The sequence below is a fragment of the Sporosarcina sp. Y1011 genome (assembly GCF_057669885.1).
Genome location: NZ_JBYHFP010000012.1, coordinates 1 through 88,077, shown reverse-complemented (window position 1 = coordinate 88,077; position 88,077 = coordinate 1). Strand labels below are relative to the sequence as shown.

Annotated in this window: 79 protein-coding genes, 1 pseudogene and 1 other annotated feature; of the genes and pseudogenes, 26 read left to right on the top strand and 54 right to left on the bottom strand. The window is 42.9% G+C overall.

Annotation, left to right across the window (positions count from 1 at the left end):
• Positions 1-353: 353 nt before the first annotated feature.
• A complete protein-coding gene (locus AC25Y5_RS13425) occupies positions 354-1,589 on the bottom strand; it encodes an EAL and HDOD domain-containing protein (protein WP_488140737.1) in 1,236 nt (411 codons plus the stop codon).
• A 148-nt stretch (positions 1,590-1,737) separates the two neighbouring features.
• Here AC25Y5_RS13425 and AC25Y5_RS13420 point away from each other — a divergent pair, with 148 nt between their 5' ends.
• Positions 1,738-2,514 (top strand): enoyl-CoA hydratase-related protein, encoded by a 777-nt coding sequence (locus AC25Y5_RS13420; protein ID WP_488140736.1) that lies wholly within the window; start codon positions 1,738-1,740, stop codon positions 2,512-2,514.
• Positions 2,515-2,546: 32 nt separating this feature from the next.
• Here AC25Y5_RS13420 and AC25Y5_RS13415 read toward each other — a convergent pair whose 3' ends face one another.
• The 6 genes from AC25Y5_RS13415 to AC25Y5_RS13390 all read right to left on the bottom strand — a co-directional run bounded on the left by AC25Y5_RS13415 (position 2,547) and on the right by AC25Y5_RS13390 (position 8,128).
• A complete protein-coding gene (locus AC25Y5_RS13415) occupies positions 2,547-2,960 on the bottom strand; it encodes a DUF1761 domain-containing protein (RefSeq protein ID WP_488140735.1) in 414 nt (137 codons plus the stop codon).
• A 45-nt stretch (positions 2,961-3,005) separates the two neighbouring features.
• Positions 3,006-3,350: a late competence development ComFB family protein gene (locus AC25Y5_RS13410; RefSeq protein ID WP_488140734.1), complete on the bottom strand. Its 345-nt coding sequence runs from the start codon at positions 3,348-3,350 to the stop codon at positions 3,006-3,008.
• Positions 3,351-3,448: 98 nt separating this feature from the next.
• Entirely contained in the window at positions 3,449-3,673 is a 225-nt protein-coding gene (locus AC25Y5_RS13405) for a hypothetical protein (protein WP_488140733.1), read from the bottom strand.
• A 56-nt stretch (positions 3,674-3,729) separates the two neighbouring features.
• Positions 3,730-4,290, bottom strand: coding sequence for a GNAT family N-acetyltransferase (locus AC25Y5_RS13400; protein WP_488140732.1), 561 nt, complete (start codon positions 4,288-4,290; stop codon positions 3,730-3,732).
• Positions 4,291-4,309: 19 nt separating this feature from the next.
• Positions 4,310-6,295: a S9 family peptidase gene (locus AC25Y5_RS13395; RefSeq protein WP_488140731.1), complete on the bottom strand. Its 1,986-nt coding sequence runs from the start codon at positions 6,293-6,295 to the stop codon at positions 4,310-4,312.
• A gap of 741 nt (positions 6,296-7,036) precedes the next feature.
• Entirely contained in the window at positions 7,037-8,128 is a 1,092-nt protein-coding gene (locus AC25Y5_RS13390) for a CotH kinase family protein (protein ID WP_488140730.1), read from the bottom strand.
• Positions 8,129-8,418: 290 nt separating this feature from the next.
• On the opposite strand from AC25Y5_RS13390, the gene AC25Y5_RS13385 reads away from it, so the two are divergent.
• Complete coding sequence (locus AC25Y5_RS13385) at positions 8,419-8,634, top strand: hypothetical protein (protein WP_488140729.1); 216 nt, start codon at positions 8,419-8,421, stop codon at positions 8,632-8,634.
• A 548-nt stretch (positions 8,635-9,182) separates the two neighbouring features.
• Here the strand turns inward: AC25Y5_RS13385 and AC25Y5_RS13380 are convergent.
• The 6 genes from AC25Y5_RS13380 to AC25Y5_RS13355 form a co-directional block, all read right to left on the bottom strand.
• A complete protein-coding gene (locus AC25Y5_RS13380) occupies positions 9,183-10,340 on the bottom strand; it encodes a DHH family phosphoesterase (RefSeq protein ID WP_488140728.1) in 1,158 nt (385 codons plus the stop codon).
• A gap of 1,138 nt (positions 10,341-11,478) precedes the next feature.
• Complete coding sequence (locus tag AC25Y5_RS13375) at positions 11,479-13,032, bottom strand: fatty acid--CoA ligase family protein (RefSeq protein WP_488140727.1); 1,554 nt, start codon at positions 13,030-13,032, stop codon at positions 11,479-11,481.
• Positions 13,033-13,501: 469 nt separating this feature from the next.
• Positions 13,502-15,439 carry an FtsX-like permease family protein gene (locus AC25Y5_RS13370; RefSeq protein ID WP_488140726.1) on the bottom strand — a complete coding sequence of 646 codons (1,938 nt, stop codon included), beginning with the start codon at positions 15,437-15,439 and terminating at the stop codon, positions 13,502-13,504.
• Positions 15,411-16,193: an ABC transporter ATP-binding protein gene (locus AC25Y5_RS13365; protein ID WP_488140725.1), complete on the bottom strand. Its 783-nt coding sequence runs from the start codon at positions 16,191-16,193 to the stop codon at positions 15,411-15,413. Before AC25Y5_RS13365 ends, AC25Y5_RS13370 begins: the two co-directional genes overlap by 29 nt.
• Entirely contained in the window at positions 16,144-17,196 is a 1,053-nt protein-coding gene (locus AC25Y5_RS13360; protein WP_488140724.1) for a sensor histidine kinase, read from the bottom strand. The genes AC25Y5_RS13365 and AC25Y5_RS13360 overlap by 50 nt, the downstream gene beginning before the upstream one ends.
• Complete coding sequence (locus AC25Y5_RS13355; RefSeq protein ID WP_482102057.1) at positions 17,193-17,897, bottom strand: winged helix-turn-helix domain-containing protein; 705 nt, start codon at positions 17,895-17,897, stop codon at positions 17,193-17,195. The genes AC25Y5_RS13360 and AC25Y5_RS13355 overlap by 4 nt, the downstream gene beginning before the upstream one ends.
• A gap of 125 nt (positions 17,898-18,022) precedes the next feature.
• Between AC25Y5_RS13355 and AC25Y5_RS13350 the strand changes: the two genes are divergently transcribed.
• Positions 18,023-18,397, top strand: coding sequence for a hypothetical protein (locus AC25Y5_RS13350; RefSeq protein ID WP_488140723.1), 375 nt, complete (start codon positions 18,023-18,025; stop codon positions 18,395-18,397).
• A gap of 24 nt (positions 18,398-18,421) precedes the next feature.
• Here AC25Y5_RS13350 and lplA read toward each other — a convergent pair whose 3' ends face one another.
• Complete coding sequence (gene lplA, locus AC25Y5_RS13345; protein WP_488140722.1) at positions 18,422-19,414, bottom strand: lipoate--protein ligase; 993 nt, start codon at positions 19,412-19,414, stop codon at positions 18,422-18,424.
• A 176-nt stretch (positions 19,415-19,590) separates the two neighbouring features.
• On the opposite strand from lplA, the gene yhfH (AC25Y5_RS13340) reads away from it, so the two are divergent.
• The 3 genes from yhfH (AC25Y5_RS13340) (at position 19,591) to yhfH (AC25Y5_RS13330) (ending at position 20,127) form a co-directional block, all read left to right on the top strand.
• A complete protein-coding gene (gene yhfH, locus AC25Y5_RS13340; RefSeq protein WP_482102059.1) occupies positions 19,591-19,716 on the top strand; it encodes a protein YhfH in 126 nt (41 codons plus the stop codon).
• Positions 19,717-19,797: 81 nt separating this feature from the next.
• The gene (gene yhfH / locus AC25Y5_RS13335; RefSeq protein WP_482102060.1) at positions 19,798-19,923 is read left to right on the top strand and encodes a protein YhfH; all 126 of its coding nucleotides are present in this window, start codon (positions 19,798-19,800) and stop codon (positions 19,921-19,923) included.
• 78 nt (positions 19,924-20,001) lie between these two features.
• The gene (gene yhfH, locus AC25Y5_RS13330) at positions 20,002-20,127 is read left to right on the top strand and encodes a protein YhfH (protein ID WP_488140741.1); all 126 of its coding nucleotides are present in this window, start codon (positions 20,002-20,004) and stop codon (positions 20,125-20,127) included.
• Between the two features lie 42 nt (positions 20,128-20,169).
• Here the strand turns inward: yhfH (AC25Y5_RS13330) and AC25Y5_RS13325 are convergent, their stop codons facing one another.
• The 4 genes from AC25Y5_RS13325 to hemE all read right to left on the bottom strand — a co-directional run bounded on the left by AC25Y5_RS13325 (position 20,170) and on the right by hemE (position 24,581).
• Entirely contained in the window at positions 20,170-21,036 is an 867-nt protein-coding gene (locus tag AC25Y5_RS13325; protein ID WP_488140721.1) for a glycerophosphodiester phosphodiesterase, read from the bottom strand.
• Positions 21,037-21,122: 86 nt separating this feature from the next.
• Positions 21,123-22,550 carry a protoporphyrinogen oxidase gene (gene hemY / locus AC25Y5_RS13320; protein ID WP_488140720.1) on the bottom strand — a complete coding sequence of 476 codons (1,428 nt, stop codon included), beginning with the start codon at positions 22,548-22,550 and terminating at the stop codon, positions 21,123-21,125.
• A gap of 27 nt (positions 22,551-22,577) precedes the next feature.
• Positions 22,578-23,510, bottom strand: coding sequence for a ferrochelatase (gene hemH / locus AC25Y5_RS13315; protein WP_488140719.1), 933 nt, complete (start codon positions 23,508-23,510; stop codon positions 22,578-22,580).
• 30 nt (positions 23,511-23,540) lie between these two features.
• Positions 23,541-24,581, bottom strand: coding sequence for a uroporphyrinogen decarboxylase (hemE, locus tag AC25Y5_RS13310; RefSeq protein ID WP_482102065.1), 1,041 nt, complete (start codon positions 24,579-24,581; stop codon positions 23,541-23,543).
• A 217-nt stretch (positions 24,582-24,798) separates the two neighbouring features.
• Here hemE and AC25Y5_RS13305 point away from each other — a divergent pair, with 217 nt between their 5' ends.
• The 3 genes from AC25Y5_RS13305 to AC25Y5_RS13295 all read left to right on the top strand — a co-directional run bounded on the left by AC25Y5_RS13305 (position 24,799) and on the right by AC25Y5_RS13295 (position 27,557).
• Positions 24,799-25,302, top strand: coding sequence for an antibiotic biosynthesis monooxygenase family protein (locus AC25Y5_RS13305; RefSeq protein ID WP_488140718.1), 504 nt, complete (start codon positions 24,799-24,801; stop codon positions 25,300-25,302).
• Positions 25,303-25,424: 122 nt separating this feature from the next.
• Complete coding sequence (locus AC25Y5_RS13300; protein ID WP_488140717.1) at positions 25,425-26,588, top strand: M20 family metallopeptidase; 1,164 nt, start codon at positions 25,425-25,427, stop codon at positions 26,586-26,588.
• Between the two features lie 429 nt (positions 26,589-27,017).
• Entirely contained in the window at positions 27,018-27,557 is a 540-nt protein-coding gene (locus AC25Y5_RS13295) for a competence protein ComK (protein WP_488140716.1), read from the top strand.
• Here the strand turns inward: AC25Y5_RS13295 and AC25Y5_RS13290 are convergent.
• From AC25Y5_RS13290 to AC25Y5_RS13275, 4 genes are all read right to left on the bottom strand, one after another.
• On the bottom strand, positions 27,546-27,905 hold the full coding sequence (locus tag AC25Y5_RS13290; protein ID WP_482102069.1) for a YhjD family protein: 360 nt from the start codon (positions 27,903-27,905) through the stop codon (positions 27,546-27,548). The genes AC25Y5_RS13295 and AC25Y5_RS13290 overlap by 12 nt on opposite strands.
• 270 nt (positions 27,906-28,175) lie before the next feature.
• On the bottom strand, positions 28,176-28,745 hold the full coding sequence (locus tag AC25Y5_RS13285) for a DUF3225 domain-containing protein (protein WP_488140715.1): 570 nt from the start codon (positions 28,743-28,745) through the stop codon (positions 28,176-28,178).
• Positions 28,746-28,819: 74 nt separating this feature from the next.
• Entirely contained in the window at positions 28,820-29,494 is a 675-nt protein-coding gene (locus tag AC25Y5_RS13280; RefSeq protein ID WP_482102072.1) for a response regulator, read from the bottom strand.
• A gap of 21 nt (positions 29,495-29,515) precedes the next feature.
• On the bottom strand, positions 29,516-30,673 hold the full coding sequence (locus AC25Y5_RS13275) for a sensor histidine kinase (RefSeq protein WP_488140714.1): 1,158 nt from the start codon (positions 30,671-30,673) through the stop codon (positions 29,516-29,518).
• 152 nt (positions 30,674-30,825) lie between these two features.
• Here AC25Y5_RS13275 and AC25Y5_RS13270 point away from each other — a divergent pair, with 152 nt between their 5' ends.
• Together AC25Y5_RS13270 and AC25Y5_RS13265 are read left to right on the top strand one after the other, a co-directional pair.
• The gene (locus AC25Y5_RS13270) at positions 30,826-31,458 is read left to right on the top strand and encodes a YigZ family protein (protein WP_488140713.1); all 633 of its coding nucleotides are present in this window, start codon (positions 30,826-30,828) and stop codon (positions 31,456-31,458) included.
• Positions 31,459-31,630: 172 nt separating this feature from the next.
• Positions 31,631-32,686: an LCP family protein gene (locus AC25Y5_RS13265; protein ID WP_488140712.1), complete on the top strand. Its 1,056-nt coding sequence runs from the start codon at positions 31,631-31,633 to the stop codon at positions 32,684-32,686.
• Positions 32,687-32,875: 189 nt separating this feature from the next.
• Here AC25Y5_RS13265 and AC25Y5_RS13260 read toward each other — a convergent pair whose 3' ends face one another.
• Positions 32,876-33,919 carry a glycosyltransferase family 4 protein gene (locus AC25Y5_RS13260; RefSeq protein ID WP_488140711.1) on the bottom strand — a complete coding sequence of 348 codons (1,044 nt, stop codon included), beginning with the start codon at positions 33,917-33,919 and terminating at the stop codon, positions 32,876-32,878.
• Between the two features lie 259 nt (positions 33,920-34,178).
• On the opposite strand from AC25Y5_RS13260, the gene secA2 reads away from it, so the two are divergent.
• Together secA2 and AC25Y5_RS13250 are read left to right on the top strand one after the other, a co-directional pair.
• Positions 34,179-36,539 carry an accessory Sec system translocase SecA2 gene (gene secA2, locus AC25Y5_RS13255; protein ID WP_488140710.1) on the top strand — a complete coding sequence of 787 codons (2,361 nt, stop codon included), beginning with the start codon at positions 34,179-34,181 and terminating at the stop codon, positions 36,537-36,539.
• A complete protein-coding gene (locus tag AC25Y5_RS13250) occupies positions 36,536-37,438 on the top strand; it encodes an accessory Sec system S-layer assembly protein (RefSeq protein WP_488140709.1) in 903 nt (300 codons plus the stop codon). The genes secA2 and AC25Y5_RS13250 overlap by 4 nt, the downstream gene beginning before the upstream one ends.
• A gap of 949 nt (positions 37,439-38,387) precedes the next feature.
• Here AC25Y5_RS13250 and AC25Y5_RS13245 read toward each other — a convergent pair.
• Positions 38,388-38,879: a C40 family peptidase gene (locus AC25Y5_RS13245; RefSeq protein ID WP_488140708.1), complete on the bottom strand. Its 492-nt coding sequence runs from the start codon at positions 38,877-38,879 to the stop codon at positions 38,388-38,390.
• Positions 38,880-39,093: 214 nt separating this feature from the next.
• Here AC25Y5_RS13245 and AC25Y5_RS13240 point away from each other — a divergent pair, with 214 nt between their 5' ends.
• Positions 39,094-39,447 (top strand): hypothetical protein, encoded by a 354-nt coding sequence (locus AC25Y5_RS13240; protein ID WP_488140707.1) that lies wholly within the window; start codon positions 39,094-39,096, stop codon positions 39,445-39,447.
• Between the two features lie 73 nt (positions 39,448-39,520).
• On the opposite strand, the gene AC25Y5_RS13235 is transcribed toward AC25Y5_RS13240, so the two are convergent.
• Positions 39,521-40,222: a glucosamine-6-phosphate deaminase gene (locus tag AC25Y5_RS13235; protein WP_488140706.1), complete on the bottom strand. Its 702-nt coding sequence runs from the start codon at positions 40,220-40,222 to the stop codon at positions 39,521-39,523.
• Positions 40,223-40,546: 324 nt separating this feature from the next.
• Between AC25Y5_RS13235 and AC25Y5_RS13230 the strand changes: the two genes are divergently transcribed.
• The 6 genes from AC25Y5_RS13230 to AC25Y5_RS13205 all read left to right on the top strand — a co-directional run bounded on the left by AC25Y5_RS13230 (position 40,547) and on the right by AC25Y5_RS13205 (position 47,332).
• On the top strand, positions 40,547-40,675 hold the full coding sequence (locus AC25Y5_RS13230; RefSeq protein ID WP_488140705.1) for a cytochrome c oxidase subunit 2A: 129 nt from the start codon (positions 40,547-40,549) through the stop codon (positions 40,673-40,675).
• A 24-nt stretch (positions 40,676-40,699) separates the two neighbouring features.
• Positions 40,700-41,203: a cytochrome c oxidase subunit II gene (locus AC25Y5_RS13225; RefSeq protein WP_482102083.1), complete on the top strand. Its 504-nt coding sequence runs from the start codon at positions 40,700-40,702 to the stop codon at positions 41,201-41,203.
• On the top strand, positions 41,203-42,861 hold the full coding sequence (locus AC25Y5_RS13220; RefSeq protein ID WP_488140704.1) for a b(o/a)3-type cytochrome-c oxidase subunit 1: 1,659 nt from the start codon (positions 41,203-41,205) through the stop codon (positions 42,859-42,861). Before AC25Y5_RS13225 ends, AC25Y5_RS13220 begins: the two co-directional genes overlap by 1 nt.
• A gap of 233 nt (positions 42,862-43,094) precedes the next feature.
• Complete coding sequence (gene brnQ, locus AC25Y5_RS13215) at positions 43,095-44,405, top strand: branched-chain amino acid transport system II carrier protein (protein WP_488140703.1); 1,311 nt, start codon at positions 43,095-43,097, stop codon at positions 44,403-44,405.
• A gap of 75 nt (positions 44,406-44,480) precedes the next feature.
• The gene (locus AC25Y5_RS13210) at positions 44,481-44,834 is read left to right on the top strand and encodes an SCP2 sterol-binding domain-containing protein (RefSeq protein WP_488140702.1); all 354 of its coding nucleotides are present in this window, start codon (positions 44,481-44,483) and stop codon (positions 44,832-44,834) included.
• A 911-nt stretch (positions 44,835-45,745) separates the two neighbouring features.
• Complete coding sequence (locus AC25Y5_RS13205) at positions 45,746-47,332, top strand: SulP family inorganic anion transporter (RefSeq protein WP_488140701.1); 1,587 nt, start codon at positions 45,746-45,748, stop codon at positions 47,330-47,332.
• A 255-nt stretch (positions 47,333-47,587) separates the two neighbouring features.
• On the opposite strand, the gene AC25Y5_RS13200 is transcribed toward AC25Y5_RS13205, so the two are convergent.
• Both AC25Y5_RS13200 and AC25Y5_RS13195 read right to left on the bottom strand, forming a co-directional pair.
• The gene (locus tag AC25Y5_RS13200) at positions 47,588-47,767 is read right to left on the bottom strand and encodes a hypothetical protein (protein WP_488140700.1); all 180 of its coding nucleotides are present in this window, start codon (positions 47,765-47,767) and stop codon (positions 47,588-47,590) included.
• Between the two features lie 25 nt (positions 47,768-47,792).
• Complete coding sequence (locus AC25Y5_RS13195; RefSeq protein WP_488140699.1) at positions 47,793-48,896, bottom strand: glycosyltransferase; 1,104 nt, start codon at positions 48,894-48,896, stop codon at positions 47,793-47,795.
• A 207-nt stretch (positions 48,897-49,103) separates the two neighbouring features.
• Between AC25Y5_RS13195 and AC25Y5_RS13190 the strand changes: the two genes are divergently transcribed.
• Both AC25Y5_RS13190 and AC25Y5_RS13185 read left to right on the top strand, forming a co-directional pair.
• A complete protein-coding gene (locus AC25Y5_RS13190) occupies positions 49,104-49,736 on the top strand; it encodes a metallophosphoesterase family protein (RefSeq protein ID WP_488140698.1) in 633 nt (210 codons plus the stop codon).
• A gap of 226 nt (positions 49,737-49,962) precedes the next feature.
• Positions 49,963-50,289, top strand: coding sequence for a 5'-nucleotidase C-terminal domain-containing protein (locus AC25Y5_RS13185; protein WP_488140740.1), 327 nt, complete (start codon positions 49,963-49,965; stop codon positions 50,287-50,289).
• A gap of 100 nt (positions 50,290-50,389) precedes the next feature.
• Here the strand turns inward: AC25Y5_RS13185 and AC25Y5_RS13180 are convergent, their stop codons facing one another.
• The 6 genes from AC25Y5_RS13180 to AC25Y5_RS13155 form a co-directional block, all read right to left on the bottom strand.
• Positions 50,390-50,572, bottom strand: a complete 183-nt coding sequence (locus AC25Y5_RS13180) for a hypothetical protein (RefSeq protein WP_488140697.1) — start codon at positions 50,570-50,572, stop codon at positions 50,390-50,392.
• Positions 50,573-50,756: 184 nt separating this feature from the next.
• On the bottom strand, positions 50,757-52,445 hold the full coding sequence (locus AC25Y5_RS13175) for a methyl-accepting chemotaxis protein (RefSeq protein ID WP_488140696.1): 1,689 nt from the start codon (positions 52,443-52,445) through the stop codon (positions 50,757-50,759).
• Positions 52,446-52,635: 190 nt separating this feature from the next.
• Positions 52,636-53,997 (bottom strand): ABC transporter substrate-binding protein, encoded by a 1,362-nt coding sequence (locus AC25Y5_RS13170; RefSeq protein ID WP_488140739.1) that lies wholly within the window; start codon positions 53,995-53,997, stop codon positions 52,636-52,638.
• 43 nt (positions 53,998-54,040) lie between these two features.
• On the bottom strand, positions 54,041-54,859 hold the full coding sequence (locus AC25Y5_RS13165) for a carbohydrate ABC transporter permease (protein WP_488140695.1): 819 nt from the start codon (positions 54,857-54,859) through the stop codon (positions 54,041-54,043).
• Entirely contained in the window at positions 54,856-55,758 is a 903-nt protein-coding gene (locus AC25Y5_RS13160; RefSeq protein ID WP_488140694.1) for a carbohydrate ABC transporter permease, read from the bottom strand. The genes AC25Y5_RS13165 and AC25Y5_RS13160 overlap by 4 nt, the downstream gene beginning before the upstream one ends.
• Positions 55,755-56,888 (bottom strand): ABC transporter ATP-binding protein, encoded by a 1,134-nt coding sequence (locus AC25Y5_RS13155; protein ID WP_488140693.1) that lies wholly within the window; start codon positions 56,886-56,888, stop codon positions 55,755-55,757. The genes AC25Y5_RS13160 and AC25Y5_RS13155 overlap by 4 nt, the downstream gene beginning before the upstream one ends.
• Positions 56,889-57,040: 152 nt before the next feature.
• On the opposite strand from AC25Y5_RS13155, the gene AC25Y5_RS13150 reads away from it, so the two are divergent.
• Positions 57,041-57,919, top strand: a complete 879-nt coding sequence (locus AC25Y5_RS13150; protein ID WP_488140692.1) for a glycerophosphodiester phosphodiesterase family protein — start codon at positions 57,041-57,043, stop codon at positions 57,917-57,919.
• Between the two features lie 209 nt (positions 57,920-58,128).
• Here AC25Y5_RS13150 and AC25Y5_RS13145 read toward each other — a convergent pair whose 3' ends face one another.
• The 4 genes from AC25Y5_RS13145 to aceA form a co-directional block, all read right to left on the bottom strand.
• A complete protein-coding gene (locus AC25Y5_RS13145) occupies positions 58,129-59,295 on the bottom strand; it encodes a pyridoxal-phosphate-dependent aminotransferase family protein (RefSeq protein ID WP_488140691.1) in 1,167 nt (388 codons plus the stop codon).
• A 154-nt stretch (positions 59,296-59,449) separates the two neighbouring features.
• Entirely contained in the window at positions 59,450-59,578 is a 129-nt protein-coding gene (locus AC25Y5_RS13140) for a protein YhfH (RefSeq protein ID WP_482102098.1), read from the bottom strand.
• A gap of 44 nt (positions 59,579-59,622) precedes the next feature.
• Entirely contained in the window at positions 59,623-61,197 is a 1,575-nt protein-coding gene (gene aceB / locus AC25Y5_RS13135) for a malate synthase A (RefSeq protein ID WP_488140738.1), read from the bottom strand.
• 62 nt (positions 61,198-61,259) lie between these two features.
• Positions 61,260-62,543, bottom strand: coding sequence for an isocitrate lyase (gene aceA / locus AC25Y5_RS13130; protein ID WP_488140690.1), 1,284 nt, complete (start codon positions 62,541-62,543; stop codon positions 61,260-61,262).
• A 227-nt stretch (positions 62,544-62,770) separates the two neighbouring features.
• On the opposite strand from aceA, the gene AC25Y5_RS13125 reads away from it, so the two are divergent.
• The 3 genes from AC25Y5_RS13125 (at position 62,771) to AC25Y5_RS13115 (ending at position 66,028) form a co-directional block, all read left to right on the top strand.
• The gene (locus tag AC25Y5_RS13125; RefSeq protein WP_488140689.1) at positions 62,771-63,442 is read left to right on the top strand and encodes a LytR/AlgR family response regulator transcription factor; all 672 of its coding nucleotides are present in this window, start codon (positions 62,771-62,773) and stop codon (positions 63,440-63,442) included.
• Positions 63,443-63,481: 39 nt separating this feature from the next.
• A complete protein-coding gene (locus AC25Y5_RS13120; RefSeq protein ID WP_488140688.1) occupies positions 63,482-64,156 on the top strand; it encodes a hypothetical protein in 675 nt (224 codons plus the stop codon).
• Between the two features lie 417 nt (positions 64,157-64,573).
• The gene (locus AC25Y5_RS13115; RefSeq protein ID WP_488140687.1) at positions 64,574-66,028 is read left to right on the top strand and encodes a carbon starvation CstA family protein; all 1,455 of its coding nucleotides are present in this window, start codon (positions 64,574-64,576) and stop codon (positions 66,026-66,028) included.
• 68 nt (positions 66,029-66,096) lie between these two features.
• Here the strand turns inward: AC25Y5_RS13115 and AC25Y5_RS13110 are convergent, their stop codons facing one another.
• The 17 genes and pseudogenes from AC25Y5_RS13110 to AC25Y5_RS13030 all read right to left on the bottom strand — a co-directional run bounded on the left by AC25Y5_RS13110 (position 66,097) and on the right by AC25Y5_RS13030 (position 87,997).
• Positions 66,097-67,428 carry a sodium/glutamate symporter gene (locus tag AC25Y5_RS13110; RefSeq protein ID WP_488140686.1) on the bottom strand — a complete coding sequence of 444 codons (1,332 nt, stop codon included), beginning with the start codon at positions 67,426-67,428 and terminating at the stop codon, positions 66,097-66,099.
• Between the two features lie 332 nt (positions 67,429-67,760).
• Positions 67,761-68,753, bottom strand: a complete 993-nt coding sequence (gene ilvA / locus AC25Y5_RS13105; RefSeq protein ID WP_488140685.1) for a threonine ammonia-lyase — start codon at positions 68,751-68,753, stop codon at positions 67,761-67,763.
• Positions 68,754-68,777: 24 nt separating this feature from the next.
• A complete protein-coding gene (gene leuD / locus AC25Y5_RS13100) occupies positions 68,778-69,368 on the bottom strand; it encodes a 3-isopropylmalate dehydratase small subunit (protein ID WP_482102106.1) in 591 nt (196 codons plus the stop codon).
• Positions 69,369-69,387: 19 nt separating this feature from the next.
• Positions 69,388-70,797, bottom strand: a complete 1,410-nt coding sequence (gene leuC, locus AC25Y5_RS13095; protein ID WP_482102107.1) for a 3-isopropylmalate dehydratase large subunit — start codon at positions 70,795-70,797, stop codon at positions 69,388-69,390.
• A 46-nt stretch (positions 70,798-70,843) separates the two neighbouring features.
• The gene (leuB, locus tag AC25Y5_RS13090) at positions 70,844-71,944 is read right to left on the bottom strand and encodes a 3-isopropylmalate dehydrogenase (RefSeq protein ID WP_482102108.1); all 1,101 of its coding nucleotides are present in this window, start codon (positions 71,942-71,944) and stop codon (positions 70,844-70,846) included.
• A gap of 121 nt (positions 71,945-72,065) precedes the next feature.
• On the bottom strand, positions 72,066-73,613 hold the full coding sequence (locus AC25Y5_RS13085) for a 2-isopropylmalate synthase (RefSeq protein WP_488140684.1): 1,548 nt from the start codon (positions 73,611-73,613) through the stop codon (positions 72,066-72,068).
• Complete coding sequence (gene ilvC, locus AC25Y5_RS13080; RefSeq protein ID WP_482102110.1) at positions 73,600-74,634, bottom strand: ketol-acid reductoisomerase; 1,035 nt, start codon at positions 74,632-74,634, stop codon at positions 73,600-73,602. The genes AC25Y5_RS13085 and ilvC overlap by 14 nt, the downstream gene beginning before the upstream one ends.
• A gap of 78 nt (positions 74,635-74,712) precedes the next feature.
• Positions 74,713-75,228: an acetolactate synthase small subunit gene (gene ilvN, locus AC25Y5_RS13075; RefSeq protein ID WP_482102111.1), complete on the bottom strand. Its 516-nt coding sequence runs from the start codon at positions 75,226-75,228 to the stop codon at positions 74,713-74,715.
• Entirely contained in the window at positions 75,225-76,991 is a 1,767-nt protein-coding gene (gene ilvB, locus AC25Y5_RS13070) for an acetolactate synthase large subunit (protein WP_488140683.1), read from the bottom strand. Before ilvB ends, ilvN begins: the two co-directional genes overlap by 4 nt.
• A gap of 135 nt (positions 76,992-77,126) precedes the next feature.
• Positions 77,127-77,369, bottom strand: a binding site (T-box leader).
• 4 nt (positions 77,370-77,373) lie between these two features.
• Positions 77,374-79,041, bottom strand: a complete 1,668-nt coding sequence (gene ilvD, locus AC25Y5_RS13065; RefSeq protein ID WP_482102195.1) for a dihydroxy-acid dehydratase — start codon at positions 79,039-79,041, stop codon at positions 77,374-77,376.
• A 1,099-nt stretch (positions 79,042-80,140) separates the two neighbouring features.
• Positions 80,141-80,572: pseudogene (locus AC25Y5_RS13060) on the bottom strand (ABC transporter ATP-binding protein); the annotation flags it as partial.
• 137 nt (positions 80,573-80,709) lie between these two features.
• Positions 80,710-81,642, bottom strand: coding sequence for an N-acetylglucosamine kinase (locus AC25Y5_RS13055; protein ID WP_488140682.1), 933 nt, complete (start codon positions 81,640-81,642; stop codon positions 80,710-80,712).
• A complete protein-coding gene (argH, locus tag AC25Y5_RS13050; protein ID WP_488140681.1) occupies positions 81,642-83,159 on the bottom strand; it encodes an argininosuccinate lyase in 1,518 nt (505 codons plus the stop codon). Before argH ends, AC25Y5_RS13055 begins: the two co-directional genes overlap by 1 nt.
• 913 nt (positions 83,160-84,072) lie before the next feature.
• Positions 84,073-85,146, bottom strand: coding sequence for a sulfate/molybdate ABC transporter ATP-binding protein (locus AC25Y5_RS13045; protein ID WP_488140680.1), 1,074 nt, complete (start codon positions 85,144-85,146; stop codon positions 84,073-84,075).
• A 16-nt stretch (positions 85,147-85,162) separates the two neighbouring features.
• Positions 85,163-86,026 (bottom strand): sulfate ABC transporter permease subunit CysW, encoded by an 864-nt coding sequence (cysW, locus tag AC25Y5_RS13040; protein WP_488140679.1) that lies wholly within the window; start codon positions 86,024-86,026, stop codon positions 85,163-85,165.
• 11 nt (positions 86,027-86,037) lie between these two features.
• Positions 86,038-86,871, bottom strand: coding sequence for a sulfate ABC transporter permease subunit CysT (gene cysT, locus AC25Y5_RS13035; protein ID WP_488140678.1), 834 nt, complete (start codon positions 86,869-86,871; stop codon positions 86,038-86,040).
• Between the two features lie 76 nt (positions 86,872-86,947).
• On the bottom strand, positions 86,948-87,997 hold the full coding sequence (locus AC25Y5_RS13030; RefSeq protein WP_488140677.1) for a sulfate ABC transporter substrate-binding protein: 1,050 nt from the start codon (positions 87,995-87,997) through the stop codon (positions 86,948-86,950).
• Positions 87,998-88,077: the final 80 nt, after the last annotated feature.

Here is an 88,077-nt window from a genome sequence, read left to right as displayed (position 1 = left end):
TAGCCGAAGCGATAAGACTGAAAGCGATCTCCTTTCTGGCTTAGCGCGGGAGGCATCCACAAAGCGCAGAAGCGGTAATAGTGGGATTTCTAATTCTCTCCAGCTCAGGCGCGACTTAGTGGTAGCCGGAGCGATAAGACCGAAAGTGGTCTCCTTTCTGGCTTATCGCGGGAGGCATCCGCAAAGCGCAGAAGCGGTATTAGTAGGATTTCTGATTCATTCTATATATAGTGACTGTCGTTAAACACATTCGCTCGATTTCCATATGTATTGATATGATCAAAATATACAGCTAGCTTCTATGAGAAACAAATAACACCCTCTCCTTTTTTATTAAAGAGAGCAATCCATTTTCATTCGATTTGCTGTACCCAGCGATGTGCCTCTAAAGTGATTCTGCTCAATTCCGTTTGTGAAATCTTCATGTTCTTCGACAAATATTCAATTGTGTCCCAGTCGAACTTTTCAACCGCGATGGTTAGTTCAAGATAAGGTGTAATTTTCGTTGCTTCTCCCTTTAAAGTAGACACAACTTCGTCGGACAGTGGAATGAGTTGGAAGATTGCATCCCAGCTCCGTTTCAGAATGACATCAATTAAGGAAAACATGCCTGTCAGGAAATACTGTTCAGGGTTTTTCTGCCCATCCTGCTTAGCAAGAAGTTCGCACATTTTAGCCCGTGTCAGTGAGTATTCAGCAAGTGCTTTTGCTCTGCCATTCCCTTCACCTTCCCCTATCTCACGCATAGCAAGAACTTGTATCCATCTGTTTGTTTCACGAAGACCTATCAGAACAATGGCTTGTTTAATAGAAGCAATCTGTTTTGGAACGCCAAATGCGTGTGTATTAATTATCCTTAGCAGTTTGTAGGAAAGTGAAATGTCATGCATGATCAGTTCAGTTATTTCATTCACGTCAGGAGTTTGCTGATAAAGGCGCTCCATAATTTGAAAATGCAATGTAGCGTTTGACGGGATTTCAACACCTGTAATAATTTCAGGTTTGGCGAAGAAATAGCCTTGAAAAAGCGCATAGCCTGTCGCTTTTGCAGTTGTAAACTGTTCTTCGGTTTCGATTTTTTCGGCAATCAGCACGATTTCAGGATGTTTCCGAATAAAATCGGCTATTTCCTTCCTTTCAATTAGGGTTGTTGCCAAGTAATCCACTTTGATGAAATCAACTATTTTGAATAGATCACGATGTACGCGATATTGAGGTTGTAATATAAAGTCGTCCAGGGCAATCTTAAAACCATCCCCTTTCAACGATCGAAGTCTAGTTAAAAGTGATGGAGTAATTTCTACGTTTTCCAAGACTTCGATAACGACATTGTCCGGATTTAAAGATAGAAAAATATCCTGGGCGAGTAATTCACCCGTGAAATTGATAAATGACAAACTATTCTCCGATACTTTTTTGACACCGATTGTCAGGAATGTATTGACGAGTAATCCAATTGTCGCTTTCTGAGGATCTACATCAGGATAAAAATTATTATAGCTGTTTCTATACAGCAGTTCATATGCATAAATATCCCCATTTCGATTCAATATTGGTTGTCTGCCAACAAATACATTCGAACCTGTCATTTTACCCACCCCTTTTGTACTAGTATAGCAAAATTTCACAATCATACAAATCTATTTACAAATTAGTGAATTTTATTCACATTCGCAACCCCCTATGAATAATGGTATATTCAACTTATAGAATGTTAAAGTCAAAGGGGATATTTATATGGAAGCAATCCGTTATGAGCAAAAAGGCAATCTTGCTTTTGTGACGCTTGATCGTCCAGGCGAGTTGAATGCATTTAATTACGACATGCTTATTGAACTTGGTCAAGTTACAGAGGCGATTCGCATTAATCCGGACATCCGCGTTGTTGTATTTACGGGTGCGGGCGACCGTTCTTTCAGTGTGGGGGCTGATTTGAAGGAGAGAAAAACACTTCCGGATCTGCATGTAAAACGTAACCTCTACAAAATTGGCGAGGTATTTTCGGCAATTGAAAACTTGCCGCAACCTACCATTGCGATGATGAATGGCTTTGCATTTGGAGGAGGAATGGAACTTGCGCTTGCCTGTGATTTCCGAATTGCAGCTGATTCTGCGCTTATGGGGCTGACGGAAACGAGTCTAGCGATTATTCCTGGTGCAGGTGGAACACAGCGTCTGCCTAGACTAATAGGTGAATCAAAAGCGCTCGAACTGATTTTAACGGCTCGGAGACTAACAGCTGGAGAAGCGCTAGGTTATGGAATGCTTACTCGCATTACAACACCGGAAAATCTTGTCCAAGAAACCGCTGACTTTGCAGATTCAATTCTAGCAAATGGCCCGATTGCGTTGCAACAAGCGAAATTCGCGGTGAAGAACGGCATGAATGTGGATTTACAGACCGGACTTGCTCTTGAGCGCAAGGCGTATGAACTTACGATTCCAACAGAAGATCGGATTGAAGCGCTGAATGCATTTGGGGAGAAACGAAAGCCTCAATTTAAAGGTAAATGAACAGAGGAGAAGGCAAACACGCCTTCTCCTCTTTATTTCATAAAAAATGCGATTATCATGCCCATCACTGTTAACGATACAATATGATAACCTGCACTAATGAGAAAGAGTGTATATTTTCTTCCCTCAAAGAATGTAGGTGACAATTCCCGTGCACTTGCGATTCCAGCTCCCGCTAAAAATCCAATTAAAGCTCCTCCGCCAACTGTAACCGTCCCAAGCATCGAGATGAAAAGAGATAGGATGATCGCAGTAATAATGCCGGCAAGTGTGGTCAGTCCGTATCCGATATTTGGGTTACTCGCTGATAATTCCTCACGCGTTTTCCCAAGCGTCTTCATCCATATATTTGCAAAGAGTAATGGTGAATACCATAAAGCCCCGATTATCATATTTGCCACGACAGCAAGTATGATTGCTAAAATACTAATTTGTGAAATGTCCATTTTGCGCTTACCTCCAATCGATGACGTGCTAGATTGATGATCCCATTAAGCGATAGGCGGTGGAATAACAGGTTTCATCGTCGGACAGCGCGGATCTTTTGACACTTGTGCAGCCGCTTTTGTGACGATGAGAATAATATTTGTAGCCCCTTGGCGATCTGCAACATGCTCAGCTCTGACGTAGGGCCCATACTCCCCGTTTGCAATATAGCGCGGCGGCAATTCGTTAAGCGCGATTGCCATGATATCATCCAAGCATCGTTCGCACTGACATACCAGTTGCAATTGGTCCTTATATTGCATCAGCACATCGTGTACGACTTGTTCCATAACGTTAAATAAAGCCATTTTTTCACGCTCCAGTAGTAGATTAATATGTATTGTTAACATACTTCCACCCACTATTTTCCATCAATTATACCATTCCTTCGCTTTCTTATCGCCTGCTAAACGACCCAAAATGGAAACTCTTCATTATTTCTCAGGTGCTAATGGTCGTGCCCGTTTCTCACGGTTAACCGCCCGTAAACCCTCCCATACTGCTCAACAAACTGCCGACCGCCCGTAAAATCCACCATACCGCTCAAATAAATACGACGGCCGCCCATTAACTCTTCCAAACCGCTCAACAAACGTCGCCATTCGCCCGTAAGCCCTTCCACACCGACCAATAAGCCGCGTCGACCGCCCATAAAATCCACCAAACCGTCCAATAAAAACAGCCACCCCGCATCTACGGAATGGCTGTTTTAAAACTATAATCCTTATTTCACTTGTCTCTAACTACCGATAATCGCCGAGCCTCCCATTCTTCACGGAGAATGCCCATCCGAATGGAATCATAATACGTACCATTCCAATAACGGACTTTCCGTATACGTGCTTCCATCATCATGCCGAGTTTCGCACCGACTTGAATCATTCGTTTGTTGCCTGACCACGTTGTATATCCCACACGAACCAGCGGCTTTTCATGGAATAAATGCTCAATCCAAAGCATGAGTGCTGTCGTGCCATAGCCCCCGCTCCAATATTTTGGTTCGTAGATGAGGATTCCCATCTCTAGCCAAAGGGACGGCTTATGCTCCCAGTAATAGCTAACCATACCGATTAATTCGCCATTAACTTCAATGCCCCAGCAATCATCTTGGTCCACAATTTCGTCGCTACCTTTCAGAAAGGCTTCATATGTCATTGTCTTATGTTCGTAATAAGGCGCGTCCCACTTTTTCCATTCGGGGTTTTCCTCTTTAAAACTGAGTTCCCACATGCGCTGTAAATCTTGTTCTTTCATGGGTCGTATTGTAACTCCATCTTTTGTGTAACTCAAACAGATTCCTCCGGCTCTATTATATATATTTCGCGAACCAGCCTGTGATTTCATCCAACCTCGCAATGCGCAAGTTCGGTGTGCCGGTGCGCGATAAGTTATGATCAGCATCTGGGAAACGGACGAATTCCGTTTCTTTCCCCATGCTTTTCAATGTAATGTATAGCTGCTCCGCCTGTTCAATTGGGCAACGGAAATCTTTTTCAGAATGTAGGATTAACAATGGTGTCTCAATGTTTTTAGCATATTTCAGCGGCGAATGCTCCCACAGTTTTTCAACATTAGTCATATCTGCGCCAATTTGCCAATCACACAAGTAGTAACCAACATCGGAGACGCCGAAGAAACTGATCCAGTTCGAAATCGAGCGTTGTGTAACCGCCGCCTTGAATCGATCCGTTTGACCGACAATCCAGTTCGTCATGAAGCCGCCGTAGCCGCCGTAGCTGCCGCCTGTTACGCCAAGGCGATCTGTGTCAATCCAGTCATTCTCCTTGATAACATAATCGAGTCCAGCCATAATATCTTCGTAATCCCCGCCGCCATAATCGCCACGTACCGCGTCCACAAACTCCTGGTTGTAGCCATGACTGCCGCGCGGATTTACGTATAGGACGCCGTACCCCTGTGCCGCTAACAGTTGCATCTCATGGAAAAACGTATTCCCAAACATTACGTGCGGACCGCCATGAATTTCAACGATAAGCGGATATTTTTCACCTTCGACGTAGCCCGCCGGTTTCATGAGCCAGCCATGCACATCCCAATTTGTCACGCTATTGTAGACGATTGCCTCGGGTTCAACAAGTTCAACTTCCTTCAAATACGCACTGTTAAATGAAGTGAGTTCTTCACGTTCACCTGATACAATCGTCTGCTTGTACAGTTCTCCCGGATTGATGGCATTACTGACAGCAACGAGCGCAAACTCACCGTCTGCCGATAAATCATAGCCGTAAATATGTTCATTTTCAGTTGTTGCTGGATACAATTCCCCTTCAAGCGATGCAAAATACAAACGGACATCGCCCATCGTCGACAATTGGAAATACAGCTGGTTGTGTTTCGTCCAAACTACCGCCGGTGCGCCCGAGCCCTGTTGAAAATCCGCAGCTACAGCATCTCCGATTGGAGCGTCAAGACTTTCCGTATAATTCATTTGCGTGCCATCTTCCGTGTCGTAAATATAAAGATCTGAATGGGTCGCATTATAGAATTTGTTGTCCGCACCTATGAATGCGATATAACGGTCGTCGTGTGAGAACGCCGCCCCGCCATAAAAGCCTTCTTCATCCACAAGAACCGTTTCTTCTTTCGTTTCAACGTCGACAAGTAGCAACGGCTGCCGGAAATCGAAATCCTGATTTTCTGTTCGATTGACGCCAATGACGAGTTTCTTACCGTCATGCGATATGGCTTCGAGTCCATACTGATGATTGCCTTCCGTGAACTGCGTCACTTCTTGCGTCTCGATGTCGACGATGCCGATTTGCTGGTATGTATCCGGTGGCAGAAGTCCTGTTCCGTCCATCTGGTATTTCATCTTCGTGACGCGGTATGGTTCTGGCTTTTTCTTTTCGTCCTTCTCTTCTCTATCCGTAAAAGACTTGCCTTCTTTAACGGCTGCATTGACCCATATTTTTTTCCCACAAGGCGACCATAGGAAACTGGAAACCCCATTTTCGAAAGAAGTCAGTTTTTGTGCTTCCCCGCCTCGTGCTTGCAGGATAAACACTTGGTTCTTCTCTTCGCGGTCTGATAAAAAAGCAATTTGTTTTCCGTCGGCAGACCATTCTGGTGATGAAATACTTTCTTTTCCGTGCGTCCACTTCGTTACTTCATTTGAAGTAAGACTCACGTGAAATAAATTCGATATATATTTATTTACCGCTTCGTCAATATGCGTTTTTACGAACACCGCTTCCTTACCATCGGGCGCTATCCGCGGATCCGTTACAGAGTGTAATTTGAACAGGTCATCCACTTGTAATTTACGTTTTTCCATTGTAATGCCCCCTTATGTAATCTCTATCTACTTATTTCGACATCTGTAGCAGGTTCCCTTTTTATTCGGGAAGATTAAATCTTGACAAATAGGCGAATTCCCGTTAGAAATTGAACGAGTATTCGCCTTTTGTGATAAATACAGGAGACTAACAAGTGATTGAATTAGAAATCCCACTAATACCGCTTCGGCGCTTTGTGGATGGTCAATTTGTGAAGGCGCATTTCTTTATCTATAATTGCGGAGGTGATTAATAAAAATCCACACATTATAGTTAATTTTAGAAATCCCGCTAATACCGCTTCGACGCTTTGTGGATGCCTCCCGCGATAAGCCGGAAAGAAGCCCACTTTCAGTCTTATCGCTTCGGCTACCACTGAGTCGCGCCTTCGCTGGGGGGTCTCTTTTAGAAAGCACATTTCGTTATTGGGGATTAGACTTGCAATCAATAGTGCGTCTTTCTTCAATGAAATTAGTATCAAAAAGTAATCACATTATAATCTCAGTGCATACATCTCAGAATTACTATCAATAATGGAACACTCCAGCGCCGGCGCGGCAAAGGGGTCGCCGAAGCCATGAGACTGGATGCGAAGCGCTAATCCAGGCTCAGGGCCAGAGGCATCCCCAAAGCGCCAAGCGGTCTAAAATGTCCACTCTGAACTAAAACTCTCTCATTAAGCAGACTCAAAGTGATTCATTAATTCAACTAGGCAAATAACATCCTAAAACACTATCTGCCTAGTCTAATCCCGCCAATTGCCCCTTAATATATGCCGCCCGTGCTTCTATAAAATCCACAATATACGCAGGCTCCTTATCAAAAAAAGCGATACTATCTTTCTTATATGGATCTTTCAATAGATACGGCCTAATCAAAGCATGCATGCGCTCGATTTTCGGCTTCAAATGGTCCACAGTAAACTGGTTGCTCAAAATTTCTTCCAATTTATTCTTATATCGATCTCGAAATGTTTTCACATCGAGAATTCGCGCGGTTAGTGTATTGAAGCCTTCTATTCTTAAATAATCCTCCTCCATCACTTCCCCGTTAACATCCCTGCCCCATGTTGCATCGTAATCCCAAGGAATGACTTCAAATAACCCCGTTTCTCCGTTCTGGTAAAGTGCATAGTTATGAACAAATCCATCAAAGTTTTGGGTAAATACGACGCCAGCTAACCAGCAAAGGTATTTCTCGACATTCACATAATTAACTATTTCACTTTCAAATTCTTCCCTCGGAATCGTATTAATCTTCAATATCATATCGTGTACTGTTTGTTCATCCTGTGCTGTTCCCCATTTTAGTTCGTAACCAAACGCAAGAGACTTTTTCACTTCTTTATCAAGATCACTCATCAATGAAAAATTGGCATCCCCATTCACTGCATAAAAAATAGGCCCTAAAGGTAATTTCCGATTCGAGAGGAAGTGTTCATCCACTGACTCTAATTCCAGATAGAGCCCTTCGTTTTTACCATTTATCTTCAAAAACACAAATTGAGACTTTGGAGAGAGACAACCAATTTCATTGAAAAAATCAAAAGACAATTTATTTCTAATCAGTGATGGATCCTTATATTCTGCGTTTAAATGAATGGTCTTTGTATTTCGATACAGCGCCGGTTTATAAAAAGTGACTTGAAATGATTTTTTGGGAAAGCCACGAATATGGGATCCACGGTATGCAATATCAATATCTAACTTTTTCTCGTTAATCGTGAGCTTTGCTTGAACTGGATCATCTATCCAAATGTCTTTACGGATTTCACTTAATTCGAGAGGATGAATAAAAAGCCGGTATTCAGGTAGTTTCATATCCTTCTTCATGCGGATCCTTTCCCTTCATCGTTACCCTATTCCTATGAAGGGAAATCAAAGATGTTTCCTATGTAAAGAATAATTATTTTAACATTGTACGCACTTGACTCTATCCCTCTCGATTCACCGACGTACCTTGAGGGGAGAGGAAGGAATTTACTATAAATCCGAAGTGTTTCAATCAAAGGCCATTTCAATTCCCTTTCCCTAAACAATGAAGAAGGGAGGTATAAATATGTCTATTTTTTATGAAAATGAAATAGCAAGAGCGGTTGAAAAAGCCGATCGCTTGGGGTTAGATGATTTCATGTTTCAGGATCCTCGCAGCAACAAACATCGAACTGTCAGAGACACGCGCGATACTAGGAACCAAAACCGTACTAGCAGAAAACGGTGCACGTCTCGCAATCGTAGACAAACCGTCAGAGACACACGCACTGGTAGAAAATGCACATCTCGCAATCGCAGACGAACTGTTAGAAACATGCGTACTTTTGCGGACGAAAAGATTTTAGCTGCACAAAGAAACAAACTCATGAATCAAAGATTTACTGATAGAAAACGACGCACATCTAGGAATCAAGGATTGACTGGTCGAAGACGATGCACTTCTAGGAATCAAGGACTGACTGGTCGAAGACGATGTACTTCTAGAAATCAAGGACTTACTGATAGAAAACGACGTACTTCTAGGAATCAAGGACTGACTGGTAGAAGACGACACACTTCTAGGAATCAAGGACTGACTGGTAGAAGACGACACACTTCTAGGAATCAAGGACTGACTGGTAGAAGACGACACACTTCTAGGAATCAAGGACTGNCACTTCTAGGAATCAAGGACTGACTGGTAGAAGACGACACACTTCTAGGAATCAAGGACTGACTGGTAGAAGACGACACACTTCTAGGAATCAAGGACTGACTGGTAGAAGAAAACGTAATTGCTGCAATTAAGGAATCGCAAGTAGGAAATGCTTATTAACTTTGTTATTAAGTGATCAAACGAATACGTACAAACGTAAAACCCTTTCCATTTGCGGAAAGGGTTTTATGTTGGAATTTATTTTCCTGCTCGTTCCATTAGATAGCTCACGAACACATCATCTTGGACAAGCCAAGCTTCTTGGTTCCTTTTCAAGTGATTTTCTCCTTCTTCAAAACTAGAAAAAGTTGTCTGTTCAATCGCCCACTCTGTCTCATTGATTGGATACAGAAGAAAGAGTTCTTTCTGCCTATTTTGATAAAGTGAGCCGTACGATGACCTTTTCAGGTTATGGCGATTCCCTTTCGAATCCTCACGTAATCTTTCCAAGTGAAATGTTTCTGCTACAAAAAATTGATAAGCTTCTTTGGTTAAAGAGCAGCCGGATGCTTTTGCGTGCCCGCCGCCTCCAAAAGAGCCTGCTACCTCAGACACGTCAACATGGTTATGGATTGTTCGGAAACTTACTCGTTTTCCACCAACATTTAATATCGCGATATAATCCAGATGCGGGTATTCTTTGCCAAGTTCATTGCCAAGCTCAGAGTGATACGATTCCGCGTAAACGATACCTGCATAAAGGCCATCCGTTTGCGTCTGAACGAGTTCTCGGCGTTTTCGACGAATGTATCGTTCAATTTTATTGTCTTCCATATCCAATAATTTAGTTTCAAACGCATCAAACTGGAATTGTTCACTAGTTGTTAGCCGTTCTATCATTTTCTCTTCAAATTCCTCAATCGTTATTAGATAGAAAAGAGCATTCAGTCGCTGCGCTTGATGGTTTTCATTTTTCTCCCATTCCCACGTATCATACTGCCTAACGAGCTCAACAAATTCAGCGACGACGTTTGTGGGATCTAATAGTTGTTGCGTCACCAGGTAATCGTAAAACAAAGATGTCGCAGATGTTAATTTTCCATCCGCATCCTCAACAATCACTCGTCCCCACTCATACTCGTTAAAAGACAGAGCCGTTTTGTGGTGGTCTAACAGGAGTACTTTCCCGCCATTTTTGTAAAAGACATCTAGCTTTTTTTCATTTTCCTCATTAACGGATAAATCCGTGATGAACAAACCCATTTCTAAATCATTGTTTTCAAGGAACCCCTCAACTTCACGATCGAGCCCAGAAACGGAATTGTAGCGAACTTTTACTTGCTTACCAAAAGCAAGCTTTGCTAAAATACCGCATCCGACGCCATCTAGGTCATTATGTGATAACAATTTATACATCTTCTTCACCTCTTCATTCAGTATGGTTTTAATAGGGTAAATTTATTGCTACGAATCAAGAATCTGCATTTAATGAGCCAAAAAAATGTCGACCCACTTTTAGGTCGACGTCTTTAATGCATTATACTTACCCTTCACCATTGTAATTGACAATCATTTTCATTGCCAATTAAGAGCACATTCAAACAACTATCCGAAATAATATTTACTTTAAAAGTATACGCATTCGTCTCTACTCCTCTTGGTACAACCACGTACTGTAAGAAGAGGGAGAAGAGAACTGCATATTAACAATTGCCTACGTCTCCTTTCACTCAATAAGCATGAAAGGAGGGTGGACATGTCACTATTTTTTGAAGATGAAATACAAAAAGTGAAGGGTAAAATAGATCGCGTGGGGTTGGATAAATTAATGTCGCAAGATCCTCGTGATAAACAAAGAAACGTAGACAAATATCGTCGTAATTCACGCTCTCAAAGTACTTTTAGCAAGGATACCAGAAACCGTATAAATTCCAGGAGCAATAGATAGGAATTAGCTGGCTCCCTATCTGACTCCGATTTCGTGTAAATCCCTTTACTCTCTCCACGCATAAGTATTTTTTGAGTGTACGCATTTGTCTCCTCCCCCCTTGGTACAACTGCGTACGTTAAGGTAAGAGAAGGATTTTGCAGTATGCCATAATCGATTAAACCTCCTTTCTCTACTACCCGGAAAGGAGGTTTACTCATGTCACATTTTCATGAAGAGGATGACAACTCTATGTATCAACAGGCGTATCGCGACAGAAAGCGCAAGTTGAATAACCGACGCCCTGCCTGCGGTCGACAACGTCTGGGCGATACCCGCACGGATTCAAAACAAAAACGTTCAGGGCGAAATCGCTGTAACTCATGTAATGAGCGAAGCGATGACAGAAGCAACTACTGAAATAGTCCTGATACATGGAATGAAATAGATTTCCTGCTAATACCGCTTTGGCGCTTTGTGGTCTATTTAAGAAGGCGCATTATCAAACTTCTACAAGAAAGAAAGCGACGACATTTCGTTCAAAATCGAACGCAATGTCGTCGTTTTAATTTAGGTAAATGTACGTTTTTAAGTGGCTTCCATGTAACCTTGAGAAGGCTCAATCATTTACAGTCTCACTTGGTCTTTCAATGATCGTCTTAGTATTTTACCGGTCGTGTTTTTCGGCAGTTCATCTAAAAATTCGATTTGTTTGGGTATTTTATACTTCGCTAGACGGGCCGCGCAGAATGCAATTAGCGATGCTTGGTCAGGTTTGACGCCTTCTTTTAATACAACAAACGCATGAACTGCTTCGCCGAAATCTGGATCTGGCAAGCCGATCACTGCCGCCTCTACGATATCACGGTGAGTGAATAATACTTCTTCGACTTCACGTGGATAGACGTTGTATCCGCCTACGATAACGAGGTCCTTCTTACGGTCAACGATGTAGAAGTAGCCATTGGCATCACGTTTAGCCATATCCCCTGTATACAACCAGCCGTCGCGGATAGCGGACTCCGTTTCTTCGGGCATTTTATAATAGCCTTTCATCACGTTTGGTCCGCGCACAATTAATTCGCCGACTTCGCCATCCGCGACTTCATTGCCTAGCTCATCGACGACTTTGTTTTCAACGTTGACGATATTTGTCCCAATTGAGCCTGGAATACGCTCTCGGTCATGCGGGTTAAAACATGTTACGGGTGACGCTTCAGATAACCCGTATCCTTCTGAAATCCTCACATTGAATTTCTCTTCAAAATTGTGAAGCAATGCAACTGGCAACGCGGATCCACCAGAAATTGTCGTCCGTACGGTCTCGAAATCGGACGGATTGCCTTCCGGATACTGATAAAGGAAGTTGTACATTGTTGGCACAGCCGCAAAGATTGTAGCTTTTTGTTCCTTCACGATATTGAAGATTTCCGCTGGATTGAAGCGCGGAACTAGCAAAATTGTAGCTCCCTTCACAAGTGGCGCGTTGACGACAACTGTCAGTGCAAATACGTGGAATACCGGAAGCGTAGCGACGACGCGGTCATTTTCCGAGTAATCGAGGTAATCCGCAACGTCGCGTGCGTTCGAGTACAAGTTTCCATGTGTCAGCATCGCTCCTTTAGGGTGACCTGTTGTACCTGATGTATATAGAATGATAGCGGTTTCATTTTCATCAACAGAAATGGGCTCAAGGTTTGGCGTCCCTGTTGCAATGAGCTGTGAGAATGAACGAACTTTCGACTTAACCGCTTCCGGCAATGCCGCAATTTTCTCTGGTGTTTCCGGAACCGTTTCACAGATTACATAATGCTCAATAGTCGGGAATGCACCGGCTGCCTGCTCAACAAGTGGAAGCAGAAGGTCAAGCGCGATAACCGCTTTGGCGTCACTATTGTGTAAGATATAAGAAATTTCATCTGGCGTGTAAATCGGATTGACGGGAATCGCCGTAGCACCGATTCGCATTGTTGCGTAGAGCGAAATTAGAAAATGTGGTGTATTGCCTAGAAGAAATGCAACATGATCCCCTTTTTCAATGCCTAGTCCTCGAAGCGCAGATGCGAACATGGACACGGAATGATCGAATTCTGCATATGAAGTATCTTTCCCCATGAAGTGATAAGCCGCTTTTTCAGGCTGCGTCATTGCAGTTTCGTGCACACGTGTAACTAAATTCATACTTTCATCCCCTTTTAATTAAATGAATGACCATTCATTCCCCTATCATAATCATTATATAAGAAAAGTTCTGACAAATCAAGATACTAAAAGCGGAAGCAGCCGTTAAGATGCGACAGGCATAAGACGGGCTGGCGGAGCGGCGCCCTTTGCCGCATAGCCGGACCGACTTATGACCCGAGCATCTGGCTGCTGGAGCTAGACAGTTGAAAAGCGGAAGCGCCTGTTCAGGGGCGACAGGCATAAGACGGATTGGCGACGCGGTGCTTTCCCGCACAGCCAATCTGACTTATGACCCGAGCCCCTAGGCGCTGGAGCTAGACACGAAAAGCGGAAGCGGCCGTTAAGATGCGACAGGCATAAGACGGGCTGGCGGAGAGGCGCCCTTTGCCGCATAGCCGGACCGACTTATGACCCGAGCATCTGGCTGCTGGAGCTAGACAAAACAATACATCAATAAAACTCAATTTCATCCCTGTGCTTTTATATGCGCCAAGTAGCGCCAGCGAATTAAATAGAAATAAGCCAGTTGCATAAGTGTGAAGCCTACGAGAACCATAGCCAATTCTTTTACAATAGAAATTTCGGCAAGCGCATCCCAAATCACTTGTAGGGTAAGAAATGCGAACGAACTATGGACCAACGCGACACCCCATGGGAAGAAAAACTGTGGGATTAATTGCCGGTTGACTATTTTCTTAATTTCGCGATCTGTGATTCCCATGCGCCGCAGCACGTCGAATTGTTTACGATCACGTTCAAGTGAAGTATACAGCCTGAAATAAATGAAGCTTCCGGCGGCCAGGAAGAAAACGGCTGCAAGCAATAATCCGATGAACAGCAGCAGTGAAAATGTCGTGCGAATACCCGAATAGTTCAAGCCAGGATTTTCAAATGAATACAACAAGTCCGAATCCCCCAACAGGAATGATTCCGTAACTTTCGCATTAATTGTTAAGCCGATTTCCTTTGTATTTTGCCAATCAGGGACGTTAAAAGCATAGTAAGAAAATGGCTCTAAACCCTTCATATAACCGCTTTCTGACACATATTCATAATCGGTGTCATTCAATATGATGGCATTCGTTGCAATGGAATAAGAGGAAAACAATTGATGTGGATATGCTCCGTTAATTCTGACATCTACATTACTATTCTTGAGAAGGGTCTCTACTTTACGGTCTTTCAGCTGATCATAAGATGAAACGGAGGGGGGAAGGAAAACAGCCTCTCCTTCATCCAACTCAATCGCGGAATAACCGAACGAAGCGGCAAGCATATTGACATTGGACAACTTCAATATCGCAACGGTATTCTCCGTGAACGTCGACAACTGATGGATCACTTGGAAACGGATAAGCGAATAGTCGATTTGGTTCGTATTCAATTCGTCGACAAGTTGTTCAATATGCTTACTTTCAAGGTCGTTCCCTTGCTGACTCTTATACACAAGTCCCAGTGGATGCATTTCCCGGTACTGGGAAGCAAACGATGTGAGCGATGCAAGTGCGCCGACCGACATGAACGCTATCGTGGAAACCATTGTTACGATGAAAAACATGCGCGCATTTTCACGCAGCCGAACGACACCTTCTGAAATGGACAATAGCCAGTAATGATGCCAATATAGTTTTTTTCGATTGCGAAGCTTATGTAGCAATAATGGCAAAGAATCCGTGAAAAAGTAGAACGTTCCAATTGTCGCGAGTGGCGGCAGGAAAAAAATCAATCCAATTATAACAGAATTCGCTGTTGAGGCAGCCATTGCATATGACATCGCTAGAAACAGTAACCCCAAATAGCCACGGGTTTTCGAATAACCGTAAACGCTTTTATTTCCCGAAGTTGGAACTTCCTGTATAAGATCTGCAATTTCTCCAACCCGGATGAAAACAGGTGCAACGTACGAAATGATCACAAACAGACTTAAGAAAGCACCAATCGTCAGTGCAAATGGTTCCCATGAAAAGTAAAGAGGCAATGCTGGCAAGAGAACGATTTCTCGTATAATCATAAAGAAGAATTTCGAAAACATGTACCCAAGAATGGTTCCTGCCACAATGGAAGCAACGCCAATTAACATCGTTTCAGTGAAAATCAGACGGTGCAATTGCCGCTTTGCCATGCCTAAATGGAGCAGTATGCCGAACTCCTTCGATCTCGCTTGTAAAAATGCCCGCATCGAATAAAACAAGAAAAATACTGTAAAAATGTACAATATAATTTCCGCTATACTCATCCCCATGACAGCGATTTCCCGTACAAACCGGTCCTCTATGGATGGATGGAACAACAGCATTGAATACAGGAAAAATACCATAACTGAAAAAACGCTCGCCATGAAAAATGCAGCGTAAATGCGCCTATTCCGAACGACATTACGGTAAGCGAACTGACGAAAGGTCATGGACATTCCCTCCGAGAAGAGACAAGACGTTCAAAATACGTTGGAAAAATGTTTGACGTCTTTCATCTTTATAGATTTCATTGAAAAATTCGCCGTCTTTGATGAATAGCACTCGGTCACAATAGCTGGCAGCAATTGGATCATGCGTTACCATAACGACTGTCGTCTGTTCCATTTTATTGATATGACTCAGCAATTCGAGCACATCTTTCGCAGACTTCGAATCTAAATTCCCCGTAGGCTCATCTGCCAGAATGATTTTCGGCTTATGAATAAGCGCTCGGCCAATTGCCGTTCGCTGTGCCTGTCCTCCCGACAACTCATCAGGTCTGCGGTTTAAGATGTCTTTCAAACCGAGCGATTCCGCAACTCCAGCGATGCGTCTTTCCATTTCTGAAACAGGTAAACCATCGAGCGTTAGCGGTAACACAAGGTTTTCTTCCACCGTCAACGTTTGGAGCAGATTGATATCCTGGAAGACAAACCCCAGATTGCGCCTTCTGAATAAAGCCAAGTCATTTTGCTTTAAAGCCTCTGGTTCGATTCCATTGATTATCAGACTTCCGTATGTCGGCAACGTAATTGTAGAAATTAAGTTCAACAACGTCGTTTTCCCACTTCCAGAAGGCCCCATCACTGCAACGAATTCCCCTTCTTCCACTTCAAAATCGAGACGGTTCAATGCCCGGTGCATTACTTTTCCTTCATAAATTTTCGTCACTTCCGCCATTTCCACGATTGCCTTCCGCTTCATCCGTCTCCCCCGCCTCTCCATTTTCAAATAACACCGTCACTGTTGTCCCGATTCCTTTCTCCGATTCGATGGATAGCGGATGACCGAGTCGATTGCATACTTCCAACGCAATATAAAGCCCCATGCCCGTCGATTCACCTGTCAGCCGCCCGTTTTCACCTGTAAAAAAAGCCTTCGTCACGCGCTTCAAGTCTGAAGAAGGGATTCCGATTCCTTCATCCCGAATTGTCAATTTCAGCCCATGTCCCGTACGTGCTGCGGTAAAATGAACTTTCTTACCTTCAGCAAATGTATATTTCACCGCATTGGTAATGAACTGGCCAATTACGATTTTCATCCACTTCACATCTGTGGCGACCAGAAATTGATCATCTATTGAAATAACCGGAAATACACCGTTCGCAATGAACAACCGCTTATGTTCCGTTACGATTTCCTGCACTATTTTTTTCAAACCAACCCGTTCAATTTGCATATCTTGCTCAAATGTTTCAAGTCGTGCATTCACTAGAACTGAATCGAGTCCGCGTCGAATTTTCTCAACTTCTTCAGCAATGCTGTTTCGGTCCAGGTTATCCTTCTCCTCTAGTAGGAGACCCATGACCGATATCGGTGTTTTCATCTGATGCACCCATTGGTTCATAAAATGAAGTTGCCGATGTTGTGCCGCATATAGCTGTTGTACTTCGTTTTGATACAACTTGTACAATTCACGCGTGAATTCGGTTGTTTGCCTGTTTTCGGGTGCATGCGCATGACGGATTAGTGCGTCTTCCATTTTTGTCGGTTTCCGCGTGATTGCATCGTAAAAGGAACGTCTCATAATGAATTTGCTCAACAAATAACCGCTGGTCAATAACATACTCATGCTGATTGAATAGACTGCCGTGTTGAAATTGCGGAAGCCGTCAAGCCAATAAAGCAGCATAATGAACAGCATCAGAATCCCTTGAAAAATAAGGAACGATACATGTTCTTTCAGGAATAATTTCAGTTTCTTCATGATTCTTCAGGATCCAACAAGAAGCGATAGCCTGCCCCACGTACCGTTTCGATGGAGGATTTAACGCCATAATCCGCCAGTTTTTTCCGTACCCGCGTCATATTGACATTCAATGTGTTTTCATCGACAAAAGACTGGTCGTCCCATAATTCTTCGAGTAAATTTTCCCGTGACACTACTTTAGGAGAGGCATCTATCAGCATCTCGAGAATGACGCACTCTTTTTTCTGTAGGGGAACGACATTTTCTCGAACATGCAATTCCATCCGTTCAATATAAACTGTCAGCAATCCCGCTTTCACGGTACGCTCAGATTGATTCGGTGCATATTCGCCAAACGTTCTGCGCAGATGACTCCGTATTTTGGCAAGGACGATTTCATAATGGAAAGGTTTCGTGATGAAATCATCCCCGCCATTTTCCAATGCAAATACCTGATCCATGTCACCAGATCGCGCTGAAATGAATAGTATAGGACACGTAGTTTGTTGGCGAAGTTGGCGACACCAATAATAGCCGTCATAGGATGGCAGATTTATGTCAAGTAAAATAAGATGCGGCTCAAACGCTAGACTTTCTTCGGTGACTCGGTCGAAATCTTCGACAATTGCTACTTCGTATTGGTATTTCCTTAATGTATCTGCTAGTAGTTGCGAAATTTTCTTATCGTCTTCCACGATGAATATACGGTGTTTTTCCATCGACCCATCCCCTTTCATTGTTCCCTATATTATAGCGCAAAAATAGCTATGGTGGTTGGAAGGCTAATGGGAATTGGATATTTTTCGGGGGTCGGGGGTGGGGTTCGAGCGGTCGCACGCGTGGATTGAGCGGTCGTGGACATGATTCGGGCGGTCGATGGCGCGGATTGGGCGGTCGTGGACATGATTCGGGCGGTCGATGGCGCGGATTGGGCGGTCGTGGACACGATTCGGGCGGTTGCTGGCGCGGATTGGGCGGTCGTGGACACGATTCGGGCGGTTTCCGGCGCAGATTGAGCGGTCGTGTCCACGATTCGGGCGGTTACCGGCGCGGTTTGAGCGGTCATGGACATGATTCGGGCGGTCGCTGGCGCGGATTGGGCGGTCGTGGATACGATTCGGGCGGTCGTGGACGCAGAATGGGCGGTCACCGGTGCAGGTCAGGCAGCCGCACGCGAGAGATCTGGTTATCAAGAATTTATCCCACAAAAAAAGCCTGACTGTGTGTCAGGCTTGTGAATGCATCAATAAATTAATTGGAGAAATTCTTCTTTCGTTATGCCCCCGAGGTATGTGGGAATGTCAATCGGCGCAAGTGCTTCGCTGATTGCTTGTCTTTCATACTGGACGCCTTTCAAGCTTTCTTCGATGACCTTCACTTCTCCGACACCGAAAAAGTCGCCGAAAATGTGGATGTCTTCCATGATACCTTTCTTCACTTGGATACGGACATCGATGCCGCCTACCGGGAAACGGTGTGAATGCTGCATGTTGAACTTCGGTGATTTACCGTAGTTCCAATCCCAGTTGGCATAGCGTTCCTCAGATAGTTTTCGAATGTTGTCCCAATCCTCGTCCGTTAGCTCCAAATACTGGATTTTTTCTTCGCCGCCGAAAATCGATTTCAAGATTTCCAGTCGGAACTGTTCAATCGTCATAGGTTCCTCGAGGAATTCAGAAATATTTGCGACACGGCTGCGAATTGATTTGATGCCTTTTGATTCGATTTTATCTTTTCGCACCTTCAGCGCTGAAACAACCCGCTCAATTTCTGTGTCAAACATCAACGTTCCATGGCTGAACATACGGCCATTCGTTGAAAACTGTGCGTTACCCGAAACTTTACGTCCCTCCACAAGAATGTCATTGCGTCCGAGCAGTTCAGCTTTGACACCCATCTCTGCTAGTGCTTGAACGATTGGTTCTGTAACTTTCTTAAAGTTGCGGAATGATTCCCCGTCGTCTTTTGTGAGGAAGCTATAATTCAAGTTGCCTAAATCATGGTAAACTGCGCCCCCGCCTGACAGACGGCGAACAACATGAATCCCATTTGCCTCCACGTATTCCGTGTCAATCTCTTCAACCGTATTCTGGTTTTTACCGACGATGATGGACGGCTCGTTGATATAGAACAGCAAAAATGAATCTTTTTCGATATCCATATTCTTAAGCACATACTCTTCTATTGCCAAGTTGATATGTGGATCTGTAATTCCTTTATTATCAATGAAATGCATAGTTATCGCTCCCTATAAATAGCTTCCTATCTATTTTATCATTTTCAAGACGAGATGACCTCATCTTAAACTTTTCAGAATTAAGTAAAAAATACCTTGACATTCTAACCACTGTTATAATACACTACTAATAACAGATTTAGTTCTAGTACAATTTGTGAGGGGAGAATGAAAATATGATTCAGAATGTAATCGAGTTTTTCAAAAATCTACCTGCTAAAGTTTGTACGACATGCGGGAATGAAATTGAAGAACAACACGAGTGCTACAGTAACAAATGCGACAATTGCAATATACTGTAACTTTTTTTTGCAACGCCTGTACTATTACACTTTAATTAATTTATTTAAAACTAATACACTTAGATAAGGGGGAAATTAGCTATGATTGAAAATGTTATCGAGTTTTTCAAGAACCTACCTGCTAAAGTTTGTACATCTTGCGGAAATGAAATCGAAGAGCAGCATGAATGCTACGGCAACAAATGCGATTCTTGTAATATTCTTTAATTTTTTTATACAACCTGTACTATTACAAATCAAAAAATCGCATTAGTACTAATACAACAGAGGAAGGAGAGAATGAGTATGCTTGAAAATGTCATCGATTTTTTTAAAAACTTGCCTGCTAAGATTTGTACAACATGCGGTAACGAAATCGAAGAGCAACATGAATGCTACGGCAACAAATGTAATGATTGTAATATCCTTTAAATCGTGAAAACAGCCATGGAGCTCAACCTCTATTGCTGTTTTTTATTTATCGAGTATGTCAGGACGATCTGTGTGAATTCCGTTTGCGCCGATTGCTTTCATTTTCAATGCGGTTTCAGCATCTATGATGGTGTATGCGTAAACGGCCAGTCCTTTGTCATGCATTTCTTTAATGAATGGCGCGCTTAACGCTTCATAATTAATGCCTATCCCTGAAGCGTAGGTCAGCAGTTTTTCCACTTCTTTTTTCGATAACTTTGCTTCTTCATCTTCATCAAACGAAATGAGTTGTAGGAGAGGAATGTCCTGATTTAGTTCATAAACTTGCTTTAATCCTTTTTCACTAAATGACTGAATCGCCACTTTCGAACGCCCGTCTTCCCTAACCCCGATCATGTCATATTCTTTCAAGACATCGATTAGCTTTAGTTCAATTCCGGGATAGTCTTTCGGGTCCTTCAATTCAATAATGAAACCCATGTCTTCCCCGAATTGCCCAAACACTTCGCCGAGTGTCGGTACAGCGTATTCATCGGATGGACCATCTACAGCCCGCATCTTCTTATCATCGCGTCGGAAGTTCGCAGACAGCTCTTTTAGCTCTGCAAGCGTCAATTCAGCAACCTCACCGCTACCTTGTGTCGTGCCGGTAACGTCTGCGTCATGCATAACGGCTAGCTGGCCGTCTTTTGTCAGATGAATATCAAGTTCAATATAGTCTGCATCCAGGTCCTCCGCCAACTCATAGGATGCCAGTGTGTTTTCCGCTACGTAAGCCGAGGCCCCGCGATGCGCGATAATGAGGAAATCCTCATTTGACGTCATACCTCCTTCTGCTTTCCCTATTCCACAACCACTCAACAACAGCACAGCAAGTACTATTCCTACTCCCCATGAACGTTTCTTCATTCTCTTTCCTACTTTCACTCATTTTCTATGTATCTATTCTCTATACCCTTTTTCCACAAAAAAAGTCCACCCGAGGGCAGACCTTTTTATGTAAATAAATCTTCGAGTACTTCTTTCATTGCGGCTTTTCCTTGATCAATACAGTCAGGTAGTCCAACGCCATCATAAGATGCGCCGGCTAGTTTGACTTGCGGGAATGTCGACTTTAGTTCAGCACGTGCTTTTGCAATTCGCTGTTTATGGCCAACCCGGTATTGCGGCCGGTCTTTTTTCCAACGCGTAATGACGGTAAAGTCCGGTTTTCCTTTTATATTCATGATTTTACCAAGATCGGAAAGAACAATTTTTTCAATGTCAGCATCTGGCAGGTCAACAATCGCTTCATCGCCTACCCTGCCTACAAATGCACGGATAAGTACTTTGCCTTTAGGCGTTGTGGTCGGCCATTTCCGATGCGTCCATGTGCACGCTGTAATTGAATAATCGCTACTTCTTGAGACCAGGAAACCGGTTCCTTCTTTGTCTTGAACGACAAGTTCTTCCGGAAAAGCCAAGGCAATTGTTGCTACGGATGTTGTCGGAATCTCTCTCAAATCCTGCAGCAAACCGTGCGGAGCGAATAAGCGGCCTGCCATTTCGTGTCCAGTTGTTAGGATAACTGCGTCCGCTTCGATTTTTCGGCCGTCATTCAGTTCAAGAGTCGTTCTTTCTCCGACCGTTTTCGGCTCCTCAATTGCGTCAATCCTGACGCCTTTCATGACTGTTCCTGGATTTAGCTGCTTCTCAATTGCGTCGACCACTGTTTCAAGACCATTGCGAAATGTATGGAAGACGCCCTCTTTTTTCGCGCCGTGTCCATCTTTCTGCGGAACTTGTTTCGGGGTTGTCTTTTTCATCCCAAGAATGAGGCTCCTGTGTTTCTTTTCTACCGCGTAGAATTGTGGGAATGTCGATTCCAAACTCATATGATCGATATCGCCTGCGTAAACGCCTGACAACAACGGTTCAATGAGATTTTCGACAACTTCTCCACCAAAACGCCTGCGGAAAAACGCGCCGAGTGACTGATCCCCTTGAATGCTGGAACGCGGGAGCACAAAGTCTCCGGCTGCACGCAGTTTTCCAGCCCAAGAAAACAAACCCGTTTTCATGAATGGACCGAGTTCCGTCGGGACGCCCATGACAGACCCCCCCGGAATTGGATGCAATTCACCGCCTACGAGTACGTAAGCTTGTCCTGTCGCATTTTTTACAAGTTCCCCTTCAATTCCGAGATCTTCTGCAAGGATACCCATGCTCTTTTTTCGAATTAAGAATGAATCGGGACCACGCTCGATAATAAAACCGTTACGCCGGACTGTCCGAATTTTTCCACCCAGCCGATTGGATGCTTCGACTAAGATGACGTCTAGAGGGAGTCCTTTTTCTCGCGCTTCTTTCTGCATATAAAATGCCGCGGAGAGACCAGTAATTCCTCCACCGACAATGACGACTTTCTTGTTTTGTCCGCTCATGTCCATCATCACTTTCTTTCATTCGTATTAGACCATTTCCATTTTTTCGAATACCGCGTCCACCATTGCATCGATAAATAGTGGGTCAATATTCGGCATTTCCGGACGATAATAAGAAGCTCCGATGTCATCACAAACAACTTTACACTCGTAATCGTTGTCAAACAGCACTTCTAAATGATCGGAAACAAAGCCTACCGGGGTATAGACAAATGTTGTATAGCCTTTTTCGTTATGCAAGTCGCGCGTCAAATCTTGAACATCAGGACCGAGCCATGGTTCAGGTGTTTGCCCTGCACTTTGCCAACCCAGTTCATAATTTTTTACGCCTGCAGCTGATGCTATCAAGTCTGCAGTCTCTTTCAATTGTTCTGGATATGGATCGCCGCTTGCGATGATTTTTTCAGGCAACGAATGCGCTGAAACAATCAAACAGGCTGAAGCTCTCTCTTCGTCGCTCATACTTTCAAATGTACCACGTACTTTATCGGTCCAGAATTCAATGAATTTCGGCTGTGTGTACCAGCTTTCCACAGAAGTAATAGCGATTCCATGCTTGTCTGCCTCTTCTTTCGCACGTCCGTTATACGACTTGACGGAAAACGTCGAGAAGTGTGGCGCAAGTACGATTGAGACAGCTTCTGTAATGCCATCTTGATGCATTTTCTCTACTGCTTCTTCAATGAATGGTGTAATATGTTTTAATCCGATATAAACCTTGAATTCGATGTCGTTTTGCACTTCATTCAGACGATTGCAAAGTGCGTTTGCTTGGTCTTCCGTAATTTTGGCGAGTGGTGAAATTCCTCCAATTGCCTCGTAACGGTTTCGAAGGTCCTCCAATTGCTCAGGTGCGGGCGGACGCCCTCGACGGATGTGTGTGTAATACGATTCAATATCTTCTTCTTTGTTCGGTGTTCCGTACGCCATTACTAATAATCCCATTTTTTTCTTTGTCATCATGTTCACCTCATCGCTCGGATTAGTACGTTATTTACGTAGCTGTGTACTGTATTCATGAACAAATTCTGTCAGTCTTTTCAATGTTGCAGGTTTCACATCTGGGAAAACACCATGTCCTAGATTAAATATGTGATTACCGTGTTCTACACCTTGCTCGATGATTACTTTTGCACGTTCTTCTATAATGGACCAGTCCGCCAACAGCAATGATGGGTCAAGATTACCTTGCACTGGTTTTGTCAGACCACGTTCCCCTGCTTCTTTAATGGACAGGCGCCAGTCAAGACCAACAACATCTACAGGCAGATCGTGCCATTCGTTCGCTAAGTGACTTGCGCCAACTCCGAACGTGATTAGTGGAACATTCAATTTACGCAATTCCGTGAAAATCCGTGTCATAACGGGCTTAATGAAAATCCGGTAATCGGAAACGTTCAATGCGCCCACCCACGAATCAAAGATTTGGATTGCTTTTGCACCTGCATTTACTTGTGCAGTAATATAGGTAATCGTCATATCCGCAAGTTTGTCCATTAGCGCGAACCATGCTTCTGGCTCAGATACCATGAATGATTTTGTTAAGTTATAGCTTTTCGAAGGACCGCCTTCAATCATATAACTCGCAAGCGTAAATGGAGCTCCTGCAAAACCGATAAGTGGAACATTCAATTGCTCCTTCGTCAATATTTTAATCGTTTCAAGAACGAAAGGAATGTCGTCCTCCGGTGATAAATCGCCAAGATTATGGACATCTTGTACGGTACGAATCGGATTTGAAATAACTGGACCAACACCTGGTTTGATTTTCACGTCAATACCAATCCCTGGTAGTGGCGTTACGATATCTTTGTAAAGGATTGCTCCGTCGACATTGTACTGATCGACTGGAAGCTTGGTAACGTATGCACATAGTTCCGGTTGCTGTGTAATTTCTTCTAGGGAGTATTTTTCCTTAATTTTCATATATTCGGGTTGTGAACGTCCCGCTTGCCTCATATACCATGCCGGCGTGTGGTCAATCTTTTCTCCTCTTGCAGCACGTAAAAGTGTATCGTTGAACTTAGTCATTTGGCTTCATCCCACTTTCTTATATATATCGTTTATTTATCTCATATAGGTACTCAATATAGACGTTTTTCCTTGCAAAGTATAGCGTTTAGACCCTTTTGTCATCAATTTGTGCGACATTTTCTGTTTTTTTGCCATCATTTCGTCATTGTTTGTTTTAAGTTCCTAATTAGGGGAAAATAGAGGTATAGGAACTAATTTGAGGAGGTTTTTACCAGTGAATATCTTTATGACATCCGGCACACCGGAATTCATGGAAGGCTTAAAAGAAAAGCACGCGGATAAAGGATTGATTGCCATGCATGGGCAAGCCAACTCTTTGCTGTTGCATGAAACAGCAGGGAAAACAATATTCCAAACACCACGCCGTTATGAAGTGATTGGTTCTTCCGGTACACTTCAAGAAAAAGGCTATTTCGTATTCAACAATATTCCGGTCACAGAGGAAGGGCGCCCCATTTTCGAACTTCGGTTTAAAGACCGCGCAGGTAAAATCGAATCTGAACTTGGATTCATCGCTTTTCGTCTACTTCGTCCACTTGATTCTGATACATACATTGTCATGACAGAATGGACGGATAATACTTATTATGCGAGATGGAAAAACTCATCTTCATTCGCACAAGCTCATTCGAAAGATCGTGCAGAAGCGGGCGCTGATAAAACACTTCATATCTTCTCGAGCGCTCCTTACATTTCGGAGTATGCCACAAAAAAATAATTAATTACACGCGACCTCATTCTGGTCGCGTTTTGTGTTGCTGTCTATATTCTCATTCGGATAGTTTGCTATAATGGAAACAGCAACATCTAAACTAGTGTAATTTTGGGAGGGGTAGTCCATTGAAAGAGCAACTGTTAGAAAAACTTGATTGTGCTTATGAAGAGATGGTCGTTATTCGTCGTCACCTACACATGAATCCCGAGTTGTCCTTTAAGGAAGAAAAAACCGCCCAGTACATAGCTGATTTTTATGCTAATCTCGGGGTTGAAGTGCGTAAAGGCGTAGGCGGCAATGGCGTCGTTGCACGTGTCTTCGGAGGAAGACCTGGAAAGACAGTTGCACTACGTGCCGATTTTGATGCACTTCCCATACAGGATGAAAAGGATGTACCCTACAAATCAACGGTCCCCGGCGTCATGCATGCTTGCGGACACGATGGACATACCGCTACACTGCTTCAGCTTGCGAAAGCGATACATGAATTACGGGAAGACCTTGCGGGCGAATATGTCTTCATCCACCAACACGCAGAAGAATTTGCTCCAGGTGGTGCAATTTCGATGATTGAAGACGGTTGCCTTGATGGGGTCGACGTTATTTTTGGAACGCATCTGTGGTCGTTGACACCTTTCGGCACAGTCGAATATTTAACCGGTCCTATTATGGCAGCAGCTGATCGTTTTGACATTACAATTCAAGGAGCCGGCGGGCATGGTGCAGCTCCCCATCAAACGAAAGATGCCATTGTCATTGGTGCACAGCTTGTCATGAATTTACAACAACTTGTCTCCCGACGCGTCAATCCGGTCGAATCGGCTGTACTCTCCATAGGCTCATTCGTTTCGCAAAATGCATTTAATGTCATTGCAGACTCCGCAAAACTGGGTGGGACAGTTCGATCATTCAATCCTAACATTCGTGACTTGATGGAACTCGAAATGAAACGTGTCGTTGACGGAACTGCTCTTGCAAACAACTGTACCATCGATTTCGAATACGTAAGGGGCTATCCGGCCGTTGTGAATCATGCTGCCGAAACGGAATTCTTGAAAACTGTGGCTGAAACGATTTCCGGCTTGGAAGTGGTTGAATCTACGCCGCAAATGGGTGGCGAAGATTTTGCTTACTACCTAGAAAAAGTACCAGGTACATTTTTCTTCACGGGCGCTAAACCTGAGAATCCATTTCCGCATCACCATCCCAAATTCGACATCGATGAAAATGCGATGCTTGTTGCGGCGAAGACGCTTGGTGCCGCCGCTGTTGAATATCAAAATTCGTAATAGGAAGACTTTCTAACCATTAGTAATATTTCATGATTACATCATTTTATATATATAGATGATTAGTGAGCCTTCCTTCGAATTTTATGAGGAAGGCTCACTGTTTTTACATGGCGCTTAAAAAGTTCAATACATAGGGGATGAACCTGAAATCCTGCTAATACCGCTTTGGTGCTTTGTGGATACCTCCCACGATAAGCCGGAAAGAATGGCGTTATTCCGTTCAATATCATACGGAATAATACTTTCTTTTTCCACTTTTCCTTTTTGGTCCAATAACATCTGTTTCCACAAGAGAAACCGTCATTATCTCCTAGAGAAACAGCCTGTTTCTGTCTTCCAAAAGAACAGTATGCACAATTGCGTTTGTAATTCCTGGATTTATAATCTACTTATAATACAAATATGAATTATGAGGAGTGCATTAATTTGAAGAATAAGAAACGAAGTGCGCAATACATTATTTCCTTTGACACATTCATGTTACGTCCGATGATTCAAGACAATAAAGTTTTTACCCATGTTAATGAGCGCAACGGTGATTTAAGCGTTCCAAGACGTCCTATCCATATCGTCAGGAATTCCTGTGACTATTATGGAAATTCTCTTCACAACTCGACTAATTCAGCAAAAATGGTACTTGGTAAACGCCATAAAACACCGATTATCCTGGCTCATGATTTTGGAATACCATACATTTTCCTGCCCACCATGTCACCATCTTCCGAACAGAATGTCTGGATTTCCTATAATGCGATTGAAAAAATAGAAGAAGACAATTTGGGTTCTATAATTACACTAGAAAATAGCCGATCCTTCAAGTTAAATGTTTCCCCTACAACATTGTATCGTCAATATGCGTTCGCCACTCTTTTAGAAAAGAACTTTTTGAAAAAACAGAGACAACTGAGCAGGCCTTCTACTTTTAACTTTTTTGACGATGATGACGACAATGATTCAGCTCTCTGACATCGCAATGTATTTGGCCAATAGTTCTTCCGTTCGATTACGCAGGCGGACATTCAAATAGCGTCTATGATCTTCATATCCTCCGTGCATGAATACATACTCGGTGAATGTGCTATCCGTTTTGTTACGTATCACCTTCATATTGCGCCGCCGCAAGTAGATTGTCGTTTCCTTTAGTTCTGCACGTGCAATTTTCGTTGCCTCGTCGACGAGTTTAACGTAAGGTCCTTTTAATTTGAAAGGACCTTTTTCGAATGATTCCCGATCTCTCTCCAAGATAATTAGAAGCATCGGTAAGTAAATCATATTCTCAAAATAAGGTAATGCCTCCGGGGGTATTAAAGGCACTACAATCACTCCTTCCGCTCAATCGAGAACAAATGTTCGTATATCTATTGTATGCCCATACCCTCGGAAAATCAACCTACAAATCATTGGAAATCTTAAGCATATTTGGAGACACACGGAATGCCGAAGTTTATCGGTAATACAACACTTCATAATTTCTTTACCCACAAAGAATACCGAACGGCGAATCAAGTCGAAATACCATACACTCTGGTTAACCGACAAAAAAACTCCCAGCCATAATCGCTGAAAGTCTCGCATATCGTATACTTATTTCGTCTCTATATCACCGATATAATGAACCGAAGCCACTTTCCAATCACCATCACTTTTTTTAAGGACAGTTACTTGCCTACCACTCGGACTTGTTTCAAGACCCGTCTCTAATTGCTTGAAAGATGTCTTTAGGTTTGAAAACACTTGGGCTTCCTCTTCTGAATACTTCACAATCGTTACATTCGAAACTTCACGATTTAATTCATACTTACTAAAAACATCTTTCGTAATAGAACGTTCCTCTTCAAGGTCATAATCCTTCGCTGACAATGTATCTAAATAGCCATCGATATCTTGTTTGTTTAGCGTTTCCAAATTTAGGTTGTATACGTCTAGGATCTGCTCTTTTTCGTCTGCTGGAACGCCAGAAGCTTCTTCTACAGTGTCTCCTGTCAAGCTAAATCCCACTTTGCTTTCATCCACTCCATGATCAATTGTGCCATATTCATTCTTTGCTTCGCCGTCATCGACGGAACCATTCTCAACAGGCTCTTTCTTGTCACCACTACAAGCTCCTAGCAGTAAAATGAAAGACAGACTAAAAAGCACGACTACTTTTTTCATTTTCATCCTCCTGAACAGGTAAAAGGGCTCCTCCAAAAACAGAAAGCCCTTTTCCTTTTATTCAATTCACCAAATTATTTTACTTCAACCCAACCATTTTTAATCGCTGTTACGACCGCTTGTGTGCGGTCATTTACTGCCATTTTTTGTAGAATACTTGACACGTGGTTTTTGACGGTCTTCTCGGAGATGAAAAGCGTCTCCCCGATTGTCCGGTTACTTTGTCCATCTGTCAACAGTTGTAATACTTCACACTCACGTTTAGTAAGTAAATGGAACGGGCGACGGATATCATTTTGTTGGAAGGATCCCTTATGCTCACGTTCGCTCAATCTTCGGTATTCTGTAACAAGGTTATGCGTCACTTTTGGATGAAGGTACGAACCACCTAACGCAACGACTTTAATCGCCTGGATGATTGCATCCGCATCCATTTCTTTTAACATATAACCGAGTGCACCTGTTTTAAGTGCATGTGATACATATGATTCATCGTCGTGAATTGACAACATAATTACCTTCGCTTTGGGATATTCTTTGATGAGGTTTTCAGTTGCATCGACACCATTCATATGTGGCATGTTAATGTCCATAAGAACCACGTCCGGTTCGCACTGTTGATAAAGCTCATTCACTTCGCTACCATCGCCGCCCTCAGCCACAACTTCAAAAGAATCTTCAAAATCAAGGATTCTCTTTACCCCTTCACGGAATAGTTGGTGATCATCTACAATTAATATTTTTGTCATAGTCATTTCCTCCCCTAACATCTAGTCGTCGATTATTTCACTCTGGAGTGGAATTTGGATATAAATTATCGTACCATTTCCAGGCGTTGAGGTGATTGTTATATCCCCTTTTAACAATTCAATTCGTTCTCGCATTCCTATTAAACCGAATGATTTATCTCTAACTTCATTTTGATTGAATCCTTGTCCATCATCTTTTATGATAATATTCATTATATCGCGATGCCATTCAGTTTTCACCCAAACGTCCTTCGCCTTTGCATGTTTCAAGGCATTTGAAACGGATTCTTGCACTAGCCGAAAGACTGATACTTCAAAATCCGTTTTAAAACGTTGCTCTTTTCCACTATTTTGAAAGTGAATGGTGGTCCCCTTTTCATACTCTCCTATTGTCGACAAGTACTTTTTCAATGTTGGAATTAAACCCAAATCGTCAAGTGCCATAGGACGCAAATTATATATGATACGGCGAACTTCATAAAGTGCATTTCTTACCATCTCTTTAAGATCTTTAAGTTCATTAAATGCGGGCACAGGGCCTTGTTCTTCATATACCTTCTCAATCAATCCGGAACGGATTAACACATTTGCTAGCATTTGTGCCGGTCCATCGTGGATATCACGGGAAAGCCTTTTCCGCTCCTCTTCCTGTGCCTGGATAATTCTGATGCCAAACCCCTGTTTGTGTCTGGCCGTTTCCAGCGCTTCGCCTACGTTTTTTAAATCAGATGTCAAATAATTAATTACGGTTGCGACTTGATTGACAAGATGATCGGCTCTTTCAATGGTGTCAAGCAGCGCAAGAAGACGTCGATCCAAATCGTCCCGACGAGCACGCAGCTGTTTCTCCTCCATCCGGTTGACCGATAGCCGAACGAGTAAATCATTCGCAACTTCGTAAGATTCCTTCACCTGCTCTTCTGAAAACTTCATGAAGTCCTTCGACACATCAGCAAGACGCCGGCGTGAATGGCGGGTCATACCTTCCAAATAATCACCTTCAGTTATTACCCGGGAAATATCACTCTTGACCGCTGCGAGCTCACTTTGCATATCTTCAAAGCTTTGACGGCTTTGTTCACTTATAATGAAGATATCATTCTTTGAGTGATCCATTGCACGCACCATATTATCAAAAATAGCTTCGAGCGTTTTGATATCGATTATATTCTCCTTCAAAAAGTTCCCTCCCGCTTTCAGCTTGAAAAATTACATATATACTAAAGTGGAGTGTTGTAGAATTAATACTTCCCAAACATCTCTCACTTATTATAGCATCATAAGACCCAGTGAATATTAAGATTGTATTACAAGTGATGGAGGTGCCGCAAATGCGAGCAGATTATTACACAGTTAAAAACTACGGAGAGAGTGAATTATTGATTCAAAAGTCAAAGTTTATTACCTATGTGAAACGTGTGGAAACAGAGAATGAGGCCTTAGACTTCATTCAAGAAATTAAACGTACACATCATAATGCCTCCCATAATTGTTCAGCGTATATGATTGGTGAACACAATAATATACAAAAAGCGAATGACGACGGCGAACCGTCTGGAACAGCGGGAGTACCCATTCTTGAAGTGTTGAAAAAGCAAGATCTTCAAGATACCGTTATTGTCGTGACACGCTATTTCGGGGGTATCAAGTTAGGTGGAGGTGGATTGATACGCGCTTATGGCCGCGCAACAACAGAAGGCATTACAGCTACAGGTACGGTCGAAAGGAAACTCCATTCTGTCATGAAAGTTACAATCGATTATACGTGGCTAGGAAAAGTTGAGCATGAAGTAAGGCAATCGACATATCCCTTAAATGAAGTTTCTTACGATGAATCTGTGAATCTCTTCATACACGTTCCAGCTACGGAAACGGGGACATTCACTTCCTGGATGACTGAATTGACGAATGGACAGGCAGAAATCGTGTCGACCTCTAGCGTTTTTTTAGAATTCGACATTTGAAATAGTATACCTTTGGCAGAAAAGATAGTATAATAGGATGGATTACGGTCATTTATTTACTGAAACATTTTATCCTGTCGTACCGTCTGTATCTATTGACAGCAATTCGCCACTTATATGATCAGCTATGACGAAGGATATTTTTACATAGCCGATGCCGGAGGAACTTTGAATGAAAAGAAAAGACTATAAAAAACAGAGGAAATCGTCACGTAAAAGCCTTGCCTTAAAGGTTTCTCTCCTTCTTACACTTTCTATTTTCCTAGTCGTTGCAGCATATGCCGTTTCACTGCAAAAAAAGGCTGTTGACGCTGCGGATCGTGCATATGAAGTCGTTCCCGACCGATCCAAATCCGAATTACGTGAAGCGGAAGTTGAGCCAGCAACTGACAATGTTTCAGTTTTATTCATCGGAGTTGATGATAGTGAAGCGCGCGGCCAGGGCGATAGCAACAGCCGATCAGATGCCCTTCTGTTCGCTACGTTGAATCCAAAGAAAAAATCTGTGAAACTTGTCAGTATACCGCGAGATTCATATGTTTATATTCCGGAAGTCGGATACAGGGACAAGATCACGCATGCCCATGCATTTGGTGGAACTCGTGCAACGATTGAGGCGGTTGAAGAACTATTCGAAACGCCTGTCGATTACTACGTAAAAATGAATTTTAATGCATTTATTGACGTCGTTGATGCGATTGGCGGAATTGAAGCAGAGGTTCCCTATGACCGACTCGAAAAAGACGAAGACGATAATAATACGATTCAACTTATCAAAGGATTTCAGCATCTCGATGGCAAGCACGCACTTGCACTTGCCCGGACGCGTAAACTTGATTCTGATGTAGAACGCGGGAAACGGCAGCAAATGATTTTACAATCCATAATGAAAAAAGCTACTTCCTTCAAATCTGTTACGAAGTACGGTGACGTGATTGATGCGGTTGGCGACAATATGAAAACGGACATGACCTTTAATGAAATGAAATCGTTCCTGGAATATGCTAAAGGCGGTATGCCACAAATCGACACAATAAGCTTAACAGGCAAAGACGATATGTCGACGGGTATCTATTACTGGACGCTTGAGGAAACCGATTTAACAGAAGTGAAAGGCATCTTACAATCACATCTTGGAATCATTCCAGATTCCTCCAGTCTTACTGATAGCAGTTCTATCAGTAACGGCTCGATAGATGCAGCATTGGGAGATGCGCTTACTAATTGACCGAAATCCAGACGCGAACCCATTTCACAAGTATCAAGAAAACAACAAGAGCCGGGCTGCAATTGCGCCCGGCTCTTGTTGTTTTCTATACATATTTTATAAAAAAAAGACCATACTACCCTAGTGAAAAAGGGAATGGTCTATTTACCTTTTATTTAATTTGTTTTTAACTGCATAGTTATTTCATCGTTACTTCCCGATCATCCGTACAAAATTCAACAATGGCCGATAGTTTGTACCAGCAAGTCCGATTATTTCAACGAACAGTTCAATTGCGATAAGCATGACAACGACGAGCATGATAGCTCCCCACACAGTTGCTTGCGAGAACAACACAGCAGCAACTCCGAACAGAATCGCTAGTGCGTAAATAATCAACACTGTCTGCCTGTGCGAAAAACCTGAACGCAATAGACAGTGGTGTAAATGTGATTTATCCGGGGCTGTAATGGACTGTTTCATTCGAATCCGCCTGAAAATCGCAAAGAATGTATCAGAAATTGGAATGCCCAGTATAATAACTGGAATAATCAATGAAACAACAGCAACGTTTTTGAAGCCTAACAAAGCAAGAACCGAAATCATAAATCCTAGGAATAAAGATCCCGTGTCCCCCATAAATATTTTTGCTGGATGAAAATTGAATAATAGGAAGCCTAATGAACTTGCCGCAAGAATTGCAGCTGTTGCAACAACGAACACATTTCCCATTATCATTGCCATAACGGCAATTGTAATAAGTGCGATGGTTGAGACGCCTGCTGCAAGTCCGTCCAATCCATCTATCAGGTTAATGGCGTTCGTAATTCCTATAATCCAAATAATTGTAATTGGAATACTCAAGTAGCCAAAATCGAATTGGCCGATGAATGGTAAATTGACGAATTCAATGTGGAGACCTCCCCAAGCGACAACAACAATGGCCGCAGCCAGTTGCCCTGCAAGTTTTGCCTTCGCTGTAATTTCAAGCATATCGTCAAGAAATCCTACGACGATAATTATAAGGGCACCAATAAGAATTCCAGTGGCATGTTCATCTTTTGGAAGCAATATGGCATAACCAATTAAAAAGGCTCCAAATATCGCAAGTCCGCCGATACGCGGCATAACGGATGCGTGTACTTTCCGATAGTTCGGTCGATCGACCGCACCGATTCGGAATGCCAATTTAATGACGAGCGGAGTAAGTATGATGGATGCTATAAGAGCAGCAGCCATTGCAAGGAATAACATGTCCTTCCTCCCTAAGTAAATCAATAGTTTATCAAATCAAGAGTATTATAGCATATTTAAATAAGTAAAGCACTTTCCTAGAGAACTTTGTATTTTGCACTTTCTATTTCTCACTTATCATACCCTCTTCAACCTTGCCTATCCCAAGATTCTCTTCCTTATATATGTAGATTTTAGCTTAAGGTAGTCATTTACCTTTCTATTTGTTAAAATAGGGATGGGTCTTATAAAGGGACCGAGATAAAGGAGCGTTCATTTCATGCTATCAATATTTAAACGTTCAAATCAAACGAACGATCGACAACTTCGCAAATACAGGAAAATTGTACAACAAATAAATAAATTAGAAACTACATATGAAACGATGTCAGATGAACAACTGGCAGCTATGTCAGATACATTCAAAGAACGTATCCAATCAGGTGAGAAAATCCCCACAATCATACCGGATGCATTCGCTGTTGTCCGCGAAGCATCGAAACGGGTTCTTGGCATGCGTCATTTCGACGTACAACTTATCGGAGGACTTGTACTTACTGAAGGTAATATCGCAGAAATGCCAACGGGCGAAGGTAAAACACTTGTCGCTTCCCTACCATCGTATGTCCGCGCACTTGAAGGAAAAGGTGTTCACGTTATTACAGTGAATGATTACCTTGCAAAACGTGACTACGATCAAATTGGTCAAATTCATCGTTTTCTCGGACTTTCTGTCGGTCTCAATGTCCCGATGATGCAAGGCCCTGCAAAACAGGCAGCTTATAACGCAGACATCACGTATGGTGTCGGAACTGAATTCGGTTTTGATTACCTACGTGATAATATGGCGCAGCAAGTATCACAGCAAGTTCAACGTCCATATCATTTCGCCATCATTGACGAAGTGGACAGCATCCTTGTCGATGAAGCAAAAACACCGCTTATTGTTGCTGGTAAAATGCAGGCTGATGCAGATCTTCATTACATAGCAGCACGTCTTGCCAAACGCTTTGAGAAAGGCGTAGACTTCGATTTTGACGATGAAACAAAAGCAAGTTCCCTAACCGAAGATGGAATCACTAAAGTTGAAAAAGCGTTCGGTGTCGATAATTTATACGAACTGGAGCACCAAACCCTTTATCATTACATGATTCAAGCATTACGCGCACGCGTGATTTTCAATCGCGATGTGGATTATATCGTGCGGGATCAAAAAATTGAGCTTGTTGATATGTTCACAGGGCGAATTATGGAAGGGCGAACTCTTTCCGATGGTCTCCATCAGGCAATCGAGGCGAAAGAAGGATTGCCCGTTACTGAGGAAAATAAAGCACAAGCCCAAATTACAATTCAAAACTATTTCCGTATGTACAATGAGCTTTGCGGCATGACCGGTACAGCGAAAACACAAGAAAAAGAATTCCGTGAAGTGTACGGCATGGACGTCATTCAGATTCCGACAAACCGCCCGCGCGCACGTATTGATTCACCTGACCAAGTATATGAAACTATTGATCATAAATATAAAGCAATGGCTAAAGAAGTGACCGAACGCAATAAAAAAGGACAACCTGTCCTCGTAGGTACAACTTCCATTTTACAATCGGAAAAAGTTGTTCAATATTTGGATGAATATAAACTTAAATACAACTTACTGAACGCAAAAAGTGTTGAGCAGGAAGTGGATCTCATTTCCCAAGCTGGACAACTCAATCAAATTACAGTCGCAACAAATATGGCAGGTCGAGGTACTGATATCGTACTTGGCGAAGGCGTAGAAGAAATCGGCGGACTTTTCGTACTAGGCACAGAAAAGCATGAAAGCCGTCGTATTGACAATCAGCTCCGCGGTCGTTCTGGACGACAAGGAGACCATGGGGAAAGCCGTTTCTTCCTATCCCTGGAAGACGATATGTTTAAACGATTCGCAAAAGAAGAGCTTGAGAAGTTTTCCAAGAAAGTAACAACGGATGCTGATGGCCTTGTACAGAATTCTGAAGTCGATGAATTGACAGAGCGAACGCAGCGCATCGTGGAAGGCGCACATTATGCAATGCGTGAATACAACTTAAAACTCGACGATGTCATTAATGACCAACGTGAAGTCATTTATACGTTACGTCATAATGTTCTGACAGGGAAAGACATTCATGAGCAATTGAAAACGATGCTTAAAGAGACTGTAGAATTCGTTGTATTCGATAGTTGCCCAGACCAAGAAACTTCGAACAACTGGGATTACGAACGGATTGAACGTACGATGGACAGCCTACTATTGGAATCTGTATCGATTCCACGTAAGCTTGAAAAAACATCCGATATTCTAAAACATTATGAAGCGCCGCTAGCTGAATTGCTCAGCTTCATCGATTCTTTCGAAGATAATGAACGAATCAATCAAATGATTCCACAAGTAATGCTGTCACATATTGACACAATGTGGGTTAAACACTTGGAAGTAATGACACGTTTAAAAGAAGGTATTGGACTTCGCTCATACGGACAAGAAGACCCGATGCGTATCTACCAACGTGAAGGTCTTGAGCTTTTCGGACGTCATTATCAGAAACTACGTCGCAGCATTGCATCTGAAGTTATTGGCTTTATGAAACTCATCAAAGAACAGGAGGCACAACAATGAAGTTTTTCACTTTTTTCAAGAAAACTGAAAAAACGGGTAAGGATAGCACAATTGGATCCGAAGAAATCATTGACGGTGTCAATGCAACAGTAAATACAGATTTAGTCGAAACAACGCTATCCCTTCACCCTGAATGGAATGTGCCACAGGAGCAAGAGTACGTATTCCGTTTCCTTTCAAACGAACTTGAACCGCTTAAACCGAACCAGATTTCTCTATCAGGAATCGATATTGACGTCGAACCTGCTAACGGCAGCTGGCTCGTTAAAGCCTTCTTCCGCTCTTCCCTGGACCAGCAAATTGCTGTCGGATCAGTCGAATTAATGCTGCTTGATGACGAAGGAAAAACACTTGCTTCGGACGAATTCGATTTGAAGGAACTCGGTGACATTCCAGCACGCAGTGCAAGACCATGGGTGTTTGTCTTCACAAAAGACAATACATTCGCAGAACTTCCACCTAGTGAAAACTGGAAATTGGCATTTAATGTTCAATCGATGGTGCCCCATAAACTAGAGTTGGAACAAGCTTGGGAAGACGGTTTAACGGCAGAACAAAAAGACGGACTTGCAAAAGTCGTTGAAGGGCTTCCAAAACTGAAACCACGCGAAGTGAATATCAGTGGATTCCAAGTGAAGCAACAGGATGATGGCGGTATTGCTGCATCCGTATTCATTCGTAATGGCCACTCAAAGCAAATCAACATTGAGAAACTACCACTAGAATTAATTGATGCAACTGGCGATTTGATTGCCAGCGGTTCATTTGCACTTGACCCACTCTCAGTTAAAGCGAACACTTCAAAACCATGGACGTTCATCTATCCAAAAGAACTAATCCAAAAAGGCGAGCCCGATTTGTCGCGCTGGACAGTTCGCGTACCACAGCAAAACGCGTAAGGTAGCACCTGACACTTAGATATTATTCAGTGTGAAAATTTTAAAGCCGACATTTCATTTTCAAACGAAATGTCGGCTTTTTCTATGGTGTTTTTTTACTCGGCTACCCTTTTCAGAGTGCGGATTGTAGAACGCTTGGCGCTTTGAAGTTCCATTATTGAGGGAGATTTAAATTCAGAGTGTAAATTGTAGATCGCTTGGCGCTTTGGGGATGCCTCTGGCCTTGAGCCCGGATTAACGCTTCGCATCCAGTCTCATGGCTTCGGCTACCCCTTTACCGCGCCTGCGCTAGGGTGTACATTATCGGAAGAGTTGTGATTCGGAGTGTGGATTGGAGACCGCTTGGCGCTTTGGGGATGCCTCTCGCCATGAGCCTGGATTAGCGCTTCGCATCCAGTCTCATGGCTTCGGCTACCCCTTGTCGCGCTTGCGCTGGAGTGTTCCATTATTGAAAGTTTTTTTGAGATGTATGCACTGAGATTATAATGTGATTACTATTTGATACTCATTTAGTTCAAGAATGAGACACTACAGGTTGCGGATTTAATCCCAGATAGTGAAATGTGCTTTCTTAAAGAGATTATTCAGCGAAGGTGCGGCTACTAAAAAACTTCTTTATTATAATAAGAACTAGTTGATTGTAGTGGAGAGCGGCGACTCCAGCGGGAACAGCACGAGCGGAAGACCCCACAGGAACGCAGTGACGAGGAGGCTGAAGCCGTGCCCGCGGAAAGCGTCCGCTCGGAACGGAAATCAACGGGATTGAAAGAAATCGGACTTTTTCAGTGCCCTCGCTTATCACGGGAGGCATACACAAAGCGCTGAAGCGGTATCAGCAGGATTTCTAATTCATTCCCACATTCTGAATCTAATACGCACCCTTACTCACAACAAAAAGACAGCACCAAGCGTCCCCTTTTCAGGTCGCTTGGTGCTGTCTTTTTAGATTTTATTTAACCGAAGCAACTGAATGCACGCCATTGATACGTTTTGCACCAACATAGCGCTTGCCCCAGTAATGAGGATCGTTCAACTTATCAACACGTACCCCTTTTGAAGTCGAGGCATGTGAAAACTTACCATTACCTATGTATATACCTACATGTGAAACCCCTTTACCTGACGTTTTGAAAAACACAAGGTCTCCAGCAGCTAAATTTGATTTTTTAACAGTAGTTCCTGATGCGTGCATGCTAGCCGCAGTACGCGAAAGGTTAATATTATTTTTCTTAAAAACGTAAGAAACGTAGCCCGAGCAGTCAAACCCTCTTGTTGTTGTACCGCCGTAGCTGTACTTAACTCCCAAAAGACTTGTAGCCGTTTTTGAAATTGCAGCTGGTTTAGATGAAGCTTCAGCTTGTCCAGCGAAAGGTGCGACGAGTAACAGTAATGACATTGCAATGATTGAAAATGTCTTTTTCATAGTAACTATAAGTTTCATATGTTCCCCCAATGAATTAATTTATCTGATAATACTCTCTAGAACAAGATTACCACGCTTTAAACACTACTTACATTACAGTTATGTAACAACCTTGTTACACAAAAACGCAATAAAGGACAAATTTGAAACATAATAACCTATTATTAGTGTTTATAGGTTTATAAAGAGGGAATTTAGATTAGTAACACTATTAAATTAGGAGGCGAGCACTATGAAACATGAAGATGACTTATCGGATAATCTTAAACTCCCTTCACATGAAAATGGAACCGATTGGTCGGTTAATCATCAAATTGAAAAGAAAAATTCCGGCAGAAGTTTTATACGTGATCCCTATTTAGACCACGCAGCCGGAGATTACGAACCTCTTCAAGATGATAGTCATTACCGTCACACCGATAATGTAGAACAACTACCCAAAGAGCGGATAAAGTTTTCATCTCTACAGCCACAAGATAGCCAGTTGGAAGATGACGAACGTTTGAAATCTGAACAAGATAACCGTGCAGAAAAAATTGAAGAGATCCGGGCTTCATTCGGCGCAATGGATCACGATCGTCCCTAACATCTATTCACAATAAAAACACAAAAAAGGTGAGTCCCTACTATCTGTAGGGACTCACCTTTTAATTTTCCTCTTATATATCAAGATCAGTTATAACTATTACATCATCATGACTCAAAAGTTCCGTTATCGGCCACTCAGATGTTCTATTACCTTCAATTAATTTACTAATTGCAGCACGTTTCTTTTCGCCAAAAGCGAGCAAAATCAATTTTTTCGCGTCTGTAATTGATTTGATCCCCATCGTCAATGCTGTTTCAGGAATTTTTTCATCATTTTCAAAGTACTGGCTGTTCACGCCTAATGTCGATTCAGTTAAATGTGCCACATGTGTGACCGAATCAGAAGAAGTTCCGGGTTCGTTGAATGCAATATGGCCATTCTCCCCTACGCCAAGCAATTGAATATCAAGCGGGTACTTTGTAAAAAGAGCTTCGTAGTCTGCGGATTCTTTATCCAAGTCCTCCGCCATTCCATTTGGTATATTTGTTTCTTTGAATTTCTTTTTACTAAATAGATGTTCATTCATAAAATAAGCATAGCTATTTGGGCTAGATGCTGGGATACCAATATACTCATCCAAATTAAAAGAAACCACCTCTGTAAAATCAAGGTCCGATTCTGTCCATTTATCATACACAGGAACCATTGTGCTTCCTGTAGCAAGGCCGAGTACAGCCAACCGTCCACTGTCTAGTTCATCTTTAATAATCTTGAAGACATGCTCCGCACCCTGTCCCGGACTATCAACTTTTATGAGTTTTAAATTTTCCATATAGATCATCCAACTTTCATTAAGATTTAGTCCACGCTTAATTGTAATTTCCTTACACATTCTGGTCAACCTTTATGAAATAAATATTTCATAAAGGCGACTGCTTTCTATACCCCCACACTTCAGCTAGTAAACCATTTATCTAGTTTTAACCGCTTATGAATGCATATGGGATTTATGACACATTTATGAATGAAATGTGAAGACTTTGTGAAGTGGCAACTAAATCGAAAGTCATAGGGTATTCCCTAATTCCGCTATTAGTAGAATTGACTATGATAAAGATAAGACGAATTCACTTCGCCGAAAAAGGAGGTGTAACCAATGGGGAAAAATAATTCAAATCACCAATCCACTACTAGTTTGAAAGGTACATTCATTGCTGTCATGTTGCTGGGTATCTTCATTTTGGTGGCCTGGTTCGGATTTTACGCACTATTTATGTCTAGATAATTACATAACTTAGGAGGGTTACATATGCATTTGCATAAATATGAAAAGATTTGGCTCATTTTTGGAATGGCTTCACTTGTTCTATTCCTACTCATTATCGGCTTTGCTGCTTTCTGGAAAGGAACGCACCCGCAAAGTCATATCGAAACCATTGATCCACAAAACGTTGAAGCACATGAAGCATTCAAGCCTGAAAATCTTGGTATTCGTGAAGTTGCTGACGGGAAATATATTGTTAATATAGTCGCATCTGCATTCAACTACGATGTCGGTAAAGACAAAGACGGTAACGCTATTAAAACGATTCGCGTACCAAAAGGTTCCACGGTCCTTTATCAAGTTACCACGAAAGACGTTGTCCATGGCTTCCAAGTAGCCGGCACAAATGTCAATATGATGGTTGAACCTGGCCATATAAGCCGGTATGAAACGGTTATGAAAAATACAGGCGAATTCACGGTTGTCTGTAACGAATACTGCGGCATCGGTCACCATCAGATGTTCGGAACTGTGGAGGTGTATGAATAATGGCTAACAAACAATTACCACTTGCAAAAAAAGACTCTCGATTATATATGGCATTCATGTACGTAACGTATATTTCCCTTTTTGTCGGCGGTTTGATGGGATTGCTACAAACACTCGCCCGCTCAGGTAAATATAAATTACCTTTCAATATCGATTATTATACAATCCTAACTGTCCACGGCGTCATCCTTGGGCTCGTCCTCACTACATTTTTCATCATCGGATTCCAATTCTCACTAATGGGAAAAACGGTCGGACTTTCGGAAAAGCAGAGGAAATTTGCATGGCTCTCTTTCTGGGTAATGCTAATTGGGACTGTTGTGACAGCAATTACAATTCTAGTTGGTGAAGCATCTGTATTGTATACGTTCTATGCGCCACTCAGAGCCCATCCAGCCTTCTATTTCGGTCTTGCATTTGTCATTATCGGTAGCTGGATTGCAGCATTCGTCAACTTCCGTCAGCTGTATGTATGGAAGAAAGCACATAAAGGCGAGAAATCACCATTGCTTGCATTCATGGTCACCATCAACATGCTTATGTGGTTCATCGCTTCAATCGGCGTGGCAACATCTGTTATCATCCAGTTCATCCCTTGGTCACTCGGTTACGCTGAAACCATCAATGTATTGCTCAGCCGTACTTTGTTCTGGTATTTCGGTCATCCGCTCGTTTATTTCTGGTTGCTCCCTGCTTACATGGCATGGTATGTCATCATTCCTAAAATTATCGGCGGGAAACTATTCAGTGATTCCCTTGCCAGACTTGCTTTCATCTTGTTACTGATGTTTTCAATTCCAGTTGGTTTCCATCACCAGTTGACAGAGCCAGGTATTGACCCTACATGGAAATTCATTCAAGTCGTGCTTACATTCATGGTCGTTATCCCATCACTGATGACAGCTTTCTCGATATTCGCTACATTTGAAATTACAGGTAGGAAGAAAGGCCATAAGAGCCTATTCGGCTGGTTCAAAAAGTTACCTTGGAAAGATGTCCGTTTCCTTGCGCCATTCATTGGGATGGCCGCCTTCATACCAGGAGGAGCTGGCGGTATCGTTAACGCATCTCACCAAATGAATGCACTCGTTCATAATACGATTTGGATTACAGGTCACTTCCATTTGACTGCTGCGACGACTGTCATCCTGACGTTTTTCGGAATTACGTATTGGCTTGTCCCTCATTTAACGGGTAGAAGACTTACACCTAGATTGAACAAACTTGGGATTATCCAAACATTCATCTGGACAATTGGTATGACAATCATGTCAGGTGCTATGCATATTCAAGGATCACTTGGCGGACCTCGTCGTTCAAACTTCTCGGAATATGCAGGCGGCGAACAAGTCGCAACTTGGATTAATTACCAAATTGCGCAGGCAGTCGGCGGAACGATTCTCTTCATCGGGATCCTCTTGATGGTCTACATTTTCATACAGCTTACTTTCTTTGCACCGCGCGGCGTAGAAGAATTCCCAATTGCGGTAGAAGAAGATAATGCGGAGCCTACACCAAAAATTCTTGAAAACTGGTATTTATGGATTGCGATTACAATCGCACTAATCCTTTTCGCTTATACGATTCCAGTATTCGATATTCTGAAACACTCTCCACCAGGATCACCGCCATTCGATTGGCCAATCGGCAGAGGCTAATATAAAAACAGCTTTGATATCTGGTTATGTCCAGAATATCAAGGCTGTTTTTTTACATGTCTCGTGACAAATTACGGGATCCATTCTAGAAGTATAGTTATTCCCTCGTTTTCAAATATAGATATAGCTTACTTTAGTGTAATGTTCTATTTAATAGACGATTGCCCGATTTCTCAGCTATAATGTTAGACGATCAGCTATGTACATAATTTCATCAAGGAGTTGCAAATTACTTGTCTCTACAAAAGAATTTCGTAATCGGCCTTATGCTTTTTGCATTGTTTTTGGGCGCCGGTAATATAATCTTCCCCCCTCTTCTTGGACAAATGGCGGGCGATGAACTTTTCATTGCAATGACCGGGTTCCTAATTACAGGAGTCGGATTGCCGCTCATCGCAATTCTTGCAATCGCCAATGCTGGAGGCGGCTTAGAAACCATTGCAAGCCGGGTACATCCATACTTTGGAATCACTTTCACAATGATCGTTTATATGGCGATTGGTCCATTTTTCGGTATTCCTAGAACTGCAACTGTGTCCTATGAAATCGGGATTGTTCCATTTTTGCCCGATAGCATTTCAAATGCACAGTGGCCACTCGCTTTTTTTACAATTGTATTCTTTGCCATCACTGTGTCGCTTGCATTGAATCCTGCAAAACTTGTCGATCGTATCGGAAAAGTGCTAACGCCTATCCTCTTCTTAGTCATTGGTGCGCTTGCTGTGAAGAGTATTGTTTCCCCTATGGGTGAAATTAAGCAGCCGCAAGGGGATTACGTATCGCATCCATTTTTCCGCAGCTTCGTTGAAGGGTATTTGACGATGGATGTCATCGCGGCTCTCGTATTTGGTATCGTTATGATAAATGCACTTAAAGCTGAAGGTGTAACATCAAGACGGGCCGTTATGAAAGCGATGGTTTTCGCAGGACTTGTCGCAGCAATCGGACTTGCAGTCGTCTACATTTCACTAGGGTTTATCGGTGCAACTAGCGTAAGTGTTGTCGGGATACAGGATAATGGAGGCGCAGTTCTTGCTCTCGCATCGACTGTTTTGTACGGATCCTTTGGAACAACTGTCCTCGCATTGACAATCATTTTTGCCTGTTTAACAACATCAATTGGCCTCGTTTCAGCATGTGCACAGTATTTTGAACAGGCATTTCCGCGTAATTCTTATAAAACTTATGTTTTCATTTTCGCGGGATTCAGTACGATTATCTCAAACTTCGGCTTGACACAGCTGATTTCAATTTCAATTCCAGTCTTGCTAATGATTTACCCGTTAGCTATTGTTCTTATGCTCATGTCATTCGTCGACAAATCATTCGGTAGAAAGCCGATTGTTTATATATTAGCGTTAATCGCAACTGCTGGTGTCAGTATCTTCGATGGATTGAAAGGTGCTGGGATAGATATTAAACCAGTCAATGAGATTCTTGCCTATCTCCCGCTTTATGAACAGCAGATTGGTTGGCTTGTACCGGCGATTGTCGGAGCACTAATTGGAATCGTATTCAGTTCGTTGTTCAAAAAACGCATTTAGTTGTCGAAAATTTCAACGTTTGTTTTCAAAGCTTGATATAGTGACTAGATATTCAGTTGTTTGGAGGGATTTCCAGTGACAATAAATTTGGATGAGATGCCAATGCGCACTATTTGGCAAAAAATCGATGAGCTATTGAATGATGAACCGGGTCCCATTAAAGACTTGAACATCACTTATTCATTTATTCTTTCAGGTGATGATGGCGGACTATTCGGCTTGAAGTTGGATAATGGTAAAGCTGAAACCGTTACTGCAGATCCCGGTGAAGTCGACTGCGCACTGACGATGAGTGACAAAGACTTCAAGAAACTACTCGCGGGCAACTTGAACTCGACCGCGGCCTTCATACTTAGCAAACTCAAAGTAAAAGGCAATATCGGCTTGGCTTTAAAATTAGAAGGTCTATTAAAACAATATTCATTTTAAATGAAGCTGGACTTAATATGTCTCAACTCGACACTTCTGACATATATATTAATTCAAATTATGTGGACAAACCCGTGCCACGAGATTTAGTATTCCTCGAAAATACATATCCCAGCAGTATCTCGCAAGCGGGGATTTACTCGGGCTACTGGAAAGATACTTTCACTGGTTTCAAACGTTTTAATCAGCTATATTAACACTTTTAGCTCTCATATAAAGATGGGATGTGTCGTCAACTACTAACGACACATCCCATCTTTTCCATTTTGTAGTTTAACCCTTGTCTTCTTCCTAGTTGAGATTCGGGGTGCGGATTGTAGACCACTTGGCGCTTTGGGTAGCCGCGCCTGCGCTGGAATATCCATTATTGAGAGAGTTGTGATTTTGAGATGTGCGGACTGAGATTATAATGTGTTTACAATTTGATACTAATTTCATTCGAGAAAGACGCACTACAGGCTGTAGGTCTAATCCCCAATAACGAAATGTGCATTATAACAGTGACAATCCAGCGCAGGCACGACTTCGTGGTAGCCGAAGCGATAAGACTGATGGAGGGATACAGTTCAATCCCTCCCTGTTCTTCTTTCCGGCTTATCGCGGGAGGCATCCACAAAGCGCTGAAGCGGTATTAGCAGAATATCTGATTCTATCCATTTCTAACACGGACCATCCAGCGAAGGCGCGTCTTCGTGGTAGCCGAAGCGATACGACTGAAAGCGATCTTCTTTTCGGCTTATCGCGGGAGGCATCCACAAAGCGCCGTAGCGGTATCAGCAGGTTTTCCACTCCACCATTCAAACCTTACTTAAACACACTACTACCTGGAAAACCCCCTTGTCGTTGGACTATTTGTAAGATATAGTTAAATAGGAAGCTATTCTACTAAGTCACTGAAAGAAGTGAATCGAATGTTTAAAGACAACCGATATCTTGATTACAGCGGAGCTGGATTCCGCAAAGACTTAATTGCAGGTATCACTGTTGGTATTGTAGCCATTCCGCTCGGGATGGCTTTTGCAATTGCATCAGGTGTCAAACCGGAATACGGATTATATACAACCATTATTGCGGGTCTCCTCGTCGCATTATTAGGAGGATCGCGTTTCCAAATTGCTGGACCAACAGGAGCTTTCATCCCAATACTGCTTGCAATTGTTCTCCAATATGGTTATGAGGATTTGCTTATCGCAGGATTTCTAGCAGGTATATTCCTCGTCATTATGAGTTTCATTGGAATCAGTAATCTAATCCACTTCGTCCCGCGGTCTGTCACAATCGGCTTCACCGCCGGAATCGCCGTTATTATCTTTACCGGTCAATTAGGTAATTTTTTCGGAATCACCGGGTTGGAAAAAAGAGAGTTTTTCCATGAAAACATGATTGACCTCTTCAATCAGTTTTACACGGTTAACATCTTCAGTATAGTTACAGCCATAATCGGACTTATCATAATCTTCATCTTGCCAAAAGTAGCCCCTCGTGTTCCGTTACTGCTTATTGCATTACTAATTCCGACCCTCATTTCTATCTTCTTGTTCCCTGGTAAAGTTGAAACCATCGGGACTGCATTTGGCGGTATTTCGCGTGCGCTACCTAGCTTCAATTTTCCGCAAATCACACTAACAAAATTAGTAAACCTGTGGCAGCCTGCCCTCATTATTGCGGCACTTGGTGCAATTGAGTCATTATTGTCTGCTGTCGTTGCGGATGGAATGAAACCAGGAGTAAAACATGATTCGAAACGCGAGTTATTCGGTCAGGGAATCGCCAATATCATTACACCCTTGTTCGGAGGTATCCCGGCAACAGGAGCCATTGCCCGCACAGCCACGAACATTCGATCAGGAGCAGTCAGTCCAATATCAGGTGTCGTACAAAGTGTTTTCGTCCTAGTATTCCTACTCCTCCTTGCGCCGTATGCATCCTACATTCCGCTAGCGGCAATGGCACCGATTCTTATGTATGTCGCTTGGAATATGAGCGCACGCAAATCATTCGTCCATATTTTGTCTATACGTACAGGAGATTCAATCGTTTTACTAACAACGTTTCTTCTGACGATTTTCATCGACTTGACAGTTGCAGTTCAGGTTGGTATTTTGCTTGCTGCTCTTTCATTCTTACGTAAAATGAGTGGTAAACTCGACATGAAGGAAGCGAAACCATCTGAAGTAGAAATGATTAAGTTTGGCGACGAGGATACTGTTAAATTAGCAAAATATATTGTGGATGGCCCTATTTTCTTCGGTACTGCAAAAGTATTTGAAGACAAATACCCCGCTATCTTGCTAACGGGTGCTAAGAAAATCATTCTCGATGTGGAACACCTCTCTGTCATAGACGCGACAGGAGAAGCAGCCCTCTTTGCACTGCTGGATCATGCAGAAAAAGCAGGTATCCAAATAATTATCAAACGGTTGCCTAAAGAGAAATTATCTCTTTTCAAAAAGAGCGGACTGTATGAGAAGATTGGCGAAGATAATTTTTTCATGTAGAATAATCAACCCGTAAAATGCAAATTTTTAAAACCTGTATATCTACCTACATTAAAAAGACGACATTTTAAACTGAAATGTCGTCTTTTTTTCCTTATTCTATCCAATTATAATTCCGCTTCACCCTTGCATACACAGCCAGCAATACGAAATAATCATCAGGGAAATAACGCCAAGATTGCTAACAAAGACATCTCGGCTTTTATATCTGTCTATCATTCGACAATTTCGGATAAAGCCCTATGTGTCCGTAAATTATTTACAAGTCAAAGCCCCTCCAACAACAAGGTATATGAAATTCGGTATCGTATAGGCTGTAATAATCGCATCCGCAGGCTTCGAAGTACCGTATTGATTGCCAATCGCTACTTCCCGAAGAAAACCAAACAATCTATCGAAGATGTTAATGATTGCGACAGCGCCGATAATTTTCATTAATTTACTCATTGAACTTTTCTAGTTACTTCCCAGACGTTCGGTAAATCGACAGTAATTGCTCTACAATCGTTTCAAAGGAATGTGCTGAAATTCTTGACTGCACGACCGCTTCATTAATCACATCCGAATCACCATCCAGTGCTTTCCACAGACCTTCTGCTAGGGAATCCGGATTTTTTGGTTCTACTAAAATTCCAGCTTGATCTGACAAGAGAGATGTAAGTCCACCGACATTTGTTCCGACCACTTTTGTTCCTGCAGACATCGCTTCCAGTGCAACCAAGCCAAAGCCTTCATGATACGAAGGCAGTACCAGCGCGTCTGAAGCCGACATCCAGATTGCTAAATCCGCTTGACTTAGCGGTTCTTTAAAGTGGATATCTTCAACGTCTTTTTCACGGATGAATGAACGTAACTCTTCAAAAAAACGAGCATCTTTCTGCGACCCTATTATATATAATTTACTATTTGAAAATGACATTTTTAGTGAATCGAATGCCTCGACGATCTCTAGAAGCCCTTTTTCTCGAATCACATTTCCGACGAATAACAGTACTTTCTCTTCTATAGGAAGAGATAACTTTTCTCGCGCCTCTTCTTTCGACATATAACTAAAAACGGATGTGTCAATCCCCATACTCATGACATGTACATTTTCCTCTGGAACCTCGAAGCGATTTGTCACATCCTCACGAAGTTTGTCTCCTACAACGATGACCGCTTCTGCTTGCTGCAAGATATTTTTTGTCATGTCAGCAATACGCTGACTTTTTGCAGCCATCTTGTCAATATCCCCACCATGAACAGTCACTACGTAAGGAATACCAAACAACTTTTTCCCCATCAATGAAAGGAGTCCAGTTGGAAAAGCATAATGCGCATGTGTTAACGCCAAAGATTTGTGATTTTTTGTCAAATACAAAAATGAACGAGAAAACCATAAGGTATATTTTTTCAATGCATTTACTTTCCCACGACCAGGATTCTGATTTACGACCACATCGACATCAAGACCGGTTGACTGAAGAAGCCTAACCTGATTTTTCACGAACAAACCAAATGTCGGATGTTGCAACGACGGGTACATATTGCTGAATACCACAATTTTTTTCGATTTATTTTTCATTTAAAATCTCATCCCATCTTTCAATAACCATACCAGCTGAGTCATTATTTTTCATTCAATGATTATACCATATCAGCCAGCTTTCGACCTCCCGGCATTAAATTTAGTAAAAGACACGATTACAATACGAAAAAAAGCCATCCGACGCGCATGAAACCCACCTAGATGGGTTTATAAGTTAATAGAGCGCTATTGGGTTACGAAGTTATGACATTCGACAACCATGTATTCGACCTCGGTGGATCCGCTGAAGGACATCAGGCATTAGCGGATTTCATTAAAGGTACAGAATTCCCGTTCATTAGCGCGAACACAGATTTCTCGGCAGATCCACTGTTCGAAGGATTACAATCCAAAACAGCTGAAGCGAATTCTGTAAATGGTAAAATCTACAATGGCATCACCAAAGAAGTGAATGGTGAAAAAGTCGGTGTCTTTGGCTTAACAACCGCCGAGTCAAAAGACATTTCAAGCCCCGATAAAATTGTATTCACAGACTATATTGTTGAAACAAAAGCTGCCGTTACAGCCTTCGAAGAAGCAGGTGTCAACAAAATCATTGCACTTACCCATATCGGATTCAATGACACTGACAAAGTGGATATCGACATGCTTCTCGCGAATAACGTACCAGGCATCGATGTAATTGTTGGCGGCCATACGCACGTTAAACTGGACGAGCCTTTTGTTGTGAATAAAGACACTGAACCTGTCCAAATCGTTCAGGCCAATGAGTACAACAAATTCTTAGGCCAACTTGACATTACATTCGATGAAAAAGGTGTTATTAAAGACTACAGCGGTGTCCTCCATGCTGTTGGTGGTGAAGATCCCGCATAGATGAAGGAGCAGCGGCCATCCTTAAGCCATTCGCAGACAAAGTCAAGGAGACGATGGAAAAACCGACTGGCGCGTCTGCAGGCGTATTCCGTAAGTGGTCTGCGTGACCTCGGCGGTGTACGTACGGGAGAAACGAACCTTGGCTAATCTCATTACTGACGGGATGCTGGCAAAAGCAAAAGAAATTAATCCATCGACTGTTATTGCATTCTAAAACGGTGGCGGCATCCAGACTTCTATTCCATCAGGACTCATTACTAACGGCCAAGCAATTGGAGTCCTTTCTTTTGGAAACTCCCTCGCTTTAATTGATTTGAGTGGTGCAGAATTGAAATCCGTATTTGAATACTCCGTAAAAGATAATCCGAAAGAATCAGGCGGTTTCCTACATGTAGCAGGCATGAAGCTTGTTTTCGATGGAACAGCTGAAACAGGAAAACGCGTTGTTTCTATTACGATTGACGGCATAGAAATAGAAGTTGAAAAGTCATACAAAGTAGCAACCAATGTATTCACAGCACAAGGTAGTAAACAAGTGAAGAAAGCAGAATAATAGCTACAAAAGTACAATGCAATAAAAAGCGGTCTCTCTCCCCTTTCCTGGTGAGTGAGACCGCTTTTCATTTTTGAAAATCAAGAACTCCGTAAATTCATTATTTTTCTGAGGAATCTGTTCGACCATTTTCGGAGGTTTCTTCAAATTGTTCAATGTGTTTTTCTTCGCTCATTTTCGGTTCGAAGTCCGGAAATGGCTTTTCACTTGGCATTCCTGTAAATCCATTGCTCGTTTTTTGGTCCTCTTCCTTTTTCGGATCTCGCTGATTTTTTTCCGTCAATGCAGTCAGCTCCTTACTTCTTTATATACTATAGACATACCCCTAATCCCCGTTCTTCACTCTTTTCAATTAAAGCGATTATTCTAATGATGAATGCAAACAACAAAAAAACTGCACTCTAATTGTTGGGTTATCTAACAATTAGGGTGCAAGTTCATTTATTATTCGCTTTAAAGATTGCTAATTACACACTAAAATGCTTCATTTCCGTTTGCAGGTCTTCTGCCAGTTGTGCTAGTGCTTGAGCGCTTGCGGCGATTTCTTGATTGACTGCTAACTGTTCTTCTGTAGCCGCGCTTGTATCACCTGCAGACGAAGCTGCTATGCTGCTTAACTGTTCTATTTCATATGATCCACGGCTCACTTCTTCAGCCATCGCTTGAATTTCCTCGATTGCAGCTGAAACCGTTTCGACTTTAGTCGCAACGTCGCCGACTGCATCCTGAATCTCTCCAAAGACTAGACGTGATTGTTCAGTTGCAGCAATACCAACATCGACACGCTCACTACCTGAAGTAATGGAAGTCACAGCACGTTTTGAAGCATCTTGAATCATCGTTACCATCAATCCAATTTCCGAAGCAGACGTCTTTGACTGCTCCGCCAGTTTCCGAACTTCCTCCGCCACAACCGCAAAGCCTTTTCCATATTCCCCTGCACGCGCCGCTTCAATTGCAGCATTTAATGCAAGCAAGTTTGTTTGCTCTGCAATTGTGGTAATGAGTGTCGTTATCTTCTGTATTTCATTTGAATGCTGTGCCATTTCCACCATAATCTTAGTTGACTCTTGAATTGTCGAATGGATTGTCGACATTTGAAGCGAAACTTCCGCAGCCACCCCAGAACCGGTTATGACTAACTTTGATACAGATTCTGCAGCGTTTAACATTTCTTCGTTGTTGGTTGCAATCTCCGCAACGCCTAACGAAAGTTCTTCCATAGAAGTACTCGACTGCGAGATAATTCCTTGTTGTTGTCGACTGCCCATTAGCTGACTTTCAGCAGTTCTCGAAACCATTTCAGAGGTTGCTAGGCTTTCCTCGGAACTTGCCGACAAACCTTCTGATTGGAGCGCCAATTGTTCAGCGGAAACGTTAATTTTCCGCACCATATTAGCTATATCTGTCCCCATTTTATTGAAAACGGTTGCCATATCGCCAATTTCGTCCTTATTCTTAACTTCTAGCAGATCAATTGTTAGATTTCCTTTCGCAATCTCGTTCAAGCCCTCTGTCACAACTCTGACAGGACGTGAGATATTGTGGCTAATTATTGTGGATATGACAATGCCTAGAATCACAGAAAACGCAACCATACAGATGACAAACAATTTTAATCCTGCTACGAAGCTTTCCATTTCAGAGCGGCTTTTTTCCAATGCTTTAAATTGTTCCCCTTTGATACTTTCAGCATTTTCCAATACAACAACACCCACATTTGTCGATGCTCTTCCTAGTTCGGTTGCTTTCCGGTCATTTCCAGCTTGAATACTTTTAACGATTGTATCTTGCAAGGTTAAAAACTTTGCTCGTGCCACATTCAGATTTTCCAATGACTGTCTATCTTTTTCTGAACGAAGCACGGTTGACAATTCATCGTATAATTCGTTATAACGGTTAATCTGTTCTTGACGCGCATCCAGATGCACATCGTCCTTGAACAACATGAAACCTCGTACTTCATCTTGAATCTCATTGTGCTTTAGGATGAATTCATCTACTAAATTCACTTTTTTTACACGGTCATCCAGTAAAAACTTGTAATCTGTATCAAGTCGTATGGAAGCCCATAAACTAACCCCACCCACAATGACGAGTAATGCCAAAATTGTTAAAAAACCAAACCATAGTTTTTTCGCTACTGTGAACTTCATTATTTCCCCTCACGATCTTTTATCCTATTTAAATTATATAACTATTGATGGATAAAAGCACCACTCATATGTAATTAATGGGTATTCAATAACGACTTCTTGTTCAACTCAACAACCATACAAAAGTACAATTACATCATATGAAACCCCTATTCGCTCTTACACGAATAGGGGCTTATCTTCTACTAGTCTATTGTTTCGTTTTGTTAGCAATTTCCATTGCACGGTTCGTTCCTTCTGCTGCCTGATCAAGGACTTCCTGAGGTTTTCCCCCTTGGTAAAGATCTTCCAAAGCAGTTACAATCTGTTGACGTGATTCCGGGAAGACTGAGATGAGCGCTCCTTGTGTCGCAAGACCTGGAACCGTATCTTGTAGCTGATCGACTGTCACTTTGAATTGTGGGAATTCTGCCCACTTTTCAATTACGCTCTCTTCATCATATGCTTTCGGGTTAATGGCAAAATACCCTGTATCCAGATGCCATTTTGCCTGTACTTCCGGTGTCGTCATGTATTTCATGAACTCCCATGCTGCTTCTTGGTCTTTTTCATCGATTCCTTTAGACATCCAAAGCGAAGCACCACCAATTACAACCCCGTTTCGTTTCACTTCATCCGCGTGGGGAATGTATGCAACGCCTACGTCAAATGGCGCGGTAGCAATAGCACCTGCAACGCCTGCTGATGAATCCATATACATCGCTACTTTTTCAGAAGCAAACGCTGCACGGATATCATCCCAGTTCGTTCCGAAGTTGCCGAATGTACCGGCTTTGTTCATCGTATCTAAGAAGTTGAAAGCGTTAAGTCCTTCTGGTCCGTTAAAGAGTGCTTCTGTCGCATCTCCCGCACGGCCATTTTCTTCATTAACATATAATCCGCCCTGTGTTGCAACGAGCTGTTCGAAAAACCATCCGTACGTCAGCATAGAGAATCCATACATCTCACCTTTTTTTAGTTTCTCTGCAGTACTGATTACTTCAGAGAATGTTTCTGGAGCTTTTTCAGGGTCTAACCCAGCCTCTTTGAAAGCTTCTTTGTTGTAGACCATGACTGGCGTCGATGAGTTGAATGGCATTGAATACAGCTCTCCATCGACTTTGTAGTAGTTTAAAATGTTTTCCTCAAGTTGAGAAAGATCATAATTATCCTTATCAATGAATGATTGGATTGGCTCAATGTAGCCACTGTCAATCATATATTTCGTACCGACTTCAAATACTTGCGTAATGGCAGGTGCATCTTTTGTCCCGCCAACTCCACGCAGTTTTGTCAGAGATTCTTCATACGTTCCTTGGAATTCAGCGAGCACTTCGTATTTTTCTTGTGACTCGTTGAATCCTTCGACAATTGCATCAAGTGACTCCTGCCCAGAACCGGACATTGCGTGCCAAAATTCTATGGATACTTTTTCATCCTCTACAGTCGTTTCTTCACCCGTTTCAGGTTCAGGTGTTTCCGCCGCATCGTCTTGCGTATCGCTATCACTGTTCGTGCATGCCGCTAAAACTGCCAAACTCATTATAAGAATCCAAAATAGCGATGATTTCAACACTTTCTTCACACTAAACACCCCTTTTTTATAATCGCCAAGATCATTTTAAAGCACCTTGAGATAAACCTTTCTGTAACTGCTTTTGTCCAATAAATAACAATAATAATGTGGGAATGATTACTATAATCACACCTGCCATGACCACCCCCCATTCTGTTCCCGTTTCTTGCGACTGTAGTTGTTTCAAGCCGATTTGGACAGTTCTCACGGACTTATTTGTCGTAATGAGCAATGGCCATAAGTACATATTCCATGTCGTCAGAAAGCCGTATGCACCTAACGTTACGAGACTTGTTTTTGACATAGGCAGGATAACACGTCTAAAAAATGCAAATCGACTTAAACCGGCGATTTGTGAAGCTTCGTGCATTTCTTTTGGTATCGTTTTGAAATGCTGACGCAGCAGGAATGTGCCAAAGGCCAGTGCGAAAAAAGGCAGCGTCAGCCCTTGATATGTATTGAGCCAATCCAGTTTTTGGATGGTGAATTTATTCGGAATCATCGTTGCTTCCCAAGGGATCATCATTGTCGAGATGAACAGGAAGAATATGAAATCACGCCCTCTGAAAGGGATAAATACAAACGCATATGCAGCAAGACTACATACTGCAAGCTGTCCCAACATGACACTCACTGAAACTATGAAACTGTTCAATAGGTAATTCATCAAGGGCAACCTATCAAATACTTTAAAATAGTTATCCAGGCTAAATGACTGCGGAAGAAACTTCCCTTGTAAAAGTTCAGGGCCCGTCATAAAGGAAATCAGAAAGGCATAAATAACTGGGAAGAACACAAGAAATGATGTAACTATCAGCAGAAAGTAAATCCAAATCTTTTTCGGAAGGCTTGTTGTCATTGGTAGTGCACCTTCCTTTCTCCTAGTTTAAATTGGAGAATCGTTACAATAAGGATAATGATGAATAGAACGACCGCCTGTGCACTTGCCGTTCCAAACTGATAGTTGACGAAAGCTTCGCGGTAAATGGAATAGACAATGAGATTTGTCGAAGTCGATGGACCGCCCTGTGTCAAAATATCAATTTGTCCAAATGACTGGAATGCATTGATTAGCGAAATGGTAATGATGAAAAATAATGTGGGCGATAGCATCGGAAGCGTAATACGCCTCAACCTATAATAGTAACCCGCCCCATCAATTCGGGAACTCTCATAAAGATGTTCATCAATATTTTGTAACCCTCCAAGTAGAATCAGGAAGGAGAATCCGATATTCATCCAAATCGTTGAAATGGAAACGGATAGAAGTGCCCACTCCGGATCTAGCAGCCACTGGATTTGCGGCAAATTCAGCATACTCAGTATCCGATTGAACATGCCCATGCTCGGGTTGAACATGAACAACCAGATAACAGATGACGCAGCTACAGAAATCCCCATTGTCGATGAATACAATGTCCGAAAGAAACCAATGCCTTTCAGTTTTTCATTCGCCAATAAAGCGAAAAATAAGGCTAAGAGAATGCCAATTGGTACCGTGTATAAGACAAATAAACCGGTTGCTTTCATGCTGTTGATAAATTCTGTCGACTCCATTAAATAGGCATAGTTCTCAAAACCGACTCCAATTGCAGCATTACCGTTTTGATCCGTTAGAAAGAAACTTAAATAGATTGTCCTAAACATCGGATAGAATACAAATACAGAAAAGAGAATGATAGATGGCAATAAATAAAGAAGTGCTGTTCTCCCATTCGCTGATTTTTTCCAAAACCCCGGTTTTTCTAGTGCGGTCATATCAGCACCTCTTTACCGAATACAACATTTCCAAGGTTCGTCGGCTTTTTAATCAAGTCGCCCGATGTAGCGTCAAAGAGGCATACCGCATCGTAATTAATAAGAATTGGAAGTCTATCTCCAATCTCGATTTGCCATTGTCCACTCCATTTTGCCATCCACTCATATGTACCTAGTTCAAAAGAAAACACGGTCTCATTGCCTAACACTTCAACGTTTGTAACGTCTACATAAAACTTGTCCTCCTCCGGCGTCTCTTTTAAAGCCGGGCGTAAATGTTCGGGACGGATACCGGCAGTGAGCAGAGGCACGGGGAAATCACTCATTTTCAAAGGAGGCATGGGCAAACGTAATACATCACCGATTACGATTTCAGATGCCTTTTTGTCTATATCAGCGTTCGCCAGATTCATGGGCGGAGAACCGATAAACGTTGCAACAAAAGGATTGGCAGGATTATTGTAAATCTCAATCGGTTTTCCGATTTGTTGAATTTCCCCCTCATGGAGAATCATAATACGATCCCCCATCGTCATCGCCTCAACTTGGTCATGGGTCACGTAAATCATCGTAATTCCAAGCTTTCGTTGAATCCTTCTAATTTCAGTCCGCATATGTGCACGCAGTTTTGCATCGAGATTCGACAGTGGTTCATCCATCAAACAAATTGGTGCTTCACTGACAATCGCACGGGCAAGTGCAACCCGTTGCCGCTGCCCGCCTGACAATTCACGGGGTTTTCTTTTTAATAAATTGCTTAGCCCCAGCATTTGCGCCACTTCAGCTGCTCTCTCCTGTTGCTCTACTTTCTTCACTTTTTTCACATCGAGCCCAAATGTGATATTTTGCTGGACTGTCAAATGTGGATAGAGTGCATAGTTTTGAAACACCATCGAAAGGTCACGTTTATCGGGTGATAAATGATTCGCTACCTGATCGCCGATTTTCAGTGTTCCACTCGTACAACTTTCAAGTCCTGCAATCATCCGTAGCATCGTGCTTTTCCCGCATCCAGAAGGTCCGACGAGAACGAAAAACTCGCCAGGCTCGATTGTTACGTCTATATTGGAAATAACATTAGTTTGTTTATCATAAGATTTAGATAGATTAATAAGTTCTACTTTTTTCACAAATTCAATTCCTTTCTAATCGTAATCCAAATACCTTTAGCGGTTTCTCCTATCTATATGTATAGCCTACAATAAGTAGACAATATGCCATTCGTTATTTACTGAATCTTTATAAACTTTTACATTGCTTAAACAAAGAAGGAGCGATTGCGATGAAAAAAATGACGATGCTGCTACTCCTTTTAGCGTTATCCGGTTGCATGATATCCTCTGCTGAACGCGTATCTTTACCTGAAGATAGATTCCTTGTCATTGCGCATCGCGGAGCATCGGCCTATGCGCCCGGTCACACGTTAACTGCCTATGAAATGGCTGTTGAAATGGGTGCGGACTACATTGAACTTGATTTACAAATGACGAAGGATGGCACACTTGTCGCGTTCCACGATTCAATCGTGTCATTTCCCAATGCCGAACAAGCAGTTGCTGACGTTACGATGGATGAACTCGATCTTTATTCGCCTGGCGATGATTTTAATGAAAAGAACCCCCGTTATGCCTCTCCGGGATATAAAGATTTACAAGTCCTCGAACTGGAGGATATCTTACTACACTTTGGTAATACAGTTAATTACTACATTGAAATGAAATCTCCTGTAAACAACATGGGCATTGAAAATGAACTGATCCAACAGCTTCGTGCTCACGACCTCCTTGACCAAAATGAAATAATGCCAAAAGTGATCATTCAATCATTCAGTGAGAAGAGCTTGAAAAAAGTGGCTGCCATGGAACCTTCTATTCCTCTTATCAAGTTATACACATTCGATAAAGCTGCGCACCTTTCAAAAAAAGCGTTACGTAAACTTGAAGTGTATGCATCCGGTGTAGGTTTGAATGCAGACGCAGTAACAAAGGAATTTGTTGAATCACTGCACAAGGAAGGAATGGACGTTCATCCATTTACCGTTAATGATGAAGATACAATCCGAGCCCTTCTAAGGATGGGTGCAGATGGCGTATTTACAGATAAACCCGATATCGCCGTTAGGGTTAGGAGTGAATTAGGGTACTCCATGAATACATACTAGATTTGTAGGTGTTTTGGGCGGTTGGTGGGGGTTTTTGGGCGGTCGCGCGGATGATTCGGGCGGTTGACGACGGGCTTTGGGCGGTCGCGCAGATGATACGGGCGGTTGGCGAGCGTTTTCGGGCGGTCACGAGGTGGATTCGAGCACTCGTACGATTTCCAGAACAAAAAAAGCTATCCCATTATAGGATAGCCCACATTAATTCTTAATCAAACGGCCACTTTCACTTCTTCTTTAAACCGTTCAACTGCTTTTTGGATATCTACAGAATGACCGATTTCATTCAACGTTTCGCCGATTAATTCAATTGCTTTTTCGAGCATTTGTTCCGTCGTATTGCCCATATGCCCGATGCGGAGTGCTTTGCCTGCTAAATGAGCGAGTGAGCCTGCGACGATGACACCTTTTTTACCGAGTGCTGCGCGGAACTCGGCATCGTTCACGCCTTTCGGGTAAAGGATACAACTCAAAGTTGACGCTGCAACGTCTTCTTGTGCTAATGCTTTCATGCCGTATTCAGAAAGTGCTGCACGCACTGCCTTTCCGAATGCCGTGTGGCGTACAATTCTGTTCGACACCCCTTCTGCAAGGACGAGTCTCATTCCTTCATCATAGGCATAGATCAAGTTTACAGGCGGTGTTGCAAAATATTTCGATGGATCATTCATGATAGGAATCCAATTATAGATATCGCAATAATAAGCTGGAACGCGTTCGATTTGCGCTCTTGCGTCCAAAGCTGTTTTATTGAAAGCGACAATTGCAAGTCCGGGTGGCACGCCAATCGCTTTTTGAGAACCTGTTAAAATCACGTCAATTTTATAGTCCGGTTGGCCATACCCTTTGCTCATATCTTCTTCCATCGCAGCCGTTGCGCAGACACCATCCAAAATGACAAGTGCCCCGTGTTTTTTTATAATGGGAACAAGCGCATCCAGATTAGCTACGACACCTGTTGATGTATCGGCGTGTGTGATTGTAACAGCTTTATAGGTTCCTTCGGCCAGTTTCGCTTCCACTTCTTCAGGAGTGACTTGCTTGCCCCACTCGGACTGCAGGACGTCTATTTCAATCCCGAAAGCTTGGCCTAGTTTTATGAACCTGTCACCGAAGAAGCCTTGACTAACGATTAATATCTTTTCGCCGGCAGCGACAGTATTGACGAGCGCCATTTCCATTGCAACCGTTCCAGATCCAGCAACGACGAATACTTCTCCGTCGGTTTTAAGTAATTCTCTTGTCTGCTCGATTGCATTTTTATAGATGGCAACAAATCTAGGATCTGTATGTCCTCTCGTTTCACTTGCCATCGCATCGTAAATGGAATCGACAACTGGCGTCGGTCCGGGTATCAAAAGCATTTCTTCGTTTCGCATTAAGTATCCCTCACATTTCGTTAGATTGTTTAACGTTCATTAGTAGTACTTCGATATATGTTGTGAAAGTCCTCTATCCTTGTCGAAATTGTGTATACGTTTTACATAGTAATGGCGGCTCTATTCCGTTTTAAGGAATTGAGCCGCCATTCTGTCACCCTTCGTTTAAACCAATGCATCGTTCACACTCGAACAATGGAGACTCGACCTTCTCTACAATTTCACAGCCACATTCCCGACAAATCTTTTTCGGCATTTCTTTCCTGTTTTTGTTTGTTTGCATATTAATCTCCTCCACTCTCATAATAGTTGGCCTTCATTTATTCCTCATACTAATTTCTCATAACCTGGCAGTGTTAAAAACTCAACGAAGTCATCTTGCACAATCAATGAGGAAAACAGTTCTGCGGCTTCTTCATATCTACCGGAACGGAATGCTTCTTCTCCCACTTGCTGTTGAATTAATGCAACTTCTTCTTTCAATACTTCCATAACTAATTTCTCTGAAATATCTTGGCCATCGGTAAGTTTTCCTTGCGGATGACGAATCCATTGCCATACTTGGGATCTTGAGATTTCTGCTGTTGCCGCGTCTTCCATCAAGTTATTGATTGGAGCCGCCCCATTTCCTCTGAGCCAAGAGGCGATGTATTGGACGCCCACACTGCAATTCATTCGCAGGCCTTCTTCTGTAATGGTTCCTTCTGGGACTTCGAGTAAGTTCGCTGCGGTTACATGAACGTCTTCCCGCTTACGGTCAATTTGATTCGGTGTTGGCATATGCGCATTGAACTGCTCCATCGCTACTGCGACAAGTCCTGGATGCGCCACCCACGTTCCATCATGCCCGTCAGTCGCTTCACGGCGTTTGTCTTCACTTACTTTGCCAAATGCCGCCGCGTTTGCTTGTGGATCATTTTTAATCGGGATTTGTGCCGCCATCCCCCCGACTGCCGGGGCATTCCGCTTGTGACAAGTTTGAATGCAGAGCGATGTGTAAGCCCGCATGAATGGCGATGTCATCGTCACTTGGCCTCGATCCGGCAAAATGACATCCGGCTGATTACGCAGCTTCTTAATATAGCTGAAAATGTAATCCCAGCGTCCGCAATTCAACCCTGCTGAATGGTCTCGAAGCTCGTAAAGTATTTCGTCCATCTCGAATGCCGCTATAATTGTTTCGATTAACACGGTTGCACGAATTGTTCCTTGGGGAATACCAAGTCGCTGCTGTGCAAAAATGAATACATCGTTCCACAATCTTGCTTCTAGATGACTTTCGATCTTCGGTAGATAGAAGTAAGGTCCTGATCCACGTGCGATTAATTCTTTTGCGTTATGGAAGAAGTAAAGCCCAAAGTCGAAGAAACCTCCTGCAATCGGTTCATCGCCAACCATGACGTTTTTCTCCACTAAATGTAATCCTCGCGGTCGAACCATCAAAACGGCAATATCTTCATTCAATTTGTATGTTTTTCCATTGGATGGCTGTTCAAACTCTATCGTTCTGCGGACGGCATCTTTCATATTGAGTTGGCCTTCCAACATGTTCGCCCAAGTTGGGGAAGTTGCGTCTTCAAAACAGGCCATGAATGTTTTCGCGCCTGAGTTTAATGCATTGATGACCATTTTCCGTCCAACAGGTCCCGTAATTTCTACCCGTCTGTCCTGTAAGTCGCTAGGAAGGGGCGCAATCGTCCATTCCCCCTCCCGTATCGCTATCGTTTCGGGTAAAAAATCGAGTTGGACTCCATTATCCACTTCCACTTGACGCTGTGCTCGTTTTGCTAAGAGTTCTTTCCTTCGTTCATCAAAATGAGTATGAAGAGATTGTAGGAATTCCAGTGCTTCCGGAGTTAATATCCCTTCACTTTCAGCATTCAGTTCGCCTATGACTTTTATCGTATGAGTTGTATTGGCTTTCGTTGACAGTTTCAACACCCTCTCCGATTTCCGATTGTTGACTAGTTAACAAATTGTGCGGTTTCCGTAGAACCTTTCATAGCTGTCGTAGAAGATGTGCCGCCTGAAATGATCTGTGACACGTCGTCGAAGTAGCCCGTTCCAACTTCACGTTGGTGCCTTGTCGCTGTATAGCCTTTCTCTTCATTCGCAAATTCAGCTTGTTGCAGTTTCGAGTATGCCGCCATGCCATTGTCTTTGTAGTCATGCGCAAGGTTGAACATGCTGTGATTCAATGAATGGAAACCTGCAAGTGTGACGAATTGGAATTTGTAGCCCATCTTCCCGAGTTCCACTTGGTATTTAGCAATCGTTGCTTCGTCCAAATTCGCTTCCCAGTTGAATGAAGGTGAACAGTTATAAGCAAGCATTTTCCCAGGGAATTTCGCATGGATTGCATCTGCAAACTGTTGCGCTTCTTCAAGGGACGGATGTGACGTTTCACACCAGACAAGGTCGGCATATGGCGCGTAAGCCAATCCACGTGCAATCGCTTGGTCGATACCAGGTTTTGTCCGGTAGAATCCTTCAGGTGTCCGTTCGCCAGTTAGGAATTTAGCATCTACTGGATCTATATCGCTTGTGACCATATCTGCTGCATCTGCATCTGTACGTGAGATAAGAACAGTTGGTACGCCGAGAACGTCTGCCGCAAGTCTTGCAGCGACTAAGTTACGAATCGCATTTTGTGTAGGAAGCAATACTTTTCCACCTAGGTGTCCACATTTCTTTTCAGATGCCAGTTGGTCTTCCAGGTGAACGCCAGCTGCTCCGGCTTCAATCATACCTTTCATTAATTCGAATACATTAAGAGGTCCACCAAATCCTGCTTCAGCGTCCGCTATAATTGGTGCGAACCAGTCAAATCCATCATCGCGTCCTTCTGAATGGTCGATTTGGTCAGCCCGTTGTAGTGCTTGGTTGATACGTTTGACAACAGAAGGAACACTATTTGCTGGATATAAACTTTGGTCAGGATACATTTGGCCCGAAAGGTTTGCATCCGCTGCCACTTGCCAGCCACTTAGATAAATTGCTTGAAGTCCGGCTTTTACTTGTTGCACCGCTTGGTTACCTGTTAGTGCACCAAGTGCATTGACGTAGTCTTCTTCATGCAATGAATCCCATAAACGTGTTGCACCCTTAGTTGCCAGTGTTTGTTCAATCAAAATGGATCCACGAAGTTTCACAACTTCTTCCGCAGTATAAGGACGTTCAATCCCTTTCCACCTGCTATCCTTTGCCCAACTTTTTTCCAATTGTTCAATCTGCTTTTGTCTAGTCATATCAAACGTCACACCTTCCAATTTTTTTAACGGTCAGCTATTTATGAAATTAATGCTTTTGTACTGTTTCATAACAGCTGCAGTTGTTATACATTAATATATAACAGTAACACCGAAGTTGTCTGTACTTTCCGACAAAATGATATTTTTTCGGGATGAACTTGATTTAGAGTCGACGAAATCCTTTGAATGTTTTAGATTAATAGATTATAAAGGGGGAAACAGATATGGTGAAGGAAAATGTGGAGATTGCTAGAGATGTATTACAACAGTATGCTTCAATATTAGGTGACTGGGTCCCAAAAGACGCTGCCGTCGCGATTGCCATTGGCGGTCATTACATTTATTATGTTGAAGGTGTTCACGACATCCAGTTGAAAGAAGGCCAGCCCATTATGCCTGGGAGCCTGGCAGATAAAGTGATTCATGACCGCATTAAAGTGGACACAGTCATGGATAACTTGTCATTCGGAGTTCCCTACTATGGAATCGGCTATCCCATTGACCTGCTTGGTGAACCTGGTGCGCTAATCGTCATCTTGCCTCCGAATTATCATGTACACCGCCATGAACCCTTCCGTTTCCTGACAGGGAAACAGGATGAAGACTGGAGCCCTGTTCCGATCAATGAGATTGCCTATATAGAAAGCTTACAAAAGAAAACTTGGTTTTACGTAGACGGCGAACAGTATAGCACCAGACATACATTGAAAGATTTACAATTAAGGCTTCCAAAAAACTTTATGCGAGTCCATCGATCTTACATTGTGAACATTCCAGCCATCTTACGTATCTCCAAGGACATCACTTCGAATCTATTATTAACGTTGAGGGATGGCACAGAGTTACCCGTCAGCCAAACGTATATGACGGAGGTGAGGAAGGCACTTGGGTTTTAGGTTTTAGGTTGTTGGTGGGTGGTTGAGGGGTTTGGGCGGTTGGACGAAGATTTCGGGCGGTTGACAGCGAGCTATGAGCGGTACGACAACGGGTTCGGGCGGTTGACGACGAGATTTGAGCGGTACGGCAGCGGGTTCGGGCGGTCGCCGGTGAGTTTTGAGCGGTACGACAGCGCGTTTGGGCGGTCACCGGCGACATTCGAGCGGTACGACAGGGTTTTCGGGCGATCGTCGGCGACATTCGAGCGGTACGCTAGGGTTTTCGGGCGGTCGCCGGCGACATTCGAGCGGTACGACAGGGTTTTCGGGCGGTCGCCGGCGAGTTTCGAGCGATACGACAGCGCGTTTGGGCGGTCGCCGGCGACATTCGAGCGGTACGCTAGGGTTTTCGGGCGGTCGCGGGCGAGTTTCGAGCGATACGACAGCGCGTTTGGGCGGTCGCCGGCGACATTCGAGCGGTACGCTAGGATTTTCGGGCGGTCGTCGGCGATTTTTGAGCGGTACGACAGCGCGTTTGGGCGGTCACCGGCGAGATTCGGGCGGTTCTACGGGCGTTGGGCGCTCACCTGCAGGCATTGGACGGCCGGAAATGTTATATGGATAAACATGTCACTAATTTTGCTAAAACGTAACACACTCGCTATTGAAACACTGGGATTTTTCGCACCATCCCGAAAAGCAACCTATTATCCCCCTACTCCTATCTTTTTGTAATCGATTACACAACCTTTTTGAAGTAACCAAATAGTTTCTCAATGAAATATCCCATTGAATAACAACCCCTGCGTATTCATATAGTAATGAACCGAATCGAATAAAGTCCTGGAGGTATGAGGGATTCTTACTTGAAAGTAGAGAATAACGTGAGCATTCATGTTGAATATTTTTATCCGACATCGATTAGAACGATTCGGTTTGTCCACAGCTCACTTGCAAATCATAAATTGTTCGAATACCAGTACAATCATCTCCCAAAGATGAACTATCACTGCATCAGGATTGATATTCGCGGATTCGGTAAGTCAATAAATAGCTCGGACATTTATTGGGTGACAGTCACCGCCATCGAACCTAAGTTAGACTACAATCTGTCACTGCAACAACACGACCAACAAAAAAGGAGGAGTAGAATTGATTACATTTCTTGTTTCGATTGCACTGTTGATTGCCGCTTATTTCACGTATGGCAAGTACGTGGAGAAAGTATTCGGCATGCAAGAACATCGTAAAACGCCGGCGTATACGCTAGCGGATGGGCAAGACTATGTGCCGATGAGCAAACAGAAAAACTCGCTGATTCAACTATTAAACATAGCGGGTGTAGGTCCTATTTTCGGGCCAATTATGGGTGCACTTTACGGGCCGGTTGCTTTCTTATGGATTGTTTTCGGAGCCATTTTCGCAGGCGCTGTCCATGACTACTTAACCGGAATGATTTCACTACGAAATCGTGGTGCCCACTTGCCTGAACTTGCCGGTCAATTTCTTGGGAAAGTATTCAAACATGTCGTCAATGCGTTTGCCTTACTATTATTAATTCTGGTCGGAACGGTATTTGTAACAGCACCAGCCGCGTTACTAGGAGATTTAACACAAGGCTGGATGTCAGTTGGAATCTGGATCGTCATCATTTTTGCTTATTATTTGTTAGCTACACTACTTCCTATTGATAAAATCATTGGTAGGCTCTATCCGATTCTAGGGTTGATTCTATTAATCAGCACGGTCTGCATCGGGGGCGCCATTATTATTCAAGGTCACCCTATCCCTGAACTTACACTTGCAAATTTACATCCTGATAAATTACCGATTTTCCCGATTCTCTTCATTACCATTGCATGTGGTGCCTTATCGGGCTTTCATGCCACGCAATCACCCATCATTTCTCGTACAACTCAAAATGAATCACAAGGACGTTATATTTTTTACGGAATGATGATTGCAGAAGCGATCATCGCGATGATTTGGGCAGCGGCAGCGATGTCCATTTTTCACGGAACCGATTTAAGTGCTTTGCTAGATACTGTCGGACCTGCTGGAATCGTCAAAGAAGTATCAATGACAACACTTGGCGCAGTCTTAGGAACGATTGCAGTGCTTGGTGTAATCGTCTTACCTATCACTTCCGGTGATACCGCATTCCGCAGTGCGCGCATGATTGTCGCAGATTACATTGGCGTTGCACAAAGAAAGTTCAGTAGTCGCTTATGGATTGCACTGCCTATGTTTGCCATCTCCATCGTTCTGACTCAAATGGACTTCAATATACTATGGCGTTACTTCGCCTGGGCCAATCAAACCACGGCAATGATTGCACTGTGGATTGGTGCAATGTATCTCGCTCTACAGAAGAAAAATTACTGGATTGCAGCCATCCCAGCGACATTCATAACCATGACAACTTTCACCTATATATTGAACGCTCAAATTGGTTTCCGTCTACCAATGGATCTTGCCTATATAATCGCCGGTATCATTACCGTGATTATTGTAATCGCATTCTTTATCGGTCTCAGAAGAAAGCTTGCAGCTGCTGAATCTGGGCTGAAACCAATCGTTTTTGAAGATGGACTCGGTAAAAAGTGACTGACACTCTACTGATAGAAAAAACAGGACTCCCGGGTCGTCACTTCGACGACTGGAGTCCTGTTTCATTATGCCTTTTTATTCAACCATTTGTATTTAATCGCCATCAAATAAATGACGAATGAGAAGACGAATGTGATACCGACAAAGACCAACCCTTGCGAATTCAACACAAGCATCGGAGCGAACGTGATGAGTAAAATTTCAACGGGCGCAATTGGAATGTACGCCAAACTGTAATCATCCAGTGTCTTACTTTCCGATTTCGGATCGACGATTCTGAGAAGCGCCATCCCCATAGCAACCGTTCCAGTTGTCCAGCCCCATGTGAAGATCCCTTTTTCAAACCAGTATTCAGCAAAGAATTTCTTGGAAAGAATTACGAAAAACACATATGCATAAACCAGACCGAACAAGAACAATAAGAGTAGTGGAACAGCATAATCGACTACGACAGATATGCTGATCGACCCAATTCCGAATGCAACAAGAATATCTGTCGCACTTCCGCTGATACGTGAAACGACATCCTTACTCACATACTGATCCGTATTCGTTGAATTCAATATTTTCTTCACTAAGAGCCCTACCAGAAATGCTAGTGAAAATGCTGGTATAACAACACTTGGCAATAACATAGAGCCTAATTGGCTTAAATAATAACCGCCCATTGCAATGATTACAATGATAGATAAGTGGAAAACGTAAGGGTCTATTGAAATGGAAGATACCGTATCCGTTTCAGACTTCGTTCTTGAACCAGGGGGGATCAAACCCGTTCTAAGTTCATTCGGTAAATCATCGAATGAAGACAGGAAAGATGTATGTCCCTTAGATGAACCCCATTTAACGAAGAGAATCCCAATTAAGATCGAACTCAAAATCCCTACTGTAGCGGATGTCATTGCCAAAGAAGTTGCTTCTTCCCAACCATTTTGCGCAAACGTTGCACCAATCGCCGCTGCAGTTCCGTGTCCGCCTACAAATCCTGACGCAAGTAACAAACCGAAACCATCATGCACATCCCATATTGGATTGATCAGAATAAGAGCGAACAGCAAACCTCCGCCCCACATTAACACCATCGCCAACTGAGAGTACGACCACATGCTACCAACTCTTGTCTTGATAGCATTCCAGTCAATTCTAGGTGACAGTAATGGCAGTGTACCAAAAATAACTGCTATCAAAATTGCCGGATAAGTACCCATTTGATCTGAAAACGGTAAAAGACCGAATCCGTTTGGTCCGAGTATTAATGCTAGAAGCCCTGCTATGATACTGGCAGGTAAAAACATTCGCTGAACGAAACCTACCTTTGCACGTATAATCGTTCCTGCAAGTAAAAGCAGTGCTATCAAACCAATATCCGTAAATAATACCCATGGTGAAAAGTCCATATTGAATTCTCCTTTTTTTTACATTATTTTCTCTGCATTGTGCCCCTTTCTTTGCATCTATGTAATCGGTTACATGAACATTTAAAAAGCACGCATTTTTATTGACTTTAATCAAGATAACATCTATTTTAGTCCGAGTAAACTTAACGGACTACTCCCATTACACACTCAATTCAAAGCAAACAAAGTAGTTGAAAAACTTTATGTAAATAGAACGTAGGTATATGGGGTCTAGCCATGAAATCAATATGCTTTAATTAATCTAATGAACAACATTCCACTATTTTCACGCATTAAAAAATCCTTCAGCGTCGAAAGACACCAAAGGATTCTCAGTAAAAGTTAGTCACCATATCAGTCGTATTTGCAATACAGTCACCCAACTTACTAACATCGAAATTCCCACCCGAGACGATTATACCGACCCGATTAGATGAAACAGGTAACTTCTTGTTCAACACACTGGCAATTGCAGCCCCTGCGGCTCCTTCAACAAGGAGCTTCTCACGTTCGAGCATGAAAAGAATCGCTGATGAAATTTCCTGTTCCGTTACCGTGACCATATCGTCAACATAATTATGAATGATATCCATTGTCACTACACCTGGTTCACGAACGCAAATTCCTTCTGCGATTGTCGGTAAAAAATGCGTCGAGCTGTTTTTTCGCCCATGGAATGCTGTGAATATCGCAGATGCGTTGGCAGCCTGAACACCAATTACTTTTACACTTGGCCGTATCGCCTTCACAGCAAGTGCAGTCCCTGCAAGAAGCCCGCCGCCACCTGCTGGTACAACAATCGTATCCAAGTCAGGTTGTTGTTGCAGCATTTCCATTGCAACTGTAGCCTGCCCATCGATAACGGTTTGATCATCAAACGGATGAACAAATGTAGCGCCCGTTGCCAGCTGTTCGGTACGTGCAGCTTTATAGGCTTCATCATAACTTTTCCCGATAAGTTTAACGGTCGCACCGTATTTGCGAGTAGCATCCACTTTTGCGATTGGCGTTGTTTCAGGCATGAAAATCGTAACGCGTGCGCCTGCTTTTCGTCCTGCCAGCGCAACTCCTTGTGCATGATTTCCCGCAGAAGCGGCAATTAGTCCTTTTGCACATTCTTCCCCGGACAGTGTCGAAATTTTATTATATGCGCCACGTATTTTAAATGACCCTGTCTTCTGCAAATTTTCAAGCTTTAAATAGACATTTGATTGTGTCCATTCATTTAACGTCTTCGATTGTTTAATAGGTGTTCTGTGCACAACTTGTGATATGCGTTCAAATGCTTCAAATAAACTTGCTGTGTCATACAAATTAAGATTCACTCCACATCCTCTAGTCTTTCGCATTTACGTAAGTTGATGTAGTGCTTCATATTTGGCGATTTGTTCTTCATATTTAAAAGTTAAAGAAATTTCATCCCAGCCATTTAACAACATTTCTTTATAATACGGATCAATTGTGAACGAATAAGTCTTTCCGCCTTGCCCAGTTACCGTCTGTTCAACTAAATTGACTTCAACTGAATAGGGTTGCTGTTGGCCATTTGCAAGCAACTCTTCAACTTCATCCATTTTTAGCTTAATGGGTAATAAACCGTTTTTCATGCAATTATTATAGAAGATATCTGCAAAACTTGGTGCGATGACAACGTTGAATCCATAGTCTAAAATTGACCAAGGCGCATGTTCCCTCGAAGAGCCGCAACCGAAGTTTTCCTGAGCGACGAGGATTTTAGATCCTTTGAACCGTTCATCATTCAAGACAAAATCTTTCACTTCGGTTCCATCTGCATGATGACGCCAGTGGTAAAATAAATACTTTCCGAATCCAGTACGCTCGATTCGTTTCAAGAACTCTTTTGATATAATCTGGTCTGTATCAACGTTTTTACGATCTAGCGGTGTAATGACGCTAACGACTTCATTAATCGGTTCCATCTAATCATCCTCTCCTCAATTATGAATGAACAACTTCTAATTCGCGTACGTCTACGAAGTGACCTGCAATCGCAGAAGCTGCTGCCATAGCCGGACTCACAAGGTGTGTACGTGCCCCTGCTCCTTGACGACCTTCAAAGTTACGGTTCGATGTTGAAGCACATCTTTCGCCTGCTGGAACAACATCATCGTTCATCGCAAGGCACATGCTGCAACCTGATTCCCGCCATTCAAAACCAGCTTCAAGAAATACTGAATCCAACCCTTCATCCTCTGCCTGCTTTTTAACGGTGCGTGATCCGGGTACAACGATTGCCGTGACAGAAGGATGTACTTTCTTCCCTTCAATCACTTTTGCAGCTGCGCGTAGATCACTCAATCTCGCGTTTGTACAAGAACCGATGAAAACGTGTTGGATGTCAATGGATTTCAGTGGCATTCCTTCTTTAAGGCCCATATACGCCAGTGCTTGTTTCAAAGCCTCTTTGTCTGACTCCACTGCATAGTCTTTTGCATAAGGTACGCGTGCGGAGATACCCGATCCCATTGAAGGATTTGTTCCCCATGTGACAAACGGTTCAATTTCATCCGCATTTATCTCAAGAATCGTATCGTAGGATGCACCTTCATCTGTTGCAAGGGACAGCCAATGCGCCGCCGCTTCTTCAAAATCTTGGCCTTCAGGAACATATCTACGGTCTTTCAAGTAGGCGATTGTCGTTTCATCAGGGCTGATCAAACCGGCTTTCGCACCTGCTTCAATCGACATATTACAAACCGTCATACGTTCTTCCATCGTCAAATTCCGAATGGCTTCTCCCGTAAACTCAACAATATGTCCAGTTCCCATATCGATACCGAATTTTGCGATAATCGCTAAAATAACATCTTTTGCAGTAACACCGAAACCAAGTTTTCCGTTAATGCGGATTTCCATTGTTTTCGGTTTTGCTTGCCACAATGTTTGCGTTGAAAGTACGTGCTCTACCTCACTCGTGCCGATTCCAAAAGCAATTGCACCAAATGCGCCATGTGTAGATGTATGGCTATCGCCACAGACGATTGTTTTTCCAGGTTGTGTAAGTCCCAGTTCCGGCCCGATAATATGGACAATGCCTTGGTCGGGGTGATCCATGTTTGCAAGCGGGATTCCGAATTCGTCGCAATTCGTTTGCAATGTGTTGATTTGTTTCCGTGCAATCGGATCTTTGATTGCATCGCGGTTACGTGTTGGTACGTTATGATCCATCGTCGCAAAGCAAAGATCAGGTCTGCGCACAGTCCGATTGGCAAGTCTAAGTCCTTCAAACGCCTGCGGAGAAGTCACTTCATGTAATAAATGAAGATCGATATAGAGTAAATCTGGTTTCCCCTTTTCTTCATAGACGATATGCTGGTTCCAGATTTTTTCGATGATATTCTTAACCATATGACACCCCTTCCTCTCTCATTAATGATGCGTTGGGCTAATTAAGTTAAACGTATGAGAACATAATGCTATTCGAGACGAATTGAGTATCCAGTTCGTCGATTACTTTTTCTGTCCATTCTTTTGTAGATAACACGCGTTGCCCCGAAGCCGCAAGATCAGCTGTGAAGAACCCATCTTCGAATACCGTGTTAACCGCTTTTTCAATTTCTGATGCTTCCGTTTCCATCTTGAATGAATACCTCAACATCATTGCAGCAGATAGAATAGCCGCGGCAGGGTTTGCCATGTTAAGTCCTGCAATTTCTGGTGCAGAACCATGAACCGGTTCGTAAAGACCGAAACCATCCGAACGGATACTTGCTGACGGTAGAACGCCAAGTGAACCCGTAATGACAGATGCTTCATCACTTAGGATGTCACCAAACATATTCTCAGTTACGACAACGTCAAATGCTGCTGGATTTGTAATTAGTTTCATTGCTGTTGAATCGACTAACATATGCTCCACTTCGATATCGGGATATGCTTTTTTCTTCTCTTCAACAACTTCACGCCATAACTTACTCGTTTCAAGCACATTCGCTTTATCAACAGAAGCTACTTTCCCTCTGCGTAAGCGAGCGACTTCAAATGCTTTGACGACAATCCGCTCAATTTCTTCGCGTGTGTAAACTAATGAATCCACTGCTGCTTCTGCTGTACGACGACTTGGTTCTCCGAAGTACAAACCGCCAGTCAGTTCACGTACAATCATCATATCAACATCTTTTGCCACTTCTTCTTTTAGAGGAGAAGCATGGAGTAGGGATGGAATTGCTTTGACTGGACGTAAATTGGCAAACAAGTCAAAGCGTTTACGAATGGCAAGCAAACCTTTTTCAGGGCGTAATGCTGAAGGGTTTTGGTCCCATTTAGGACCGCCTACCGCACCGAGAAGAATCGCGTCACTCGCTTCACAAAGAGCTATTGTTTCATCCGGAAGTGGATTTTGATGTTTATCGATTGCAGCGCCGCCGATTACACCGTATTCTACGTTAAATGTATGTTTAAAACGTCTTGCAATTACTTCAAGTACCTTCACTGCCGCTTCTGTCACTTCTGGACCAATTCCGTCACCTGGTAATACTGTTATTTTCTTCTCCATAGAACTTCTCCTCCTTATTGTTTTCAATCTGTTTACGAAACTTACACTATTTGAAAATTCTTACTTACAACAACGTGCTTCCGCTGTTTTTTAAATTTATCTATGTCTTCGATATAGTTAGTTAATTAACATTAACTTTTGTTTTTGTTTTTGAATCCTGTTGAATCAATTGCCTGTTGATCGCATTAAAGTAGGCTTTTGCCGATGCGCCCAACACGTCCTGTGCAACATCACGCCCAATGGATACTTCACCATTGATACTTAGATTAACAACTGCTTCACCAAGTGCATCGCGTCCTTTTCCAATGGAGGTAACACGATAATCAAGAATATGAACTTTACCGTCAACAAGCATTTCCAACGTATTGAAAATAGCTTCAACTGATCCCGAACCCGTTGCCGTTGCAGTCACTGTTTCCCTATTTGGGTTTACCGCTGTAACCGTAGCTGTTGGGACATTCGCAGTTGCATATTGCACTTGAACATCAACAAGTTTATAAACAGGTATATCATTATTTTGAATTTGCTGATCTGTAAACAATACAAATAGATCATCTTCTGTAATTTCCTTTTTACGATCCGCAAGCTTCTTGAATTCTACAAATGCCTCATTTAACTTATCAGCGTCTAGATCGAAGCCCATTGAAATGGCACGGTCGCTGAATGCATGTCTGCCGGAGTGTTTACCGAGTGCAAGTGGTTCAGTTTTACCGCCGATTAATTCTGGCGTAATAATTTCATAAGTCTCACGATTTTTTAAGTAGCCATCTTGGTGAATACCTGACTCGTGCGCGAATGCGTTCTTACCAACAACCGCTTTGTTTGGCTGAATAACAACGCCTGTCAACTGGCTAACTAGCTGGCTCGTGCGTTTGATTTCTTGTAAATTAATGCCTGTTTCCAATCCATAAAAATCTTTGCGGATATGTAGAGCGACTGCAATTTCTTCAAGCGCTGCATTTCCTGCACGCTCTCCGATTCCATTGATTGTACCTTCAACTTGATCGGCACCATTTTCAATCGCTGCGATTGAGTTCGCAACTGCGAATCCTAAGTCATCGTGACAATGTGCGGAAAGCTTCACTTTATCGATACCTGTCACGTTTTCTTTCAAGTACTTGAACAACGCCCCGTATTCTTGAGGTGTAGCATAGCCGACTGTATCTGGGATATTAATAACTGTTGCACCCGCCGCAATTACTTGATTGATGATGCGGACTAGGAAATCGCGATCGGAGCGGGTTGCATCTTCCGCAGACCATTGAACACGAGGGAAAAACTTGCGTGCGTATTTCACAGCTTCTACTGCAATATCGACGACCTGGTCCGGTGTCTTCTGAAGTTTATATTCCATATGGATAGGTGAAGTTGCTAAAAATACATGAAGATTGGGTTCTTCTGCACCACGAAGTGCGTCCCAACATGTTTCAATATCGCTTTTCATTGCGCGGGCAAGACCAGTTACCGTTGATTTTTTCACTATGTTTGCAATACGTTGTACCGCTTCGAAATCACCCGGGGATGAAGCAGGAAACCCTGCTTCGATGATTGTTGCCCCGAATTTTTCAAGCTGTCGTGCAATTTGTAACTTCTCTGCGGTGTTTAGATTAATACCGGCAGATTGTTCACCGTCCCGAAGAGTTGTGTCGAATATGTCAATTTTTCGCACTACCCACCACTTCTTCCTCTTTTGATTTCGCACCTTCATTAACGAAAGGCATCATCGCACGAAGTTTTTTACCAACTACTTCAATTTCGTGCTGTGCTTCAGTTTCCTCAAACTTGTTAAAGTTCGGACGGCCGTTTTCGTTTTCTGCGATCCAATCTCTCGCGAATTTACCTGATTGAATATCAGTCAGTACATCTTTCATGCGTGCTTTTGTATCTGCGTCAACAATACGTGGTCCTGAAACGAAATCTCCCCACTCAGCTGTATCTGAGATTGAGTAACGCATTCCTGCCATTCCGCCTTCATACATAAGGTCAACAATTAGTTTTGTTTCATGCAATGTTTCGAAGTAAGCAAGTTCTGGTTGGTAACCCGCTTCTACTAGTGTTTCAAATCCTGCTTTGACAAGTGAAGTCAATCCACCACAAAGTACCGCTTGTTCTCCGAATAGGTCTGTTTCAGTTTCTTCTTTGAATGTTGTTTCAAGAACTCCGCCGCGTGCAGAACCGATTGCTTTTGCATAAGCAAGAGCTACGTCTTTTGCTTGACCAGAAACGTCTTGGTACACTGCGAACAATGCTGGAACGCCTGCGCCTGCTTCGAATGTTCTACGAACGAGATGTCCAGGTCCTTTTGGTGCAACTAGGAATACGTCAACATCTGCTGGTGGAACGATTTGATCGAAATGTACGTTGAATCCGTGTGCGAAAACAAGTGATTTCCCTGCTGTAAGTGCTGGCTCGATTTCTGCATCATAGACTTGCTTCTGTCTTTCATCCGGAAGTAGGATCATGATAACGTCCGCTTTTTCAGCAGCTTCACGAACAGTCAACACGTTTAGTCCGTCTTGTTTTGCTTGATCAAATGATTTTCCTTCGCGAACGCCGACAACTACATTGAATCCAGAGTCATTCAAGTTTTGTGCATGTGCGTGACCTTGTGATCCGTATCCGATGATTGCAATAAGCTTATCTTTCAAAAGTCCTTCGTTGATATCTTGGTTATAATACATTTTAGCCATAATTGTTTTCCTCCTAATAGTGGGTTTATAGTTTTTAGTTTGTATTGCTGTCTACACTCCAACCGCCCTGCGCTTTTCTTACTTTAAAATAGATAGCTGGGGTGATTGGATTTTTTGTGTTTCCCGAACAAATGCCGTGGCACCCGTTCGTGTTAATTCCTTAATGCCATAGGGTTTAAGGAGGTCGATAAATGCTTCAATTTTCTCTGGATTACCAGTCACTTGATACGTTACGACGTTTTTCCCAGTGTCAATGACTGTCGCCCGGAATGGTTCGATGATGCTGTTCATTTCACTTCTGACATGTGGCGGTGAAATGACTTTCACCAGCGCCAGCTCTCGCATGACAATTGCTTTGTCTGTGATGTCATTGACTTTAAGGACATCAATCTGTTTTTGCAGTTGTTTGACAAGCTGTTCAATTTTCTGTTCATCTTCCACATTCACGATGAACGTCATTTTTGATCTGCCAGGAATTTCGGTGTGACCGACTGTCATGCTTTCAATATTGAACTGCCTTTTCATCAGCAAGCCGGTCACACGGTTTAACACGCCACTTTGGTTGATAACTGTTACAGTAATAACTCTTCTCATTTTTTTCTCACCCCGACCATCTCATGTAATCCTTTACCAGGTGCAACCATAGGATAGACGTTTTCCAGCTGTTTCACGCGGCAATCGATGAGGACGGGTTCATCAGAAAGCAGTGCTTCTTGGAATACCGCCTCTGCCTCTTCCAATGTGTCTATCCGATAGCCTTTAATGTCGTATGCTTCTGCTAATTTCACAAAGTTAGGTTGAACTGGTATCAATGACTGTGAATAGCGGCTTTCGTAAAACGTTTCTTGCCATTGACGTACCATTCCGAGACAGCCATTGTTGAGTATGATGATTTTGACCGGTATCCGCATTTCTTGTAACAAAGACAACTCCTGAGCCGTCATCTGGAAACCAGCATCTCCAACAATTGCAAGTACGCGTGCATCCGGTTTGGCGATTTGTGCACCAATTGCAGCTGGGAAGCCGAAGCCCATTGTACCGAGACCACCAGATGTCACCCAATGATCCGGATTGTTCAGTGAATAGTATTGCGCCGTCCACATCTGATGCTGCCCGACGTCTGTTGTAACGATTGCATCCCCTTTTGTAACTCTGTGGATGATTTCAAGTGCTTGTTGTGGAAGAACAGCGCCTTCAACATCTTCTTCGTACCATAACGGATACTGTTCAGCTGAATCTTTCAAATATTTGAACCAGTTTTCTGTATCTGGAGAATCAAATTGTTGTTTCAATAATGCTTGCAACGCTTCTTTTGCATCGGCTACGATTGGGATTTCTGTTGGTACATTCTTTCCGATTTCAGCAGGATCAATATCAATATGGATGATTCTTGCGTTCGGAGCGAATGTTTCAAGATTTCCTGTTAGTCGATCATCGAAACGTGCGCCGATATTGATCAGTACATCACACTGATTAATGGCCATATTGGATGTAACCGTTCCATGCATACCAGCCATTCCGAGGAATAGTTCATGGTCACCTCGGATACCGCCAAGACCTAAAAGTGTATTTGTAACTGGAATTTGATGTTTTTCCACCAGTTCCACCAATTCGTCCATCGCCTGAGCGTGTAGGATACCCGCACCCGCTAGGATAAGAGGTTTTTTCGCCTTGGAGATAGCTTCTGCCGCCTTTTGTATTTGTAAAAAGTTCGGAGTCGTTGTCGGCTGGTAACCCGGTAAATCCACTTCAATATTCATGTCATCGGTTGGGATGAAGAGTGCAGTTGCAATATTCTTTGGAACATCCACAAGTACTGGTCCCGGACGTCCTGTTGATGCAATATGGAAAGCTTCTTTGATAATTCTTGGGAAGTCGGCTACATCATTCACTTGATAATTATGCTTTGTGATTGGCTGTGTGATTCCGATAATATCCGCTTCTTGAAAAGCATCCGTCCCGATGACTGTATTTGCTACTTGACCCGTGAAGACGACAAGTGGCAATGAATCCATCATTGCATCCGTAATTCCTGTTACCAAGTTCGTCGCTCCCGGTCCGGATGTGGCGATGACAACTCCGGGTTTTCCTGAAACACGTGCATACCCTTCAGCCGCATGAATCGCGCCTTGTTCGTGACGTGCAAGCACGTGGGAAATGGGGTTTTGATACAATGCATCATAAATTGGGAGAACTGCCCCTCCAGGGTAGCCGAAAATCACTTCGACACCTTGGTCTATTAAGGCTTGAATAAGAACAGCTGACCCATCTTTCACTTTTTCTATCGGTTGTGGTTCAAATACAGTTTCTAGCTCCATTTCCTGTATTGCTTGCTTCGTTTGAACTTCAGCATTCATCTGTAAACTCCTCCTTACTTTTACTTTTGTTATCCAATCTACGAATGGCCGAATGCTCGGGCTTGCATCTATACGGCCGCTCTTTGTTTTCAATAAAAAAAGTCTTTTCATCCCACGCAAAGAAACTCTTCTTTACATAGGGATGAAAAAACTTTTCATGGTACCACCCTTGTTCACAGCAATCTAGCTGTCTCGTGAATAGACTAGGTCTATTCTTTATATAACGAGCACCGATTTCTCTGCGCCCGGGATTGCCTACTTAACTTTCAGCAATCCACTCCGGGGTGATGTCGCAATTAGGTGTATTGTCGGCTTCCAGCGGTACCGACTCTCTGGGAATACAGGTTCTAATTACTTTTGCCCCATCATTGATTTTAATCTATTAGATTTTCATGACGCCGCCTGTACTTGCAGATGTGACAAGCGCTGAATATCTGGCCAAATAGCCTTTTTTAATTTTAGGTTCGAATGGTTTTAAGTTTGCTCTACGTTTTTCTAATTCTTCGTCAGAGACTTCGAGTTCAATTGTTCGGTTTGTTAAATCGATATTGATGATGTCACCATCTTCGACTAACGCGATTGGTCCACCTTCAGCCGCTTCCGGTGAAATATGGCCTATCGAGATACCACGGGACGCTCCTGAGAATCGTCCGTCTGTAATGAGTGCAACTTTGGTTGCCAGCCCACGTCCTGCAATCGCTGCAGTTGGTGCAAGCATTTCCGGCATTCCCGGTCCACCTTTTGGACCTTCATAACGGATTACAACAACGTCGCCTTCTTTTACCGTTCCGTTGTCGATGCCTTCTTGCGTATCTTCCTGAGATTCAAACACAATGGCTTTACCTCGGAACTCTTTAATGGAAGGATCAACGGCTCCTACTTTGATGACACCGCCGTCTGGTGCGATATTGCCGAATAGGACAGACAAACCACCTACAGGACTGTATGCATTATCATGACGTCGAATGACTTCATCGTTGAGAATATGTGAATCTTTTACGTTTTCATAAAGCGATTTACCAGTAATCGTCATCCGGTTTGGACTGACGGCTCCTTCGATTTCACAGAGCTCTTTAATAATTGCACTGACACCGCCCGCAAGATGAACGTCATGCATTGTGTAGTCAGAGGATGGACTAATTTTGGATAAATACGGAATCCGTTCAGCAACTTTGTTGATATCACGAACATCGTATTCGATTTCTGCTTCGTGTGCGATTGCCAGTGTATGGAGGACTGTGTTTGTAGAACCGCCCATTGCCATATCAAGTGCAAATGCATCATCGATTGTTTCTTTCGTTATAATGTCACGCGGTTTAACATCTTCTTTCACCATGCGAACAAGGTGTTCCGCTGCTTCTTTAATGAGTCTATGTCGTTCATCCGAAGTGGCAACGATCGTTCCGTTACCCGGAACTGTCACTCCCAGCATTTCCATTAACGAGTTCATGGAATTCGCTGTGAACATTCCTGAACAAGATCCGCATGTAGGACATGCACTCTGTTCAATGTCTAGCAGCTCTTCAGCTGTCATCGTACCTTGTTTGTAAGCACCAACACCTTCGAATACGGATACGAGTGAGAGAGGCTTACCATCTGATGATACGCCGCCTTCCATCGGTCCGCCTGAGACGAATACGGATGGGACGTTCGTTCGAACTGCTGCCATCAACATGCCTGGCGTAATTTTGTCGCAGTTTGGAATGTAGAACACGCCGTCGAACCAGTGAGCGTTGATAACCGTTTCTGCTGAGTCAGCGATGAGTTCACGGCTTGGCAATGAATAGCGCATTCCGATATGTCCCATTGCAATCCCATCGTCAACACCGATTGTGTTGAACTCGAACGGGATACCTCCTGCTTCACGAATTGCTTCTTTGACGACTTCTGCGAATTTGTTCAAATGCATATGGCCTGGAATAATATCAATATAGGAGTTACAAACACCGATGAAAGGTTTGTGCATATCTTTCATTCTAACGCCCGTAGCATACAGTAGACTTCTATGTGGTGCACGATCTACACCTTTTTTAATCATGTCACTTCTCATTGGTTTTTCCATTTGTGTTCACTCCCTGTCAAATCACTTACATGTGGTACGTCTGTTTTTCTTGCTGTCTAGGTTATGTAGTTTGTGAAATGAATCACGAACTGAATTGGATTGATGTCATCATATAATGTATATCCACTGGAGTCAACAGTGTTTTTAAAATTATTAGCTAATTACAAATAATGAATTTTTATGTATCCGCTTTCACGCCTGCTATAGCGCGATATATCGCATATAGCACATTTTTAAAACTTTTATTTTATTTTTCACGAATTCAGTTTTCAATGATTTCTTCCGCGATGGGTGCTTTTCTAGAAGTATAAAAACTCAAATTCCTGGGATTGTAAATTATTGAGAGAGTTGTGATTTAGTGTGTGGATTGTAGATTTGTTGGCTCTTTGGGATGCTTTTCGCTATAAGCCTAGATTAGCGTTTCGCATCCAGGCTCATGGCTTCGGCTACCCTTTTTTGCGCTTTCGCTAGGGTGCACATTTTTGAGAGTGAGTTGCAATTTGGTGTGTGAATTATAGACCGCTTGGCGCTTTGGGGATGGCTTCGGCTACCCCTTGTCGCGCTTGCGCTAGGGTGCACATTATTGAGAGTGAGTTGTAATTCGGCGTGTGGATTATAGACCGCTTGGCGCTTTGGGGATGCCTCTGGCCATGAGCCTGGATTAACGCTTCGCATCCAGTCTCATGGCTTCGGCTACCCCTTTGCCGCGCCTTCGCTAGGGTGTTCATTATTGAGGGAGTGCAATTCAGGGTGTGGATTATATACTGATTTTGAGATATATAGAATGAAATTATATCTCGGTTACTATTTCACGATAATTTTATTCGTAGAAGGAATTCTCACAAGTTGCAGATTTAATCCCCGATAACGAAATACACCTTCTTACAAAGACTATCCAGCGAAGGCGCGGCTTCGGCTACCACGAAGCGCTGAAGCGGTATTAGCGGGATATCTAATTCATCCCCATATATTATGACTTTTCCAGTGGGCTCAGAAAGCTATCGGCTGAAATCTAGACAATAAAAATACCACTCCAGAAGTATTTCCTAGAGTGGTTACTTTGGCGAGCAACAGTCGCCCATACAATTTAAATCCCTATAGGAATGATATACATCCCTGTTTCTTTATCATTCTTCACGACTACGTCAACACCGTAAATCTCTTTTACAGTTTGCACAGTAATGACTTCACTCGGTGTTCCTTTAGACACAATTTGTCCATCTTTCATCGCAATAATGATATCACTGTAACGGATCGCTTGATTGATATCGTGTAAAACCATGACAATCGACATGTCGTGTTCACGATTCAAGCCCTTGATCAATTCCAATAACTCGTATTAGTAATAAATATCCAGATAAGTAGTCGGTTCATCTAACAATATAAATGGTTTTTTTGCGTTAAGGCCATCGCGATCCAGACGCGTTGCATTTGGCCGCCAGACAATTCGTCTGTCGCCGAAGTGAACAGACTCTTATAGGGTATCCCGCCCATACCTGGTTAGTTTTTCGACAGTCATATAGAAGGAACTCATTACAAAACGTAAAAATCATACAAATGCACCACAGATGAGAAAACCTTTTCTACTCGTGAAATGGCGTTCTTTACTATACTGATAAAAGCTTAAGTTCAATACGGTAACTCCTTTTGTAACCGTTACCCACTCAACCCCATCCAACCTCGCTCTACAATAAACTCAATCGGATCTTTTTTCGAAACTACAAGCGTACACCTGGGTAACGCTGCATCTACATGTTTTTTGAGTTCATTGATGAGTCTATCGGAATGGATAAGAGCGCCGCCATTCAAATATACAGTGCATTTCATGTTTTCTAGGCCGCTTTTGCGTACTACTGACCAAACCAATCTAGCAAGCTCGATTGCCGCTCCCTTCATGATTTCCACTGCCACTTCGTCCCCTTGCTGTACACACTGAGAAAGAACACGTGAAAGCGAAGCGACTTTATCTACAGTGTAATCTGGGTTAAATAGCCATCCGGCAACGTCTTGAACGGAATTCAACTTCAACTCTTTCAATACTTCCTTTTTCAATGAAGTAAATGAACCTCTTCCATCTTCCATTCTGAAAAGCGCACGCAATATTTCACGGCCAATCCAGTATCCACTTCCTTCATCCCCCGCGCGGTGACCCCAGCCCCCGGACCGGACAATTTCACCTTTTCCGTTATGTGCAAACGCAATTGAGCCTGTCCCTGAAATGAGTAGGGCGCCGGGTTCCCCCTTTGTTGCTCCAAGCATCGTAGCTTGTGCATCATTTTCGACAATCAATTTCCCTACGCGCAGCCCCTGTGTTTGAATCACTTCCTCCACAATTCCCCGTACAATTTGCTCATCTGGTTTTGAATCAATACCCGCGATTGCAAAAACTGCGATTGTCACTTGCAAATCGGGGAGAGTCTTTCGCACTTCTGCCAATAAACCCGTGAGAACTTCTCTCACTTTTTCCTCGCCCGACGTCTGGTAGTTAGTGCCTTCCCCTATTAATTCTAGTAAAGTAGTCGTACTTTTTCGAACGGTTAACGCTGTTTTCGTAGCACCCCCGTCGATTGCGACAATCACTTCATCCATCATGCCTCACTCCAGTCAGTTTTAAATGTCTCCAACTGAATTTCGGCATCAAGGATTGCTCGTTCTTTTTCGTTTAGCCATTGCATAGCATCTTTTGCAAATATCCTGGATTGTTCAAGGGAAGCTTTCATCGTTTCTGCAGAAGGTCCCCCGTAAATTGTCCGAATCGCTATGAAATGCTCCGGCCGCAGTGTTGCATTGAAGTCTTCTACTGAGATTTTAAGGTTTTTATTTAATATAAGGAGCGCCTGTTCATTCGCTACCTGCCACGTTAAGCTCATTAACGATTCTTGGCCCGCATTCATCAATGCTTTCACGCAATTACTGACGATGTGATGTGATTGTCTGAACGTAATTCCTTCTGAACGAACGAGTGTATCCGCAAGCTCCGTCACATTTGCAAAACTGCCCTCCGCCCGTTCGAGCAATTTTTGCTTATTGACGTGCATCGTCAGTACAACACTGCCAAACAACTGGTAAATACCAATCAGGCGGTCAATTGCTTTCCATAGAAATGGTTGCATATCATCCTCTGTATCGACAATATCTCCGAACGGCGTGTTATGAACCATCGTCAGAACCGTATTTGCATCCCCAACGACCGCTGACAGCAATGAGCGCATATGCTCAATCGAAACGGGGTTGCGCTTTTGCGGCATGATCGAGCTGATTTGAACATACGGATTCGCTAGAGTGAAAACGTTGAATTCCTGTGTCGCCCACGTCAAGAAATCTTGAACCGTGCGCCCCAGATTCAGTGCGGAAAGTTGGACCGCACTGGCGGATTCTGTAATATAGTCTGCACCAGCAACGGCATCCCACGAATTTTCAATAATATCGTCAAAGGCAAGTAAATCTCTCATCCGTTCACGACTGATGTCAAATCCTGTGGTCGTCAATGCCGCCGCCCCCATACTGCTGCGGTTTACCGTTCCAAATGCCGATTGAACACGCTTAAAATCTCTACCTAATTGATCAATGACCGCCTTCAAATAATGAGCGAGCGTCGTCGGCTGCGCTTGTTGTGTGTGTGTATAGCCAATCATGACCGTATCGATATGCTCTTCGCAAAACTCTATCAGCGCATCTTTTAAAGCAAGCATCTCACTCATTAGTTCAAGCAGCTTTTTACGCAACGTCATGCGATAAATCGCGATTCCCATATCATTCCGACTGCGGGCAATATGTAAATTACCCGCAATCTCCCCAGCGTCCTCTATTAAATCGTGTTCAATGCGAAAAAATAGATCCTCAAACAATGGATTGTAATGATCCGTGCTGTAATAATTCACGTCCAGCGCATGGACCGCTTTTCCAATCACGATCGCATCTTCCGGGCTAACAATCCCTTGCTCCTCCAACATCTTCAAATGCGCCGCATGGATTTGGATCATTGAACGAAGGAAGTATTTCTTCGCTTCATCATAAGCCGGTTGTAGTACCATTTTCCGATAGGTCTTTGACGGAAACTCTTCCCCTTCAAGTTCATTGATGCGATCTTTGAAGTTCCTGATCATTGACTACACCCCTCCGTTTAAGGATTATTTATGATACATTTTTCTTCAATCAAAAAACCCCCTTTTGATTGTCGGGAACGGTTGCATAGTACCAAAGCATTGAATGACTGCAGTTGTTTTACCTCTATTATATGATTCCAGAAAGAGAAACGTTTTCATTAAGTTTATGTTGGGAAAGCAGTACAGTCAATTATATTAGTCTATTGTGAATATTTGATTATATATAGATGTGAAGGAGGAATAACTATACAATGAGCACTACGTGTAAAGTTGTTTGGATCGCTAGGTATTTGAAATTGTTAGGTAGCAAGAAGACCTGAAAATCACCATTTCACTGGACTATTTCCGGCCCGCTTTCGGCTAATTAATCATGACCGTTTTACCGAGGGGCAGGTGTGTCTAGAAGTGACTTCGTCACTTCTAGACACACTCTTTACGCTAATCCTGTTGTGAATATTAGCCTACCGCGTTCCTATAATATTCAAGTGAAAAATGCAGATACTTTTAAAGAAAAGAATAGATGAGCTTCTATAAAGAGTGTAAGTGCCCGAAGATGGAATTTCGGGCACTCTTGCACGTTATACATTGGATTCTCTGCTTTACTTTATAAGAAAAAAATAAAAATAGAGACACAATAGTAGAAGGCTTGAGCAGCCAAAACTTTATCTTTGGCCGCTTTTCTCCAGGTGAAAAGCAATCTATTCTTTCATCCCAAAAAGCTTCGGCACTACTTGTAGAGTACTTTTTGAGAGCGACGGATGAACAACCACCATACGATTACCGAAAATGATAAGTAGGGATGCGACTTCGTCGCATCCCTACTTATTTAGACATTCCGATAATGGTATAGAAGTTGTTCAATCCAAAGCAATCAAAATATACTCTACAAGTCGGGCTCAATCTGCGAGCAAACCTAAATCGAGAAGTCTTCCGGAATGAAAACACGCAGCTGATTCGGTTTGATATAAACATCTTCACCTGCTTTCACATTAAGCTCCCTGTATCTCTCTTTCGTCAATTCGGCTTCGAGAAATTGATCGTTATCATGTCGTTTTAGCTCAACTTGGACAGTGCGCCCCACGACATGTACATGGATAACTTTCGCTTTAACCGCTTCCGTATCTGTTCCCTCTCGCTCAATCGTCACATCATGTGGCCGAACATAACCAACAGCCAGCTTGTTTTCAGCACTATCTAGGTCAGCCGCACCCATATCGACATGGACATTGAGGAGCTTGCCATTTTGCAGTCGCCCATGGAATAAGTTCACATTTCCTAGGAAATCATAGACAAATGGACTATTTGGATGATCATAAACTTCTTCTGGCGTGCCAATTTGTTCAATCTTCCCTTCATTCATAACAACAATCCGGTCCGCCACGTCAAGCGCCTCTTCCTGATCATGCGTCACAAAGATGCTCGTAATATTAAATTCATCGTGCAATCTACGCAACCAACGTCGCAGTTCTTTCCGTACTTTTGCATCGAGCGCACCAAAGGGTTCATCTAACAATAGTACTTTCGGTTCCACTGCAAGCGCTCGGGCTAGTGCAACACGCTGCCTTTGCCCACCCGATAATTGGGATGGATAACGCTTAGCAAATGCGTCTAACTTCACAAGCCCAAGCAATTCATTCACTTTCGCAGTAATCTCAGCTTTAGTCGGACGTTCTTTTTTGGGTCGCACTTTCAATCCGTATGCCACGTTTTCAAAAACCGTCATATGTTTAAACAGGGCATAATGCTGAAAAACAAAGCCGACCTTTCGTTCGGTCGTGCGAATATGGGTCATGTCTTCCTCACCGAATAACACGACACCATGATCCGCCTCCTCAAGGCCTGCAATTATGCGCAGTAGCGACGTTTTACCCGATCCAGATGGTCCAAGCAATGCCACGAGCTCTCCTGTTTTTATGTCAAGGTTAATATCTTTTAACGCATCAAACGAGCCAAACTTCTTTGACACTTCTTCTATTTTAATACTCATGTAGAGACCTCCTTTTCTATCCCTGCTTACTTGTTTTCCATTCAATGAAATTCTTCAAGACGAGCGTTAGAATTGCTAAAATGGACATAAGAGATGCAACAGCGAACGCCGCCGAAAATTGATATTCATTGTACAAAATTTCAATATGTAATGGCATCGTATTCGTAAGACCGCGAATATGCCCCGAAACAATCGAGACAGCACCAAATTCACCGACTGCGCGCGCACTACAAAGTATAATTCCGTATAATAATCCCCATTTAATATTCGGTAACGTGACATGCCAGAATGTTTTCATCCCCCCCGCTCCCAGTGTTAAGGAGGCCTCTTCTTCTGCCGAGCCTTGCGCCTGCATAAGTGGGATTAGTTCACGTGCGACAAACGGAAATGTGACGAACAATGTGGCAAGCACAATGCCCGGAACGGCGAAAAGAATTTTAATATCATTTTGAAATAAAAATTCACCGAACAACCCATGCGCACTGAATAATAGAACGAAAACGAGACCTGCAATAACCGGTGAAATCGCAAACGGTAAGTCAATCAGTGTGATTAAAAGGCTTTTACCTTTAAATTCAAACTTAGTAATTGCCCATGCGGCCGCAAGTCCAAAAATCGCGTTCAGTGGCACTGTAAGTATGGCGACAAGCAACGTTAATTTGATTGCTGAAAGTGCGTCAGGATCTGAAATTGCAGCTAAATAGACGCCTGCTCCCTTTTCAAAAGCTTTTATAAAGATGGCGACAAGCGGTAATACCAGAAATAACAATAAGAATCCAAGCGCAATCGCAATTAGTGGAATTCGAATCCAAGGCTGTTCTTCTGTAGTCCGTTTACTCACATTCTTACTACCCAACTGCATCTGAATTTGTTCTGCCATGGAATCCCCTCCTAATTATGAACTAATTTCCGATTTGTCCACCATTGTACTCCGTTAATAAATAGTAATAGCACAAATGAGAAAACGAGCATGACTGCCCCAATTGCTGTCGCAGCAGCATAATCATATTGTTCCAGTTTTGTCATAATAATAAGCGGTGTTATCTCAGTCTTCATCGGCATATTACCTGCTATGAACACGACAGAACCATACTCACCAATCGCGCGGGCAAATGCCAAAGCAAAACCTGTCAGCGCTGCTGGCAAAATTTCTGGAACAATCACTCGAGCAAACGTTTGAAAGCGATTCGCGCCTAAAATAGCAGATGCCTCTTCCATTTCCGCTTCAAGATTTTGAAGAACCGGCTGTACCATCCGTACCACAAATGGCAAGCCGATAAATGTTAAGGCAATCGTAATACCGAGCGGCGTAAACGCTACTTTAAACGATAAAAACTGACCGATCCAGCCGTCCTCTGTATACAGTGTTGTTAATGCGATACCTGCAACAGCCGTAGGAAGCGCAAATGGTAAATCTACCAATCCATCAATGATTCGCTTGCCTGGGAACGAATATCGAACGAGTACCCAGGCTATCAACACACCGAATACCAGATTGGTACAAGCCGCTGCAAATGCGGTACCAAAGCTTAGTTTGTATGATGCAACAACGCGCGGTTCTGTTACCGTTGCCCAAAAATCTGTCCAGCCCATTGATGATGTATTAATGAAGACCATGGAGAGCGGAAGTAAAACGAGCAAGCTGAGATACAGTGTCGTGAATCCGAGAGACAGCCCGAATCCCGGCAGTATACTATGTTTCTTAAATCTCCATTTCTTCGCCATTCTTTCACCTTCACTTCTGTAATTAAATGTTGTTCAATCACTCTAATTTATTTGTTGGATTCATTACGTAGATTCACTACTGTAAATAGATTTCATCGAAGGTGCCTCCATCACTAAAGTGCTTCTCCTGAGCTTCTTTCCATCCACCGAAATCATCGTCAATTGTAACGAGATTAATCTCTGGGAATAAATCTGCATGTTTTTTTAATATCTCTGGGTCACGTGGACGATAGTAGTTCTTCACAGCAATTTCCTGTCCAGTTTCTGTATACAAGTATTCCAGATAGGCCTGTGCGACCTCTTCTGTACCTTTTTTCTTGACGATTTTATCCACTACTGCAACTGGCGGCTCCGCTAAAATACTAAGTGACGGGACGACAATTTCAAATTCACCTTTTCCAAGTTCATTTAACGTTAGGAAGGCTTCATTCTCCCAAGCTAGTAATACATCTCCGATGCCTCGTTCAACAAAAGTTGTCGTTGAACCTCGAGCCCCAGAATCTAGTACTTCAACGTTCTTATAGAGATCTCCGACAAATTCTATTACTTTCTTTTCATTTCCATTAAATTTCTTATCTGCATATGCCCAAGCCGCAAGGTAATTCCAACGTGCGCCGCCTGACGTTTTCGGATTTGGTGTTATGACCGAAACATCTTTTTTCGTTAAATCATCCCAATCTTTAATCCCTTTTGGATTGTCTTTTCGAACCAGGAAAACAATCGTTGAGGTGTAGGGTGTTGAGTTATTTTCCAATCTAGTTTGCCAGTCTTCTGCTAGTAGGTCACGGGCGGCGGCGACTTCGTCAATATCGTAAGCAAGGGCCAGTGTGACAACATCTGCTTGTAGACCGTCAATTACCGCTCGACCTTGTTTTCCGGATCCACCGTGCGATTGCTGAATAGTCACTTCCTGGCCGGTTTCATCTTTCCAATGTGCAGCAAATTCTTTATTAAACTCCTCATATAGCTCACGCGTTGGATCGTATGAGACGTTTAAAAGCTCAACTGAATTCTTTCCGGCAGAGGCTGTTTGATCCCCACCTTCCTCCGAACCACCGCATCCTGTTAAAATACCCACCATTGCAGTGATGCCTACCATGAAACGGATTGTCGTCTTCTTCTTCATCCCAATAACCTCCTTTTTAAAAATCAATTACGCCTCCGCGTAATTGCGTCCAGATTTTGAATCGAGCTTGAGGCCTACAG

Excerpts from the sequence above, each read along its gene's own strand:
- argH (WP_488140681.1), bottom strand. The coding sequence starts at position 83,159 with ATGATCAGGAACTTCAAAGATCGCATCAATGAACTTGAAGGGGAAGAG.
- hemH (WP_488140719.1), bottom strand. The coding sequence starts at position 23,510 with ATGACAAAGAAAAAAATGGGATTATTAGTAATGGCGTACGGAACACCG.
- leuB (WP_482102108.1), bottom strand. The coding sequence starts at position 71,944 with ATGGAGAAGAAAATAACAGTATTACCAGGTGACGGAATTGGTCCAGAA.
- hemY (WP_488140720.1), bottom strand. The coding sequence starts at position 22,550 with ATGAGCGGACAAAACAAGAAAGTCGTCATTGTCGGTGGAGGAATTACT.
- AC25Y5_RS13425 (WP_488140737.1), bottom strand. The coding sequence starts at position 1,589 with ATGACAGGTTCGAATGTATTTGTTGGCAGACAACCAATATTGAATCGA.
- AC25Y5_RS13165 (WP_488140695.1), bottom strand. The coding sequence starts at position 54,859 with ATGACAACAAGCCTTCCGAAAAAGATTTGGATTTACTTTCTGCTGATA.
- AC25Y5_RS13270 (WP_488140713.1), top strand. The coding sequence starts at position 30,826 with ATGCGAGCAGATTATTACACAGTTAAAAACTACGGAGAGAGTGAATTA.
- AC25Y5_RS13385 (WP_488140729.1), top strand. The coding sequence starts at position 8,419 with ATGATTTCATGTTTCAGGATCCTCGCAGCAACAAACATCGAACTGTCA.
- AC25Y5_RS13360 (WP_488140724.1), bottom strand. The coding sequence starts at position 17,196 with ATGAAGAAACTGAAATTATTCCTGAAAGAACATGTATCGTTCCTTATT.
- AC25Y5_RS13160 (WP_488140694.1), bottom strand. The coding sequence starts at position 55,758 with ATGACCGCACTAGAAAAACCGGGGTTTTGGAAAAAATCAGCGAATGGG.
- cysT (WP_488140678.1), bottom strand. The coding sequence starts at position 86,871 with ATGGCGAAGAAATGGAGATTTAAGAAACATAGTATACTGCCGGGATTC.
- AC25Y5_RS13415 (WP_488140735.1), bottom strand. The coding sequence starts at position 2,960 with ATGGACATTTCACAAATTAGTATTTTAGCAATCATACTTGCTGTCGTG.
- ilvN (WP_482102111.1), bottom strand. The coding sequence starts at position 75,228 with ATGAGAAGAGTTATTACTGTAACAGTTATCAACCAAAGTGGCGTGTTA.
- AC25Y5_RS13240 (WP_488140707.1), top strand. The coding sequence starts at position 39,094 with ATGAAACATGAAGATGACTTATCGGATAATCTTAAACTCCCTTCACAT.
- aceA (WP_488140690.1), bottom strand. The coding sequence starts at position 62,543 with ATGACTAGACAAAAGCAGATTGAACAATTGGAAAAAAGTTGGGCAAAG.
- AC25Y5_RS13380 (WP_488140728.1), bottom strand. The coding sequence starts at position 10,340 with ATGTATAAATTGTTATCACATAATGACCTAGATGGCGTCGGATGCGGT.
- AC25Y5_RS13125 (WP_488140689.1), top strand. The coding sequence starts at position 62,771 with ATGGTGAAGGAAAATGTGGAGATTGCTAGAGATGTATTACAACAGTAT.
- AC25Y5_RS13230 (WP_488140705.1), top strand. The coding sequence starts at position 40,547 with ATGGGGAAAAATAATTCAAATCACCAATCCACTACTAGTTTGAAAGGT.
- AC25Y5_RS13145 (WP_488140691.1), bottom strand. The coding sequence starts at position 59,295 with ATGCGAAACGAAGAAATGCTTTTGATACCCGGACCGACGCCAGTTGTC.
- AC25Y5_RS13245 (WP_488140708.1), bottom strand. The coding sequence starts at position 38,879 with ATGAAACTTATAGTTACTATGAAAAAGACATTTTCAATCATTGCAATG.
- AC25Y5_RS13265 (WP_488140712.1), top strand. The coding sequence starts at position 31,631 with ATGAAAAGAAAAGACTATAAAAAACAGAGGAAATCGTCACGTAAAAGC.
- AC25Y5_RS13355 (WP_482102057.1), bottom strand. The coding sequence starts at position 17,897 with ATGGAAAAACACCGTATATTCATCGTGGAAGACGATAAGAAAATTTCG.
- AC25Y5_RS13150 (WP_488140692.1), top strand. The coding sequence starts at position 57,041 with ATGAAAAAAATGACGATGCTGCTACTCCTTTTAGCGTTATCCGGTTGC.
- AC25Y5_RS13395 (WP_488140731.1), bottom strand. The coding sequence starts at position 6,295 with ATGGAAAAACGTAAATTACAAGTGGATGACCTGTTCAAATTACACTCT.
- AC25Y5_RS13250 (WP_488140709.1), top strand. The coding sequence starts at position 36,536 with ATGAAGTTTTTCACTTTTTTCAAGAAAACTGAAAAAACGGGTAAGGAT.
- AC25Y5_RS13110 (WP_488140686.1), bottom strand. The coding sequence starts at position 67,428 with ATGGACTTTTCACCATGGGTATTATTTACGGATATTGGTTTGATAGCA.
- AC25Y5_RS13055 (WP_488140682.1), bottom strand. The coding sequence starts at position 81,642 with ATGGATGAAGTGATTGTCGCAATCGACGGGGGTGCTACGAAAACAGCG.
- ilvC (WP_482102110.1), bottom strand. The coding sequence starts at position 74,634 with ATGGCTAAAATGTATTATAACCAAGATATCAACGAAGGACTTTTGAAA.
- AC25Y5_RS13420 (WP_488140736.1), top strand. The coding sequence starts at position 1,738 with ATGGAAGCAATCCGTTATGAGCAAAAAGGCAATCTTGCTTTTGTGACG.
- AC25Y5_RS13280 (WP_482102072.1), bottom strand. The coding sequence starts at position 29,494 with ATGACAAAAATATTAATTGTAGATGATCACCAACTATTCCGTGAAGGG.
- AC25Y5_RS13365 (WP_488140725.1), bottom strand. The coding sequence starts at position 16,193 with ATGAAGCGGAAGGCAATCGTGGAAATGGCGGAAGTGACGAAAATTTAT.
- AC25Y5_RS13190 (WP_488140698.1), top strand. The coding sequence starts at position 49,104 with ATGACATTCGACAACCATGTATTCGACCTCGGTGGATCCGCTGAAGGA.
- AC25Y5_RS13220 (WP_488140704.1), top strand. The coding sequence starts at position 41,203 with ATGGCTAACAAACAATTACCACTTGCAAAAAAAGACTCTCGATTATAT.
- AC25Y5_RS13410 (WP_488140734.1), bottom strand. The coding sequence starts at position 3,350 with ATGTTAACAATACATATTAATCTACTACTGGAGCGTGAAAAAATGGCT.
- leuC (WP_482102107.1), bottom strand. The coding sequence starts at position 70,797 with ATGGTTAAGAATATCATCGAAAAAATCTGGAACCAGCATATCGTCTAT.
- leuD (WP_482102106.1), bottom strand. The coding sequence starts at position 69,368 with ATGGAACCGATTAATGAAGTCGTTAGCGTCATTACACCGCTAGATCGT.
- yhfH (WP_482102059.1), top strand. The coding sequence starts at position 19,591 with ATGATTCAGAATGTAATCGAGTTTTTCAAAAATCTACCTGCTAAAGTT.
- cysW (WP_488140679.1), bottom strand. The coding sequence starts at position 86,026 with ATGGCAGAACAAATTCAGATGCAGTTGGGTAGTAAGAATGTGAGTAAA.
- ilvD (WP_482102195.1), bottom strand. The coding sequence starts at position 79,041 with ATGAGAAGTGACATGATTAAAAAAGGTGTAGATCGTGCACCACATAGA.
- AC25Y5_RS13285 (WP_488140715.1), bottom strand. The coding sequence starts at position 28,745 with ATGAAAAAAGTAGTCGTGCTTTTTAGTCTGTCTTTCATTTTACTGCTA.
- AC25Y5_RS13175 (WP_488140696.1), bottom strand. The coding sequence starts at position 52,445 with ATGAAGTTCACAGTAGCGAAAAAACTATGGTTTGGTTTTTTAACAATT.
- AC25Y5_RS13235 (WP_488140706.1), bottom strand. The coding sequence starts at position 40,222 with ATGGAAAATTTAAAACTCATAAAAGTTGATAGTCCGGGACAGGGTGCG.
- AC25Y5_RS13195 (WP_488140699.1), bottom strand. The coding sequence starts at position 48,896 with ATGAAAAATAAATCGAAAAAAATTGTGGTATTCAGCAATATGTACCCG.
- secA2 (WP_488140710.1), top strand. The coding sequence starts at position 34,179 with ATGCTATCAATATTTAAACGTTCAAATCAAACGAACGATCGACAACTT.
- AC25Y5_RS13045 (WP_488140680.1), bottom strand. The coding sequence starts at position 85,146 with ATGAGTATTAAAATAGAAGAAGTGTCAAAGAAGTTTGGCTCGTTTGAT.
- AC25Y5_RS13390 (WP_488140730.1), bottom strand. The coding sequence starts at position 8,128 with ATGAAGAAGGATATGAAACTACCTGAATACCGGCTTTTTATTCATCCT.
- AC25Y5_RS13225 (WP_482102083.1), top strand. The coding sequence starts at position 40,700 with ATGCATTTGCATAAATATGAAAAGATTTGGCTCATTTTTGGAATGGCT.
- AC25Y5_RS13260 (WP_488140711.1), bottom strand. The coding sequence starts at position 33,919 with ATGTTATTCCTTGCAATGGCTGCTGCTCTTATAGCATCCATCATACTT.
- AC25Y5_RS13205 (WP_488140701.1), top strand. The coding sequence starts at position 45,746 with ATGTTTAAAGACAACCGATATCTTGATTACAGCGGAGCTGGATTCCGC.
- yhfH (WP_482102060.1), top strand. The coding sequence starts at position 19,798 with ATGATTGAAAATGTTATCGAGTTTTTCAAGAACCTACCTGCTAAAGTT.
- AC25Y5_RS13370 (WP_488140726.1), bottom strand. The coding sequence starts at position 15,439 with ATGACCTTTCGTCAGTTCGCTTACCGTAATGTCGTTCGGAATAGGCGC.
- lplA (WP_488140722.1), bottom strand. The coding sequence starts at position 19,414 with ATGCATTTCATTGATAATAAAGGAATTACAGATCCACATATCAACTTG.
- AC25Y5_RS13030 (WP_488140677.1), bottom strand. The coding sequence starts at position 87,997 with ATGAAGAAGAAGACGACAATCCGTTTCATGGTAGGCATCACTGCAATG.
- ilvB (WP_488140683.1), bottom strand. The coding sequence starts at position 76,991 with ATGAATGCTGAAGTTCAAACGAAGCAAGCAATACAGGAAATGGAGCTA.
- AC25Y5_RS13375 (WP_488140727.1), bottom strand. The coding sequence starts at position 13,032 with ATGAATTTAGTTACACGTGTGCACGAAACTGCAATGACGCAGCCTGAA.
- yhfH (WP_488140741.1), top strand. The coding sequence starts at position 20,002 with ATGCTTGAAAATGTCATCGATTTTTTTAAAAACTTGCCTGCTAAGATT.
- AC25Y5_RS13200 (WP_488140700.1), bottom strand. The coding sequence starts at position 47,767 with ATGAAAATTATCGGCGCTGTCGCAATCATTAACATCTTCGATAGATTG.
- AC25Y5_RS13140 (WP_482102098.1), bottom strand. The coding sequence starts at position 59,578 with ATGCAAACAAACAAAAACAGGAAAGAAATGCCGAAAAAGATTTGTCGG.
- hemE (WP_482102065.1), bottom strand. The coding sequence starts at position 24,581 with ATGACTAAGTTCAACGATACACTTTTACGTGCTGCAAGAGGAGAAAAG.
- AC25Y5_RS13325 (WP_488140721.1), bottom strand. The coding sequence starts at position 21,036 with ATGAAGAAACGTTCATGGGGAGTAGGAATAGTACTTGCTGTGCTGTTG.